At 54.6% G+C, this 109,358-nt stretch carries 95 protein-coding genes, 2 tRNA genes and 1 pseudogene (1 of these 98 running past the window's edge); 56 read left to right on the plus strand and 42 right to left on the minus strand.

All coding sequences use genetic code 11. From position 1 onward, the window contains the following. From K9G39_RS01335 to K9G39_RS01365, 7 genes are all read left to right on the plus strand, one after another. Positions 1-284 carry the 3' portion of a thiosulfate oxidation carrier protein SoxY gene (locus tag K9G39_RS01335; RefSeq protein ID WP_292003121.1) on the plus strand. Its footprint begins 154 nt before the window's first position, so only the last 284 of its 438 coding nucleotides appear in the window; its start codon lies beyond the left edge, outside the window; its stop codon occupies positions 282-284. 30 nt (positions 285-314) lie between these two features. Further along, complete coding sequence (gene soxZ / locus K9G39_RS01340; RefSeq protein ID WP_292003122.1) at positions 315-611, plus strand: thiosulfate oxidation carrier complex protein SoxZ; 297 nt, start codon at positions 315-317, stop codon at positions 609-611. Positions 612-691: 80 nt separating this feature from the next. Further along, the gene (locus K9G39_RS01345) at positions 692-1,048 is read left to right on the plus strand and encodes a c-type cytochrome (protein ID WP_292003123.1); all 357 of its coding nucleotides are present in this window, start codon (positions 692-694) and stop codon (positions 1,046-1,048) included. Between the two features lie 15 nt (positions 1,049-1,063). Continuing rightward, positions 1,064-2,356: an NAD(P)/FAD-dependent oxidoreductase gene (locus K9G39_RS01350; protein WP_292003124.1), complete on the plus strand. Its 1,293-nt coding sequence runs from the start codon at positions 1,064-1,066 to the stop codon at positions 2,354-2,356. Positions 2,357-2,524: 168 nt separating this feature from the next. Then, positions 2,525-4,366, plus strand: coding sequence for a protein translocase subunit SecD (gene secD, locus K9G39_RS01355; protein WP_292003125.1), 1,842 nt, complete (start codon positions 2,525-2,527; stop codon positions 4,364-4,366). Between the two features lie 21 nt (positions 4,367-4,387). Then, a complete protein-coding gene (gene secF / locus K9G39_RS01360) occupies positions 4,388-5,323 on the plus strand; it encodes a protein translocase subunit SecF (RefSeq protein ID WP_292003126.1) in 936 nt (311 codons plus the stop codon). 37 nt (positions 5,324-5,360) lie between these two features. After that, positions 5,361-6,683, plus strand: coding sequence for a peptidylprolyl isomerase (locus tag K9G39_RS01365; RefSeq protein WP_292003127.1), 1,323 nt, complete (start codon positions 5,361-5,363; stop codon positions 6,681-6,683). Here the strand turns inward: K9G39_RS01365 and gyrB are convergent. From gyrB to K9G39_RS01380, 3 genes are all read right to left on the minus strand, one after another. Next, positions 6,672-8,603 (minus strand): DNA topoisomerase (ATP-hydrolyzing) subunit B, encoded by a 1,932-nt coding sequence (gyrB, locus tag K9G39_RS01370; protein ID WP_292003128.1) that lies wholly within the window; start codon positions 8,601-8,603, stop codon positions 6,672-6,674. The genes K9G39_RS01365 and gyrB overlap by 12 nt on opposite strands. Positions 8,604-8,690: 87 nt before the next feature. Continuing rightward, positions 8,691-9,080 (minus strand): YraN family protein, encoded by a 390-nt coding sequence (locus K9G39_RS01375; protein WP_292003129.1) that lies wholly within the window; start codon positions 9,078-9,080, stop codon positions 8,691-8,693. A gap of 12 nt (positions 9,081-9,092) precedes the next feature. After that, positions 9,093-10,049, minus strand: coding sequence for a ribonuclease HII (locus K9G39_RS01380; RefSeq protein ID WP_363319350.1), 957 nt, complete (start codon positions 10,047-10,049; stop codon positions 9,093-9,095). 34 nt (positions 10,050-10,083) lie between these two features. Between K9G39_RS01380 and K9G39_RS01385 the strand changes: the two genes are divergently transcribed. The 3 genes from K9G39_RS01385 (at position 10,084) to K9G39_RS01395 (ending at position 14,494) form a co-directional block, all read left to right on the plus strand. Then, a complete protein-coding gene (locus K9G39_RS01385; RefSeq protein WP_292003131.1) occupies positions 10,084-11,784 on the plus strand; it encodes an Rne/Rng family ribonuclease in 1,701 nt (566 codons plus the stop codon). A 15-nt stretch (positions 11,785-11,799) separates the two neighbouring features. Further along, on the plus strand, positions 11,800-12,663 hold the full coding sequence (locus tag K9G39_RS01390) for a 2,3,4,5-tetrahydropyridine-2,6-dicarboxylate N-succinyltransferase (RefSeq protein ID WP_292003132.1): 864 nt from the start codon (positions 11,800-11,802) through the stop codon (positions 12,661-12,663). A gap of 133 nt (positions 12,664-12,796) precedes the next feature. After that, positions 12,797-14,494, plus strand: coding sequence for a S41 family peptidase (locus K9G39_RS01395; protein ID WP_292003133.1), 1,698 nt, complete (start codon positions 12,797-12,799; stop codon positions 14,492-14,494). Here K9G39_RS01395 and K9G39_RS01400 read toward each other — a convergent pair. From K9G39_RS01400 to K9G39_RS01435, 8 genes are all read right to left on the minus strand, one after another. Continuing rightward, complete coding sequence (locus K9G39_RS01400; protein WP_292003134.1) at positions 14,474-15,187, minus strand: DUF3593 domain-containing protein; 714 nt, start codon at positions 15,185-15,187, stop codon at positions 14,474-14,476. The genes K9G39_RS01395 and K9G39_RS01400 overlap by 21 nt on opposite strands. Before the next feature lie 50 nt (positions 15,188-15,237). Continuing rightward, a complete protein-coding gene (locus K9G39_RS01405; RefSeq protein ID WP_292003135.1) occupies positions 15,238-16,380 on the minus strand; it encodes a geranylgeranyl diphosphate reductase in 1,143 nt (380 codons plus the stop codon). A gap of 44 nt (positions 16,381-16,424) precedes the next feature. Further along, complete coding sequence (locus tag K9G39_RS01410) at positions 16,425-17,894, minus strand: glycine--tRNA ligase (protein WP_292003136.1); 1,470 nt, start codon at positions 17,892-17,894, stop codon at positions 16,425-16,427. Between the two features lie 329 nt (positions 17,895-18,223). After that, on the minus strand, positions 18,224-18,529 hold the full coding sequence (locus K9G39_RS01415) for an ATP-dependent Clp protease adaptor ClpS (protein ID WP_292003137.1): 306 nt from the start codon (positions 18,527-18,529) through the stop codon (positions 18,224-18,226). Positions 18,530-18,545: 16 nt separating this feature from the next. After that, positions 18,546-19,493, minus strand: a complete 948-nt coding sequence (locus K9G39_RS01420; protein WP_292003138.1) for an LD-carboxypeptidase — start codon at positions 19,491-19,493, stop codon at positions 18,546-18,548. A gap of 60 nt (positions 19,494-19,553) precedes the next feature. Next, a complete protein-coding gene (atpC, locus tag K9G39_RS01425; RefSeq protein ID WP_292003139.1) occupies positions 19,554-19,820 on the minus strand; it encodes an ATP synthase F1 subunit epsilon in 267 nt (88 codons plus the stop codon). Positions 19,821-19,836: 16 nt separating this feature from the next. Beyond that, the gene (gene atpD / locus K9G39_RS01430; protein WP_292003140.1) at positions 19,837-21,225 is read right to left on the minus strand and encodes a F0F1 ATP synthase subunit beta; all 1,389 of its coding nucleotides are present in this window, start codon (positions 21,223-21,225) and stop codon (positions 19,837-19,839) included. A 123-nt stretch (positions 21,226-21,348) separates the two neighbouring features. Continuing rightward, positions 21,349-21,421 (minus strand) — tRNA-Thr (locus K9G39_RS01435). A 230-nt stretch (positions 21,422-21,651) separates the two neighbouring features. On the opposite strand from K9G39_RS01435, the gene K9G39_RS01440 reads away from it, so the two are divergent. From K9G39_RS01440 to K9G39_RS01450, 3 genes are all read left to right on the plus strand, one after another. Further along, the gene (locus K9G39_RS01440) at positions 21,652-22,134 is read left to right on the plus strand and encodes a TlpA disulfide reductase family protein (RefSeq protein WP_292003217.1); all 483 of its coding nucleotides are present in this window, start codon (positions 21,652-21,654) and stop codon (positions 22,132-22,134) included. Positions 22,135-22,280: 146 nt separating this feature from the next. After that, positions 22,281-24,146 carry a phosphoenolpyruvate carboxykinase (GTP) gene (locus K9G39_RS01445; protein ID WP_292003141.1) on the plus strand — a complete coding sequence of 622 codons (1,866 nt, stop codon included), beginning with the start codon at positions 22,281-22,283 and terminating at the stop codon, positions 24,144-24,146. A gap of 348 nt (positions 24,147-24,494) precedes the next feature. Further along, positions 24,495-25,919: an outer membrane protein transport protein gene (locus tag K9G39_RS01450; RefSeq protein ID WP_292003142.1), complete on the plus strand. Its 1,425-nt coding sequence runs from the start codon at positions 24,495-24,497 to the stop codon at positions 25,917-25,919. A gap of 304 nt (positions 25,920-26,223) precedes the next feature. Here K9G39_RS01450 and K9G39_RS01455 read toward each other — a convergent pair whose 3' ends face one another. Beyond that, positions 26,224-26,436 carry a dodecin gene (locus K9G39_RS01455; RefSeq protein WP_292003218.1) on the minus strand — a complete coding sequence of 71 codons (213 nt, stop codon included), beginning with the start codon at positions 26,434-26,436 and terminating at the stop codon, positions 26,224-26,226. Between the two features lie 652 nt (positions 26,437-27,088). Here K9G39_RS01455 and K9G39_RS01460 point away from each other — a divergent pair. The 7 genes from K9G39_RS01460 to K9G39_RS01490 all read left to right on the plus strand — a co-directional run bounded on the left by K9G39_RS01460 (position 27,089) and on the right by K9G39_RS01490 (position 35,024). Continuing rightward, the gene (locus tag K9G39_RS01460; RefSeq protein ID WP_292003143.1) at positions 27,089-28,642 is read left to right on the plus strand and encodes a 4Fe-4S dicluster domain-containing protein; all 1,554 of its coding nucleotides are present in this window, start codon (positions 27,089-27,091) and stop codon (positions 28,640-28,642) included. Between the two features lie 19 nt (positions 28,643-28,661). Beyond that, the gene (locus K9G39_RS01465; protein WP_292003144.1) at positions 28,662-31,523 is read left to right on the plus strand and encodes a molybdopterin-dependent oxidoreductase; all 2,862 of its coding nucleotides are present in this window, start codon (positions 28,662-28,664) and stop codon (positions 31,521-31,523) included. 158 nt (positions 31,524-31,681) lie between these two features. Beyond that, positions 31,682-32,578: a sulfite exporter TauE/SafE family protein gene (locus K9G39_RS01470; protein WP_292003219.1), complete on the plus strand. Its 897-nt coding sequence runs from the start codon at positions 31,682-31,684 to the stop codon at positions 32,576-32,578. Continuing rightward, positions 32,575-32,994 (plus strand): DUF1634 domain-containing protein, encoded by a 420-nt coding sequence (locus tag K9G39_RS01475; protein WP_292003145.1) that lies wholly within the window; start codon positions 32,575-32,577, stop codon positions 32,992-32,994. The genes K9G39_RS01470 and K9G39_RS01475 overlap by 4 nt, the downstream gene beginning before the upstream one ends. A 162-nt stretch (positions 32,995-33,156) precedes the next feature. Beyond that, positions 33,157-33,393: a sulfurtransferase TusA family protein gene (locus K9G39_RS01480; RefSeq protein WP_292003146.1), complete on the plus strand. Its 237-nt coding sequence runs from the start codon at positions 33,157-33,159 to the stop codon at positions 33,391-33,393. A gap of 16 nt (positions 33,394-33,409) precedes the next feature. Further along, complete coding sequence (locus tag K9G39_RS01485) at positions 33,410-33,919, plus strand: DsrE/DsrF/DrsH-like family protein (protein ID WP_292003147.1); 510 nt, start codon at positions 33,410-33,412, stop codon at positions 33,917-33,919. Between the two features lie 463 nt (positions 33,920-34,382). Next, positions 34,383-35,024 (plus strand): class I SAM-dependent methyltransferase, encoded by a 642-nt coding sequence (locus K9G39_RS01490; RefSeq protein ID WP_292003220.1) that lies wholly within the window; start codon positions 34,383-34,385, stop codon positions 35,022-35,024. A 357-nt stretch (positions 35,025-35,381) separates the two neighbouring features. On the opposite strand, the gene K9G39_RS01495 is transcribed toward K9G39_RS01490, so the two are convergent. The 3 genes from K9G39_RS01495 to recQ all read right to left on the minus strand — a co-directional run bounded on the left by K9G39_RS01495 (position 35,382) and on the right by recQ (position 38,655). Then, entirely contained in the window at positions 35,382-35,927 is a 546-nt protein-coding gene (locus tag K9G39_RS01495) for a hypothetical protein (protein ID WP_292003148.1), read from the minus strand. A gap of 119 nt (positions 35,928-36,046) precedes the next feature. After that, positions 36,047-36,814, minus strand: a complete 768-nt coding sequence (locus tag K9G39_RS01500; protein ID WP_292003149.1) for a class I SAM-dependent methyltransferase — start codon at positions 36,812-36,814, stop codon at positions 36,047-36,049. Positions 36,815-36,816: 2 nt separating this feature from the next. Further along, complete coding sequence (gene recQ, locus K9G39_RS01505) at positions 36,817-38,655, minus strand: DNA helicase RecQ (protein ID WP_292003150.1); 1,839 nt, start codon at positions 38,653-38,655, stop codon at positions 36,817-36,819. Positions 38,656-38,907: 252 nt separating this feature from the next. Between recQ and K9G39_RS01510 the strand changes: the two genes are divergently transcribed. Together K9G39_RS01510 and K9G39_RS01515 are read left to right on the plus strand one after the other, a co-directional pair. Then, on the plus strand, positions 38,908-41,433 hold the full coding sequence (locus K9G39_RS01510; protein WP_292003151.1) for a CHAT domain-containing protein: 2,526 nt from the start codon (positions 38,908-38,910) through the stop codon (positions 41,431-41,433). 4 nt (positions 41,434-41,437) lie between these two features. Beyond that, positions 41,438-42,772 (plus strand): alpha/beta hydrolase, encoded by a 1,335-nt coding sequence (locus K9G39_RS01515; RefSeq protein WP_292003152.1) that lies wholly within the window; start codon positions 41,438-41,440, stop codon positions 42,770-42,772. Here the strand turns inward: K9G39_RS01515 and K9G39_RS01520 are convergent. Beyond that, positions 42,748-43,251, minus strand: coding sequence for a hypothetical protein (locus tag K9G39_RS01520; RefSeq protein ID WP_292003153.1), 504 nt, complete (start codon positions 43,249-43,251; stop codon positions 42,748-42,750). The genes K9G39_RS01515 and K9G39_RS01520 overlap by 25 nt on opposite strands. Before the next feature lie 179 nt (positions 43,252-43,430). Between K9G39_RS01520 and K9G39_RS01525 the strand changes: the two genes are divergently transcribed. The 4 genes from K9G39_RS01525 to K9G39_RS01540 all read left to right on the plus strand — a co-directional run bounded on the left by K9G39_RS01525 (position 43,431) and on the right by K9G39_RS01540 (position 46,435). After that, positions 43,431-44,150: a TetR/AcrR family transcriptional regulator gene (locus K9G39_RS01525; protein WP_292003154.1), complete on the plus strand. Its 720-nt coding sequence runs from the start codon at positions 43,431-43,433 to the stop codon at positions 44,148-44,150. Between the two features lie 21 nt (positions 44,151-44,171). Next, positions 44,172-45,470, plus strand: coding sequence for a flavodoxin family protein (locus tag K9G39_RS01530; RefSeq protein ID WP_292003155.1), 1,299 nt, complete (start codon positions 44,172-44,174; stop codon positions 45,468-45,470). Positions 45,471-45,623: 153 nt separating this feature from the next. Beyond that, positions 45,624-46,112, plus strand: a complete 489-nt coding sequence (locus tag K9G39_RS01535) for a DUF4405 domain-containing protein (protein WP_292003156.1) — start codon at positions 45,624-45,626, stop codon at positions 46,110-46,112. A 95-nt stretch (positions 46,113-46,207) separates the two neighbouring features. After that, positions 46,208-46,435 carry a CopG family antitoxin gene (locus tag K9G39_RS01540; protein WP_292003157.1) on the plus strand — a complete coding sequence of 76 codons (228 nt, stop codon included), beginning with the start codon at positions 46,208-46,210 and terminating at the stop codon, positions 46,433-46,435. A gap of 55 nt (positions 46,436-46,490) precedes the next feature. Here K9G39_RS01540 and K9G39_RS01545 read toward each other — a convergent pair whose 3' ends face one another. Together K9G39_RS01545 and K9G39_RS01550 are read right to left on the minus strand one after the other, a co-directional pair. Continuing rightward, a complete protein-coding gene (locus K9G39_RS01545; RefSeq protein WP_292003158.1) occupies positions 46,491-47,444 on the minus strand; it encodes a type II toxin-antitoxin system antitoxin SocA domain-containing protein in 954 nt (317 codons plus the stop codon). A gap of 56 nt (positions 47,445-47,500) precedes the next feature. Then, complete coding sequence (locus K9G39_RS01550; protein ID WP_292003159.1) at positions 47,501-47,857, minus strand: toxin; 357 nt, start codon at positions 47,855-47,857, stop codon at positions 47,501-47,503. Positions 47,858-48,563: 706 nt separating this feature from the next. Between K9G39_RS01550 and K9G39_RS01555 the strand changes: the two genes are divergently transcribed. The 6 genes from K9G39_RS01555 to K9G39_RS01580 all read left to right on the plus strand — a co-directional run bounded on the left by K9G39_RS01555 (position 48,564) and on the right by K9G39_RS01580 (position 61,026). Beyond that, the gene (locus K9G39_RS01555; protein WP_292003160.1) at positions 48,564-48,965 is read left to right on the plus strand and encodes a hypothetical protein; all 402 of its coding nucleotides are present in this window, start codon (positions 48,564-48,566) and stop codon (positions 48,963-48,965) included. 807 nt (positions 48,966-49,772) lie between these two features. After that, a complete protein-coding gene (locus K9G39_RS01560; protein WP_292003161.1) occupies positions 49,773-51,827 on the plus strand; it encodes a hypothetical protein in 2,055 nt (684 codons plus the stop codon). After that, positions 51,814-52,800, plus strand: coding sequence for a hypothetical protein (locus K9G39_RS01565; RefSeq protein ID WP_292003162.1), 987 nt, complete (start codon positions 51,814-51,816; stop codon positions 52,798-52,800). Before K9G39_RS01560 ends, K9G39_RS01565 begins: the two co-directional genes overlap by 14 nt. Positions 52,801-52,954: 154 nt before the next feature. Next, on the plus strand, positions 52,955-58,804 hold the full coding sequence (locus tag K9G39_RS01570; RefSeq protein ID WP_292003163.1) for a DEAD/DEAH box helicase: 5,850 nt from the start codon (positions 52,955-52,957) through the stop codon (positions 58,802-58,804). Next, the gene (locus tag K9G39_RS01575) at positions 58,804-59,967 is read left to right on the plus strand and encodes a PD-(D/E)XK nuclease family protein (protein ID WP_292003164.1); all 1,164 of its coding nucleotides are present in this window, start codon (positions 58,804-58,806) and stop codon (positions 59,965-59,967) included. Before K9G39_RS01570 ends, K9G39_RS01575 begins: the two co-directional genes overlap by 1 nt. Positions 59,968-59,973: 6 nt before the next feature. Beyond that, entirely contained in the window at positions 59,974-61,026 is a 1,053-nt protein-coding gene (locus tag K9G39_RS01580) for a DNA cytosine methyltransferase (protein WP_292003165.1), read from the plus strand. 212 nt (positions 61,027-61,238) lie between these two features. On the opposite strand, the gene K9G39_RS01585 is transcribed toward K9G39_RS01580, so the two are convergent. The 5 genes from K9G39_RS01585 to K9G39_RS01605 all read right to left on the minus strand — a co-directional run bounded on the left by K9G39_RS01585 (position 61,239) and on the right by K9G39_RS01605 (position 64,053). Continuing rightward, positions 61,239-61,628: an HNH endonuclease gene (locus K9G39_RS01585; protein WP_292003166.1), complete on the minus strand. Its 390-nt coding sequence runs from the start codon at positions 61,626-61,628 to the stop codon at positions 61,239-61,241. Positions 61,629-61,712: 84 nt separating this feature from the next. Continuing rightward, positions 61,713-62,012: a hypothetical protein gene (locus tag K9G39_RS01590; RefSeq protein WP_292003167.1), complete on the minus strand. Its 300-nt coding sequence runs from the start codon at positions 62,010-62,012 to the stop codon at positions 61,713-61,715. A gap of 107 nt (positions 62,013-62,119) precedes the next feature. Continuing rightward, positions 62,120-62,362, minus strand: coding sequence for a hypothetical protein (locus tag K9G39_RS01595; protein ID WP_292003168.1), 243 nt, complete (start codon positions 62,360-62,362; stop codon positions 62,120-62,122). A gap of 240 nt (positions 62,363-62,602) precedes the next feature. Then, positions 62,603-63,544, minus strand: coding sequence for a hypothetical protein (locus tag K9G39_RS01600; protein WP_292003169.1), 942 nt, complete (start codon positions 63,542-63,544; stop codon positions 62,603-62,605). 347 nt (positions 63,545-63,891) lie between these two features. Continuing rightward, positions 63,892-64,053, minus strand: a complete 162-nt coding sequence (locus K9G39_RS01605; RefSeq protein ID WP_292003170.1) for a hypothetical protein — start codon at positions 64,051-64,053, stop codon at positions 63,892-63,894. Between the two features lie 171 nt (positions 64,054-64,224). Here K9G39_RS01605 and K9G39_RS11150 point away from each other — a divergent pair, with 171 nt between their 5' ends. The 4 genes from K9G39_RS11150 to msrB all read left to right on the plus strand — a co-directional run bounded on the left by K9G39_RS11150 (position 64,225) and on the right by msrB (position 67,864). After that, positions 64,225-64,410: a DUF4143 domain-containing protein gene (locus tag K9G39_RS11150; protein WP_363319351.1), complete on the plus strand. Its 186-nt coding sequence runs from the start codon at positions 64,225-64,227 to the stop codon at positions 64,408-64,410. A 367-nt stretch (positions 64,411-64,777) separates the two neighbouring features. After that, the gene (locus K9G39_RS01610) at positions 64,778-66,103 is read left to right on the plus strand and encodes an MFS transporter (RefSeq protein ID WP_292003171.1); all 1,326 of its coding nucleotides are present in this window, start codon (positions 64,778-64,780) and stop codon (positions 66,101-66,103) included. 222 nt (positions 66,104-66,325) lie between these two features. Then, positions 66,326-67,195, plus strand: coding sequence for a hypothetical protein (locus K9G39_RS01615; protein ID WP_292003172.1), 870 nt, complete (start codon positions 66,326-66,328; stop codon positions 67,193-67,195). A 228-nt stretch (positions 67,196-67,423) separates the two neighbouring features. Then, the gene (gene msrB, locus K9G39_RS01620) at positions 67,424-67,864 is read left to right on the plus strand and encodes a peptide-methionine (R)-S-oxide reductase MsrB (RefSeq protein ID WP_363319352.1); all 441 of its coding nucleotides are present in this window, start codon (positions 67,424-67,426) and stop codon (positions 67,862-67,864) included. 9 nt (positions 67,865-67,873) lie between these two features. On the opposite strand, the gene K9G39_RS01625 is transcribed toward msrB, so the two are convergent. From K9G39_RS01625 to K9G39_RS01640, 4 genes are read right to left on the minus strand one after another with little or no spacing between them, the layout of a single operon-like run. After that, entirely contained in the window at positions 67,874-69,472 is a 1,599-nt protein-coding gene (locus tag K9G39_RS01625; protein ID WP_292003174.1) for a DHA2 family efflux MFS transporter permease subunit, read from the minus strand. Then, positions 69,469-70,464, minus strand: coding sequence for an HlyD family secretion protein (locus K9G39_RS01630; protein ID WP_292003175.1), 996 nt, complete (start codon positions 70,462-70,464; stop codon positions 69,469-69,471). The genes K9G39_RS01625 and K9G39_RS01630 overlap by 4 nt, the downstream gene beginning before the upstream one ends. Beyond that, positions 70,464-70,937, minus strand: coding sequence for a universal stress protein (locus K9G39_RS01635; protein ID WP_292003176.1), 474 nt, complete (start codon positions 70,935-70,937; stop codon positions 70,464-70,466). The genes K9G39_RS01630 and K9G39_RS01635 overlap by 1 nt, the downstream gene beginning before the upstream one ends. A gap of 1 nt (position 70,938) precedes the next feature. Continuing rightward, positions 70,939-72,264, minus strand: coding sequence for a TolC family protein (locus tag K9G39_RS01640; RefSeq protein WP_292003177.1), 1,326 nt, complete (start codon positions 72,262-72,264; stop codon positions 70,939-70,941). 248 nt (positions 72,265-72,512) lie between these two features. Between K9G39_RS01640 and K9G39_RS01645 the strand changes: the two genes are divergently transcribed. Then, a complete protein-coding gene (locus tag K9G39_RS01645; protein WP_292003178.1) occupies positions 72,513-74,612 on the plus strand; it encodes a sigma 54-interacting transcriptional regulator in 2,100 nt (699 codons plus the stop codon). A 25-nt stretch (positions 74,613-74,637) separates the two neighbouring features. Here K9G39_RS01645 and K9G39_RS01650 read toward each other — a convergent pair whose 3' ends face one another. From K9G39_RS01650 to K9G39_RS01670, 5 genes are read right to left on the minus strand one after another with little or no spacing between them, the layout of a single operon-like run. Then, positions 74,638-75,831: a PLP-dependent aminotransferase family protein gene (locus K9G39_RS01650; protein WP_292003179.1), complete on the minus strand. Its 1,194-nt coding sequence runs from the start codon at positions 75,829-75,831 to the stop codon at positions 74,638-74,640. Between the two features lie 56 nt (positions 75,832-75,887). Continuing rightward, a complete protein-coding gene (locus K9G39_RS01655) occupies positions 75,888-76,316 on the minus strand; it encodes an ACT domain-containing protein (RefSeq protein WP_292003180.1) in 429 nt (142 codons plus the stop codon). Positions 76,317-76,333: 17 nt separating this feature from the next. Further along, positions 76,334-77,635, minus strand: a complete 1,302-nt coding sequence (locus K9G39_RS01660; RefSeq protein ID WP_292003181.1) for a phenylacetate--CoA ligase — start codon at positions 77,633-77,635, stop codon at positions 76,334-76,336. Between the two features lie 11 nt (positions 77,636-77,646). Further along, positions 77,647-78,222, minus strand: coding sequence for an indolepyruvate oxidoreductase subunit beta (locus K9G39_RS01665; RefSeq protein WP_292003182.1), 576 nt, complete (start codon positions 78,220-78,222; stop codon positions 77,647-77,649). Positions 78,223-78,228: 6 nt separating this feature from the next. Next, complete coding sequence (locus K9G39_RS01670; protein ID WP_292003183.1) at positions 78,229-79,839, minus strand: thiamine pyrophosphate-dependent enzyme; 1,611 nt, start codon at positions 79,837-79,839, stop codon at positions 78,229-78,231. Positions 79,840-80,060: 221 nt separating this feature from the next. Here K9G39_RS01670 and K9G39_RS01675 point away from each other — a divergent pair, with 221 nt between their 5' ends. Further along, positions 80,061-80,819 carry a hypothetical protein gene (locus K9G39_RS01675; RefSeq protein ID WP_292003184.1) on the plus strand — a complete coding sequence of 253 codons (759 nt, stop codon included), beginning with the start codon at positions 80,061-80,063 and terminating at the stop codon, positions 80,817-80,819. On the opposite strand, the gene K9G39_RS01680 is transcribed toward K9G39_RS01675, so the two are convergent. Further along, the gene (locus tag K9G39_RS01680) at positions 80,814-82,019 is read right to left on the minus strand and encodes a TRC40/GET3/ArsA family transport-energizing ATPase (protein WP_292003185.1); all 1,206 of its coding nucleotides are present in this window, start codon (positions 82,017-82,019) and stop codon (positions 80,814-80,816) included. The genes K9G39_RS01675 and K9G39_RS01680 overlap by 6 nt on opposite strands. A 342-nt stretch (positions 82,020-82,361) precedes the next feature. Here K9G39_RS01680 and K9G39_RS01685 point away from each other — a divergent pair, with 342 nt between their 5' ends. Next, positions 82,362-83,201 carry a DUF3298 and DUF4163 domain-containing protein gene (locus K9G39_RS01685; RefSeq protein WP_292003186.1) on the plus strand — a complete coding sequence of 280 codons (840 nt, stop codon included), beginning with the start codon at positions 82,362-82,364 and terminating at the stop codon, positions 83,199-83,201. A gap of 109 nt (positions 83,202-83,310) precedes the next feature. After that, positions 83,311-84,225 (plus strand): hypothetical protein, encoded by a 915-nt coding sequence (locus tag K9G39_RS01690; protein ID WP_292003187.1) that lies wholly within the window; start codon positions 83,311-83,313, stop codon positions 84,223-84,225. A 152-nt stretch (positions 84,226-84,377) separates the two neighbouring features. Here the strand turns inward: K9G39_RS01690 and K9G39_RS01695 are convergent, their stop codons facing one another. From K9G39_RS01695 to K9G39_RS01715, 5 genes are all read right to left on the minus strand, one after another. After that, entirely contained in the window at positions 84,378-84,923 is a 546-nt protein-coding gene (locus tag K9G39_RS01695) for a nitroreductase family protein (RefSeq protein ID WP_292003188.1), read from the minus strand. Further along, positions 84,907-85,518, minus strand: a complete 612-nt coding sequence (locus tag K9G39_RS01700; RefSeq protein ID WP_292003189.1) for a DUF1997 domain-containing protein — start codon at positions 85,516-85,518, stop codon at positions 84,907-84,909. The genes K9G39_RS01695 and K9G39_RS01700 overlap by 17 nt, the downstream gene beginning before the upstream one ends. Positions 85,519-85,682: 164 nt before the next feature. Further along, a complete protein-coding gene (gene prfA, locus K9G39_RS01705; protein ID WP_292003190.1) occupies positions 85,683-86,756 on the minus strand; it encodes a peptide chain release factor 1 in 1,074 nt (357 codons plus the stop codon). 38 nt (positions 86,757-86,794) lie between these two features. Next, positions 86,795-88,156 (minus strand): RIP metalloprotease RseP, encoded by a 1,362-nt coding sequence (rseP, locus tag K9G39_RS01710; RefSeq protein ID WP_292003191.1) that lies wholly within the window; start codon positions 88,154-88,156, stop codon positions 86,795-86,797. Between the two features lie 168 nt (positions 88,157-88,324). Beyond that, entirely contained in the window at positions 88,325-89,473 is a 1,149-nt protein-coding gene (locus K9G39_RS01715; RefSeq protein ID WP_292003192.1) for a 1-deoxy-D-xylulose-5-phosphate reductoisomerase, read from the minus strand. A gap of 159 nt (positions 89,474-89,632) precedes the next feature. Between K9G39_RS01715 and K9G39_RS01720 the strand changes: the two genes are divergently transcribed. Beyond that, a tRNA-Val gene (locus tag K9G39_RS01720) sits at positions 89,633-89,706 on the plus strand. A 73-nt stretch (positions 89,707-89,779) separates the two neighbouring features. Here the strand turns inward: K9G39_RS01720 and K9G39_RS01725 are convergent. Both K9G39_RS01725 and ftsH read right to left on the minus strand, forming a co-directional pair. Next, entirely contained in the window at positions 89,780-90,055 is a 276-nt protein-coding gene (locus K9G39_RS01725) for an acylphosphatase (RefSeq protein WP_292003193.1), read from the minus strand. Positions 90,056-90,073: 18 nt separating this feature from the next. Then, positions 90,074-92,158 (minus strand): ATP-dependent zinc metalloprotease FtsH, encoded by a 2,085-nt coding sequence (gene ftsH / locus K9G39_RS01730; RefSeq protein ID WP_292003194.1) that lies wholly within the window; start codon positions 92,156-92,158, stop codon positions 90,074-90,076. A gap of 271 nt (positions 92,159-92,429) precedes the next feature. On the opposite strand from ftsH, the gene pyrF reads away from it, so the two are divergent. The 5 genes from pyrF to K9G39_RS01755 all read left to right on the plus strand — a co-directional run bounded on the left by pyrF (position 92,430) and on the right by K9G39_RS01755 (position 97,445). Further along, positions 92,430-93,257, plus strand: coding sequence for an orotidine-5'-phosphate decarboxylase (gene pyrF / locus K9G39_RS01735; RefSeq protein ID WP_292003195.1), 828 nt, complete (start codon positions 92,430-92,432; stop codon positions 93,255-93,257). 159 nt (positions 93,258-93,416) lie between these two features. Then, entirely contained in the window at positions 93,417-95,261 is a 1,845-nt protein-coding gene (gene glmS / locus K9G39_RS01740; protein WP_292003196.1) for a glutamine--fructose-6-phosphate transaminase (isomerizing), read from the plus strand. Positions 95,262-95,281: 20 nt separating this feature from the next. Further along, positions 95,282-95,629, plus strand: coding sequence for a hypothetical protein (locus tag K9G39_RS01745; RefSeq protein ID WP_292003197.1), 348 nt, complete (start codon positions 95,282-95,284; stop codon positions 95,627-95,629). Positions 95,630-95,946: 317 nt separating this feature from the next. Next, a complete protein-coding gene (locus tag K9G39_RS01750) occupies positions 95,947-96,888 on the plus strand; it encodes a TIGR01777 family oxidoreductase (protein ID WP_292003198.1) in 942 nt (313 codons plus the stop codon). Positions 96,889-96,950: 62 nt separating this feature from the next. Further along, positions 96,951-97,445: a ferritin-like domain-containing protein gene (locus tag K9G39_RS01755; RefSeq protein WP_292003199.1), complete on the plus strand. Its 495-nt coding sequence runs from the start codon at positions 96,951-96,953 to the stop codon at positions 97,443-97,445. Positions 97,446-97,525: 80 nt separating this feature from the next. Here K9G39_RS01755 and K9G39_RS01760 read toward each other — a convergent pair whose 3' ends face one another. Next, entirely contained in the window at positions 97,526-97,798 is a 273-nt protein-coding gene (locus tag K9G39_RS01760; protein WP_292003200.1) for an RNA-binding protein, read from the minus strand. 436 nt (positions 97,799-98,234) lie between these two features. Between K9G39_RS01760 and K9G39_RS01765 the strand changes: the two genes are divergently transcribed. Both K9G39_RS01765 and K9G39_RS01770 read left to right on the plus strand, forming a co-directional pair. Further along, entirely contained in the window at positions 98,235-99,566 is a 1,332-nt protein-coding gene (locus tag K9G39_RS01765) for an ammonium transporter (RefSeq protein ID WP_292003201.1), read from the plus strand. Positions 99,567-99,576: 10 nt separating this feature from the next. Continuing rightward, on the plus strand, positions 99,577-99,918 hold the full coding sequence (locus tag K9G39_RS01770; RefSeq protein WP_292003202.1) for a P-II family nitrogen regulator: 342 nt from the start codon (positions 99,577-99,579) through the stop codon (positions 99,916-99,918). Positions 99,919-100,007: 89 nt separating this feature from the next. On the opposite strand, the gene K9G39_RS01775 is transcribed toward K9G39_RS01770, so the two are convergent. Further along, positions 100,008-100,580 carry a hypothetical protein gene (locus tag K9G39_RS01775; RefSeq protein WP_292003203.1) on the minus strand — a complete coding sequence of 191 codons (573 nt, stop codon included), beginning with the start codon at positions 100,578-100,580 and terminating at the stop codon, positions 100,008-100,010. 216 nt (positions 100,581-100,796) lie between these two features. Here K9G39_RS01775 and K9G39_RS01780 point away from each other — a divergent pair, with 216 nt between their 5' ends. The 8 genes and pseudogenes from K9G39_RS01780 (at position 100,797) to K9G39_RS01815 (ending at position 109,214) form a co-directional block, all read left to right on the plus strand. Further along, positions 100,797-101,522 (plus strand): segregation/condensation protein A, encoded by a 726-nt coding sequence (locus K9G39_RS01780; protein WP_292003204.1) that lies wholly within the window; start codon positions 100,797-100,799, stop codon positions 101,520-101,522. Between the two features lie 163 nt (positions 101,523-101,685). Continuing rightward, the gene (locus tag K9G39_RS01785; RefSeq protein ID WP_292003205.1) at positions 101,686-102,960 is read left to right on the plus strand and encodes a DUF1015 domain-containing protein; all 1,275 of its coding nucleotides are present in this window, start codon (positions 101,686-101,688) and stop codon (positions 102,958-102,960) included. A gap of 2 nt (positions 102,961-102,962) precedes the next feature. Beyond that, the gene (gene tsaE / locus K9G39_RS01790; RefSeq protein ID WP_292003206.1) at positions 102,963-103,400 is read left to right on the plus strand and encodes a tRNA (adenosine(37)-N6)-threonylcarbamoyltransferase complex ATPase subunit type 1 TsaE; all 438 of its coding nucleotides are present in this window, start codon (positions 102,963-102,965) and stop codon (positions 103,398-103,400) included. A gap of 7 nt (positions 103,401-103,407) precedes the next feature. After that, positions 103,408-104,088 (plus strand): tRNA (adenosine(37)-N6)-threonylcarbamoyltransferase complex dimerization subunit type 1 TsaB, encoded by a 681-nt coding sequence (tsaB, locus tag K9G39_RS01795; protein ID WP_292003207.1) that lies wholly within the window; start codon positions 103,408-103,410, stop codon positions 104,086-104,088. A 72-nt stretch (positions 104,089-104,160) separates the two neighbouring features. Continuing rightward, positions 104,161-104,556: a ribosome silencing factor gene (rsfS, locus tag K9G39_RS01800; protein ID WP_292003208.1), complete on the plus strand. Its 396-nt coding sequence runs from the start codon at positions 104,161-104,163 to the stop codon at positions 104,554-104,556. A gap of 117 nt (positions 104,557-104,673) precedes the next feature. Further along, positions 104,674-107,163 (plus strand): DNA gyrase subunit A, encoded by a 2,490-nt coding sequence (gene gyrA, locus K9G39_RS01805; RefSeq protein WP_292003209.1) that lies wholly within the window; start codon positions 104,674-104,676, stop codon positions 107,161-107,163. Positions 107,164-107,168: 5 nt separating this feature from the next. Further along, positions 107,169-107,435: pseudogene (locus tag K9G39_RS01810) on the plus strand (CDGSH iron-sulfur domain-containing protein); the annotation flags it as partial. A 57-nt stretch (positions 107,436-107,492) separates the two neighbouring features. Further along, the gene (locus tag K9G39_RS01815; RefSeq protein ID WP_292003210.1) at positions 107,493-109,214 is read left to right on the plus strand and encodes a CTP synthase; all 1,722 of its coding nucleotides are present in this window, start codon (positions 107,493-107,495) and stop codon (positions 109,212-109,214) included. The last annotated feature ends 144 nt before the right edge of the window (positions 109,215-109,358 follow it).

Genomic DNA, 109,358 nt, shown 5'->3' on the forward strand with positions numbered 1-109,358 from the left:
ACAGGTCCAGCCGCATCACCATAGCCGCTCCTCCGGTTGCTTCCGACAGCTCGGCGGTTCCGGTTGAAATAAGTTCCACGATAAAGGGCGATCAACTCTATCTTTTCGTGGAAAAAAATATAACTCCACTTGTTTTCAGCTGTGCACTGCATGGCGGTGCATTGCCTTTTCTTTCACTTACCGTAAAGATGAAAGAGAGCTCGCTGCTTTACGGCGTGGTCAGGGAGGGGGGCAAATATCATATGGCATCGGTGCATGTCGATGTAGCGGTTCAGGCCTGCTGAAATCACGCCTAATAACATACAACAGCTATTATGAGAATACTCGCAAAAGAGGACGGGGGGATTGTATCGCTAAAAGTGATCATCCCGCACCCGAATGAATCGGGTACGAGAAAGGACGAGTCGGGAAAAGTTGTTCCCGCTTACTTCATCAGGGAGGGATCTGTTTTGCTGAATGGCCAGCCGCTCTTCGAACTGCAGCTCGGCCCTTCGGTTTCGAAGGATCCTTTTCTGCAGTTCAGGTTCGCCGGCAAAAAAGGGGACCGTCTGAATTTGCGGTTCATCGACAGCAGGAAGCTGGAGTATGTCGCTGAAGCGGCTGTAGTCTGACTCTTCATGCAGCAGGACGCTTGAGTAGAGTGTGTTTTTGTGCGCTTCTCTTTCAATAATCAACCAGGAGAAACATTATTATGCAGGTTACTATCAGATCGTTGCTGACGACCTGTTTCGTCTCTTCAGCTCTGCTTGGCGCAGGAGCTGAAGCTACTGCGGCAACAAATCCGGCTCAAAAAGCAATGGAACCGAACCCTCGCGGGCAGATTCTTTCGCTTTCCTGCGCCTCATGCCACGGGACTGACGGAAAGAGCGTGGGAGTTATCCCCTCGTTTTACGGGAAATCGCCAGAGTACCTTGAGACCGCACTGAAGGATTTCAAGTCCGGCAAACGGTATTCAACTGTAATGGGCAGGCATGCCAAGGGGTATAACGACGAAGAGATCCATTTGATCGCGCAGTATTTCGGAACGGTCTGGCAGAACAACAAATAAGGGGGAGATGCAAATATGAGCCATAACATTTCACGAAGGGATTTCAACAAACTCCTCGTAACGGGAGTCGCGGGTTCCGCCCTCGGCATTTTCGGTACCATAAAACCTGCTTTTGCGGCCCAGAAGCGGGTTGTCGTCATAGGCGGCGGTTTTGGCGGCGCTGCGGCTGCCAAATACCTCAAAAAGCTGGATTCATCGATATCCGTCACGCTTGTAGAGCCTAAAGCTACTTTTTATACCTGCCCGTTCAGCAACTGGGTGCTTGGAGGCATGAGAACCATGCAGGATATCGGTCATACCTATACCCTCCTGAAAAGCAAGTACGGCATCAACGTCCTGGCCGATTCCGCTACAGGTATCGATGCCGCAAAAGGCACGGTAACACTGAAGAGCGGCAAGGTGCTCAATTACGACCGTTTGATCGTTTCGCCGGGCATCGACTTCAAATGGAGCGCCATCGAGGGGTACAGCGAGAGCGTTTCGCAGACGAAAATGCCGCATGCCTATGAGGCCGGCGCTCAGACCATTCTTCTGCACAAGCAGTTGCTCGCCATGAAAAACGGCGGCAAGGTTATTATCTGTCCTCCGGGAAATCCCTTCAGGTGTCCTCCGGGTCCGTATGAAAGGGCAAGCCTCATTGCACACTACCTGAAAGCGAAAAAGCCAAAGTCGAAAATTCTCATTCTCGACGCCAAGGACAAGTTCTCCAAGCAGGGTCTTTTCAAGAAGGGATGGGATACGCTTTATCCCGGCATGATCGAATGGCGTTCAGGGCCGACCGGCGGCAAGGTTACGAAAGTTGATGCAGGTTCCATGAGCGTAACTACCGATTTCGGTGTTGAGAAGGGTGACGTCATCAATATCATTCCCCCGCAGCAGGCAGGAAAGATTGCCTTCAAGGCAGGCTTGACCGATGCCTCAGGATGGTGCCCGGTCAATCCCTCCACTTTTGAGTCTACCATTCACCCCGGTATTCACGTTATCGGAGACGCCTGTATAGCCGGCGCCATGCCGAAATCCGGTTTTGCAGCAAGCAGTCAGGGAAAGGTGGCTGCCGCCTCGATCATAAGGCTGTTCCAGGGCAAGGAGCCGGCTCCACCCTCTCTGGTGAATACCTGCTACAGTCTTATCGGAACCGATTACGGAATTTCCGTTGCCGGTGTATACAGTCTCAGCCCTACCGGCATTATCGAAGTTCCAGGATCAGGAGGACTTACGCCTATGGATGCCGATGCCGATCATCTCCGCGAAGAGGCAATGTTTGCCGAAGGATGGTACAAGAACATTTCTCAGGATATCTGGGGATAAAACGCCTTCCATCTTCTGTAAAGCCCGGTTTCAGCCGGGCTTTTTTTATGGGATTGTACAGGGTTATGCATGCGCTCAGTCAGCCGGAAGCCGGGTTGATTGTTAATCACTACCCCGTTTTATATATTGGCTGAATTATTTCCATCGCGTGAAAAGCTTTATTACATAATGAAAAATAAACCCTTCAACCTTTTTCTGATTGTTCTGGTAACGGTTGTTTCCCTCTGGTCACTCTGGCCGACCTGGCGTGATTACTCGCTATCGAAACAGCTGGACAGCTTCGCTTCAGGCGAAGACAGCCTGAAGTTCAGTCTCAGCCATCGTGACGAACTTGAAAATGCCCGCAAAAAAAGCCTCAAGCTCGGTCTCGACCTTAAGGGAGGCATGCACCTTGTCATGGAAGTCGATCAGGTAGATCTCTTCGAGCAGAAAGCCTGGAACAAGGATGCACGTTTCCACGCGATTATGGGGAGAGTTCGGCAGAAAGCCGCAACAAGCGATGCAGGAGTTATCGATCTGATTGCCGCAGAATTCAGAAAAGAGAATATCCGGCTGAGCCGATATTTTTACGATATCCGCAATACCGACGGGGAGATAACCGGCAAGCTCCAGAAGGAATCCGAGGATGCGCTCGCTCGTGCCAGGGAGATTATCCGAAACCGTATCGACCAGTACGGGGTTGCAGAACCGGTGATCACCACGCAGGGAACCCGCCGCATCATTATCGAGCTTGCCGGGATATCCGATGAAAACCGGGTGAGAAATCTCCTCAAGGGCACCGCAAAACTGGAATTCAAACTGCTCCGGGAGCCGGAAGTGCTGCTGAGGGTACTCGACAAGCTGAACACCACTCTTGCATCCCGGAGCGCAACTTCGTCCCCTGCCGTCGCCCCCGATACGACGGGCAAGGCTGTTCCCGCAGCAGGTTCGCTGCTGCCCCCGGTGAAATCCGCAACAACCACCCGTCCTCTTTATGATGTGCTCACCATACTGCAGAACGGAAATGTCTATGTTTCCGAGGAGTCAAGGGACTTTGTTTCCAGACTGTTCCAGCGAGGCGACATTCAGGCACTGATTCCCCAGGACAGCGAGCTGCTTCTGGCCGCCAAACCCGATCAGCTTCAGGACGGACGGAACTATTATCCGGTTTTTCTGGTCAGGAAAACCGCTGAATTGACGGGCGGCGTCATCACCGAAGCCAAAGCCTCGTTCAGCGCCGAAGGTGCCCAGCCGGAGGTGCTCATGGAGATGAATTCCGAAGGAACGGCCAAGTGGGCCCGTATAACCGGAGCCAATATCGGCAAGAGGGTCGCCATTGTGCTCGATGGCGCGGTTTACAGCGCTCCGGTAGTACAGTCTAAAATTCCTAACGGTAATTCTGTCATCAACGGCATCGAGAGTGTCGAAGAGGCCAAGGATCTTGAAATCGTGCTGAAGGCCGGAGCGCTGCCTGCTCCGGTGAGGATCATGGAAGAGCGTACCGTCGGGCCGTCGCTGGGCGCAGATTACATCAGGGCCGGAATGATTTCCCTTATGTGGGGCTTTCTTGCCGTATCGGTATTCATGCTGCTCTACTACCGTACCGCAGGGGTCGCGGCCGATGCTGCCCTTGTCCTGAACATTCTTGTGGTGCTTTCAGTGCTTGCCGGCTTCAATGCTTCGCTTTCGCTTCCGGGTATTGCCGGCATCGTGCTCACCATGGGTATGGCCGTTGACGCAAACGTGCTGATCTACGAGCGGATCCGGGAGGAGCTTGGCGAAGGCAAGTCGATCGTTTCGGCAGTGACCGCCGGTTACGACAAGGCGTTCTCCTCCATTCTCGACTCCCACGTCACCACGCTCGCTTCGGCATATCTGCTCTACACGTTCGGTATAGGTCCTATCCAGGGTTTTGCCGTTACCCTCATGATCGGCACGGCGGCAAGCCTGTTCACCGCCATTGTGGTGACCAAGGAGATCTTCAATTTCATGCTTTCGAAAAACATGCTTTCAGAAAAGAGTTTCGGTTAATCATTCAATGAGACACAAGCCATGAGGATTTTTCATAACACCAGCTTTAATTTTATCAGGCACCGTAAAATTGCCTACGGTCTTTCCATTGTTATTCTGCTCTCAGGGCTGGTTTCCCTTGCTTTCAGGGGACTGAACTACGGCATAGACTTCAGGGGCGGTTCCGAGGTGGTGATCCGCTTCGATAAAAACGTGGAGGTCGGCAGTGTGCGAGCCGCCCTCAAGGAGGCCGGGGTTTCCGGAACGCTGAAGCAGTACGGCATCGATCGTTCGTTTCTTCTCAGTACGGTGTTCAGCGGCCAGACCAACGAGCTGAAATCACTGGTCTCCAATGCCTTCAACGCGCGGTTTCCGCAAAACCGCCACGAAATCGTGCGCATCGATTCCGTCGGACCGAGCATTGCTTCCGACCTTAAATGGTCGGCACTCAAGGCTCTCATCGGCGCTCTTGTTGCCATTCTGCTCTATGTCGGTATCCGGTTCGAAATAAAATTTGCCGCCGCCGGTGTTGTCGCCATTTTTCACGATGTGCTTACCGTGCTCGGTCTGTTCAGCATTCTCGGGGGACTTTTCGCATTCATGCCGCTTGAAATGGACCAGAGCATCATTGCGGCATTTCTCACGGTTGCCGGTTATTCCATTACCGATACCGTTGTGGTCTACGACCGCATCAGGGAGCGGATAAGGGGCAAGAAGCCATCGGAATACGAAGCGATATTCAATGAGAGCATGAACCAGACACTCAACCGCACCATCATTACCTCAGGTACTACACTTATCACGGTGCTTATTCTTTTCATTTTTGCGGGTCCGGCAATCAGGGGATTCGCTTTTGCCGTTTTCACAGGAATTCTTATCGGAACCTACTCGTCCATTTTTGTTGCAGCCCCCATCGTGTATGACTGGCTGAAGGCGACAAAGTCGGCGGTGAGACTCAGAGGCGGCACTGCCGCGTAGGAGTCTGAGGGTAACCAACAATATCAAGCAAGGAGTTATGAGCATGAAGAAAGTTATGACAGCAGTTTATGCCCTATGTCTTCTCTGTCTGACGGCACATGTCGGGAGTGCCGGAACGCAGACTGTGGACCGGGTTGTGGCAGTGATCGGAAACGAGGTCATTCTCCGTTCGGAGCTCGATGAACGGGTGATGACGACCGGGTTGCAGTATCCCGAACTGAAATCCGACAAAAACCTTCCGGAGAAGGTACTGAATTCACTGATCGACCAGAAGGTCATTCTTGCCAAGGCGAAGATCGACAGTACCGGCATCGATGAGGCTGCGCTTGACGGGCTTGTAGCCGAGAGGATGAACGTGCTCGCTTCCCGTTTCTCTTCAAGGGAGGAGATGGAGTCCCGTTTCGGCAAGAGTATGCTGCTTATCCGAAAAGAGCTTCGCCAGGAGGTGAAAAATCAGCAGCTTGTCGAAACCCTTCGCAGAAAGAAGATGAGTGGCGTTTCCGTCAGCCATGAAGAGACCATGGCATTCTTTGAGGCAAATAAAAGCCGCCTTCCGGTTATTGCCGAAGGAGTTTCGGTATCGCAGATTCTCAGGTATCCCGGTATTACGCCTGAAAATCGTGCGGATGCAAGGGCAATGATCGAAAAAGTGCAGGCGGAACTCAAGAGCGGCGCCGATTTCGTGGAGCTTGCAAAAAAATATTCACAGGACAAGGTTTCAGCGCCGCTAGGAGGGGATCTCGGCTATGTACAGAAAGGGGAACTGATCAAGAGCTTTGAGGATGCGGCCTTCGCGCTCAAGGAAGGCAGGATTTCCGATATCGTTGAAACCCGCTACGGGTTTCATATCATACAGCTGCTCGACAAGGAGGCCAACAGCCTGCATGTGCGACATATCCTCATCGGTTTCGATCGCTCGAAGGGCGATGATGAGGGAACCATAGCGATGCTTCGTACCATCAAGGCAGAGGTACTTGCCGGCAAGGCATCATTTGCCGATATGGCCGTTAAATATTCCGAGGATCCGGTTTCAGCAAAAAACGGAGGAACCGTGCTTTCGTCCTCCTCCTCGAAGAGCGTTTTCCCGCTTTCTTCTCTTCGTTCGCCACTCAAGGAGATTATCGGAAGACTTAAAAAGAACGGCGAGATCTGCGACCCGGTGAAAATCGATTCTCCCCAGGGGGGTTCGTTCTATGCGATATTCAGGCTGAACGAAAAAATACCGGCCCACCAGCTCGATCCCCGGCAGGATTATGCCATGCTTGAAGAGTTTGCCCTTGACAACAAGAGGCAGCGTGTTTACGAAGCCTGGCTGCAGCAACTTCGCAAGGAGGTGACCGTCAGGAAATCAGACGTCTAGGCGTCGGACATACCGTGCATTTTTTTCGATAAAATCCCTACGGGGTTCAACCTTATCACCCATAAGCGTGGAAAATACCAGGTCGGCTTCCATGGCGTTTTCCACGCTTACCTGCAGCAGGGAGCGATGGGCCGGATCCATTGTTGTGCTCCACAACTGTTCAGGGTTCATTTCGCCGAGACCCTTGTAGCGCTGAATGTGCACCGTCGCTTTCCCTTTCTGCATCTTCTTCATCGACTCGATAATGGTGTTTCGTTCATCATCGTCCCAGGCGTACTGCTGATCCTTGCCTGATTTAACCAGATAGAGCGGCGGTTGTGCGATGAATACCTTTCCGGCTTCTATGAGGGAACGCATGTACCGGAAGAAAAATGTCAGGAGCAGGGTTCTGATATGCGCGCCGTCGACGTCGGCATCGGTCATGATGATGATTTTCCCGTAGCGGAGCTTTTCAGGCGAGAACTCCTCTTCGCCGAAGCTGGTCCCGAGCGCAAGGATTATGGTTTTGATCTCCTCGTTTTCCAGCATCTTGTGCAGTCGGGCTTTTTCGACATTGAGGATTTTGCCCTTGAGGGGGAGGATGGCCTGGAAACTTCGATCCCGGCCCTGTTTGGCGCTGCCTCCCGCCGAATCGCCCTCAACGATATAGAGTTCGCAATGCTCCGGATCGTTGATCGAGCAGTCGGCAAGTTTGCCCGGCAGGCCTGAACTTTCAAGCACCGATTTCCGGCGGGTCAGTTCCTTGGCCTTTCTGGCCGCTTCCCTCGACATGGCTGCACCTTTTACCTTTTCGATAATCAGTTTGAGCACATTGGGGTTGCTTTCGATAAATTCGGCAAGCTGCTCGTTGACGATGCTCTCGACGATGCTCTGTGTTTCTGAGTTTCCGAGTTTTGTCTTGGTCTGGCCTTCAAATTGCGGTTCGGCAACCTTTACGGAGATCACCGCCGTGAGGCCCTCCTTGAAATCGTCACCGGTCAGAGTGATTTTCAGGTTTTTCAGAAGGTCGTTTTTTTGCGCATAGGCATTCAGAGTGCGGGTAAGCGCCTTGCGGAAGCCGGTTACATGCGTGCCGCCTTCATGCGTATTGATATTGTTGACATAGCTGAAAACGTTTTCCTGATAGGAGTCGTTGTACTGCAGGGCCAGTTCGACGATGGTGGATTCGCGTTCGCCGTAGATATAGACCGGCTCCTTGAGCAGCTTGATGCGGCTCTGGTCGGTAAACTGGACAAATTCCTTGAGTCCGCCTTCATAATGGAATATCTCCTCGTTTCCCTCGCTGTCCTGTACGGTAATGCTGAGTGTTTTGTTCAGGAAAGCCAGTTCGCGCATGCGGTCGATGATGATATCCTTGCGGAACTCGGTAGCCTTGAAAATCAGATGATCGGGCTTGAAGGTGGTTTTCGTGCCGCGCTGGTCCGACGGTCCGATATCCCTGACGTCACCCTGGGGCACACCGCGCTCATAACGCTGGAAATAAGCCCGGCCGTCGCGGTACACCTCGACCTCGCACCACTCCGAAAGCGCGTTCACTACCGATGCTCCGACTCCGTGCAGACCGCCCGATACCTTGTAGGCTCCTTTATCGAACTTGCCGCCTGCCCCGATGAGGGTCATAACGAGTTCGAGAGCCGATTTCTTTTTTTCAGGGTGCATGTCCACGGGAATGCCCCTTCCCCGGTCAATAACGGTGACCGAACCGTCCGGGTTCAATGCTACGAAGATATAGTCGTTATAGCCACCGAGGGTCTCGTCAATGGAGTTGTCAACAATCTCGTAAACAAGATGGTGCAGTCCTCTGCTGTGGACATCACCGATATACATGGCAGGCCTCAGGCGCACATGCTCGATGCCGTCGAGGACCTGGATATTGGTTGCTGCGTAGGAAGATGGGGTCTGGGTACCGGTTTCAAGCATAGTATCTCGTAAAGTGACTGAGTGAACAAAATAAACCACAAGATAACAAAATTAGCGGATTAGCGCTATCGGCGCATTCCTCAGGCCTCACCGGATTTCATCCCAGAACGCGTCAGTGAAATGCTCGATGGTGTACGTCGCGATGCGGTCGCCCACCATGCTGTCGGCAAGAATTGCAATCACATCGAATCTGCAATCGGGTTCATGGTTTTCAAGGGTGAGCAGGTAGGCTTTGGCCGCTTTGATGATCTCCTTCTGTTTCTGCGGGGTGACCGATTCGACCGGATGCCCCTTTTCGAGGGATCCCCTGGTTTTCACCTCGATAAAACAGAGCGTGCGGCCGTCGAGGGCGATAAGGTCGATCTCGTTGCGGCGGTACCGGAAATTGCGCACGACAATACGGTATCCTTTTGCGGCAAGATACCCTGCAGCGAGCTGTTCCCCCTGCCGGCCGAGCGAATGCGGGTCGTGATCCATGGTTGCCCTCCTCTACTTTTCCCCGAGCTGTTTGAGTTTGAAGCTTTTACGGTGAATAGGGCTTCTGCCGTATCTGGCTATCGCCCGGATGTGCTCTCCTGTCGGGTATCCGAAATGACGTTCGAAACCGTACTGGGGATACTGCCGGCCGTACTCCCGCATGAGGGAGTCCCTGCAGGTTTTTGCGATTATCGAGGCGGCGGCGATCGAAAATACCTTCGAGTCGCCTTTCACGATGGTTTCATAGTGTACCGGCAGAAGCGGCCTGAAGCGATTGCCGTCGACAAGCAGCAGTTCCGGAGGCTCGGGCAGCGCCGTTACGGCGTTGTTCATGGCCAGCATGGTTGCCTGAAAGATGTTCATCCGGTCGATTGAGTCATGCTCGACAGTAGCAACCGCCCAGCAGAGGGCGGCTTCCTTTATGGCAGGGGCAAGTTCTTCACGGAGTGCCGGTGAGAGTTTTTTTGAATCGTCGATTGCTGCAAGCCTGCTGTTTTCCGGACTGAACCAGCGGGGGAATACCACTGCCGCGGCTACGACAGGTCCGGCAAGCGGCCCCCTGCCGGCTTCATCTATGCCGCAGACGAGTGATGTATCTTTCCATACCGGATATTCGTAATCGGTATTCATGAGGTACGTTTTTGCCAGGTATTCGTTATTATCCTGTAATATAGCCGAATCTCCGGTAACAATGCGGGAGGCGGCATCCTTTCCATTCGGCTGTCGGGCATGTTGCTGTTTCCTGTTATAATTTCTTATCTTGACCGTTAGCCTGCCCTTCCGTCTCCGAACTCCTGATTGCATCAATCGCCTTTTGTTATCGATAGGGAACGGAAATACGATCCGGAACCTTTGCCCGCAGCGGGAGTGTTGTGACAGGGATCCGGCTTCCGTAAGGCAATGAATATGACTGCAGTCTTCAGACCGTGTGGCTGTATGAAAAGGAACATTATAAAAAAGGGGCGACATCCCCGGTTACTACCATATATAAAAGAGTTTTCAGATGAAGAAGAGTATGAACAAACAGCTCCTCATGAACAAGATCGGCGATGAAATACAGGTCGCGCTTGTCGAAGAGGGTCGTCTTGCAGAGTTGACGATCGAGCGTCCCGAAAGCCGTCGGAGTATCGGCGATATCTATCTCGGGCGAGTGCACAAGGTCGTTGAAGGCCTGAAGGCCGCATTTGTCGATATCGGTCAGAAATCCGACGGCTTTCTGCATTTTTCCGATGTCGGCACTACAAGTGAGGATTATCGCGCACTGATTGAAGATGACGACGACGATGAAGCCGGAGCGGGAGACGAAGGCGAAGGAGAGGGCGGCGAAACGGCCGAAAGTGCCGCTGCTCCGGAACCCGCTGCCGCAGCTCAGCCGGTAAGGCCCCAGCAGCGCAATGGAGGAAGGAAAGTGCAGGCAACCGAAGAGGAAAAGGCTGAAAAACGGCAGTCCTATACCCAGATGATCGCCGGCAAGCTCAAGCCCAACGACTCGATTCTTGTTCAGGTTATCAAGGAGCCTATCAGCAGCAAAGGCTCCCGCCTCACCTCCGATATTACCATCGCCGGTCGCTTTATGGTGCTCCTGCCGTTCGGCGGCGGCCAGGTTGCCGTTTCGCGCAGGGTTGTCGTCCGAAAGGAGCGGGCCCGGCTGAAAAAGCTTGTGCGCTCCATGCTTCCCGAAGGTTTCGGGGCTATCATCCGTACCGTTGCCGAGCATCAGGAAGAGTCGCTTCTCAAGCAGGATCTGGAGAAGCTGCTCGCCAAATGGGTGCAGATCGAGGAAAAACTCAAGGACGCCGCACCGCCACAGCTGATTTTCAAGGAGGATACCATTATCTCCAGCGTGCTGCGCGACTCGCTTACCTCCGACGTGACCGAGATCGTCGCGAACTCCCCCGTCATCTACAAGGAGACCCTCAACTATATCCAGTGGGCGGCTCCAGAAATGGAAAAGAATGTCTCCCTCTACCAGGGCAAATTGCCACTTTTTGAGGGCTACAACATAGCCAAGGACGTCGAATCCATCTTTTCACGTAAAGTATGGCTGAAATCGGGAGGCTACATCATCATCGAGCATACCGAAGCCATGGTTGTGGTCGATGTCAACAGCGGGCGATATGCCGCCAAGCGCGAGCAGGAGGAGAACTCCCTGAAAACCAACCTCGAAGCGGCGCGCGAGATTGTCCGCCAGCTCAGGCTGCGTGACATAGGCGGTATTATCGTGGTAGACTTCATCGACATGCTCGATCCAAAAAACTCCAAAAAGGTTTACGATGCCATGAAGACGGAGCTTCGCAACGACCGGGCGAAGTCGAATATCCTGCCGATGTCCGATTTCGGCATCATGCAGATCACCCGGGAGCGTATCCGCCCGAGCCTCATGCAGCGCATGGGAGACCAGTGTCCCGCTTGCGGCGGAACCGGGGTTGTGCAGGCACGCTTCACCACCATCAACCAGGTAGAACGGTGGCTGCGCAAATACGCACTGCAGCAGTCCATGAAGTTCCAGCAGCTTGACCTCTATGTAAGCCCGACCGTTGCCGAACCGCTGAAGAACACCGAGATGAAAACCGAACTGAAGTGGTTTCTCCAGCACATGGTTTTTGTTCGGGTCAAGCAGGATGAAAGTCTGCGCAGCGACGATTTCCGGTTTTACAGCCGAAAGAACAATAAAGATATCACCGCCGAATACGGCGATCTCTAACTTACCCACTTTACCATGTCATCATACGAATCGTTGAAACAGGAGATACTCACGCTTTCAGCCACCGCTGCCGCAGAACTTTCCGCAAACCCCGATGCACGGAGAATTTTCGGAGAGTTCAAGCGTCTGCTCAATAGCGGTGCCGTCAGGGCGGCCGAAAAAAAAGACGGAGCGTGGGTAGTGAACGCGTGGGTCAAACAGGGGATCCTGCTTGGCATGCGTCTCGGCAGGCTGAGCGAAGCGACGGTCGCTCCCGATGGCAATCTCGGAGGATTTTCCTTTATCGACAAGGATACCTGGCCGCTGAAAACGATTACCCTCGAGCATAATGTGCGTATCGTACCGGGCGGCTCGTCCGTTCGTGATGGCGCCTATCTGGCTCCATCGGTAGTGATGATGCCTCCTGCATACGTCAATGTCGGTGCCTATGTCGATGCCGGAACCATGATCGATTCCCACGCTCTTGTCGGCAGCTGTGCACAGGTCGGCAAAAACGTGCATCTCTCTGCCGGCGTTCAGGTTGGCGGCGTGCTCGAACCGATTGGAGCCATTCCGGTCATCATCGAGGATGATGTCATGGTGGGAGGCAACTGCGGCATCTACGAAGGCACCATCGTGCAGGATCGTGCCGTTATCGGTACCGGAGTTATCCTGAACGGATCGACCCCCGTTTACGATCTCGTCAATGGAACCATCCATCGCAGAAGCGCTGAAGCTCCTCTGATTATCCCCGCTGGGGCGGTCGTTGTGGCAGGATCGAGAAAGATCAGGGGCGACTTTGCCGCAGAGCATGGCCTTTCTCTCTATACGCCGGTTATCGTAAAATACCGCGACGAGAGGACCGACAGCGCTACGGCGCTCGAACAGGCATTGAGGTAGCGGGAGTCCACTTGCGGAAGCAAAGTACAGGCCTTTTCAGTCGGGGAGTGCCGGGGTTCCTTCATGAGGAAGCGGTGCCCGAAGGCAGCGGGGAGCCGAAGGGGAAAAGGTCGATCAATAAAGATAACGGCTCATGAAAACTCCATCACGCGCCAAACGTGCAGCCGCAGCTCTGACGGCGACACTCCTTTTCAGCTTCATTCCTGACGCTCCCCTTTGTGGGGCTTCCCGGGTAGAGCCGGATAGCGAGTTCCGGGAAATAGCAAAGGGCATAGACCTTTTCGGCGACATCTACCGTGAGCTTTCGGTGAACTATGTCGAGCCGCTCGACGTCAGTTCGCTGATGTATGCCGCAATCGACGGCATGCTGGCGGCTCTGGATCCCTACACGGTTTTTCTCGATGAGAGTCAGTCCGAGGAGCTTGGCGAACTCACCAGCGGCCAGTATACCGGCATCGGTATCAGCATGGCACGGTTCGGCGAAAAAATCTATGTGACATCGGTGCTCGACGGCTATCCCGCAGGGAAAGCCGGCATCAGGACCGGCGACCGGATAGAGATGATCAACAGCCGTCCGGTTCGGGGGAAAACCCTCGATGAGATCAGGGAGATGATCAAGGGCACCACAGGAACCCGCCTTACCATGAAGATCGAGCGGGAAGGCGGGCACTCGCCGGGAGTCATTTCCCTTTCCAGAGAGGAAGTTCGTGTCAGTACGGTCTCCTATTCCGGTATTATCGGCAGAACCGGTTATATCGAGCTCAGCAGTTTTACGAGCCACTCGACCGAAGACATCCGTGAGGCGGTCGAAAAACTGCTGCGTAAGGCCTCAGCTGACAGGCAGCCGATGAACGGTCTTGTTTTCGATCTGCGAGGCAATCCCGGAGGCCTGCTCGCCTCGGCGGTAGAAATCTCCTCGCTGTTCGTGGAGAACGGAAGTACCGTTGTCACCATACGGGGCAGAGCTTCCGAATCCGAAAAAATCTATAAGACAGAGCATTTTCCTCTTGCCGCAGGGCTTCCGCTCGCAGTGCTTATAAACAGGGAAAGCGCTTCCGCTTCCGAAATCGTATCGGGAGCCATACAGGACCTCGACCGCGGCATTGTGCTTGGAGAGCGTTCCTACGGAAAGGGGTTGGTACAGTCGGTGGTCAGGCTGCCCTACGACAATACCCTGAAGCTGACTACGGCAAAATATTATACGCCTTCAGGCCGCCTGATCCAGAAACCCCGCAGCGAGAGCTCTTCGGTACGCGACGTTCTGAAGAAAAACCACTATCCCGAGTCGCTGCCGGTCTATTATACCACAGGAAAACGCAAGGTCTACGGGGGAGGGGGCATTGCGCCGGATGTCACGGTGCAGGGCGTGGAGCGCTCGGAATACGAGCAGGAACTTCGCAGCAAAGGCCTGATTTTTCTTTTTGCCTCCCGCTATCGCGCGACGCACCCCGAGGCTCCCGAAAAGTCGCTCGAACAAGCTTCTCTCATGGAGGCTTTTGCCGGGTTTCTCCTGGAGGAGAAGTTTTCGTTCACCTCGGCTCCCGAGCGAAGGCTCATGGAGCTTGAAGAGAGCATAAAGGCCGAACAGGCGGGAAACAGCGGCAATGTCACCAAAAGCCTCGAAGGGCTGAAGCTCGAGCTTGCAGAGCTGAAGAGGAAAAAGATAGAGGGGGAATCGAAACGGATAGCCCGGCTGCTCGAACTTGAAATCATGCGCCACTACAACGAAACCGCATCGCGCAAGGCCGAACTCGCGGACGATCCCGTTTTGCAGAAAGCTCTCGCCCTGCTTTCCGATACGAAAGCATATTTACGAATGCTCAGGCACTGAGCGGGTTTTCATCTGCGCTTCATACCATCTGGTCTGCTGGTGAATGCCGAGCACGATCATGAGGTTGCTGACGGTGAGCAGGCTCTCGGCCGAGCCGTGCAGCAGGTCGTCATGTGAAAGCGACTGAAATCCCCGCACCTCTGTGGCAAGGTACATGAAGAACACGGTGACGCATATAAACACGAGAACGAACCAGAACCCGGCTACCGTCAGCCCTGAAAATACCGAAGGGTCTTTCCTTCTAACCATGATCATCGAAACGAGAAAAGAGATGTATACCACACTTGAAATCTGCAGAATGGCGTCGAAAACGTCGTCTCCCATGTAGGACTGTGGTTTGCCGGCAATCATGACAGTGCCCAGACAGCCCACGAAGCCTGCCGCCTGAGAGTGTCCGGCACGTTTGAGTATTCGCAGTGTAGCCCAGAGTAGAGAGATGCTGCCCAGCAGGTTGATGGTTTCCGAAAGATCGAGCAGCAGGGGGATGCTGTCTGTGGTGATGTGGTAGGTCAGTACGAAAAAGCTCCCGAACCAGTGCGGCAGCATCGACAGCCCGAAAAATCGGATATCCGTGCGGCCTGTGATCTTTCCGTAGCGATACATCATAAGGGCTGCCACACCCCATTCCAGTGAGGATGAAAGATGGATGAACCAGTTCGGCAGCGAGAGCAGCCCAAGCCAGGCAAGACTCATAAGCGTGATCGGTTAACGACGGTGATGACAGAGGCGGCTTTCCCTGTAGGTCAGCTTCCCTTGATCAGGTGATAGATGTTTTTCGAAAAGATTTTCATCTGCGTCGACCAGGGTGCAGGCACCATTTTTTTATAGAGATAGGAGTCGAAAGTGATCTGCTGCACATCATCATCTGCGCATATGGCTACAAAGCTCTCCCTCAGCCGGTCATTTCGGTAGTAGACCGCCTGCAGCACCTCCAGACCGAAAAAGATCGGGGCATAGAGCCTGCGGAATCCCGTCTCGTAGTTCGAGAGTGGAGCGCCCTGTTTGATGTGTTCGATCATGGCCTCCGCTCCGAGCTTTCCGGAGCGCATGGCAAAGAATATTCCTTCCCCGTTTGCCGGTGTGACAAGCCCTGCGGCATCCCCAACGAGAATAGCTTTTTCCCCTGAAAACGATTTGCGGGGCTTCATGGGTATTTTTGCTGCCTCGTCAAGATATGGCTGGTCGGCGATTCCTATCTTTTCGACAAACCGCCTCTGCAGCGCCTTGATGTTGTGCCGGTTATCCTCCGTTCCGGTGCCGATGGCCAGGTGGTCGGCTTTGGGAAAAATCCATCCGTAGAAATCGGGAGAAACCTCCCCGTCGAACCAGATCTCCACGATATCTCTGAACTGCTCGATGGAGGGTGTGTATCTGAAGCGCTGCTGCATGGCGATCACCTTGAGCTCGTTGGGCGGAAAGCCCAGATCTCCGGCGGTTTTCGAGTTCGCCCCGTCAGCACCGATGATATAGCGGGCCTCCAGAGGCTCCGCCTTGTCGTTGAGGGATGATATGAGAAATCCGTCTCCCGATTGGCTGATGGATTTCATCAGGGCCTCGACGATGGTGACTCCGGCCCGTACGGCTTCGGCGCGCAGGTAGCTGTCGAACTTTTCCCGCCGAACCATGCCGACATAGCCGTTCGGCATATTCATTTCGATGACCCGCCCTTTCGGAGAGCGGGCACGCATATGGGAGAGTTTTTTTTCCACCAGTTCGGCGGGAATGGCGAACTCCTCGATAAGTCCCAGCGGGATAGCCCCGCCGCAGGGTTTCACATTCTCCAGGTTCCGTTCGAAGAGAACCGTCGAAATTCCGGCCTTGGCCAGCTCGGCGGCGGCAACGGCGCCTGAGGGGCCACCTCCTATGACAGCGACATCGTAACGCATGATTACGGAACAGGATTGGTTGACAGGTTACGGGAAAGAGCTTTTCACATGAGTTTTTCGGCAAGAAACTGCTTCACGCTGGCCATTGCGATCCGTTCCTGGGCCGCGCTGTCGCGATAGCGCACGGTTACGGTCTGGTCTTCAAGAGTCTGATGGTCGACGGTGAAGCAGAACGGAGTGCCGATCTCGTCCTGGCGGCGGTAGCGCTTGCCGATGGATGAGGCGTCGTCATACTGCACAAGGAACGAGCCCGAGAGCTCGCTGCGGAGCTGTTCGGCTTTTTCGCCCATCTCCCCTTTCTTCATGAGCGGCAGCACCGCAGCCTTTACCGGTGCCACCTTCGGCGACAGCTTGAGCATGACGCGCTGTTCACCGTCTACGACATCCTCGTTGTAGGCATCCGAGAGCAGTGCGAGGAAGAGACGGTCACATCCGGCGGAAGTTTCAACCACATAAGGGAGGTAGCGCTCGCCGGTGACCTGGTCGATATACTCCATGTTCTTGCCCGAATACTGCTGGTGCTGGCTCAGGTCGAAATCGGTGCGCGAATGGATTCCCTCGATCTCCTCGATGCCGAAGGGGAACTCGAACTTGATATCGTAGGCAAGGTCTGCGTAGTGGGCGAGCTTGTCGTGCTTGTACCAGTGCAGCTTACCGGGGCTGATGCCGAGCTCGCTGACGTACCATGCGAAACGCATCTCCCTCCATGCCTCGAACGCTTCGATCTGTGTACCGGGTTTGACGAAATACTGCATCTCCATCTGCTCGAACTCCACCATTCGGAAAATGAAGTTTCCCTTCACGATCTCGTTTCGGAAGGCCTTGCCGATCTGCGCGATGCCGAACGGCACCTTCATGCGCGACGATTCGCGAACATTGTGGAAGTTCACGAAAATGCCCTGTGCGGTCTCGGGGCGCAGGTAGACGATGCCAGACGTGTCGGCTATGGCACCCATTCCGCACTGGAACATCAGGTTGAACTGGCGTACTTCGGTCCAGTCGCCCGAGCCGGTATCCGGCGCCTTGATCGCCTCGCCGAGAATCAGTTCGTAAAGCGCCCTGTTCGCATCCGGAGCAGCGGCAACAGCTTCGTAGGAGGCCTGTACCCTTTCGGCCTGTTCCGTTTTGCCGTCGCGGCGCAGTTTTTCGATATGGTTCTCGATCAGGTGGTCCGCCCTGTAACGCCTCTTGGTGGTGCGGTCGTCGATCATGGGGTCGTTGAAACTCGCCACATGGCCCGAAGCTTCCCACACGGTGGGATTCATCATGATCGATGCGTCTATGCCGACGATGTTTACGTGGCGGCGGGTCATCGCATTCCACCACAGATCCTTGATGTTTTTCTTCATCTCGCTGCCGAGCGGGCCGTAATCGAAGCAGGAGGAGAGTCCTCCGTAGATTTCAGACGACGGAAAAATAAACCCGCGGCGTTTGGCCAGCGAAACCAGTTTGTGCATGACTTTATCGGGAGCCAAGCCAATGTTCTGCACCCGTTTCTCTTCGGAATTGCTCATCGTTCGTTCGAAAAGTTTAAAAAAACGCCGGTATGCCTGTTCAACAGGATAAAACATTGAATATAAGAAACCAAGGGGTATAAATAAGCGGGAACCCGGCCCACCCATCATTCACTACGCTGCGGATGCATGGATTCGCAAGGTCGTGATGCTCTGTATCCGTGGCCGGGGTCGCTACAGGAGTCATCGGTGTGCTTCGCTACCGGAAGATGCACAAGGCCATTTCGCGAATGCAGCGGTGCTCCATCGCCAACCGGAGTGTTCTTCATGGCGAGGGCAATTGCCTCTGATACCTCGCGGTGCGAGGGAGTTTCTTGCGGCAAAGCGCTTCAGCCGGTCTGGATTTCGGTTTTTAGGGAGATCTCCTCGAGTACGGCGCTGACATAGATGCAGCGTTCGATAGGCCCTGAGTAGACCACAGCCCGTCCCTTGAGGTGTACTTCCCAGGTAAGTTTTTCGGCTTTCGAGCGGCTGCAGTTAACGGCCTTGATGATCTGAAAGATCACTTCGTCAAAAGAGTGATCGTCATCGTTGAAGAGTACAACGCGGTAGGCGTCAAGTCCGGCGGTGCCGGCTGATTTTTCGCTTTGAAGCGTTTCGGGATTTTCAGCTGACGCTGTCCACTGTTTCGGCATGATATTACAAGTACCTCTATTGAAGAACTACCGGTTCGAGAGCCCTGAGACTGAATGCCGAGACTGAAACCTCCATGCGGTACCTTGCCCCTACCGGAATGGTCATGAGATTGCTGATATGTCCGTACGAAAGTCCCCGCATGACCGGGACATCCGGATGGGCATGCTGGCAGTAATAGTCGAAAATTTTCTCAAGCCGGATATTCTCACCGGAATTTTCCTGTTCGCCACCGAACTGGCCGAACAGGATTCCCCGGCTTTCGGCAAGAAGGCCCGCATTTCCGAGATGCGACAGCATTCTGTCGATACGGTAGGCCGGCTCGTTTATGTCCTCGAGGAATAGCAGGGTATCCCTGAACCGAGGCAGGTAGGGAGTGCCGATCATCGATGACAGCACGGAAAGGTTTCCGCCGATCAGTTGTCCTTCGGCGCGGCCTTCCCTGATGCAGGTTACGTGATGGCTCTCATGGTTCCGAAGTGAAAGTGCGTAGGCCGGAGATGTGAGCATTCCCCAGAAATGCTCTTCGGTATAGGGTGTCGGCCCGTGCAGTTCCGTTGCGAGCATCGGCCCTGAAAAACTGATCAGCCCTGTTTTTGAAAAGACCGCAAGCGACAGGGCTGTGATGTCGGAATAGCCTACCAGAATTTTGGGATTTGCAGCAATGAGGCCGTAATCGATTTTTTTCAGCAGCCGGTATGACCCGGCTCCACCTCTAAGGCAGACGATAGCCCTGACCGTAGGGTCTTTGAACATGCCGTGCAGGTCCTGCAGCTTCTCTTCGTCGGCGATGGCCGGATCGGTATCGATACAGTTGAGATGGAGCGATGGTTTTACCCTGTAGCCGTTTTTTTCGAGATAGGATACCGCCTGCTGGATTCTGTCGGGGAAGGAGCAGTGGGATGAGGGAGATATGAGCCCGATGGTATCTCCCCTCTGCAGGGCTTTCGGTACAAGCGTTTTCATACAAGCAAAAAACATCAGCAGAGGTTACGCTGCTGATGTTTTTTTACGATTGAGATGAAATCAGGCAATGTTTTCGGTAAGCAGAATCGCCTTGTTGCCGCTCACTTCAAAAAAGCCGTCCGCGACGGTAAAACTTTTTTCGCTTTTGTCGGCAAGCACTATTTTCACCTTGCCGGTCTTCAATGCGGAAAGCAATGGCGCATGGTTCTTCATGACCTGAAACAGGCCATCCTGCCCTGGCGCCGTAATGCTCGTGACCTCTCCCGAAAAGAAAAGCTTTTGCGGCGTTACAATGTCGATTTCAAACCCTTTGTCGGTAGTCGCCATGGTTAATCAGAGGTTATTACAGGGTTTTTGCTTTTTCAACAGCTTCCTCGATGGTTCCGACAAGGTAGAATGCATTTTCAGGCAGATTGTCGTGTTTGCCTGCAATGATCTCCTTGAAGCCCTTGATGGTCTCTTCGAGTTTGACGTACTTGCCGGCAAGACCGGTGAAGGCTTCCGCGACGAAAAACGGCTGTGAAAGGAAGCGCTGTACTTTTCTTGCCCTTGAAACGACCAGCTTGTCCTCGTCGCTGAGTTCGTCCATACCGAGAATGGCAATGATATCCTGCAGATCCTTGTAGCGCTGCAGGATCTGTTTGACGGCCTGAGCGGTATTGTAGTGATCGTCTCCGACGATGTTCGGATCGAGAATGCGGGATGTCGAGTCGAGAGGATCGACAGCCGGATAGATGCCGAGCTCGGCAATGGAGCGCGAAAGCACCGTCGTTGCATCGAGGTGAGCGAATGCGGTTGCAGGAGCCGGATCGGTAAGGTCATCCGCAGGCACATAAATAGCCTGTACGGAGGTGACGGAACCATTCTTTGTCGAAGTGATCCTGTCCTGGAGTTCGCCCATTTCGGTCGCGAGGGTCGGCTGATAGCCCACGGCGCTCGGCATGCGGCCGAGAAGCGCGGATACCTCGGAACCAGCCTGGGTGAACCGGAAAATGTTGTCGATGAAAAGAAGCACGTCGCGGTTCTCCTCATCACGGAAATACTCCGCAATGCTCAGACCGGTCAGGGCAACCCGCTGGCGGGCTCCGGGAGGCTCGTTCATCTGGCCGAACACGAGCGCAGTTTTTTCGATAACGCCCGACTCCATCATTTCATGATAGAGATCGTTTCCTTCGCGGGTACGCTCACCTACACCGGCGAATACGCTGAAGCCTGACTGCTGTTTGGCGATATTGTTGATCAGCTCCATGATGAGCACGGTTTTGCCGACGCCGGCGCCACCGAAAAGGCCGGTTTTTCCGCCTCGGGAATACGGTTCGAGAAGGTCGATGACCTTGATGCCGGTTTCAAACATCTCCGCCTTGGTCGAAAGATCTTCGAACTTCGGAGCGGAGCGGTGGATCGAGTAGGTTTTTTTCGTGTCGACCGGGCCTTTGCCGTCGATAGGGTCCCCAACGACGTTGAGCATCCGCCCGAGGACTTCGGAGCCGACGGGAACCTGAATGGATTTGCCCGTATTGATGACGCTGATGCCTCTGACCAGGCCGTCGGTGCTTTCCATGGCTACCGTCCGGACGCGTTCTTCGCCGAGATGCTGCTGGGTTTCCAGAACCAGTCTGGAGCCGTCGGGCCGGACAATGTAGAGCGCATCCAGAATCGAGGGAAGTTGTCCTTCAGGAAAATCTACGTCAACAACAGGACCGATGATCTGGGAAATCTTACCTTCTTGCATAGTGACAGTGTGGATAGGATTTTATGGTGAAATCAAACGTTAGGATTATCCGGTAACGGCTCTTGAGAAATGCGGTGTACCGCCCCGCCCCTGACGGCGTTTATGCGACATCTGCCGGATGCGAGCCACCTGCGGGACTCGAACCCACGACCTACTATTTACGAAACAGTTGCTCTACCAGCTGAGCTAAGGTGGCGTTGGCCATTTCAAAAATAAAGCCGAAATATAGTTTTTTTATCATTGAATAGCAAAGATTAATCAGGCGAAGCAAGCTCCTTTTAAAAAACGCAGGAATTGTATATTAAAAGGCGTCAGATATGTATATTTGCACTTTTAACGATTGAAACAGATATGGTCATGATGACAGTTACGATGCGTATGGTGAAAAGAGCGTTCACCGTCCCGGCGGTTCTTGCGGCGGCTCTGATGATACTCTTTACGGCCGGTGCAGCCGGTGCGGCCCAGTCGCCGCTTGCTCCGGCATTTTCGGCCGTCGGCGTGGACGGAAAAGCGGTTTCTTCAAGGCAGCTCGCAGGAAAGGCTTATATCGTGAACTTCTTCGCTTCGTGGTGTCCTCCCTGCAGGGCGGAAATACCCGATATGGTCGCCCTGCAGAACGCATACAAGGCCAAAGGGTTCACCTTTGTCGGCGTGGCGGTCAACGAAAACGACGAATCCATCAAAAGCTTCATGAAAAGCAACGGCATCAGCTATCCTGTGGTCATGGCCGATCAGAAACTGGTTGGCGCCTATGGACGGTATGTCGAGGGAGGGATACGTTCCATTCCAACCAGTTTTGTCGTCAACCGGTCGGGACGCATTATCCAGATCATTTCAGGGGCCAGAAGCAAGGCCGTTTTCGAGAAAATGATTCTCGATGCACTCAAACAGCCCAAAGCAGTCAAGTAACCTTACAGGCATGATTCCCAATATTCCGAATCCGGTGATGCGCTTCAGCTGGCACATCCGGTTCACATAGATTTTATTTGCATGTCCGCAGTCAGGGGTGACTGCGGACTTTTTTTTTCAACTCTCTATAAAAAACAAGGACGATCATGAGCTCTACGCCGATCAATCCCCCGGATTTTCTGAAAAACCCTAAACTGCTCCAGTGGGTGCAGGAAACCGCCGATCTCTGCCGGCCGGATTCCGTCTACTGGTGCGACGGAAGTCAGGAAGAGTACGATACCCTCTGCCAGCAGATGGTAGAGAGCGGTACGTTCATCAGACTTTCGGACGAAAAGCGCCCGAACAGTTACCTCTGCCGCTCCGATCCGAGCGATGTCGCCCGTGTGGAGGACCGCACCTATATCTGCAGCATCCGCCGTCAGGACGCAGGCCCGACCAACAACTGGGTCGCGCCGAAAGAGATGAAGGAGACGCTTCGCGGGCTTTTTGACGGCTGCATGCAGGGCCGCACCATGTATGTCATTCCCTTCAGCATGGGCCCTCTCGGCTCTCCGATCGCCCATATCGGCGTGGAGATTACCGATTCGCCCTATGTGGTGACCAACATGCGCATCATGACCAGAATGGGCCGCAAGGTGCTCGATGTGCTCGGCGACGGCGGCGAATTCGTTCCCTGCCTGCACTCGGTCGGAGCCCCGCTTCAGCCTGGACAGCAGGATGTGCCATGGCCATGCAACGACAGGAAATACATTGTCCATTTCCCGGAGGAGCGCTCCATCATGTCGTTCGGCAGCGGATACGGCGGCAACGCCCTGCTCGGCAAAAAGTGCTTTGCCCTGCGCATCGCATCCTCGATGGCCCGCGACGAAGGCTGGCTTGCCGAGCACATGCTCATTCTCGGCGTCGAATCGCCCGATGGCGAGAAGACTTATGTGGCTGCGGCTTTCCCGAGTGCCTGCGGAAAAACCAACTTCGCCATGCTGATTCCTCCGAAATCGTATGACGGATGGAAAGTCACCACCATCGGCGACGATATCGCCTGGATCAAGCCTGCCGAAAACGGTCGTCTCTATGCCATCAACCCCGAATACGGCTTTTTCGGAGTCGCTCCCGGCACCTCGAACAAATCGAATCCGAACGCCATGGCATCCCTGGCAAGCAACTCGATATTCACCAACGTGGCAATGACGCCGGACGGCGATGTCTGGTGGGAAGATATGACCGATACGGTTCCTCCGGAACTGATCGACTGGCAGGGAAACCCCTGGACGCCCGGCTGCGGACGTCCGTCCTCGCATCCGAATGCCCGCTTCACCTCCCCGGCAAGCCAGTGTCCCTCTCTGGATGCCGACTGGGAGAACCCCGCCGGTGTTCCGATCAGCGCATTTATTTTCGGCGGTCGCCGAAGGGATACCGTGCCTCTCGTCTATCAGTCCGCAAACTGGAACTCCGGCGTTTATCTCGCGGCCACCATGGGTTCCGAAAAAACCGCGGCGGCTGCCGGAAAAGTCGGCGAGGTTCGTCGTGACCCGTTCGCCATGCTTCCGTTCTGCGGTTATCATATGGGCGATTATTTCAACCACTGGCTCCATGTTGGCAGGACGCTTTCCGAACTGCCGCGGATATTCGGTGTCAACTGGTTCCGCAAGGACGAGAACGGCAAGTTCCTCTGGCCCGGATTCGGCGAGAACATGAGGGTGCTGAAGTGGATTGTGGACCGCGTGCACGGAAGAGCCGGCGCTGTGGAGAGTCCGCTTGGCTGGATGCCGAAGTATGAAGCGCTCGACTGGGAAGGTCTCGAAGAGATGACCCCTGAAAAGTTCTCGAAGCTCATGTCGGTCGATCGCGAAGCATGGAAAAAAGAGCTGCTTTCTCACGAGGAGCTGTTCGAAATCATTTACGACAGGCTCCCCAAGGAGTTCTCCCATATCAGGGAGCTGATGCTCTCGACGCTCTGGATGTCGCCCGAGCACTGGTCTCTGGCTCCCGAGTGCTACAGCGTCGATCACTGATTTTTTTACTCTTTTCCGGTGCGCAGGGCTCTCCTGCGCACCTTTTTTTTTCCTTTTCCATTCCTCACTTTCCTTCGGATGTTCAGCCACAGAGTACTCCCTGTTTTCATTCACCGGTTTCTGCTGCTTTCTTTTTTTTACTTCGGTATTGCGGATATTTTTATTATCTATAGATAACTATATGGTGATATAGTCCGTTATCCCTGTTCGCTCCTTGTCCCGTTCCCGGTGCATCGCTCTTCGTCCCTCCTTTTCGGAGTGCTGTGCATCATCTATCCTGATTCAGTTAGGGGATCAGTGCGGGTTTGGGTGCCTTTAGCCGCGTAAACCATGTAAAAGCAACAGCGTATGTCTCGAAAAACACTCCCCGGAATGACGCTTATCGCGTTCCTGTCAGCTTCTTCCACAGCTTTCGCCACGAACGGCATGAACCTTGAAGGGTACGGAGCGAAATCCCATGCCCTTGGAGGGACAAGCATGGCATACGATACCGGCAATTCGGCCGTTATGAACAACCCTGCGACCCTCGGCATGATGGAGGATCGCTCATCGGAGATCGGTATCGGTATCCGCGGACTTCATCCCGATGTCACTCTTCAGGTGCCGGGCATTAGTGCCGGATCGGATGGGGACGCCTACTATATGCCGTCGCTTTCCTACATGAGAAGGGATGGCGCATTTATCTGGGGCGTCGCCGTTCTTGCCCAGGGAGGTATGGGCACGGAGTACGGCGAAAATTCTTCGCTTTTCAGCTATGGGAATTCCATGATGGGCAGTATGATGGTTCCCCTGAGTGGTGAGGATATCCGCTCCGAGGTGGGAGTGGGTCGGCTGATGTTTCCCCTGGCGTACAAGCTGACCGAAAATACCACCATCGGAGCCTCCCTCGATTTTCTCTGGGCGAGCATGGATCTGCGGATGGACATGGACGGATCGCATTTTGCCGCCATGACCATGGGGCAGGGGGGCTCGGTGGGCGGCTCGATGCTCGGTACGCTCGGGGGAATGATCGGTTCGGGTATGGTGAGCGATATCGACTATGTCCGCTACGACTTCTCCAACGATAACGCTTTTCTGGGCGAGGCGATAGGTTACGGTACGGGTTTCAAGGTTGGTTTTACCCACCGGTTCGGAAAACTGCTTACGGTGGGAGGAAGCTATCACTTGCAGTCCCGGATTTCCGATCTCGAAACATCCAACGCAGTGCTCTCCTTTTCCGGAACCGGAGATGCGTTCAGTTTGGCTGATCCCGTTTCGGTGAAAGGCACAATCAAGGTTCGGAATTTCGAGTGGCCGGCAACCTTCGCGGCCGGGTTGGCATTGTATCCGGCAGAGCGATGGATGATTGCCGCCGACGTCAGGCATATCGACTGGTCTTCAGTAATGAGGAACTTTTCAACATCATTTACCGCTGACAACTCCCCTTCCAACGGAGCGTTTGCGGGGCAGCAGCTCGATGTGGAGATGCTGCAGAACTGGAAGGATCAGACTGTCTTGTCCATAGGGGTACAGTACCGGGCTACCGACAGGCTTGCACTGAGGACCGGGGCAAGCTTCGCATCGAATCCGGTGCCCGATACCTGGCTCAACCCCCTTTTTCCGGCCATAACCGAAAACCATTACACAGCCGGATTCGGTTACAGCGTATCCGAGCGGTCCTCGATTTCGGCAGCCCTGGCGTGGGCACCTGTGGTTACCCGGACCAATGCTGACGGTCTTGAAATCAGCCACGGACAGCTAAACTGGTCGATTAATTATACCCAGGAGCTTTAGTCGTAAAAGTGTTTTCCTGTTATCTTTCCTGCAATGGCACACGGATACGCCGTACCGAAAAAAATGGCATGTCGGCCTACAGTGAGCCTGTCACGTTGCGACTGCATCCGTGAAGCGTGTCCACACAAGGGGATCTGCTGCGATAGCATTGCCTTTCACTATTCGAAAGAACAACTTCAGGAATGCTGCTTCAGCCTGAAAGCGGAAAATACCTGGTACCGGGGAAATTCATTGAAATGATTACCTGGAAAAAGGTCGCCCGTAAGGCTCTCTTTCTCCAGGTGAGGGTTTTCGTGCGAACCGTTCAGTTTTCGTCGAGCGTAAAACCGATTTTTACGGTAACCTGCCAGTAGGCGACCTTCTGATCCTCGACGTGACAGCGGGTTTCGACAATTTCTACCCATCGGATATTTCTTACCGATTCGGCTGCTTTTGCAACGGCATTTTTTACCGCTTCTTCAATGCTGGTTTCCGAAGAGCCGACAATTTCGATTTTTTTATAGATATGAGCGCTCATGGCTTGCGTGTTTTTCATGGTTGGTGATCCAGTCGTGCGGCGGCAGTGCGTTTCGCATTAACCCGCTTCAAGAATGGAAAATAGGCTTCAGCGGCGAAAAAAATCCATCTTCCGGATTTTTTTTTGAAAAACCGCATCCGGAACTCCAGTTCAAGTAAGGGTTAAGTTATTGTTTTAATTGTTGAAAACAGGGCCAACGGATGTGATAAAAAAAGTTCCTGAAACACAGATTTAATTTGGGAGTGTGGGTGTTGTGTATTATTATATAACCATTCAGTTATATAATAATACACTCGTCGGATGAGCGTGTTGAACGCATATCCGGTGTGGTATGCCCGGTACCCCTTCCCCTCGGGATAAAGGAGGTCATGACGGCTCACCTGAAGGCGGGGAGTTGTTCTGTATTGCCGGAAAAAGGTTGACGCATACCGCTGGCGATTGCTTGCGGTATGCTATTCGGTCGGGGTGGAGTCCTGCCGGAGATGCTTGTAGTATGCCGCTTACTGCCATTACCCTTAAGAGGAGAAGGGTAATGCAGAGAGCGTGTTGATGCCGCATGCATTTCCATCCCGACCCTGATTTTTCAGAAGGCCTGACTGTCCGCGGGCAGTCGCGCCGGGTTGGTTCTCTCTCAATCAGACCAGATCAGTTCATGAACTACGGCTTTGTTATCGATGCCCGGAAATGTATCGGATGCCATGCATGCACGGTTGCCTGCAAGTCCGAAAACGAGGTTCCTCTCGGAGTGAACCGTACCTGGGTGAAATATGTGGAAAAGGGCACCTTCCCCGATACCCGGCGCTACTTTACCGTTTTGCGCTGCAACCACTGCGCCGAGCCGCCATGTGTGGCTATCTGTCCTGTCGAGGCGCTGCAGAAGCGTCCGGACGGCATCGTGGATTTCGACAGCCGCCGCTGCATAGGATGCAAGGCGTGCGCCCAGGCCTGCCCCTACAACGCACTCTATATCGATCCCGATACCCATACCTCGGCAAAGTGCAACTACTGCGCCCATCGCAAGGAGGTGGGCCTCCAGCCGGCCTGCGTGGCGGTCTGTCCACAGCAGGCAATCGTTTCGGGCGATCTCGATGATCCCTCAAGCAAAATCGCCACGCTGGTTGCCTGCGAGCGTACCGTCGTGCGCAAGCCCGAGAAGGGGACTTCGCCCAAGCTGTTCTATATCAATGGCGACGGTGCGTCGCTCGATCCCATGGAGGCTCCCCTGCAGGAGGAGTACCACTGGAGCGCGCAGTCGAGAGGCGTAGGGCATTTTGCCGGAAAGGGAAAAGGCGCGCCGGGAATCGAAAAACCCGCCCATGCATCCAACACGGCCGGCCCGAAGGCCCGCCGCGTTTATGATATTCCGTCGAAAGGCGCAGTCTGGGGCTGGGAGGTTCCGGCATATGTGACGGCCAAGGCGGTCTCGTCCGGAGTGTTTCTTGTTTTTGCCGCCCTGCTCGCCGTTTTCCGCATGGAGCTTGCCCCAACCCTGCAGTGGGCGGCCTGGTCGGTTTCGCTGCTTTTTCTGGCCCTTACCGGCGGCTTTCTCATCAAGGATCTCGATCGTCCCGACCGCTTTTCGTCGGTGATGCTGCGTCCGCAGTTCGGCTCATGGCTTGTCAAGGGAGGGCTTACCATTACCGGTTACGGTGCGTTTCTCGCCCTGTGGGGAGCATCGCGCCTCCTGCAGATTCCCGCGCTTGAAACCGCCGCGCTCTGGGGTGGCGCGCTTTTCGCCCTGGTGACGGCCATCTATACGGCGTTTCTGTTCGGCGCCGCAAAAGGGCGCGATTTCTGGCAGAGCCCCATGCTGCTTCTGCATATGCTTCTGAACTCCCTGCTTGCCGGCGGCTCGGCCATGCTCATGCTCGGGCTCGGCACCGGAAGCCCGTCGGAACTTCTCGGGCTGCTCCGTCAGCTGCTGACGGCAGGCTTCGGGCTGCATATCGTCATCATGCTGCTCGAACTGTACGGACAGCACCCTTCCGCAGGGGCTGAGCGCGCGGCGGAAATCATCCGTGAGGGAAGCCTGAAGAACCAGTTCTGGGCCGGCAGTTTTCTTGGCGGCAACCTGCTTCCGCTTCTCGTTACACTGTTTTCTTCCGATCCGCTGATGCTTGCCGCAGCGGCCCTTCTGGGACTGTGCGGTGTGTTCTACACAGAAAAAGTCTGGGTTCAGGCCCCGCAGAGAATTCCCTTAAGTTAACCATGTGCCGGAGTTTACCATGAGCTATACCCATAAACCGACAGTCATAGAGACAATTGCTGAAAAGCTCAATCTTGTTCCCGATCTGCACAAGGAGGACGATGGCCCCAGGGCGCTTCGAGCCGCAGAAGAGGGTGCCGAGATAAGCTGTCCGCCACCCGCCCAGTGGGACAACTGGGTCGAATACGACTCGAAAAGCTGGCCGGAACGCAAGACGAAAGAGTACATGCTGGTGCCGACCGCCTGTTTCAACTGCGAAGCGGGGTGCGGACTTCTGGCCTATGTCGACAAGGAGACCATGGAAATCCGAAAGCTGACGGGGAACCCCTATCACCCGGCCAGCCGCGGCAGGAACTGCGCCAAGGGTCCGGCCACGCTCAACCAGATTCAGGATACCGACCGGGTGCTTTATCCCATGAAGCGCACCGGAAAAAGAGGCGACGGCAAATGGGAACGGGTCAGCTGGGACAGCGTGCTCGACGATATCGCCGGCCGGATGCGCAAGGCGATCATGGAGGGCCGCAACAACGAAATCTCCTACCATGTCGGGCGTCCAGGTCACGACGGTTTCATGGAGTGGATTCTGCGGGCGTGGAACGTAGACGGCCACAACAGCCACACCAACGTCTGCTCCTCGGGCGCGCGTTTCGGTTACGCCATCTGGGAAGGATTCGACCGTCCCTCGCCCGACCATGCCAACGCGAAGTTCATTCTTCTGGTCAGCGCCCATCTTGAATCGGGCCACTATTTCAACCCGCATTCGCAGCGTATCATCGAGGCCCGCATGAAAGGGGCGAAGCTCGCCGTGCTCGATCCCAGGCTTTCCAATACCGCAAGCATGTCCGACTACTGGATGCCGAGCTACCCCGGCACCGAACCGGCCGTGCTGCTCGCCATGGCGAAGGTGATCATCGACGAGGGCCTTTACAACCGAACCTACCTTGAAAACTGGGTGAACTGGCAGGCGTACCTCCAGGCGGAATATCCCGGAACCCCGGTTACCTTCGAAAACTTCATCGAAGGACTGAAAAAGGAGTACGCGCACTACACTCCCGAATACGCTTCGAAAGAGAGCGGCGTGGATGCCTCCATGATCGTCGAGATCGCCCGCAGGATCGGCGAGGCGGGCTCGCAGTTTTCCACCCATGTCTGGCGCAGCGCCAGCAGCGGCAACCTCGGCGGCTGGGCCGTGTCGCGCACGCTGCACTTTCTGAACGTGCTGACCGGCAGCGTCGGAACGCCCGGCGGCACCTCTCCGAGCGCATGGAACAAGTTCAAGCCTCATGTGCACGCCGAACCCAAACCGCAGACATTCTGGAACCCGCTCCATCTGCCCGACGAATATCCGCTCGCCCACTTCGAAATGAGCTTCCTGCTTCCCCATTTCCTCAAGGAGGGGAGGGGCAAACTCGACGTCTATTTCACCAGGGTGTTCAACCCGGTATGGACCTACCCAGACGGATTCTCGTGGATCGAGGCGCTGGAGGACGAATCGAAAATCGGCCTGCACGCCGCGCTCACGCCAACCTGGAGCGAGACCGCCTACTTCGCCGACTATGTGCTGCCGATGGGTCACTCCGCCGAACGGCACGACCTGCTCAGCTACGAAACCCATGCCGGCAAATGGCTCGCTTTCCGCCAGCCGGTGCTGCGTACCGCCCTGAGAAGAATGGGCAAACCGGTTACCCACACCTGGGAGGCCAACCCCGGCGAAGTCTGGGAAGAGGATGAATTCTGGATCGAACTTACCTGGCGCATCGACCCCGACGGCAGCCTCGGCATCCGCCAGTACTGCATGTCGCCCTACCGACCGGGAGAGAAAATCACCATAGAAGAGTACTACCGCTACATATTCGAGCATACGGCCGGCCTGCCCGAAAAAGCCGCTCAGGAGGGGCTTTCGCCGTTCGACTACATGCAGAAATACGGCGCGTTCGAGGTCGAAAGCAACGTCTACAGCGTTAACGAAAAAGCCGTGTCCCAGGCCGATCTCGACGGTGCTTCGGTCCAGCCGCAGAGCGGACTGATCGTGAAAAACGGCAAGGCGGTGGGCGTAGAGGTTGCCGGTCGTTCCTGCACCGGGTTTCCCACACCGTCGAAAAAGCAGGAGTTCTACTCCGAAACCATGGTTGACTGGAAATGGCCCGAATACCGCCTGCCGGGCTACATCAAGAGCCATATCCATGAGGAGACCATGGACCACAAAAACGGAGAGTTCGTGCTTGTGCCGACCTTCCGCCTGCCGGTACTGATCCACTCCCGCTCGGGCAACGCCAAATGGCTTGCCGAAATCGCCCACCGCAATCCCGTCTGGATCAACGCTACCGACGGAGCGGCGCTCGGCATCGCCAACGGCGACCTGATCAGGGTGAACACCGACATCGGCTTTTTCGTGAACCGCGCCTGGGTTACCGAAGGGATAAGGCCTGGCGTGGTCGCCTGTTCGCATCACATCGGAAGATGGCGTCGCGAGCAGGACCCCGAAGGCAACCGCTGGGCCACCAACAGGGTCAATATTTCCAAAGAAGGAAAGGGCAAATGGAAGATGCGCGTCGAAGAGAGCATCCAGCCATACGAGAGCAGCGACGCCGACTCGTCGAGGATTTTCTGGTCGGACGGCGGCGTTCATCAGAATATCACCTTCCCGGTGCACCCCGATCCGATCAGCGGCATGCACTGCTGGCACCAGAAGGTTCGCATCGAGAAGGCTCACGACGGCGACCTCTACGGTGACGTCTTTGTCGATACCGACCGTTCATTCCAGATCTACAGGGAGTGGCTCGACATGACGAGGCCTGCGCCCGGCCCCGGAGGCCTGCGCCGTCCGCTCTGGCTCAATCGTCCGTGCAGGCCCGACGAGAAGACCTACTATATTGCATAGTTACTGAACAGTACTGCTTCCATGATCCCCATCTGCCGGAAATACCTTTCCGGCAGATATGGCCGATATCAATCCATCAATCCTTTGACGCATGGCACATGACAAGAGCGGACGGTAAAAAAATCTGGTGGTTTCTTGCAGCCGTTCTGCTGACAGCCATGCCGCTTGTTCTTCCTCCGGAAGTCGCAGCCGCTTCGTTACCTGCCGGCGGCGAGACCGCATGGTGGGTCTGGGTACTGCTCCTCTTCATCTTTTCATTTTTTCTCGGTATCGTCTCCGTACTTGCAGGCGTCGGCGGCGGCGTGCTCTTCGTACCGATCGTCGGCAGCTTCTTCCCCTTCCATCTCGACTTCGTCCGTGGCGCCGGTTTGCTTGTCGCGCTTTCCGGCGCTCTTTCGGCAGGCCCATCGCTGCTGAGAAAAGGTCTTGCCGATCTGAAGCTCAGCCTGCCGCTCTCACTTATCGGTTCCATCAGCTCCGTTGCCGGAGCGATTGTCGGACTCAGGATGTCCGCCGACAGCGTGCAGCTGCTGCTCGGCATAGCGATCATCGCCATTGCGGTGATCATGATGAAAGCCGGTAAATCCGGCTATCCCGAAGTCGGAGAGTCCGATGTGATCGCCAGAGCGCTGGGCATTTCCGGAAGCTATTATGAACCCACCATCGACAAAACCATCGACTGGAAGGTTCGTCGTACGCCCCTGGGTCTTGTGCTGTTTTTCTTTATCGGTTTTATCGGAGGCATGTTCGGCATGGGTGCCGGATGGGCCAACGTGCCGGTACTCAACCTGCTCATGGGGGCGCCACTCAAGATCGCCGTCGCAACGAGCGGGCTGGTGCTGTCGATGAACGGAGCGGCAGCCGCATGGATATACCTCTATAAAGGCGCGGTACTCCCCCTGATCGCAGTTCCCGCAGTCGGAGGCGTGATGCTCGGCTCGAAAATCGGCGCCAGAATTCTCTCGAAAGTCAACACCGGTTCGGTACGCATCGCAGTGATCGTCATGATGCTGATAGCCGGACTTCGTTCCATAACAAAAGGATTGGGAATATGAGCAACATTGCCGGTAAGCACAAACCGGAGATCGACAGGGTGCAGCTTGTCTATGCCGCCGTTCTCGACGTCGTTTCGCATACCGGAATGGTGCTGATCGCCGTGGGTTTCCTCGCCTATGTTGCAAGGCTGCTGCCGCTTACGGTTTCCATCGAGGACATCGCGTCTCACTGGCATCTCAGGGCAGGAGAAATGAATCGTCTTCATGCGGTGCCCTCTGGCTGGTCATGGGTGCAGGACCCTCTGCACGGGGATGTACTCAGTTTCATCTCGATCATCTTTCTCTCGATGGCAGCCATGATCTGTCTGGTCGCCGTTATTCCTGTTTTTTTCGCCGAGAAGAACAGGACGTATGCCCTCATTGCCCTGCTTCAGGTTCTTGTGCTCGCAGCGGCGGTTGTCGGCATAGCGTCCTGAGAAAACCGGTAGTCTATTGACGGAAAAAACAGCAGGGAATTCTTGTTTCTTTCTTTGTTATTAATTATAATTATATAATTACTTGGTTATATAGTTTTCTTTGTTGCGGTAATATCGCAACCGCTTACCCCGAAACAACATACTTAACAAAAGGAGGCATCCATGTCTGAAATTACAGCCAACCGTACGCTCGATTGCTCCGGGATGAACTGCCCGCTGCCGATTCTGAAAACCAAGAAAGAGGTCGACCAGATGCAGAGCGGTGAAATTCTGAAAATGATCTCGACGGATTCCGGTTCGGCAAACGACATGGCTTCGTGGGCGAACAGAACCGGGCACAAAATCGTCGACAGCAGCACCGAAGGCGGAACCTATACTTTCTACATCCAGAAATCCTGACCGGGAGAAAACCACTATGGCCGACATAAAAAAACTTGCCATTATCGCCTCCAAAGGCACGCTCGACTGGGCCTATCCTCCATTTATCCTCGCCTCGGCAGCGGCGGCCATGGATATGGAAGCGGTGCTCTTTTTTACCTTTTACGGTCTTCCCCTGCTGAAAAAAGAGATCGATCTCAAGGTTACCCCTGTAGGCAATCCGGCAATGCCGATGAAAATGCCGTTCGGCAGCAAGGAGTTCCAGGGTTTCAACTGGCCCATTCCGAATATCATCTCCGGCAACGTTCCCGGATTCGACACCATGGCCACCATGCTCATGAAGGAAACCTTCAAGAAAAAAGGGGTAGCCACCATCGAGCAGCTTCGCGAGATGTGCCAGGAGAGCGGTGTACGCTTCATTGCCTGCCAGATGACCATGGATGTTTTCGGTTTCGAACGCAAGGATTTCATTGACGGCGTCGAATACGGAGGTGCGGCCATGTTCCTTGAATACGCCGCCGACGCGAACATGTCCCTTTTTATCTGATCCGTTTTTCATTGCTGTTTGCCGGTCACCTGTTCCTGCCGTGCGGTTTCTGCGTCGCGGCAGGTTCTCGTCCTGCATGTGGCCGGTTTCAGTCTGTGATACAGACGATCTTTTTTTTGTGATGGCAGACTATTAACAATTATTGATTAACTTTTGCTTTTCAGGGCGGCTATCGTTAAATTACATTAAGGGTTAGCTATACAGTTCGATCCGCTGCCTCACGGACGGCTCTGCGTTTCCCATAATCTCGCCGCGCTGATCCAGTCCATTCACGGTGATCTCCATCCGGACGGTCAGTAAAAAAACATGCTTTTTTTGGTCCGTTTCGCTTCTTGGTAAGGCTTCGTGTCAAGATCTTCCGCCAGTCCGCATTTCCGGATTTCCGATGATGCCCGCAGGCGTTGCGTTTCAGCGCCCTCGGGCATACGGTGTTCCTTTTTTAACCAAGTCCGCAGGAGTGCCGATGCAGAATCCGGAAACCCCCGAAAGCGATCCCCGCAGCCACTGGGACGCAATCTATTCGGCCGCGGAGCCCTCCCGGCTTAGCTGGCATCAGCAGTTTCCCCTCGAATCCCTCGAACTCATCGAGGCCTCGTGCGTCGACGCGGAAAGCCCCATCATCGATGTCGGGGGAGGAGCATCATCGCTTGCTGACTGTCTGCTGCACCGCGGCTACGGCCGGATTACCGTACTCGACTGTTCAGCGGCGGCTCTCGATCATGCCCGCCGCCGTCTCGGCCCAATGGCCGAAGAGATCCGCTGGCGGGTCGGCGACGTCAGAAGCTTCCGTCCGGGTGAAAAATACATGCTCTGGCATGACCGGGCGGTCTTTCATTTCATGGTCGATGCTTCGGACCGCAGAAAATACCTCGATACGCTTGACGATTGCCTGGAAGCCGACGGCCATGTGGTGCTCGGCACCTTTGCGCTCTGCGGACCCTCCAGATGCAGCGGACTCGAGGCCATGCGCTATGACGAACCGCTCATATCCGAACTGTTCGCCCCCCGATTCAGGGTGGTGTCTACCATGCTTTCCCGGCATGAAACCCCGTCAGGTCAACCGCAGGACTTCATGTTTTTTTATATGAAGAGGGCTTCCGGGTGAGGTTGAGCGCGTTTATGCGGTTCCGCGCCCCCGGAAACTCATTTTTTGTTTTGGCAATTTAATTATATGGTTATATAATAGGATTAAAGAGAGCATACTTTGCGGTAAGCTCTTTAAGGGAATGTTTCAGCTTCGACCTTTACGGGCAATGGTTGGCCCGTAAAGGTTCTAAAGCGTTCGATGAAGTTGCTCAGGTGTTTAACCGTTTAGACAGGGTACCCGGCATTATGCTGTGGACTGAAATTACAGGGCCCGGTTCGTTCGACGAAGCTCTTTTATATAACCAGAAAGAGAACCCCCATGTCACCTGAAAACCGTTCGGCACTTTTTTTCAGGTGCGCTCTCAAGCAGGTTCAGTCAGAGTCCGATGGCATGGAAAAGGAGCGGCAGGGCACAGAGCCCAATGGCAATGTTGGTTGCTCCGCAGATTTTTGTGATGACTGCGTTCGGCTTGTACCAGGCAAAGGGAAGCAGAAAAGTCAGCACATTGATGAGCACAAGCACCGTGCCTAAAGGCCAGATTTTGCCGAGAAGGAACGCCTTGTAGCTGAACACCGCGGTCATGAAAAAGATGCCGATAAAAAAGTGGGCATAGACTTTTTTGTCGCCGGGGTTGTAGAAATGCATGGCGACGACAACCCAGAAAAGGCCGTAGGTAGCGAAAATGGTTCCGATAAAGATCCTGGTTTCCGCCGGCAGGCCGACATCGAACAGGTAGAGAGAGAGCGCGGTGAAAATCTGTGCGATCCCTCCGAACCAGAGGGCGACGTTGGCGAGGTTCTTTCCCAGCTTCGCGTGGTCGGTTTCGCCGTTGATACCCAGTCCCAGCTGTTCGAGGCCGAATACCCATACGGTAACCATAAGACCGAATACGCCGATCGCTTCCGGATTTACTGCATTCATCGGAATGTTGCTCCTTTTCTGATAATGATTGGTAGTGTCCTTTCTGCCGCATCGATCACAATTGTTATCAGTGCGGCCGGGGAATCTACCTTTTTTAACAGAAAAGCGAAGAGGGTTTTTCAATGACGTCTTCGGGCGGCTTTCAGGGTGAGCGGCCAGGCGATCGTCTTTCGGGAGTCGTCGTTCCAGTGCGCCGCAAGCCTTCTTTCCAGACCGGCTACGGGATCGCAGCCGTTTTTGCCGACAAACCGGCTGACGGCGGACCAGGTCCGGATGTAGCCGAGCAGTTCCTCTCTTTTCCACGAAACGCTCATGCTGAAGGCCGGGGGCTTCAGATCAGTCATCGGCAGTTCAATGCCCGCATAGCCGGCATCGACCATCGACCGTTCTTCAGGCCAGTACGGACCCATTTCGGAGTGATAAAACTCTTCTACAATGGCGCCCGTTTCCGCCCCTTCGACCGCAACCGGCCCGTATGCCCATACGGCAAGCACTCCGTCTCCTGCCAGCACCCGCTTCGCTTCCCTGAAAAACCGCCCCGTGTCGAACCAGTGCAGTGCCTGCGCTACCGTGACGAGATCGACGGATCCGGATTCCATTCCCGAATTTTCGGCCGGAGCGGCCCGGTATTCGATACGGGGATGCCGCGCGGCGGCTTCGATCTGTTCCCGGCTGGCGTCGGTTGCCGTGACGCGCCCGAAATGCCGGGCAAGGCCGAGCGCGGCCTGTCCGGAGCCGGTGGCGCAGTCCCATGCGTGGTCCCGTGCCGGCGCGACCGACGCCAGCCACCCGAAAAGCGCTTCCGGATAGGATGGGCGGAATGCCGCATACTGTTTTGATACCGCTGAAAAATGGTCATGGAAGGACTTTTTTTCATTGATGGTCATGGTTATTCTCCGTTATTGCTCGTTCCGCACCAGCGTATGATGCAGGATATGAATTGCCTGCCGTAACGCTCCAGCTTGACCTCCCCGACACCGGTAACAGCAAGCATGGACTCTTCATCGCAGGGCAACAGCGAGCTCATATCGCGAAGCGACCGGTCTGAAAATACCACGTAAGGGGGGACTCCCTGCTCGTCGGCTATCTGTTTGCGCAACGACCGGAGCAGCTCGAAGAGTTCCCCGTTTTCCTGCCGGGCTGCGATTGCAACGGTGCTTTTCCGGCGTTTCGTTTCAACGACCTCAGCCATTTCGATTTCCGTCACGTTTTTCAGGACGCGAAAAGCTTCCGGCAGAAGGCAGAGCGCCGGGTAGAGCCCTTCAGCTCTCGATATGACTTTTCTTGCAAGCAGTTCGTCCACAAGCCGCTTCCAGAAAGTCTTCGTTTTCCCCTTTCCGGCACCGTACGTTTTCAGGCGGTCATGGCCGAAATCGAGCACCTTTCTGTTTGAGCTGCCGGTGACGATATCGATGATGTGCGAGGCTCCGAATCGCTCATCCGTACGCACGATTGCCGAGAGCAGCATCTGAGCCTCGCGGGTGCAGTTCAGGGTTTTGCGCGAGCCGGTACAGATGTCGCAGTTTCCGCAGTTTTGCTCCGGGTAGCTTTCGCCGAAATATTCAAGGAGAATCTTCCGTCGGCATACCGACGATGATGCGAAAGAAATCACTTTCGAAAAAGCCCCGAGCGCTCTCGCCCGCTCAGCCTCATCTGCGACGCTGTCGATGAAGAACCGTACTTTATGGATGTCTCCATGCGAAAAGAGCAGGATGCAGTGGGCCGGTTCACCGTCACGGCCTGCCCTGCCTGTCTCCTGATAGTAGTTTTCTATGCTTTTCGGCAGGTCTGCGTGAATGACGAACCTGATGTTCGATTTATCAATGCCCATACCGAAGGCGATGGTTGCCACAATCACATCGACCTCGTCGCGGATGAACGCTTCCTGGTTGCGTATCCGTTCTTCGTCCCCAAGGCCGGCATGGTAAGGCAGCGCCCGGAACCCCTTCGCCCTGAGCATCAATGCGGTATCGTTGACGCTCTTGCGGCTGGTACGATAGATGATGCCGGCTTTACCGGGTTTGTCCTTGAGGATCGAGACCAGCTGTTCTCCCGCATTTTCCTTGAAGCGTATATCGTAGAACAGGTTGTTTCGGTCGAACGAAGCTCGCACGACCAGCGGATCACGAAGGCAGAGCCTTCCGAGTATGTCATCCTGCACCTTGTGGGTCGCCGTAGCCGTAAACGCGGCAACAGGTACATCAGGGAACAGGGTGACCAGCCTTGAAAGCGAGAGGTAATCCGGGCGGAAATCATGTCCCCATTCCGAAATGCAATGCGCCTCGTCGATGACTGCCATAGAAATACGGGCTTTTGCTGCAATATCCCGGAACCGCTCGAAGGCGAACCGCTCCGGCGCGATATAGAGAAGGTCGAGCTCATCCAATTGCAATTGCCTCAGGACATCGTCCTGTTCTGCCGGCGAAAGCGAACTGTTCAGGAACGCGCCGCGGATGCCGTTTGCCAGCGCACCGTCAACCTGGTCTTTCATCAGCGCGATCAGGGGGCTGACCACAAGGCATGCTCCCGGCAGCATGACAGCCGGCAGCTGGTAGCAGAGCGACTTTCCTCCGCCGGTCGGCATTACGGCTAACACGTCCCTGTTTTCAAGGATTGCCCTGACGATCCGTTCCTGATCGCGGCGAAACCCGCTGAAGCCGAATACCCTCCGGAGGGTGCCGTAGATGATGTCATTGTCGAATGGCGGTCGTTTGTCGTTTTCCGTCATGGTCCGGTTGGTCATACTGAAGGGAGGTTTTCATGCGTTATCGGTCAGCGGCAACTGCTTGTGGTGCCGTCGCAGCGCAAGGGAGCAGCGGCCGGACGCCGAAGGAACGATACGCCGTTTTTTTTTAAGCCGCAACCGGATACGGGTTTCTTGCGGCAAGCGTACAGTCTTCCTTGCCGGTATGCGGTTTTATCCGTATTTTGACGTTACAGGAACCGCAAAACTGCTCTCAAGCCGAAACCCGGTACCTATATGCCTGTAGCCGAACAGTACCGCGCACGATTCGACTCACTCATGCAGGAGTACGATGCACTCGACAAGTCGCAAAATCCGGCCAAGGCAGCCTCCTTGCTGCAGGAAGCGGGTTCGTTCGTCGACAGGGAAGCCGAACCTGAAAAATGGGCGGCGTTCAGAAGCTTGTATGCGCAATACAGCGAAACCGCAGACCCCGTCCGGGCGATAGAGGCATACAGGGACGCGCTGACTGTCTGGGACTCTGTAAAACACTACGATTCATGGGTTGCCTGTCACAGCGGGATAGGTTCGCTCATGGTAAACCTTGAACCCTTCGGCCCGAAAGAACTTGACGAAGCCGTCATGCATCTTGAATCGGCCGTCGAAGCCCAGCCCTTCCTCTCTTCGACGCTTGCCGTGCTCTATCGGTTCCGCTCTACCGGCGATCCCCGCGAAAACTGGCGGAAACGGGTTCATCACCTCCGGCAGGCCCTTCTGCTGATCGAGCGTGATAAAGCCCCCGGCAGTTGGGCCGCCGCGAACAACGAACTGGCAATCGCCATAGGGGACGAACCGGATGCCGACTTCGGGCCTGTCCTTGAAGAGCGTCTCCGGCTTCATCTCGAATCGTTCAGCCTGCTTGAGGGAAATGATGGCGATACATGGATCGATACCTGCATCTATCTCTCGGAGTGCTATCTTTTTCGGGGTGGCATAGATGACCTGGAAAACCAGGGGCAGGCGGAACGTTATGCCCGTCTTGCGCTCGATGCGGCCGGGGAAGATGTTCCCGGGTCAGTCAGGGCTGAAGCCCTCCTCAACCTTGCCAAAGTGCTGATGGCCCCGGGCAGGATATTTGACGCTGAGCGTGTACGGAACTGCCTTTCCTGCTGCGACGAGTCTGCAGCCCTTATAGATCCTGTTCGATCGCCGGCGCTCATGGCAAGTGTGGAGTCTTTCCGCGCAAACGCATTGCTGAAGCTTATCCAGAACGGAGAGCCCGGCGATGAGGAGCGGCTTGCGGCACACGCCGAAGCCGCGCTTGCATTGCTTCCGGGAGCCGAGCATACCTCCGCTCGCCGGTCCATCATGCAGGTTGCCGGAGAGGGAATGCTTGTGGCGGGCCACTACGAACGAGCTGCAGGTTACTTCAGGCAGGCGCTCGATTCTGCAGAATCGGCGCTTCTTTTCGCAGAAAGCCGAGAGGGGCGTATGCAGCGGATATGGGAGTTCAGGGACACCTCAGCCCTGCTTTCATGGAGCCTCCTCAAACTCGGGGATAAAGAGAATTCCCTTTTCGAGCTTGAAAAAGGTAAAAGCAGGTTTTGGCGGACAGACGACGAATCGCTCTCTGTTGCCGCGATTCGGTCGATCGTTCCGCGAGGCGGCGCGTTGCTTGTGGCTAATTTCTCATGCCGTGAAGGAGCGGTGATCGTCGTGACCGCAGAACGGATCGAGGTGGTCTGGCTGCCGTCATTCGGAAAGGACAGGCTTATGGAGCTTCAGCGCGGAGGTCTCGACATTGCGGCGCTCGGGGGATGGATTCGGGCTTACCATATGAGGAATTCCGAACATGAAGAGTGGCGAAAGATGATCGAGGCGACCGGCGAAACGCTTTACCGGGAACTATGGGAGCCGGTACTCGATCTCCTGCAGGACATGGGTATTGCCGTCGATGCCGAACTCATCTGGTTTCCTCAGGGTGGCAGCGGGGTGTTTCCCGTACATGCGGCATGGCGTCAGGATTCGGACGGGTCGAAGCGCTGGTTGATCGACAGGTATACCGTTCGCTATGCCCCCGATTTCCGGGTGCTGCTTTCCGGAGAGTCCGGAGTTGGCCACTCCTCGGGCTCGCTTCTGCTTGTGGCAAATCCCTGCGGAGACCTCGACTTCAGCGAGCTGGAGTGTGCGTGGGTCATGCAATTCCATACAGGAAGGGAACTGAAGCTTCTCCACGGAACCGATGCAACTCCAGATGCGGTGCTTGATGCCATCGGACATGCGGGCATCGTTCATTTTTCGACGCATGCGGTATTCGATCTCAACCGGCCCCTCTGTTCCTCCCTGTTGCTGGCCGGCGGAGAGCCGCTTGCGCTTGAGCGGCTCATACCGGCGCTCGAACAGAAAGCCCCGGGCCTTGTTGTGCTGTCTGCCTGCGAAACGGCGATGTCGCGCATCAGCTCCACTCCCGATGAATTCCTCGGATTTCCGGCAGCATTTCTCCATTCCGGTGCAGGAACCGTCCTGGCGACGCTGTGGCCTGTTGACGATGCGGCCACAGCGCTGCTTGCCGGGCGTTTTTATCGTGAGTTTACCGCCAATAACCAGCCGCCTGCCCGAGCGCTCAGGGCTGCACAGAACTGGATCCGCAGTGTGACCGCCCTGGAGCTTATGGAGCTCATGCGGGAGATGAAAAGTGCTCCTCCGCCTGCTGGTCCCTTCGCCGGGCGTATACGTACCTCCCTGAGGAAGTTCGATCCGGAGTTCAAACCGTTCGCATCGCCCTATTACTGGGCGGCATTCACCATATCAGGAAAGGAGTGAGACCATGACGGAACTCGTTCAGCAACTCGCACTGCTCGATGCGCTGCTCAGTAACTGGGATGGCGTGCTTGTAAGGATGGGCGCCCCCGACACTCAGCGCGACGTAGCTCTTGCCGCGCTCGCCGTAAAGCTTTCATCGGCAGAATCTCCCGACGATCTCGACCTGCTGCTCGACGATCTTTTCGACCTTGTCGAAGATACCCCTGCTTACGATTACGTGCGCACTCTTATCGATCGTGCCCGGCTCGACACCGGTACGGTAGCGAAAACCCGTGGGGGATATGCCGGAGAACTGGTGAGCGAGGATGAAAAAAGCATGCTCTTCGGCGCTTCCCGATTAGCCGGCCGAGCGCTCGGCAACGCGGTTTCGGCGGACGTGGAACATTGCCAGGTCGAGGTGTTTTTTGCAACCAACCGCAAGAGCGCCCCCGGTTCCGACCTGCAATTCACCGGAGAGCATGATTCCGGCGGCTATACCTGTGGAGTGGCGCACGTTACCATTCCTGTCGGCGTTCACCGGACAGGGGTGCTCGAAGGGAAGCGGTGGTGGCACCTGCTGCGCGACAAGGACGACTCAAGAAGGTACGTTGTGCTCGGAAGCGTTGAAAAACTTGCGGAGGATCTCTTTACGGCGAGGCTTGTCGAAGGCTCTCCTGAGTGCCGTGAGCTGCTTGTTTTTCTGCACGGTTACAACGTCACCTTCGAAGATGCAGCCCGTCAGGCAGCCCAGTTCGCCTTCGATCTGCAGTTTCAGGGCCGAGTCGTACTTTACAGCTGGCCATCTCTCGGTTCCCTTGCCGGTTACTGCGCAGACGAGGAGCGGGCATTCCTTTCGAATGGGCGGTTCTCCGGATTTCTCGGCATGCTTGAGGACGGCCCCTGGAATAAGGTGCATCTGCTTGCGCACAGCATGGGCAACCGGGTAATGCTCTATGGGCTGTCTGCCAACTCCTGGCCTAACGGCAGGATATCGCAGGTCGTTTTCGCCGCTGCCGACGTCTATGTCGAAACCTTTCGCGAACTCTTTCCTAAAATCATGGGCAAGGCTGCGCTCTATACCTCCTACACATCCAGGAAAGACAGGGCGCTCCTGCTATCAGGCATTCTCCACAAGGCGAATAGGATCGGTATATCCAGAGGGGAGCCCTTCGTCATGGATGGACTTGAAACCATCGATGCATCGAAAGTTGACAACGGATTTCTCGGGCATGGCTATTTCGCAGAAGAAAAAGGGCTTATCGAGGACCTTTCCCAACTGCTCGGGAAGGGGCTTCCTGCGGGTCGCCGCAAACTCTACCAGCCGCCATCGAAAGCTTACTGGGATTTTTTCCGGGACTGAGTCGCTGCCGCTTCCGGTTTCCCGAAAAACCTTTTGAAGGTTGCGACAAGCGGAATGACGTAGAGTTCCGCTATGACCAGATTGAGGAGCGCGTTCTGCCAGAGACCGTTGATGAGAGAGACGGAGGTATCGAGGGTAAACCATAGGGCAACGGAGTAGGCGACGGCAAGCCAGCCCTCACGACTGCCGCTCCGGAACGGTCCGTACAGCACACCGAGCAATGCGACGCCCCAGCCGGCCATCACCGAGCCAACTAATCCGTGCGCAAAGGTTATATAGCCCGATGCGGCCTCTCCGAACGACGGGTAATGGTCCGTGGCGGAAAAAAAGAGCAGGCTGAAAAACCTGTTCATCACATCCGGCAGAATGACCATGGCAATACCTGTGGCAATGACACCCCAGCTCGATGCTACCATCCACTTCCACCAGAATAGCTTGACTCCCGGATGTCGCCGGGACGTGTCCTGACGAGGTTTCATCACTGCAGGATTTTGACGGGTTCCGGTAACACGCTCTTTATCAGCAAGATACAATGAAATACCTGTAATGCCAGAGTGCGTTTTCTCAAGCAGGTTCCATCCACATTCCTGAAGGCGGTTTTATTTTTTTTGTTTTCGAGTATACAGTGTATATTTACACTGTAAATAAAATTATCACCATGGCAAGACCTTTCAGGGCATTGCAGATGCCAAATCTCAGCGAATCGATCAAGAATACCGCATGGCGGCAGATCACCGAATCGGGCGCGTCGACGCTATCCCTTCGCAGCATTGCCAGAGAGCTCGGCATCACGGCTCCTGCCATCTACAACTACTTTTCCGACCGCGATGCGCTGGTGACGGCGCTCATCATCGATGCATACGCGTCGTTCGGCGACTGCCAGCATGCAGCAAGGGATGCGCATCCTGGACCGGGCAGGGAGATCGACAGGCTTCGGGCTACCGGTATAGCCTACCGCAAGTGGGCGCTCAACCACCCACACCGCTACATGCTCATCTTCGGCAGTCCGGTCCCCGGTTACGTTCCGCCCATGCAGGAACTCCTTCCGGTCATGATGCGCTCTCTCGGCGCGCTCGTCGGAACCATTGCCGAGCTGCATGCCCTTGGGCGCCTCGACGCAGGCAGTGTGCCGCTTCCGCTCGTCGATTCCGGTCACAGGTTTTTCACCCTTCTGGAAACGGCGGATGAAAGCATGCTGGTCGTCTATGCCGTTTCCATCCTTGTCTGGAGCCGGGTGCACGGGCTCGTTTCGCTTGAGATCACCGGCCAGCTTCCGCAATTTGTACAAGGGGGAGCCGCGCTTTACCGGTTCGAGCTTGAATCGATCTGCAGACAGTTCATCCGTGCACCCGAAGACGAAGAGAAGATCATTCCATGAACCACAATTGTGGAGGTAACCATGAAAGCGCTCATATTTGACGGATCGCCGGATGGCGATTCCACCGGCACCAGGATCGCGGGAGAACTCGGCAGACTTCTCGCTTCAGAAGGGTATGAGGCCGAACATGTCGTGCTGCGCCGGAAAACCATCGGCAACTGCAGCGGCTGCTTCCAGTGCTGGCTGAAAACCCCCGGCATCTGTACGCTGGACGACGACAACCTCGAACTTTCACGTAAGTTCATCGCAAGCGACCTGCTGATCATGTTGACACCCGTCACCTTCGGAGGGTATTCTCCGGAACTGAAACGGATGCTCGACCATTTCATTGCAAACATATCGCCCTTTTTTGCGACGGTCAATGGCGAATCGCACCACCGTAAACGCTATGAATCCTATCCCGACCTTCTGGTCGTCGGATGGCTCGAACAGCCTGACGAGGCCACAGAATCGGTGTTCAGCCATCTCGCCTGGCGCAATTCGATCAATTTCTATGCGCGAAGAAGCGGCTGGGGCATCATCAGGCCTTCTGCCGGTCCGGTAGAATTGCGGGAGAGGCTGGAGGGCCTGCTGCAGGAGCTCGACAGGCCCCCGGCGGGACGCCTGAGGCAACTTCCCTATGTCGCCGCTTCCGGAACGGATGTTCCCCCCCGCAAGGCTCTGCTGCTCTGCGGAAGCCCGCGCATGGCCAAAAGCACTTCGGCTTCACTGGGAGGGTACCTGCTCGGAGGTCTCGAAGCCCATGGTCTGGAGAACGAAACCGTCCACCTGTACAAGGCATTGCATGACACCCGAAAACTCGCGAAGCTGCTGGATGCCGTCGATAGCGCCGATCTCTGTGTGCTGGCTTTTCCGCTCTATATCGACAGCATTCCGGCTCCGGTTCTTGCTTTCATGCAGCAGGTGAGCGAACACAGAAAGACGACCCCTTCAGGCGGAGGATTCGTGGCAGTTGTGAACTGCGGATTCATCGAGTCCCGTCACAACGAAACCGCGCTTGCAATCTGCGCCTCTTTCGCCGCAGAATCGCGATTCAGATGGATGGGCGCCATATCCGTCGGCGGAGGCGAAGGGCTGGTGCACGGTCGCCCGTTCGCGGAACTCGGAGGGCCGGCGATTCCTTTCAGGAAAGCTCTCGACCGTGTCGCCGAAGCGCTTGCCGCAGGAAACCCCGTGCCCGAAGATGCCCGTCGCCAGCTGGCCAGGCCTTTCGTTCCGGCATGGATATACCGGTTTGTCGGCTCCATGAACTGGAAAAAACGGGCACGCCGCAACGGCATCCGGCACCGGCTGGGAGAGAGGCCATACCAGGAGGCGTAAAAAGAGACCGGACTGGCATTATTTCCACCATATTTAGGCTGATGCCGATCCTGCTGCAGGTTTTCGCTCTTTTTGCCGTCATAAAGGTTGTAATCAATGCACTGGCAGCAATCCATCGCATCGGCAGAATCTCTGAGCAAACAAGACGAAACTATGAGCACATCAATGAAATCGTGGGCAACGCCCCTTGCAATCGGCAGCTTCATCATTCTGGCCGTTACCGGCCTCCTTATGTTCTTCAAGATCGAGGGGGGCTACATCAAGCCGGTGCACGAGTGGCTGAGCTGGCTGATGGTGGCCGGCGTCGTGCTGCACACCGTCGCCAACTGGAAAGCGTTTCTCTCCTACTTCTCGAAAATCCCGGCGGTTTCGATCATCTCGGTCGGCATCGTCGTCACGGCGCTTGCGGTGTTCATGCCCGCGTCCCGCGAGGGAGGCAACCCGAAAATGAAGATGATGAAGGCCATCGAATCGGCCAGGCTAGAGACGGTAGCAGAACTTGCAGGAAAGGAGAGCGAAGAAATCGTCACGACCCTCGAAAAGAAAGGCATCAGCGTAAGCGATCCGTCCATGACCATCCGCCAGATCGCCAAACAGAACCAGAAGAAAGAGATGGAGGTGCTCGGGCTGGTGTTCAGATGAGCCGCAGCTATCCTGTACGTTTAAAGCCGGGCATCGTCCCGGCTTTTTTATTATAATTTCATTAAGGAGATCCCGATCAGAGGAGGTAAAGATCTATGAAGACGAAAGAATTTGATAAAGCGTTTGATGAAGGAAAGGATGTTACTGTTTACCTTGATTTGGGCAAGGCCCGACGCGTAAAACAGCTGCATAAACGGGTGAATGTCGATTTTCCGGTATGGATGATCGACTCGCTCGATAAAGAGGCAACACGGCTTGGCGTTTCGCGACAGTCCCTGATAAAGGTCTGGCTTGCCGAACGGCTTCAGCAACAGAAGGGATGAACCGCATTGATTCCGCCGTAACTCACCGGTTCGATAGTTCATATACGAAAGTCACTCAGAGAGCTTTCAGATCGAATCCGTACCTGAGATAGCTGATCATTCCATTGCCGCCATGGATATTTTCTATCCATGCGTTTTCATTGTGGCTGATGGCGATAATCTCTTTCGTACCAGTCTTCAGAAATGCAGTGGCAACGGTGTTCAGCGTATCAAGCTCTTTGGCTGAAAACTTTTCCGCGTCGAAAGAACGGCTTTCAGCCGGAAAAAACCGTTCTCCGGTTCCGCCATCAGGGAATTCCTGCTCACTGATGGTGAGGTCTCCTTTTTTCCCCATCCACTCGAAAATACTGTTGAAATTATCCGGAACCGGTCCCAACGGGATAGCGCAGTAACGGGTGCCACTGATCGAAAACCCCGATCGTTTAAAGTGCAGAAAGTCGGCATAGAACAACAGCTTGTTTAGTTTGGTCTTCCAGGGCTTGAGTTTTTCCGCAAAAAAGACAACCATTTCGCCGATCTTTTCAAGGCTCGGTTTCAGGTATCCCGAGTATTCATCGGGCAATTTGGAGCCCATAAGGTATTCTTCGATGTCTACGCAGTTTGTTTTTTTTCGGTTTTCTATCAGCTGCTGAATTCTGGCGTTCAATTTTTCAAGTTGATTTCCCTTCAATGCGCCGCTCAGGCATACGATTTTCCGGAACTCCTCAGGATCCTGGGCAACCTGTATCAATCGGGCGTTCGATTCGCTTGGAACTTCTCCCTGCTCATAATTTCTGTAGGTGTTTGTTCCGAGTCCGAGCACTTCCGCCATTTTTGCAGCTGAAAGCCCGTAGGCCCCGCGTATTGATCTGATTTCTTCGGGAAAGGGCAGGTTGTGTTCGTCGCGATACTGGTTGTAGACCTGAACAAGGTTGATGTCATCGAGTTCAGTGGATGTGAACTGCTGTTGCGTATCGTTGCAGCGGTATACATGGTAACAAACCGGGTATTCCTTTTTTCGGAATATCATGGTTCGCGCTTCTTTTATAAGCGTCATTTCCCTACCGCTCATCGGGCTTTTCATGGTCATTCTGTTTTGAGAGGATATGGCATCCTGTGTTCGGCAATGTGAAACGAAATGCAGATAACGCTCGTGTCAGGCAATCCTTTAGTGATTTTGATATAGATTTCGCGTCGTTTCACCTCTTTTCCGAACACCCACATTTCAGGCCCTTTGTTCAGGATGTCATCGATGGGCCCGTCGCTGTAATCCTCAGCCTCGAGATTTTCGATTATTTTTTGTCTGTCCACGGGTCTTATTTCAAGGTCGAGCAGTGTCTGGGCATTTTTGCCCCGGTCATCCCGGAATACAATGCTCCATATTCTCAGCTTGCCCTTGAAGTCCTGAAGAAATGCATGGACCTGATGTTTTGTTGCTGTCATTGCACAGGGCACGTGTCAGAGAAAAACCGACTTCGGGTTGTTTCCGGTTTTGCTATAAAGTTGATAAAAAAGATCATTAAAGCCAAAATATTTACTTTAAAGTTTTTTGGTTGGCTCTGTGAAGGAACGGCACAATCCGCTGAACTGTGCTCCTGTTTAACAGAGCACTTGTTCTTTGAACAACCCGATTTCCTGTCCGGAAAGGCCTCAGCGTAAGCGATCCGTCCATGTCCATTTGCCAGATCGCCAAGCAGAACCAGACGAAGGAGATGGGGGTGCTCGGGCTGATGTTCAGATGAGCGGCAGCTATCCTGTACGTTTAAAGCCGGGCATCGTCCCGGCTTTTTTTATTTCGGTTTCCAACGTGATAAAGGAGCGGGCACTCGGATATGTGATTGCGGGTGGAGTTAATCCGGCATGGGAATGAGCCTGTCAAGTTTGCTTTCACACTGAACATGCGCCCGATGATGGGGCGCCACCCTGAAAAAGAAGCGGTACTACGCCGCAAGCGCCATCGCGTACGTGTGCAGGATGATGAAGTTCATCTGTGCATTTGTCCTTGTGTTTTATTGCATTAACGATTTCTTTAGGTCGGTCGCGGTTTCAGCTCTTCGCCACTATGGCATATATTAAGGAGATAGCGAACTCTTGATATACGCTGATTTTCAAGGCACTTGCAACCCCATAACCCCTAAGCTCATAAATCATGGAAACACCTCCTGAAGTAAATCCGGCACTTCAGCCGGAGATCGATGACCTCAATGCGCAAATCTCGGAAGCCGAATCTGAAATCGCGCTGAACGAAGAAATAATGATGGGTTATTATGCAGAGATGCTGGAGAGTCTCGATTATCCGCCCACCATGGACCTTCCGAAATACACGAAAGAGGAAGTCGAATGGGCAAAGAAATTCCGTAAAAGCTGCTCTTCTGAACAGGCAGTATACGATATGCCCCCTCCCGGTGGAGGATCGCTAGACCTCTCGCGGCCGATGCTTGGCGCACTGTTCAGTGCAGGCCTCAAGATCGGGGAGCTGAAAGACCGCATCAAGGAACTCCGAAAGAAGATCGAAGAGCTGCTAGGAATATCGGATTCTGCTGGTGAGTGAGCCGTTCCTGGTTGAGTTGAAATCCTCGCAGGGAAAGGCATCAGCGTAAGCGATCCGTCCATAACCAGCGCCCATCCCTCTACGTTTAAAGCCGGGCATCGTCCCGGCTTTTTTTTATGTGCGGTAGAAATAAAAACACAAGAATTACTTTCCCGTGGCAATGAATTGCTATTTTCCGTTAAGTTCCGGCAAAATCGGGAAAAATATCTATACTTCTTTCATTCGATCCTTTAATCCAATTGCAAACCATTGAAAACCCGTCACACCATAATAAAGTGGAAAAAAGAGTCGCAAGAATAGGCATTGAGCTTCTATGATGTAATGCCAAACGAGGTCAATAATCGGGAGAGCCGTCCGCTGATCCAGAAAAGCCACATAATGAAATCGGTCGATCAAAAGATAGACTTCTGTTCTGAAGATGAGTTCTTGAAAATCAGGTGTATTCATTTTTTATTATAAATATTGTATATCAAAGGACATATGAAAGTCCTTCTGAGAATGCATTTCTATACATTATTGGCACGATAATCACGATAGACAAACCCGCAGGCACATACAGCTACTGATTTTTACTGAGGGTTTAACTCACAGGCAAAGTATTATGGTAATATATCTTATGTTTTTCCGTTCTTTTCTTATGCGAAAAATCAACCTTTTGCTTCTTTGAGCATTGATCAGGAGAATCAGAAAAAGCTGGTGATTTAATATTTGGATGGAGGGATTCCCTTTGTCACATCCATTCTTGGGAGTCATGGATTCAATCAAGATTCATTTTTTTTGAGTTTATAACACTGAATAATTGATAACGTGGATTATTTGTCTTGGAATAATGCTATCGGAGAACGCTTTTTCAATTCAGATAGAAGCGGCGTCCGTGTTTTTCTCTACGTTACTATTGACGTAATAAATGAGGTCGGTGCCCCGCATGGCGTTGATAGCGATGATTTTATTGCTGCGGTAAAAGCTGGGCCGCCATGGAATTCCCGGCACGGTCAGAGCATTTGTCAGCAGGCGCTTCAAGCTTACGAAGCTTGGCGCGATCGACATTTGGAATACCCACCTTACTTGGCATATCTTGCCCTGTTTTCACTTGCGGCTACTATTCCGGTTCCGGGGTTCTCACGTGCCTCCTACTATCCAGGACTTCGTTTTTTGCTGGGGGAAGAGCCTGCCGCCGGTGGCTATCCCTCTTTCGACAAGATGTATGCACTCTGGTTTGATCTTGAGGATTGGACCAACCAAGACAAGAACGGCGAACAAGGCATTTTCTATGCTGATATTCTGGGGAAAAGGGAGTACGTAGGTCTGCCAAAAGCGCAGACAGTGTTGACGGATGATGAACGCCTCAAGCTTCCGTTGCTATTTGCTCATAATGGTTTTGATTCGTCTTCGCCACCCGCTGACCGTGAACTGGCCGATCTACTCGCACAAGAAAAGCACCACTACCTTCTACCCCACACGAAGCACCTTCTTGAGAGCCATAATTCTGATGAGTCTGCGGTACGAGAAGTGCTCTTGAATACGATTATGGATGAGCTTGAAGACTGGGATGGAACTGTTCCATCACAAGCGGAACTCGGGGAGGAGACCGGCGGTTTGTTTGGTCTTCTACGTCTAACGATGACACTTGATATGACCGCTAAGAGGGTTCGCTTTTCTATGCGTTGTAAATCAAATTGCGAGTACCCGGAGGAAGGACTTCGACTTGTCTGTGAGGATGTTGCGGAGCCACTTTATTGCTATGAGGACGGTGATGGGTGGTCCAGCCTGCTTTCCGAGAGGGAATCACATTTGCAGATGTTCGATGCTACAATACTTGATTGGCATTCAGGAACGACTTTTGTAGATAACGAACATTTCTGGCGGGCCTCACTGTCAAAGCGACCGGTCAGAGTCATGGTCAATGCGAGGTCATTTGGCTTTGATGGGTTTGTCGAGGAAAGTCAGATTCCTCAGGCTAAGCCCTTCTATCTGTTAGTTCACTGTGAGCATACTGAGAAAATACAAGTTTGGGGCACGGCTTGCTGCAAAGATTTTTTTGAGATTGAGGAGCTTTCCGGCTTACCACAGGGCTGGCGACTGTACTCAATTCAGCGGGCGGATTCCGACGCTATCATTCGCGATGTTCTACCATTCCTCGCGTTTCCTACTTTATTGCGTATCCGATTTAATAAAGGGTTAAAATTCCGGGGAAACCAGTATTTCGCGTTTGCATTGCCACTTATTGAAGTTACGGGTGTAACCGAGCCCATAGAACTGTTTTGTAATAATATTCCTTTAAAGTCACATTTTGATAATGGTCAATTTAGTATTCCGGATGAGGTGACCGATCGACGGCTTGTAATCGAAGTTCGGCGAGATGGTGAACCTATTCGCAAGAAATCACTATATGCCTTTGAGCCATCAGCATGGGTTAACAATATTCAAATATCACATTTAGACAGGTTTGGAAAAAGGGGTAATGGTGAGACAAGTCAATCATGTTCCGGCATAATTGTTGACGGCTTTGCGCCCCCTGATTTGAGCCTTGGAGTTTTCTTGCCGCCTAGCGAAGGTAATCGAGTCTATTTTATCGGACGAAATGCAGGAGAAATTGTTGAGTGCCCAAGAGAAACCATATCAGATGACTGGAAGCCTGTTTGGGCAGTGATTATGAAAAAGAAAGGCAAGGGAAATGCCATCTATTGCGGCCTCGATCCCTCCGATGAAAAACCGAAAAGAACCCAATGCATGGACCATCAGCGTTTGCGTCTTTGGAAAGAAGTTCTTTGGCACAAACGCAAACGGATTTCTATCCCTTCACTTCCTGCACTGCAAGCATTATGGAAGGATTATAAGGAGGTCGCAAATGTTATCCGCTGATCCTAACCGATTGCTTTTTGTCATATCTTCTCGTGTAAAGATGAGATGGGCTGATTACTGTAACGCCATTGATTTCCTTTCTGCAAACAAATTGAGTGAAGAGCGGACAACTAAAATGGCGACTAGCGGATTATTGCAATGCTTTGAAGCCCTCGGACACTGCGATGCGTACTACGAACAGGGGCAGAGTATAATAACAGTTTCACCAGCATCTCTTTGTCGGCTACCACGGGCAGGATTGCCAGTAGCAGTGCTTGCCGGTGCTCGTTGCCCGAAGACTCAAGAACAGCTCGCCAAAGCAGCAAATGCGCAAAGCGGTTCTATCCAGATCATCACTGAACGTTATCCCGGGCCGCTTGGTCTGCTTCCCGACACCATAAAAATTCAATCTGAATCAGATGCAGCGTTGGCTGCGTTCACTGAGAAGCTTGGTCTTCGTTGCCCAAAAATTCCTCCAGCATGGACGTTCGTGAATTGGTGCGGTACGCTTTTGGAGTACGAAAAAACGCTGGACTACCGTATCACTGAAAACTTCGGATGGACTCGTTCCGATTTCTGCGTTAACACACACATGTTCCTACGGACACGATCGGATTCACTTCCTCGTCTTTCTAAATATCTCAATCCAACAACAAAACTCCCTGTTTATGTGTTTTTCCGGGATGGTTCAGGAGCAGAGGTGGATCGAAACTGGGGCCGTTATCTAAACCTTAACGCCAGAGGAATAAAGGTGGTAGCTTATGATGAAAGGAGATACCGGTTGTGCATTCCTGTAAGGATTCCGCTTCCCTCAGTCATATCCAGAACCGTTTGCCTGTGTTCAGGGAAACCACCTGTCCATAAATCCGGTGAGGCGCTAGTCCCCGGCTGTGCGTGTGCAGATTGGTTGATGTATGAGGATGTTCCTCCACAGATTGCATTGGTTGCTCTCTCAAAGGTTGGACAAATACCGGCAAGAGTTGAAATTCGATAAACGTTATGCCGTTGATGATATATTTTATGCAAATCACCAAGAGGCAAAAGAACTCCCAACCATACTAACCATTGATTGATGCGAATAGTCAGTGTATTAAAGTATTATTGTTGATTAATTCTGTTAGAAAAGCAAGCATTTAAGGACAATCGTTATGAATGACCCAATTGGTGCTTTTGAAAAGATCCGGGACAACTTCATTCTGTACCTGAAGACTGCGTTTGGCACTCAATTTCCAGGATTGGAACAGGAACGAGAAGAATTGCTAAGGCGTCCGACGATTTTAAGCCAAGAGCCCTGGATTGAACCTCTTCCACGTTATACAACCGACAGGCCTCTTGCTGCACTGAGTGAAGAAGACCTGCCCAGTATGAGCCCTGAAGCTGTCGCGAGATTCAAAGATCTCTCACTTTCAGGTTTGGTTGGCAACTACCCCCTTTATACCCATCAGGTTGCAATGTTGCAGCGTGCTGTCACCGGCCAGAATGCAGTCGTTACCGCAGGTACCGGTTCCGGTAAGACAGAGTCTTTCTTGTTGCCTTTATTTGCGTCACTTGCAGCTGAAAGCCTCAAGTGGGAAAAACCCGGCGTACAGCATCTTCATGTCAATGACTGGTGGTCGAACGAGGATTGGCAAGCATCCTGCAAGAACGGACGCCGAATGGCACGTTCATACCGTGTTCCGCAGCGGGAACACGAGACCAGACCTGCAGCCGTTCGCGCTCTCATCATGTACCCCATGAATGCGCTGGTAGAGGATCAGCTAACTCGCCTCAGGCGTGCACTTGATTCCGATGCAGTACGCGAATGGTGCGCTAAACATATGAACGGGAACCGGTTCTACTTTGGACGGTATACCGGGAACACCCCCGTACCAGGTCACGAGCAGAACCAACGAGGAAACCCGGATCGTGGGCGAATTGAGAAGCTTGCCAGAGAACTGACTGATCTGGATCGTGGCGCAATCGCTGCGGGGGAACACGCTGCTCTGCGGGCGGTGGAAGCATCGACCGACGAGGAACGCGAAGCGGCACGCGACAGCATCTATTTTTTCCCTCGTCTTGATGGTGCTGAAATGCGCTCTCGCTGGGATATGCAGCAATCGCCACCCGATATCCTTATCACGAACTACAGCATGCTCAGCATCATGCTGATGAGAGAAGCTGATTCGCCGATATTTGAGCAGACTCGTGAATGGCTAGAACAGCCGGGTAATGTATTTCATCTGATCATCGACGAGCTTCACCTTTACCGGGGCACATCAGGAACGGAAGTGGCGTATCTCTTGCGGCTTCTACTGCGAAAGCTTGGCCTTTCACCAACTGATCACAGGTTGCGCATCTTGGCGTCCAGTGCATCTCTCGATCCATCCAATGCCGACAGTCTGTCGTTTCTCTCAGATTTCTTCGGATGTAACTGGTCGCCAGCTCAGATCCTCGCTGGATCTGAGCAACCTATCCCCGAAAATGGGAAGAGCACTCTATGTGCTGTAGCATTCGCAAATTTTGCCGATAGCATCCGAGATGGAAATAATGATCGCGTCGCTGAATCCTGTTCGTTGCTAGCTGCGTCGCTGGATCCTGCTGTAACTGACGACGATCCACAGATTCGCCTGTGTTCTGCTCTTCAGTCCGTGCAGGAAACATTAACCACGACCATGCTCCATGCATGTAAGGACGGAAATCGAACCAGAGCGATATCGATTTCTGACTTTGCGACTCGAGTTTTTCCAGACGCGGATAATAATGAAGTGGCGATGCAGGCGGTACGAGGTCTTCTTGTCGCGCGCGGAATTGCCGCCTCTCAACATGCAGCACCAAAACTGCCATCTTTTCGATTTCACTGGTTCTTCAGAAACATCGAAGGCCTCTGGGCATGTGTTCAGCCAGGATGCCAGTGTAATGGTGCTCATGCTGATGGTCTCAGACCGGCAGGTAAACTCTTTTCGCAGAACCGGATTTTTTGCGAAAATCCTGATACACCGCATCGCGTGTTGGAGCTTTTATACTGCGAGCAGTGCGGGACTATTTTCTTTGGTGGCAACCGACTACGAAATCGCGATGGAAGAGGAATCGAGATCCTGAGCACGGACCCGGACATTGAAGGGCTTCCCGACAAACAGGAGGCTCGGTTTGTGGACAGGAAGACCTATGGTGACTTTGCGATCTTTTGGCCAAGAGGCAGACGCGAGCTGAATCACGATGCGCGAACATGGAGTCAGCCGCATGTTGTCCTTGATGGTTCGGAACAAGCTCGCTGGGCAATGAAACACCTTGATGCTATAAGTGGTCGCGTTACCGATGCTCCGAGCGGTCAACTGGCACCAGAAGGTACGGCTATTCCGGGATATCTGTATGTCATTCCCCCTATCGATGGGGCTGACGATGAGCAGAACTTCTCGGCGCTGCCGTCATGTTGTCCCAACTGTGGGGCCAACTACAGCAGAAGGATGTACCGTACATCACCAGTGCGTGGATTTAGAACAGGTTTTTCCCGTGTGAGTCAGCTTCTATCCAAGGAGCTTTTCTATAGCCTTCCCGAAGGGGACACCCGCAAACTCGTAGTTTTCTCGGACAGCAGAGAGGATGCAGCATCCATCTCGAACGGAATTGAACGAACACATTACTTGGACCTTGTGCGTGAAGCTATGTATGACGAGTTGCATCGTATTGCGGTCAGTGAAGGTCTTTTGCTGGCAGACTTGGAAGCGCATGGCGAAGCTCAATGCGCTGAAGCACTTTCCTGTGCCGAGGAAAACCCTGAAATTGCTGAACGTTTCTTGCGCGAAATCGAGATCGCGAGAACTGAGATACCTGACGGCCTTGCAATAATTCTTAGAGACAACCTGGAAAAAGAACGTCAGAGGGCCACAAACGTGCTCGAAGCTGTCAGGCGGCAAGCCTCGACGCGAATGGTTCCACTACGCCTGCTTTATGAGTCGAATACAGATGATTCATCAGGCAATCATTCGCTGCTGTTAATCAAACGCCTGAAACAACTGGGCATCAATCCCGCAGGCAATGATGTGATGTACCAGATGTTCAATTTTGAAGGCGAAGACCATGATTGGACTGAGTTCTTTGACTATACCAACAGTGAGGAATGCTGGCGTGATGGTCTTCCTGAAAGCGCAGTTGAAAGAAGAGACCGTGTGCGTGGCAAGGTTCGCACAGAAATTATGAATGTGTTATTCAGCCGCCTCTACTTTGGCTTTGAGTCGGCTGGGCTTGGGTACGCATGCCTCGATTTACCTGATGAGGTATGGAATGAACATGCAGAACGCACCGGACTGCCGCTGGATACTTTCCGTGAGCTGTGCCATGGATGTGTGCGAATCATGGGCGACCTCTACCGGTACCATCAAGAACGGCAACCCGCACCAGACTGGCTTGACGATTGGATGAATTGGGCTCCCCCAGCACGAGCAAAGCTCCGCAATTACATCCGGGCCTGTGCGGAACTGCACGGTGCGGACGCATCAACGCTTCTCGATGGCGCGTGGCATGCGATTTGCCAAGCAGGTGGACATGAAAGTGCGAAATTGCAAGCACATCGTCTTCTTGTGAGGCTCGGGCTTCAAGACGATCCAATCTGGGTCTGTCCGTCTTGTCAGCGTGTCCACATGCACCGCGCAGCCGGGATCTGCACGGGTTGCTTCCGGGAGATAAACAGCGAACCGGATACACAGTGCCATGAACTTTACAGCAGAAACTACTACGCAAACGAGGCTGTTGAGCGTCGTGTTCCCCTGCGACTCCATTGCGAAGAATTGACGGCTCAGACTGACGATCAACCAGGCCGTCAGCGATGCTTCAGAGATGTTGTGGTGCAAGCTGAAGCAGATCGAACTCGCCCGCCAATCCCTCTCGTTGATTCGATTGACCTGCTTAGTGTTACGACCACCATGGAAGTAGGTGTGGACATCGGTAATCTGCAGGCCGTTGTGCTTGCTAACATGCCGCCCATGCGATTTAACTACCAACAGCGAGTGGGCCGAGCGGGCAGGCGAGGTCAAGCGTTTGCCGCGGTGCTGACTCTGTGTCGGGGCCGGAGTCATGACGAATTCTATTACAGCCGACCCCGCCGGATCACGGGCGATTTGCCGCCTGTTCCTTTTCTGTCTATGAGACGAGAAGAGATCGCCAAGCGCCTTGTGGCGAAGGCCTGTTTGTCAGAGGTATTCCGCGCTACGGGCGTTCGGTGGTGGGACAGTCCAACGCCACCGGATAGTCATGGCGAGTTCGGTACTGTCGCTGATTGGATCCGAACGCCAGACAGGCGACAGGCTGTTGAGGAATGGCTCACAGCTTCGCCGGCAGTACCCCAAATCATCGATTCCATTTTGGCAGGCACAGAAGGTATCTCGACTGATGAAATGGTGAGGTACGCCCGGGAAAGCCTTTTTACACAGGTACAGGAATGTGCGAACAGCATAGAGCTTGCCGGTGAAGGGCTGGCTGAAAGGCTTGCGGAAGGCGCGGTTCTGCCCATGTATGGGATGCCATCCCGTGTCAGGTTGCTATATCACGGATTTCATCGGCGAGAAGCCATGACTATTGACCGTGATCTTGATCTTGCCATTACGGAGTTTGCGCCGGGCTCTCAGAAAACAAAGGATAAACGGGTTTATACTGCTATTGGTTTTACATCTCCGATTCTTCCCGATCCAACTTGGCACCCTGTATCCGCTAATCCATTTCCTCGGCGCATGTGGATGGCACGATGTGACCTCTGTCATTTCGTGGACACATACAATGCCGAACCTGATATGGCAGGATGTCCCGATTGTGGAAATAGCCGTGAAGGTGATAACGCATTTCGTGTGTTCGAAATTGTGGTTCCAGCAGCTTTCAGAACGTCATTTAGCCATGGAGTGGACGCAAAAGCAGATGACGAATTTCTGCCGCGAGGAACAAGCACCGTGGCAGGAAAAACCGATGTTTCTCCAGTGTTCATTTCTGGCACAAATTCCGATCTCGTGCCAACGACTGGCGGCTACATATACAGGATCAATGATCGTGCTGGTAGACTTTTTACCGGTGGGCTTGGGTCCGCTCGATGGAGCCGGGGAGGAGTCACGCTCTCGCACCAATGGATCGACAAGCGATATCAGAACGTCCGAGGCGACAACAACGTTCTCTTTACACAAGAGACCACGCAGACTGACACGTTTGCGTTGGCTGCCCCAAAAGTCACAGATGTACTTAGGATTCGTCCCCATTCAGTGCCTCCATCATTCTGTCTTAATCTTATTCCCCGTAACCGAAATGATTTGGGGCAAGCTGCCGCCGTGAAGGCCGCCTATTACTCAGCCGCATTTATTCTGCGCTCGGTTGTTTCAGAAAAACTCGATATTGATCCGGAGGAAATTGACATCAGCACCGTGCGAGCCATCGAACTTGATGATGGAACAAATGCAGGCGAAATAATTATAAATGATCACCTTGAGAATGGCGCTGGTTTCACTGCTTGGCTGTCGCAAGAAGACAACTGGCGACAGGTACTTGACATAATCACTGGCTCTGAACATGCTGAAGACTCGTTTATCGAGAAACTGCTATCTGACAGTCATGCAAGCGGGTGCGATAGCGCTTGCTATGACTGCCTTAAGGTTTATCGAAACATGAGTTACCACAGCCTCCTCGATTGGAGGATAGGAATGTCGCTTCTTCGCATACTCGCAGACCCAACATACGTTTGTGGCTTAGACGGCGATTTCTCTTTTCCTGAACTTATTACTTGGCTGGAGTTTTCCGGCTCACTACGTACTACATTCTGTCAATCGTTCCAGTCGTGTATCCCTGCTGAATTTGGCCCCCTCCATGGTTGGGACATTGCTGGCCAAAGCGTTATTCTGATTCATCCTCTATGGAACACCAGACATCCGGATGGAATACTTGCTGAAGCAATTGCATCACTTGGGACAGACGCCTCGGTTTGCGTCGTCGACACATTTAATCTTCACCGCCGAATGAGTTGGGTGTACCAAAGCTTGGGTATATAATGGCAAGATCTTGCACAAATCTACTATTTGGGCAGTTGACCATTAAGAGGTTTCGGCGAATATCGCCGTCGCGCTATACGGCAATGCAAGAGTGCTTGTTGCGAGAAGTATGGGCTGCATCCGGCAACGACTTTCTTCTCCCACCATCCCCACGCGCAGAACTTGGTAATATCGCTCATCGGATTCTTGAGGCTGCAGGTCGAGGTGAGCTGAAAGGAACCGGCAGTGAAGAAGTCAATGAGAGATGGGAGTCTCTTGTCTCAGAGGCAGAGGCGCGTATGGCGCTTTCCCCGCTAAGGAGACAGCAGACACCCTTGAGCCAGAGCATTCCGGATTTCCATGTTCTTAGACTACGGACGTGCAATAAAGCTGTAGAGATAGCCCGCGACGGACACCGGTGTTCTGGTAAGCTCCCAAAGCTATCCCGCCGTGCAACAGGTTTTGAACTTTGGGTAGAATCAGATGATGGGGCGCTCGGTGGTTTCATTGATCGCGCAAGCGAGACGACAGAGGGTGTGGTGCTCAGTGACTACAAGAGCGGAGCCGTTTTGGAGATGGGGCCAGAAAAGTACTCCCGTGAACTCAAGCATGTATACAGAATTCAAATGCAACTCTATGCGGCCCTCTACAGACAAATAACGGAGACTTTGCCTGTCAGATTGGAGGTAATTCCTCTTCAAGGTGAGCCTATAGAAGTAGTCTTTGAGCCAGAGCACGCCGAACGCCTTCTTCTCGAGGCAAAGAAGTTTCTGCAGGTGGCGAACAACCGTATTGACGCTGTGCAGGACGGAACCATGGACACTACCGTTCTCGCGGTAGCCATACCCGAGTATTGCAGGCTATGCCTGTTCAGACCCGCATGTAGCGCGTATTGGGATGCCCGTCAAAGGGAAATTGACGCAAGGTGGCCAGCTGATGTACGTGGCATCCTGGAGAAGTCTATTCTATTGCGGAATGGGAAGATCTGTCTTCGGATTAGGCAGACGGATTCGCCATCGCTATCATCCATTGTTGTCCGTGGCGTGACAGATTCCGTCGATAGGCATCCGTTACTTACCAGTATGCCGATAGGGTCGGGTGTTGCGGTGTATGGTCTTCAGCGTGATTATCGTTCCTGTGACTACATTGAGACTCAAAACACCGTAATCTATAGAACCGACTGAGGATTTATGAAGGAAGAAATCCAGAATACTATCAAGAAGAATTCGATAAAGTCGAAAACGGTCATTAGCTTCTTTTCCGGCTGCGGTGGCTTCGATCTTGGTTTCTCGTCTGCTGGGTTCTCTGTAGAGTTAGCCCTTGACGTAGATCCAGTTGCGGTGAAAAGCTATAACCACAATCGAGGACAGATGGTTTGTCATGTGGCGGACCTTGCGCACACAGATCCCGCTACTATCCTGGAACTGTACCAGCATGAATGTGGCTCAGTTAAGCCCCTAGGCGTGATCGGTGGTGCACCATGCCAGACCTTCTCTAATGGGAACGTGCATTTCAACGGAGATGACGTAAGGCACACTTTGCCGCGTCGCTATGCATACTTACTTCGCGCTCTCAATGAGGAATATGACCTCGACTTTTTCGTTTTCGAAAATGTAAAAGGCATCACGTCGAAAAAGCACCAACAGGAATTCACCACAATCAAGCGCATGTTCTCGTGTGCGGGCTTCAAGCTCTTCGAGGGGGTACTCGATGCTGTAAACTTTGGAGTTGCCCAACACCGATGTCGCGTGTTTCTCGTTGGGTTCAACAAAGTCAAGTATCCCAATATCCAGTTTGCTTTTCCAGAAGCGGAGATGACAGTACCTCTTACCGTTGCAAGCAAAATAAAGGATTTGCCTACACCGCTTTTTTTTAAACAGGGGATGACGAGGGAGGATATCTCATTCCATCCGAACCACTGGACCATGTACCCGCGCTCCAGAAAATTTACCGATGGATTTCTAAAAAAAAACGGTTATAAGCAAGGCCGATCATTTCGTGTGCTACAATGGGACAAGCCCAGTTCGACGGTTGCCTACGGAAACCGAGAAATTCACGTACACCCGAACGCAGATAGACGATTGAGTGTATATGAAGCGATGTTACTTCAAGGCTTTCCTGAGGATTATGAGTTGCTGGGTACGCTCAGCGATCAAATCCGTCAGGTCTCGGACGCGATTCCGCCTCAACTCGGTGCTGCCTTGGGTAAAGCTATTCGTGAGGCATTATGTGATCATATTTAGAAGAAATAATCTACTTCTTGCGGTAATTCTCATGAGCTTTAGCTGTTTTGAGAAGCTGTTCCCACGATGGGAACGAGTAGGTTCTTCTTCCTTATTCTGGCGTTTGAAGGGCGTTTTCCCATTTAACAGACCACTTTTTTTGGGAAGGTGTCATAACTCGATTCTATTGTTGTTTTTTTTCGTCTGGTAGGTGCGTTCTGAAGTCGTTTGTTTCAATTTTTGAACCTCTCCTGATTATGATATCGCAAGAATTCAGCATCGGGCATGAAGCGCCAAGGAGCATGAATATCTTGTCTATCGTATCGCAGGAAGTAATCTCTGACCGCAGGGTTTTTCTTCTGTTGTTTGAGCAAAGGGGAAATCTTCACTTTGTACTCGGGAGTGATGGTCAATAGGCCGGATTCGAAGGCTTTGTCGTGAAGGGCGTTCATGGCCAAGCCGTTTCTCGGGTTGAGCCGATTTTTCTCGTCTATGCTCCATGGTTTGATGTGACCGGCCACAAGCAGTTCGTTGTTCTGGAGCCCGGTAATGCAACAGGTATTGTTGTACGAAGCAAGAATCATAGTTCTGAAGAACGCTTGATTCACCCGTGTTTTCACCATCCGTTCTCTCGTTCGCCCTTCCTTGGGAAGTTCATCTTCATCGATCTGGTTGAGTTTCTCGACGGTCGAGTGTTCAATCGACGCTCAGAGTTTTTCGCTTTCGAATGGAAGTCGGTCCCAATCCTGATAAAATTCGTTCCAGATCTCCCTGTCGAGCTTGCTGGCGTTTGAAGCTCCCTTGATGCCGCGAGCCTGCAGGCTCGGGTCGAGGCTTGCGAAGTTGACGAGCTTGTATGCAATCGAACCGGGAGTCCGTCCGATCAGTGACGCAAGCATGACTACCTCGGGATTTTTCGCATGCAGGCGGCCGAACGGCAACTTGCAATAAAGGTTGATCGCAAGGATCAATTCGTCACGCGTCCACAGTTTCTGGCCTGCTTTCATTGTTTGATGCCTCTCGTAAGCTCAATTGAAGTTATTTCTTCGATATTATTTCCGCATTTCGCGGCAGGAATTCCCGATAGTTATACTTGCACTGGACCATGATCGTTTCATGTCAGACGCGCTTGAATACGTGAAAGATGATCCAGCGGGTCGAAGGCCTTCCAGCCCTTATCCGCACTTGTTTGTACTACCGTCAGAAACTCGCCTATTGTTCGGGCTGGGTTTGCCGAATGCTCGTTTTCGATCTCTTCGATGGTCAGCTGTTCTGGATTGCTGAACTCGAGTGAGCCCTGGCGATTGAAATTGCTCCCATCGCGGTAAAGGTAGTTGAACCTGACGAGTTTGAGCATGGAGTGACGGGTCGATTAATGGGTTGATGCCGGTATTACTGAAGTATAGCGATTGGCGGGGGGCTCGGCAAGTAGGTTGATTCCCATCGGGGCGACGAAATATGTATAGTATACTGACCTTATTCGGCGTTTATAAGCTGAAATCCGGGTTTCCGGGGGTTGATTTTCGGGATAAAAAGCAAAACCCCGCCGGCTTCATGCGCGAAGCCGGCGGGGTTACTGTTTCTGCTGTCGAAACGGTTACTTCCTCAGGTACTGGAAGCTCGGGTTCGGGCGGCCGACGTAGCAGCTGCGGGTGAAACCGTATTTTTTGATGATGGCGAAAGCCGCTCTGGCCTCGGCTTCCTTGCCGCCGAAATCGAAAACCCAGTGGCTGCCATCCGCGATTTTCCAGCGTCCGCCGATGTTCCGGACTTCGATGGTGTTCGGGTTGAAGGCTACGCAGTCCTCGCCGGGCATGTTGCCCTGCGGCGCGTTGCCGTCAACCAGCAGGTACTGGAAGCTCGGATCGGGACGACCGACGAAACAGGAGCGGTTCATACGGTAATACTTTATGATCTTCAGTGCCTGCAGGGCCTCAGCCTTGTTTGAGCCGAAGTTGAACATCAGATGGCCGCCGTCGGCGAGCGTCCAGCGTCCGTCGATATTTTTCAGGGTGGTGCTGGCTGGATTGAACGGGATGCAGTCTTCAACGACCGCGGGCAGGGGCTGTATGGGCCCTATTGGTCCGATCGGGCCGATGGGACCTGGAAGAAACTGCCTGTTGAATGTGTAGGTTGAGCTGTAGTTCGAGCGTCCGCTGCCGTCGGTAAAGCGGGTGTAGGTCTCGGCTCGAAGAGTGCTTCTGCTGAGCGGCCTGACGATAACCAGCGTCTGGCTGAATCCGGTGCTGAAGATTGCCGAAACGGCTTGGGCGTTCTGCTCGATATCAGAGGAAACGCCGCGGGCGTAAGGATATGCACTGACTTCTCCCCAGTCGCAATCCTGCGGGTGGCATTTTCCCCATGCATGTATTTTAAGCGCGTTGCCGCTGCCGGAGATGGCCAGCCTGGTGATGCCAGCAGTGTTCGGGTCGGCGTTTTTCCACGTACCGGTAAACTGGCTGACGGCCGCGAAGCTCAATGAGTGACAGATCAGAATCGCAAATATGAGCGCTGTCGGGATGGCGATGATTTTTTTCATTCCTGTTCCTGTTTAGGGGTGATAGGAGTATTGTGGAACTACGGGAAAAAGTTAGTCATTCATCCGTTTAAAAACAATGCTGCGGGTCTGCCTGCATAGGATGCTTTTTGGCAGTATTCCACTGTTTGTTACTGATGCTTGTGCAATATTGCAGCTGAACATTCATAACTGCACAAAACACGATCTACCGTCATCTTGCGGCAACCATCCATGCCTTCGCCGGGGACTTCCCCGGTTGTGACCATTTCCGGGCCGAGACAGTCAGGAAAGACCACGCTCTGCAGAGCGGTATTTCCGGAAAAGGCTTGCCGCCACCCGGACTGTCCGGATTTTCAGGGACTTTGCCATCAATGATTCTCCGGGTTATCTTGCCCGGTTTTCCGATAGAGCTGTTCTCCGATGCTATCCATGGCGTTCCCGATCTGCTCTCGTGGATTCAGGCCGGAGTCGATGAAAACAGGCGGGCCGGAGAATTTATTCTGACCGTCAGCCATCATGAATTGTGCCATCGAATCTGCATGTAGTCGCTTGCCGGGCGATTATTTTGCTGCCTGTGTCGAGCGCGACCTGCGCGAACCGGTGCATTAGCGGTATGTGCTTGAATTCGAGCGTTTTGTCCGGATGGTTGTGTGCCGGAAGCGGTCAGTTGCTCAATCTCCATTGCCTGGCTTCAGACGCACGTGTTTCGTGTCATACCGCAAAAGCATGGCAGGCCCTGCCTGAAGCGTCGTTTGTTGTTTTTTTTGCTGTCATGGTTTGCCAACATCGGTAAAAGACTTGTCAAATCGCCGAAATTGTATTTTTATGATGTGGGTCTGGCTACATGTCTGGCGGGCATTACAAAGGAGTCTCACCTTGCTGCGTAGCCCTTGAGGGTTTCGGGGTTTGAAAATCTTGTTGTTCCTGAAATGCCTGAAACCCCTGTCAATGCAGGATCGGTCGCAAACCTGCACCTTTACTGCGACAGCTGCGGTCGGGAAATAAATTTTCCGGATCAAGTCCACGCCGACGATTCATTCGGAGCTGTTCGGTTCGCTGAAAAAAAAACGCATTGGCATTCGGTAAACGTGTGGCCTCGAGGTATCTGGTTTATGGAGGCAGGAAGCCTGAAAAAAGGAGCGATGTCGAGCCGGCAAGTTACCTTCAAACAGTTGAGCCTACTTTTCCGCGGCCGCAGTTTTGACCCCGGAAAGAAAATAAAGGAGAAGGAAGGGTATTATCCCGACACGTTTGATGAATGATAACCTGAACGAAAAATCTGACGATTCGACGAACCATAGCGATTTTCCTCCAACAAGCCGCCAGCCAGGCATGAAAGAGAGGGCGCTTTCAGCTTTTCCCGCATTCCGCAGCCGGAATTTCCGGCTCTATTTTATCGGACAGATCGTTTCGATGATCGGCACATGGCTGCAGATGGTTGCGCAGGGGTGGCTGGTGCTTGAAATGACCGGTTCGGCTTTCTGGGTGGGCGTTACCGCTGCAGCTTCGTCGCTGCCGACCCTGTTTCTCTCGCTGTTCGGCGGTGTTATCGTCGATCGGTACAACCGGAAAACCATTCTTCTCTGGACCCAGTCGGCCTCGATGGTGCTTGCGCTCGTGCTCGGCGCCGTCACCCTGTCAGGAAAGGTGACGCTTGCCTTCATCATGGTTATGGCGTTTCTGCTCGGCTGTGTAGCCGCAGTGGCCACTCCGGCGATTCAGGCTTTCCTGAGCGAAATGGTGGAGCGTGCAGAGCTGCACTCGGCCGTTGCGCTCAATGCGGCCATTTTCAATGCATCGAGGGTGATCGGCCCGGCCATCGCCGGTCTCATGATTGCCTGGATCGGCACCGGCGGAGCGTTCATGGCCAACGGCCTGAGCTATCTTGCCGTTATCGCAGCACTGCTCGCCATCCGTACCGCTGCCCCCCCAAAAAGGCTCGAGGCGCATCAGCCGCCGCTGCAGTCCATCCGTGAGGGGATTATCTATACCTGGGAGCATCCGGTCATTCGCACTATCGTGATTTTCGTCTCCGTGGTTTCGATATTCGGATGGTCGTTTATGTCGATGCTTCCGGTTGTGGCCAAGCAGACCTTCGGGATGGGTTCGGACGGCATGGGATACCTTTTTTCGGCGTTCGGGCTCGGCTCGCTTTCGGGTACCGTGCTGGTTTCGATGTCGTCGGGAAAAATACGGAGCACCTCTATGGTGATCGGCGGCATTCTCACCTTTTCCCTCGCGCTCGGGGCGTTCACTTTCGCTACGGACGAGCGCGTTGCGATGGCCTTTCTTTTCATCGCCGGCATCGGCATGCTTTCGGCCTTCGCCACCATGACCGCAACGGTGCAGCGCCTTGTGGAGGACCGATACCGGGGCAGGGTTATGAGCATCTACCTGATGGTGCTGATGGGGTTCATGCCGCTGGGCAACCTGCAGGTTGGGTTTCTCTCCGAGCATTTCGGTACGGCGCTCGCCATAAGGATCGGCAGCATGGTCGTGCTGCTTGCCACGATCCTTCTTTTCAGTTATCGCAAGGAGATTCAGGCAGCATGGCGGGAGTATCGGGGATCAGAAGCGTGAGACCGATCCACGGTAACGGCGAGTCCGGGTGTCTCATTCTGTGACAGCGAAAGTCTGAACTGTGGACGCGATCAGGCGATATGTCTCACTTTTTCGTTTTTCTTCCGTATCTGACTTTTTGGCAACATCCTTTTATGAAAGGGTTAACGATTTATCTGTCATTGCGGCATGACTATTGCAGCAGAAAAATAAAATAGTTTAACAACAGTAAACAGCGTCGTCATGTCAGCGCTCGAAAGGGTTTTATGTCCCGGAATGGACCTCACGGCAAATGAGTTCCGACGTCTGGAAGCCGACCGGGAAGATGGCAACAAGCAAAATGTCGAATCAGATCGTGAAAGGGAACGGAATGGTTCGGATCGTTCCGAAAGCGGCTTCAGGACAAGAATAGCGGTGCAGCTTGCCGCAACGGCCGGGGCAATGGCGCTTTTACCCGAGATGAAGCTGACATCGCTTGGTGCCTTTCCGGGGACAGGCGAACTCGGCACCGGTGCGCTTGCCGTACCGGCGACCATGTTTCTCTCTCTTGCCATCATGAACGCCGTAAGAAAAATCGGCAGCCAGTACGCTCTTGCAGGAGTAGTTTCCCTTGCGGCTCTTGGCGCCTTTTGCCTGCTATCCTGGCTCAATACGGCGGTTTTGCCGATGGTGCTCTCTTTTGCCTCAGCAGGGGCGGTCGGGCTTTTTATGCTGATCGGGCGCTTACGTTCCGGGCATTCCGGGTTCATGCCGCTCGGAGATATCGCAGGGTTCCTGCTTGCCGTGGTAGCGCTTTCCATGCCTCAGGCAACGGGGGGAGCGGTTTCTCCGGCAGTGGTGTTCACGGCGCTTGCCCTGCCTCTCGTCAACCTTTTGTCGGTCGCGCTTGGCCGGGTCATGAATGGGCGCAGCCCCTTCATGACGGATAGTACCCCCGGCTTTTCCGGGACAAGTCATCGGGTTTTGGTGTCGCTGAGCCTTGTTTTCCCTCTGCTGGCTATTGCGGCGGCAGTGCTGGAGGTATCGGATGCCATGCTGTTTATCTCGCTTGCAGGTCTTTGTGCCGCGTATTATGCAGTTTCGCGGCGGCCTGATTACAATCAGGGGAGTTAACAGCTTTCCGGTCTGCAAGGCAGGTGCCTGTTCGGGTCTGTCTGCAGCGCCGGTTATTTCTCAGGAACCCTTCCTCTCTCTGCCGCGTTACCTCTATGCAACAGAGACCGAACATAACGCAACAGCTCTCCGGCGGTGAAACACCTTTTCGTTACAGCAATACTGATTCTGGCCTTCGTCCCGGCTTCCTGCGCCGGACCATCCGGAAAGCCCAATCACCCACTAACCATGCAGCAGCAAGGTTCTTCGAATCCCTATTACTCCCGCACCGATAGCGCAAAACTCGATCTGCCCGATTCCGTCTGGAAAAAGGTGCTCCCTCCGGATGTGTACGATGTTGCCCGCCGTGCGGGTACCGAACGGGCCTTTACCGGCAGATACTGGGATTACGAAGGTACCGGTACCTACTACTGTGCCGTGTGTGGTAACGCACTGTTTCGCTCCGACGCCAAGTTCGCCAGCTCATGCGGATGGCCGAGCTTTTTCGAGACGGTTCGGCCCGGCAGTGTGGAGTATCGTATCGACAGGGCGTACGGCATGGAGCGCAGCGAAGTGCTGTGCGGCCGGTGCGGTTCGCATCTCGGCCATGTTTTCGAGGATGGTCCGCCACCAACAGGCAGACGGTTCTGCATGAATTCCATCGTGCTGGATTTCGAACCTGACGAGTGAGGCCTCAGATCAGTGTGCCTGCGAGAGGTCGGCTTTGTCACCTTTTCTGATTTTGATAAAGAGGAGCAGCGGCATCGAGAGCGCGAAGAGCAGGGCGATCAGCATGAAGGCGTCCATGTAGGCGAGGTGGTAGCTCTGGGCGGTGAGGGTGCCTTCGAGCGCCTTGAGTGATGCCTGCTGGGCCTCTGCCGGCGAAATCATGCGCGACTGCGCCGCCTGTGCGATGCCGTTGAGGCGTTCGACGGCGGCCGGATCGTAGGGCGAAAGGTGGCTCAGGAGCTCGGTGCGGTGTTCGGCTACCCGCTTGACGATATAGGTGTTGGTGATCGCAATGCCGAACGATCCTCCGAGCTGCCGCACCATGTTGTTGAGGCCGGTGGCCTGTCCGATGTCCTTGCCGTGCAGGCCGGCGACGGCGAGCATGGTGACGGGAATGAAGATGAACCCGAGGGCGATGCCGCGCAGCAGTAGTATCCAGAAAAAGTTCGCCGCACCCGACTGCATGGTCTGCTGGCCGAGTTCCCAGCAGAAAAGGGCGAATGCGGCCATGCCGACCGTCATGAGTATTTTAGCCGAGGCCCCCCGCTGCAGGGCTATGCCGAGCGGAAGGGCGATCATGCCTGTCACCATGGCGCTCGGAAAGAGCACCATACCGGTAAGGAGCGCCGAGAAGCCGAGCAGGTGCTGCACGAACACCGGAAAGACGAAGAGTGATCCGTACAGTCCGTAGCCTACCACGAAGGTCAGCACTGCGGCGATGGCCAGGTTGTGGCTCCGGCCGAGCACGCTGAGGTCGACGGCGGGTTCCTCGACCCGCAGCTCCCACCAGACGAAGACCAGCAGCGAAACCACCGCGATGATGGTGAACCAGGTTATGTAGGGCGTTTCGAACCAGTCCTTCGACTCGCCCCGTTCGAGAATGAACTGCAGCGAGCCGATGCCCAGGGCCAGAAGGCCTATGCCGGTCCAGTCGATACTGGTGACCTTGTGCCGGGTTTTCGGTTCCCTGATGAACGAGAATGCCGACCAGGCGGCGAGCAGGCCGACCGGGATGTTCACGAAAAAGCACCACTCCCAGCTGAAATAGTCGACGAGATAGCCCCCGAGAAGCGGGCCGATGGTCGGGCCGAGAACGAGGCCCATGGAAAAGATTCCGGTTGCCTTGCCGCGGTCTTCGGGAGGATAGGTTTCGTAGAGAATGGCCTGGGAGGTGGGGAGCAGCGCTCCGCCACCGATGCCCTGCAGAAAGCGGAAAAATACCAGTGTCCAGATATCGGTGGCCACACCGCAGAGCAGGGAGGCTGCCGTAAAGAGCAGAATAGAGCCGATATAGTAGTTGCGCCTGCCGAGCAGGTTGCCGAGAAAGCCCGAGAGCGGAATGACGATGACGTTGGCGATGGCGTAGCTGGTGACCACCCAGGCCACGTCCTCGATGCTGGCGCCGAGGTTGCCGCTGATCTGCGTGATGGCCACGTTCACGATGGTGGTGTCGATCAGCTCGAGCATGGCCGAAACGATCACCGTGAGCGTGATGATGATGCGCCGCGCGCCGGTTTCGTAGGTGTGCAGCGTCGGTTGCAGTGTGGCTGTCGCTCCCTGACCGCTCATTTTATCCTGACCTCCACGACCACGTTCATTCCGGCCGCGAGTTTGTGCTCGTTATCGGGTTTTCCGGTAAAGACTATCCTGACAGGCACACGCTGGGCGACCTTGACGAAGTTGCCGCTGGCGTTGTCGGGAGGCAGCAGTGCAAAGCGCGCGCCGGTTCCTGACGAGATCGATTCCACCTTTCCCCTGAACTCTTTTCCGGGGTATGCATCGACTCTGATGGAAACCTCCTGCCCCGGCCTGAGGTTTTCAAGCTGCGTCTCCTTGAAGTTCGCTACAACCCAGAGCTTGCGGCTTCCGACCAGGGCGATCAGCTGTTGACCGGGGGCTACATACTGGCCGGGCTGGACGTTTTTCTTCGAGACGTGTCCGTCGGCCGACGCGGTAATGGCGGTGTAGGAGAGCTGCAGCTCGGCGTTGCGCAACTCGGCCTCGCGCATTTTCAGCTGGGCGCCCGCAGCCTTCCGCTGGCTTTCCGCTGCGGCATGCTGCGCCGAGGAGGTGAGTGCGCCGGCTTTTACGGCATCGAACTCCGAAGGCGAGATAACATCCTGCCGGCGAAGGTTTTCGCTGCGCCGGAGGTCGGCGCTGAGCTTCTGTCCGGTCGCAGCGGCGGCAATCGCGGCTTCGCCGGCAGCAGCTACGGATGCGCGGGCGTTTTCGAGGGCGGCCGAGGCCATATCGCGCCGGACCTCGTAGTCCACCGGGTCGAGCAGCACCAGGGTGTCGCCCTTGGCCACCTTCTGGTTGTCGGCGCAGAGAACCCGATCCACCCTGCCGGGTACGCGGGAGATGACCGGGTAGATGTCCCCTTCGATCTGGGCATTGTCGGTTTCGACGTAGAGGAAAGAGTGCCAGATTTTGCTTCCTCCCCATATGAGCCCCGCTATAACGGCGACGGCCATTATGACCAGGCGCAGAGGGCTGGATGCCTTGATGCCGTCATTTCCTGTTTTTTCGGCTGTTCCGGTGTTTTTTTCCTGTTCTGTCATCAGGCTGATTGTTTCTTGTTGTTCGAAAGAAGCTGTGCGCTGTCCTCGCGTTCTCTGGCGGAGTTTCCCGTTTCGGGCGATTTGTAGACGACGACCGGGCAGGTGGACCTGCGCATGACACTTTCAGCCGTGCTGCCCATGAGCAGTCGGGTATATGCCATGCTCCCGTGGGAGCCCAGCAGAAGCAGGTCCGCATTGTTCTCTTCGGCATAGGCGAGGATCTTCGCCGCAGGCTCCCCGTACTGCACCCTGAAGAGCGCCCGGCTACCGCGCCGGGCAAGGATATCGCTGTAGTGCGAGAATGCGTGCAGATGTTTTTTCAGCATGAATCGCGAATCGTTTTCGCCCTGTTCGACGTGCAGAAGGGTGAGTTTCGCTCCGCACTGCTGAAGATCGGCGGCATAGGCTACCACCTCGTCGGAGTGCGGTGAAAAATCGACCGCGCAGATAATCTGTTTCAGTTTCTTCTGCATGTTACCAGAATACCTCCCCGGTTGCCCGTTTAAGGGTGTAATTGTTCAGCACGTAGTCGTATGCGGCCTGCAGGCGCGCAAGTTCAGCCTGGGCAAGCGACGCTTCGGTATCGAGAAGGTCGAGGGTTGTCGCCATGCCGTTTTCATACCGGGCCCGGGCATGTTCGGCCGCCAGCTTTGCCTGCTGCACCTGCGATTCGGTTGTCAGAATCTTCTCCCGTGCGGTTTCCAGTGCGTGCAGGGTTTCCTCGACATCGGTCTTGACCTGTTCTTCGGTGTCGAGCCTCTGCTGGGAGGCAGCTCGAAGCAGGGCTGCCGCTTCCTGTCGCTCGGCCGATGTCCGGAAGCCGGTAAAGATCGGCAGCTCTACATGGATACCGGCCGCCACGTTCTCCCGGATTTCGTCGATATCCGGCTGGTAGCCGTTCGTGACGCCCCATGAAGCGCTTGCGCTCACTATCGGCAGGCCCTCCTTCATGGTGAGCGAGCGGCGGAGCCTGGCCGACTGTTCGTATTCGCCGGCAAGTTTCAGTTCCGGACGCTGTCGTACCGCACTTTCAACGAGCGATGGCGCATCGGGTCGGGCAGAATGTACCGAGAAGCTCCCTTTAAGGTTGAGCGGCGTGTTTGCGGCCACTCCTGTCAGTCGGCGCAGGGTCAGCTCGTGACGGCGCAACTGATGTTCCAGACCGAGCTTTTTCGAGCGTGCCGCCTGAATGCGTACGTCGGTAGAAAGCACATCGAAGCGGGTTGCCGTACCTGCCTGATAGCGTTTCGACGTATAGTCGAACGCCTTTCTGAGGGCGGTGATCTCTTTCTCTTCGACGCGTATGCTTTCGCGGAGGAAGAGAATGCCGTAAAAGAGTTCCACCGTCCGGTAGGAGATGTCGCGCCGGGCGATTTCGAACGAATGGCCCGCTGCATTTTTTCCTGACCGGGCTATATCGACCTGGTTGCCCCGCTTGCCGAAATCCAGCAGGGTCGCTTTGGCGGTGACTTTCGCCTCGTAGTTGTCGTTTGGCATGAACTGGATCGGGTCACCCCCGCCGAAGCTCATTTCGGAGACCGGGTCGATATAGCGGTATCCGGCGCTTGCCGTTATCTGCGGAAAATAAGCGCTTTTCTGTTGCCGGATGCGGGCCTCGGCGGCATTGACCTCTTCAGCTGCGGCTTTCAGTGCGGGGTTGTGCTCCCTGACCAGCCTGATGGTTTCTTCAAGCGTGAGCGGCGTGGTCGCACTATCCCCGGCTGCCTCAAGCCGGATCGGAAAGACCAGCATCAGTGCCGCTGTGGCTATGCCGGTATATCGTTTCAGCTTCTTCTTCATCGGTGCTTTTTTTCAAAATGGTTGTGCAGCGAGCATTGCCGGTGTCGGCCTGGCTGCGTTGATAGTATGCAATTCATGTGCCGGAAAAGCGCTGCAGGCTCGAAAACCCCCGGGGTCCATGCCTGGCGCGGATTTCCGCCGAAAACCCCTGGCGATCTCCGGCTGTTGTTTTTCTGATTAATTCGGAATATTCTGTATCTTGTATTCTCATTTTTCAGGAAAAACTGTTCCTTAACCAGAATACCGATATGCCGATTGAGTCAATGCACGAAGCCAGCTCCTTGATGCAGTATATCAGCGATGCGGTGGGTTCGATACGCGAACCCCAGGAGCTGTTTCGTACGGTTACCGACAAGCTTCGCCTCGTTTTCGAGTTCGATTCGGCCGTCATTATCACCTTCGACCGCGACCGGCGCTATCTCAACGTGTTTTTCGAGATGCTGCGCTTTGAGCTTCCCGATACCATTCAGCGAAAAAAGCGGCCGCTGGCCGGTTCATGGATCGAGTCGCATCTCGGCGACACCGCCGTTTCGGTCATTCCCATCGAGCGACAGCTCGACCGCTACCCGGCGGATTTTCCGGTGCCCCGGATGCTCTACGATCTCGGCATGCGCCAGGTTGTGCTTTCGCCGCTGCGTTCCGGAGGCAAGGTGATCGGGTTCCTCAATTTCGTGTCGAAGCAGGAGAAAGAGTGGTCTGAGGGTGAAAAGGAGCTGCTTTCCACCCTCTCCTCGCCTATCGCCGTCGCCGTCAGCAACGCTCTCGCCTACGAGGAGCTCCGGCAGCGCGAAGCCGAGACCGCCATGCAGCTTGCCGTGAACAACGCGCTCCTGACCATCAGGGATCGCAGCCGTATGATGCTCGCCGTCTGCGAGCAGATCGATCGCCTGGTGCCGTGTACCTTTCTCGGCATACGGGTCATGGGGAGCGATGGCGACTACCGGGTGTTCGACAATTTCATGCGGGAGCCCGACGGGGGATTTTCGCCCATGCTTTCCTACGATCATTTCGGGGTATCGGATTTCAGGGAGATCGCGCGAGAGAGCTTTGCGCTCATCACCAATCCGGGCTGTTATTCCGGGGAGGATTTCGACCGGCTATCCCGGCAGTACCGGCTCGTTGCGCTCGTGCGCGAGAAGCTCGGCGTCTGTTCGGTCATCAGCGCCGGGCTCTGGGACCTGCCCGGGAGCCGTGCGGGCCTGATCATATCCAATACCTCTCGGGCTTTCGACGAGCACGATCTGCAGACGGTCGGCATGATCGTGCCGCAGCTCTCGCTTGCGTTGCAGAACTATCTGGCCTACGAAGAAATCGACGAACTGCGCCGCCGCCTCGAGGGGGAGCGGACACTGCTGATCGAGGAGATCGCAGGGGTGCACGATTTCGAGGAGATTATCGGCCGGAGCGCTCCGCTCTCGGCGGTACTGCGAAGGGTGAGCCAGGTGGCACCTACCGATGCGACCGTGCTGATCCAGGGGGAGACCGGCACCGGAAAGGAGCTGTTTGCCCGGGCCATTCACCATCTTTCTCCCCGCGGGGAACGGATGATGGTGAAGGTGAACTGCGCGGCGCTTCCTGCGGCGCTGATCGAGTCGGAGCTGTTCGGGCACGAGAAGGGCAGTTTTACCGGCGCGACGGAGCGCAGGATCGGCAAGTTCGAACTCGCCTCAGGCGGCACGATTTTTCTCGACGAGATCGGCGAGCTGCCGCTGGAGCTTCAGGCCAAGCTGCTCCGGGTGCTTCAGGAGCGCGAGCTGGAGCGGCTCGGCGGCAGCCGGGTCATTGCGGTGGACGCCAGGGTGATCGCTGCCACGAACCGCGATCTCGAACGGGAGGTTGCTGCGGGCCGGTTCCGCGAAGACCTCTACTTCAGACTGAACGTGTTTCCGCTCGCCATTCCCCCGCTGCGGGAGCGCAGGGAGGATATAGGCCTGCTTGCCGCGCACTTCGCTGTGCGTTACGCTCGCGAATTCGGCCGGCCTCAGCTGCCGTTTCGCCAGAGCGATCTTCTGCGGCTCGAGGCCCGCGACTGGAAAGGCAATATCCGGGAGCTCGCACATCTTGTGGAGCAGGCGGTGATCGTTTCCGAAGGGCCTTCGCTCGACTTTTCCTCGATTCTCTCTCCCGAAGCTTCGCCGGCGGCTTCGGGGCCTGCCGGACCGGTCAGGAGCATGCGCGATTTCGAGTCGGAGATGGTGATGCTCGAACGGGAGCTGATACTCGACGCGCTGCAGCGTTCAGGAGGGCGCGTGAGCGGCCCGGGAGGTGCGGCCGAACGTCTCGGCATGCATCCGAAAACCCTCTACTCGCGCATCGACAAGCTGGGGCTGAGGAAGAGGTATGGGTAAGATTGTGGGCGGTGGGCCGCACGGTTCACCCGCATAGCGCCCTGATGGCTTCGGCCACGACCGGAACGCCGCGGAGGATTTCCCCGGGGGTGTTGTTGCAGTACGAAAGCCGCAGGGCGTTGTTTTTCGTGCCGTCGGGATCGAAGGTTTTTCCCGCGACGAACACCGCGCCCCCTTCGATGCTTTTTTTCATGATTTCCGACGCGTCGGCGCTTTCGGGCAGGTTCAGCCAGATGTAGAATCCCCCCGATGGCTCGTTCCAGCTGACATAAGCGGGCAGGTGCTCCCGGAGGGCGGCGCTCATGGCCTGGGCCCTCGTCTTGTATTCGAGGCGTACCTTTTCGATGTAGGCATAAATCTTTCCTGACCGGATGAACGCGTCGGCAAGCACCTGCGTGAAACTGGGCGAGCAGGCGTCGGCGGACTGCTTGAGCAGCTCGCATTTCGAGGCTATGGGTTCCGGGGCGAGCAGCCAGCCGAGGCGCAGGCCCGGCCCGAGGATTTTCGAAAACGAACCGGTATAGCAGATGTCGATGCCCTCCGGGTCGATAGCCTTCAGCGGCCTGAGGCGCGGCCTCTCCTTTTCGTGAAAATAGAGGTCGCCGTAGGCGTCGTCCTCGATGAGCGGGATGTCCTTTCCCTCGATGGCCCCGATCAGTTCCAGTTTTCGGGATTCGCTGTAAAGGATGCCTGCGGGGTTGTGGAAGTATGGCGTGATGTAGAGGAACTTCGCTTTCGGGCTCTTTGCGGTTTCCAAGAGGAGCTCTCCGGCGTCGATACCCTCGCTGTCCACGGCGATGCCTTTGATCTGTGCCCTGCATGAGCGGAATGCGGAGAGCGCTCCGATGAAACAGGGGTTTTCGACGAGCACCCTGTCGCCGGGATCGATAAATACGTTGGCCAGGAGGTTCAGGGCCTGCTGCGATCCGGTGGTGACCATCAGGCGGTTCTTCTTTACCGGAAGCCCTTTCTTTTCGAGAAAACCGCCCAGCGACTCGAGCAGGGAGGGAAGGCCGGGCGTAGGCCCGTACTGGAATGCGGCCTGCCGGGTCCGGCTGTCGAGGTTCCGGAACAGCTCCTCGACCTCTTCGACCGGAAAGAGATCGTTGCCCGGCATTCCTCCGGCGAAGGAGATGATGTCGGGCCTCGAAGCGAGGCTCATAAGCTCCCTGATTGCCGAGGAGCGAAGCGAGGATACTGATTGTGAGAATCTTGGCATTGCTGGTTTTTTTTTCCTTTTTCCTTTACTCCCCTGCGTCCTTTATGTCCCTGCTCTTATAACTGGTAGACGTCGCCCTGCTGCAGCAGCTCGAGCTTGTGCTCCTGAAGCACGCGGATGATGTTTTCCAGAGAGTCCGCCCTGATGACCACCGTCGCCTTGCAATCGCCTGAAGCGAAGGCGTACATGTAGTCGATGGTGATGTCGCTGCCGGAGATGATCTGCAGCGCCTTGTGCAGGCCTCCCGGCCGGTGAGGGACGATCATGCCGACCACGTCGGTTATTTTGACGGCGAAGCCGCGGTTCCGCAGGACTTCGGCGGCCTGTTCGGGCTTTCCGACGATCATGCGCAGAATGCCGTAATCGGCGGTATCGGCGATGCTGAACGCCGATATGTTGATGTCGTGTTCGGCCAGTATGCCGGTCAGTTCGGTCAGCCGCCCTGTCCGGTTTTCGAGAAAGACCGATAACTGCTTGATGATCATGGCGTCCTCCTTCGGGGTTATGTGAGTTTGCGTTTGTCCAGAACCCGCTGTGCCTTGCCCATGCTCCGCTCGATCGTGCCGGGTTCGACCAGCCTGATGGATGCGCTGAGCCCGAGCAGGCTGGCGATATTGGCGTGGATGCGCCGGCGTAGACCCTCGAGTTCCTTGACCTCGTCGCTGAAGAACTGCTCTTCGACCTCTACCTGGATTTCAAGGACGTCGAGGTTGTTTTCGCGATCTACCACCAGAAGATAGTGCGGTTTGGTTTCGTTCATCTCCAGCAGAACCGACTCGATCTGCGACGGGAAGACGTTGACTCCCCGGATGATGAGCATGTCGTCCGAACGGCCCACGCATTTTTCCATGCGTACCAGCGTGCGACCGCACTCGCACGGTTCGGCGTGCAGGCGGGTGAGGTCGCGCGTGCGGTAACGGATGAGCGGCATCGCCTCTTTTGTTGCCGGGGTAAAGACCAGTTCGCCGAGATCTCCGTACGGAAGGAGTTCGCCGGTTTCGGGATTGATGATTTCAGGTATGAAATGGTCTTCGAAAATGTGCATGCCGTTCTGGCACCAGCACTCCATCGATACGCCGGGGCCGATCACCTCGCTGAGGCCGTAGATGTCGTAGGCCTTCAGGCCGAGGAGCTGCTCTATCTGCGTGCGCATCTCTTCGGTCCAGGGTTCGGCGCCGAAAATACCGGCCTTGAGTTTTATGTTTTTCCGGTCGATCTTTTCCTCCGTGAGTGCTTCGCCGAGGTAGGCCGCATAGGAGGGCGTACAGGCGATTGCCGTCGAACCGAAATCCACCATGAGCTGCAGCTGTTTTTTCGTGTTGCCGCCGGAGATGGGAATGACCGAGGCTCCTATTTTTTCTGCGCCGTAGTGCAGGCCGAGGCCGCCGGTAAAAAGGCCGTATCCGTAGGCCACCTGCATGATGTCCGATCCGGAGATTCCGGCCATGGTAAGCGAGCGGGCTACGACTTCGCTCCACATGAGGATGTCGTTATGGGTGTAGCCCACCACGGTCGATTTTCCGGTTGTACCGCTCGATGCGTGCAGCCTGACGATCTCCTGCTGCGGCACGGCGAAGAGGCCGAAGGGATAGTTGTCGCGCAGGTCCTGCTTGGTGGTGAAAGGCAGCTTCTGCAGGTCGTCGATCGTGCGGATGTCGCCGGGTTCGATGCCCATGTCCTGCAGTTTGCGGCGGTAGAAGGGAACGTTGAAATAGACCCGTTCCACCATGCTCCTGATCCGTTCACCCTGAAGTTTCCGGAGCTCTTCGCGTTCCATGCATTCGTGATGCTCGTTCCAGATCATCTGACTTTCGGTTATGGTTGAGATAAAGCAAGTCCTTTGCGGAAGGCCCTGATGTTCATGGCTACCGTATCCTCCCCTTTCGCTTCGAAGATCTTTCCGATGGCGGCTTCGAGCTGTGACGGATCGAGAGCGATGAACGGGGCGGCAGCCCCCAGCATGACCATGTTCGAGGTTCTCGGGCTGCCTGCTTCACGGGCCAGGGTGGCGGCATCGACCAGCAGGGGCGAACCGGTCCGGCGCAGTTCGGTCAGGAGGGCGTCGAGGGACGGATAATCGGGCATGTTGACGAAGGGCTCTGTTGCCGTGACCATGCGTCCTTCGGGGGAGAGAAACGGCAGATAGCGCAGCGCCTCAAGCGGTTCGACGGAGATGACCAGGTCGGCCCGGCCAAGGGCTATCAGATCGGCGTGGATTTCACGGTCGGAAATCCGCAGGTGCGACTGAACGGCCCCTCCCCTCTGGCTCATGCCGTGCACTTCGGCCTGGCGGATATGGAGATCGCAGTGCAGGGCTGCAAGGTCGATGACCGCCGCGATGCTGAGAATGCCCTGTCCCCCGACTCCGGCCAGTATGATGTTGTTCTGCATGTTAGCTTACTGATTGACGGGGTTCGGGTTTTTACTGCGTTTTCTGCGTGCTGCGTTTTCGATGCACTCCCTCCGTGCAAGCACCACCGACACTCCGTCGTAGGCGATCTCCTGGCTCAGGACGGCGATGTTCTCCTCCAGATGCGGCTTCAGAGGGATGATCGTTCTGATATGCTGTTCCTCGACGCCGAGTCCCCGGCAGAGCGCGTGAAGCCGGGTGCCGGTCGCGGCGGATTCCTGGCCGCCGGTCATGGCCGTGGTGTCGTTATCGGCAATGATTACCGTAACGGGCGTGCGGTCGTTGACGGCGTCGAGCAGGCCGGTCATGCCGGAGTGGGTGAAGGTGGAGTCGCCGATCACGCACACAGCGGGGCGCAGGCCGCCGTCAGCGGCGCCTTTGGCCATGGTTATCGAAGCGCCCATATCGACGCAGGTATGGATGGCGTTGAAGGGGGGCAGGGCTCCGAGCGTATAACAACCGATGTCGGAAAAGACGTGCCGGTTTTCGAAGCTCTCCATGACCCGGTTCAGCGCTTCGAAGAGATCGCGGTGTCCGCATCCCCGGCAGAGTTCCGGTGGACGGTTCACCACGATCGTCGGAACCGGCGCCGGTTCCGGCAGCGCGACGCCGAGGGCTCTGGCCATGAGCACGGTATCGAGCTCGCCGGCGCGCGGCAGCGTTCCGTCCATGCGTCCGCGGATGTTCCGGTCGTTGAACCACCCCCTGAGCAGTTCCTCGTATACCGGATAACCCTCCTCGGCTACCAGGACAGTTTCGCAGCTTTCGAACAGCTCCGCGATCTGTCTCCGGGGAGGCGGGTAGTGGCTGATCTTGAGTACCGGCACGTCGAGGCCGAAGGTTTCGCGTACCTCCATGGCGTAGTTGCAGGCAATGCCGAAGGCCAGTACGCCGACAGGGAACGTTCCAGGCACCATGCGGTTCAGCGGGGACTCTTCGGAAAGCCGTTCGAGGTTTTCCTGTTTGCCGAGCAGCAGGTTGTACTGTTTTCGGGCATTCTGCGGCATCAGCACATAGCGTTCCGGCTCGAGGACAGCATGCAGCGGATTTTCGGCGTGCAGTGGTGCCCGGACGACTCCGGCGCGTGAATGGGCAAGCCGGGTGGTCAGGCGGAGCATCACCGGAAGTTTTACCGATTCCGAAAGGTCGAAGGCATAGCGCACGGCGTCGTAAAGCTCCTGCTGCGATGCGGGTTCGAGTACCGGCACCATGGCGAAACGGCCGTAGAATCGGCTGTCCTGTTCGTTCTGCGAAGAGTGCATCGACGGATCGTCGGCGACGGCGAGCACCAGGCCGCCGTTGACGCCCGTAATGGCGGAATTGATGAAGGCGTCGGCTGCGACGTTGAGCCCGACATGCTTCATGGCCACGAGCGCTCGTTTTCCGGCGTAGGCCATGCCGAGCGCTGCCTCGTAGGCGGTTTTCTCGTTTGCCGACCAGGAGGAGCGCACGCCGCGCAGAGCGGCTTCACGGTTTTTCCGGATGTATTCGGTTATTTCGGTGGAAGGAGTTCCGGGGTAGGCGTAGACGCCCGATATTCCGGCGTCGAGAGCGCCGAGCGCGGCGGCTTCGGCACCCAGTAAAAGTTGACGGTTCATGCATCGAACTTACGGATTCTCATGCAAGAAGAGAAATTTTTCATTCCGGGGAGTATGAAAAACGCAACATCGTGAGCGACGCTCTTTTTGTGTCGCATGGCGTGTCGTGGAGTTGCGACGAAAGGGAAATTGTTCGTAGCTTCAGGATGATGAGGTTCCTTGTGTTGCTGGATGAGTTTCCTCCGGGCAGCTTTTTTTGAAACCGCTAAAGGGGATCTGCCATGGAACGCGATATCGGAATTCACGAACTTCTGCCCTGCGACATTCTTCTCTATCACGGCTATTCAACGACATCCCGACTGATTCAGTGGTTTGACGGATCCGAGTACAGCCACTCGTCGGTTTTCAACGGCAGCGTGGTGACCGAGGCCGTTCCGGAGGGTGTGGTGCAGCGCAGCGTTTCCGAATCGATGGCGCATACTGAGTACGTCGAGGTTTATCGTCTCCGCAAAAAAGGGGTGTTCGTGGGTTCGCCTGAACTGCCTGCGGAACCGGTGCTCCGGGTTATCTCTCACTACGCCTCTCTCCACGACCGTTTTGCTTATGAAGAGGTGGTTCTGCTTGCGCTGCTCTGCACCACCAGGCGTTTGCCGCTTCCCTTCCTTCGGGGAATACTCGACAGTGCAGCGGCAGTGATCGCCGACATGCTCGACGAGGGTAAACAGCCGATGGTCTGCTCAGAGCTTGTGTATCGCTGTTTTGCCGAAGCATCCCCGGCATACCGTTTGCGTATCAGGGGTGTGGACCTGAAATCCCGCATTGCAGGTAAACTCGTCGAGCTTGAGTCGAGGGCGCTCCTGTCTCCTTCGGACAGAGTGGTTCTGGATTTTTTTCGGCTCTATGCCGCCGCCAAGAAGGTCTTGCCGGAAAAGGAGGATCTGCAAATGCCAGGCGAGCCGGAAGCCGATTTCGTAACGCCGAAAGACCTGAAAAGAAGTCCCGACCTGGTGAAGATCGGCAGACTCATCCGACCGTCATGAAGCTGTTGCTGCTGGCTCTTTTTTCCGGAAGTCGATCTTCAGCCATTTCTCTTCGTAGCCGGCTTCGGCAACACGCATGCCTGCAAGGAAAAGCGGCAGCACCACCCCTTTCTGGTAGTTGCCGATGCGGACGGTGAGCGAGTCGCCGATCTGCACGACGTTGGCCTCCATTTTGTTGTCGAAGACGAAGGGCAGGCGGAGCTTCATGACGTAGTGGCCTTCCGAGATCTTTTTGATATCGACATGCTCTTCATGGTAGAAAATGTCGAGAGGATTCTTCCCGTCATAGACAACCTCGCCGACCTGTTTGAGCATCTCCAGACCGAGCACTTCTCGCCGGAAGAGCGGTACTTTCGTGATCGGCACCGGGGCGAAGGAGGTTTCGATCTGGTCGATGTATCTGTGCTGAATCTCCTTCCACTCTTTCATGTACTGGCCGTCTACCTCGTCCATGAAGACCCGGTTGATGATAACCTGATCGACCGTTATGCCGTAGAGGTTCAGGTAGGTGAGCGCGCGCATGGACTCCTTGATAACCATCTTTTCGGGGTTCATGACGAGCCGGACTGTGGTTTTCGTCGAGTCGGAGAGCAGTTCGATAATGCCTTCGATCGATGAAAAAAGGTGATCGACCTGGTCGTAGACGTCGGTGTCGGGTACGAGGTCGTGGAGCTTTCCCACCCGTTTCGACAGGGGGCGGATGACGGGCCTGACCACATACTTTTCGAGGTTCCGCATCAGCTTGAGCATCCAGCCGAAGGTTTCGGGCAGTGAGAGCAGGCGCAGGGTCTCGCCGGTAGGGGCGCAGTCCACCACGAGAAGGTCGTACTCCTTCGATTCGTTGTACCGCTTGATGTAGGAGAGCGAGAAGAGCTCCTCCATGCCGGGCAGCACTCCCATCTCCTCGACATAGATGCCCTGGATGCCCTGTACTTCCATGAGGTGCGCGAAGTGTTCCCGCACGATCTCCCAGTTCAGGTTGAGGTCTCCGTATACGCTTACTTCCTGTCCATAGAGGTTCTCGGCGATCTTTACCGGCGAGGGGCCCAGCTCGATGTCGAAGGAGTCGCCGAGGCTGTGCGCGGGATCGGTGGAGATCACGAGCGTCCTGTATCCCATAGATGCGGCTTTCACCGCTGTCGCGGCGGCAATGGAGGTTTTGCCGACGCCCCCTTTTCCGGTGAAGACGATGTTTCTCATGGCAACAGCTCCTGCTCAATCATTGCATGATGTGCGCTTTGCACTTTGTATTGTAAACCTTTTCGGGCAGCAGTTAATTCATCAGTGAAGCCCTGAAAGTTATTGCGCGCCCATATTGCTGTGTTGTCCTGATCTGTCGGGACTCCGTTCGCTCTGCTCGTGCTTCATTATGGAGCTTGTGTTTCTTTGATCGATCATCGCACTTATTTGAGGTTCCGGTCAGGGAGCCCCTTACAGCAATTCTGATCGACTCTTCTGGTGAAATTGCTGTAAACAACCTATTTTCCTTTGTGTACCTGCTTGCAAAGCTTAACTGAAGGAAGCCTCAAAACCTGAAAAGTCATGAATAACCTCAATCGTTCAGGGTTTATTCCCGTATTTCTTGCATGCATCATGATTATCGTTACAGCATGCGGTCCGAATAATGCAAAGGAGGTCCCGGTCGATCCAGTCGTTAGCGTTGCTGCCGATACCCTTTTTTACGAGATGCGGAACGTTGAAAAAATTTTCGGAAACAAGTCGACGGCAAATGAGCAGGAGGTATACTGCAAATGCAGCTATCCGGTTTTTTCCGGGGGCAGCCCTGTAGCGCTTATCAACTCGGTTTTGCACTCCTGGATTGCCGACAGCACCGCGATTTCTCCGGGTGAAGGTTATACGGGTGACCGCTCCATCGAATCGCTTGCCGCGAATTTTTTTCATGAGTACGAGAGCGTTATAAAGGAATTTGGAAGTATCCCTGGCTACCAGTTCGATTTGAACGGTTCCGTTCTGTTGAACAGGAATGGCTTGCTGACGGTTAGTCTTGCCACAGAGTCTTATACCGGCGGAGCCCATGGCAATTCCGTCACACAGATGTTCGTGTTCGATGTCCGGTCGGGGAAGCGTCTTTCCGTCAGGGACCTTTTCGTGGCAGGGTTCGAGGACAGGCTGAACAGGCTGATCGACAGCCGGTACCGGCAGATGAGAGGGTTGTCGAAAACGGAACGGCTTGACAGCGAAAAAGGCCAGTTGTTCGAAAACGTTATCCGCTTCAACGATAACGTCGCATTGACTACTGAAGGGGTGACCTTTTTCTACAATAACTATGAGATTGCAGCCTATGCATACGGTCCTACGGAGATCACGCTTCCCTACAGTGCCGTTGCGGATATTCTGAAGCCGGAGTTTATGGAGCTTTAGGCGATCAGTTGTTCATGCTTCGTTCCGGATTGAATAGATGGCGATTTTCACGAGCTGTTATCAGTTGAAGAGAGGCTCTTCCGTATGGGAATAATAAAAGGGGCATACTATGACGACTCGCCTTTCCGGTATGACGCGCGAACACGAGTGGCTTGGCTACTATGATCGCTTCAGCTACTTCTCTTCCGGTAACGTCCGGGAGGGGTGTCACCCGAGAATCATGGAGCATCGGGATCCTTCCCGGAAAGCGATCGTGCTCGTTCACGGTCTTTCCGACTCCCCCTACTTCATGACCGCCATCGGGGAGTATTTCTTCAGGCATCTTGGCTACAACGTCTATATTCCCCTGCTCCACTGCCACGGACTGAAAGATCCCAAGGGTATGGAAGGCGTCGAGCTCGAAGAGTGGAAGGCCAATGTGGGTTATGCAGTCAGCACCGCGGCCTTGAAAGCAAAGGAGATATCGATCGGAGGGCTGTCTACGGGCGGAACTCTCGGTTTCTACATGGCAACGGTCAACCCCGGTATCCAGGGGTCTCTCTACCTTTTTTCAGCAGCGCTCGATCTTGCAGGTGGGCCATTCGGTATGACAGGAGAGCTGAAGGAAATACTGCTGCAGACATTCCTTGCCGATCTTCTCGACAGCAACAAACCTCTTGTTGGAGATAATCCTTACCGGTACACCCATATCGACATGGATGGGGCCGCAGAACTTGCGCGACTTATCAGGGAGACCGATGTTCTTATTGAAGGATTCAGCCTGCGGGTTCCCTATTCCAAAAAAGTGTTTGCCGCCCATTCGGCATGCGATACGACGGCGGACATAGCTGGCATCGAAGCGTTGCAGGCGGTATCGGTTCAGGACCGGTTCAGCCTGTTCAGGATTCCGAAAAATCTCGGGGTAAAGCATGCGAGCGTGGTGCTCAGAGAGCCGATCGTCAAAGATGGCAAGCTGCTTGAAGCTGCAAATCCGGTGTTCCGGGATATGATGCAGGCGATAGCGAGGTTCGAGAGCAGATCATGAACAGCCGTTATCGAGAGATGGATGCGACTGCCGAAGGTCGCGGTTCCGGTGACGGACTCTTTGGGAATCGTATCGAAACAGAGGCGTTTTCATAAGTCCCATGAGTCCTGCGGGGGTTATGAAAACCGTAAAGATCCTGTTTTTGCTTTCCTTTACAGAAACACCGCAACCTCTTCGAGCGGTTTCCGGTTCTTCGGCACCGGCTGATAATCCACCGTGGCATAGCCGAGCGGCGTGAAGGCGAAGATCTCCTCGTCGTCCGTTAAACCGAGAGCGCCGTAAAGAATGTCGCGGTCGAAGGCGGCGATCCAGCAGCTGCCCACCCCTTCCCATGCCGCGGCAAGGATCATGTGGTCCATTGCGATGGCCAGATCGGTCTCCAGCGATGTATAGCCGTCCTTTGCCCGGTGCCATGCGCCGCTGCGTTTCCCTTTCACGACGAGCAGATGGGGTGCGCTCCGGATCCAGTCGCGCGAGTAACAGGAGTGGATTTTTTGGAGCATTCCGGGCGAGCTGACCACGATGAAGCTCCATGGCTGGAGGTTCTTTCCCGAGGGAGCGAGTCTTCCGGCATCGAGGATCCTTTTCATCACATCTTCCGGAACCGGATTGTTCTTCTCGAAGCTGCGAATGCTGCACCGCTCCGCCACCAGATCGTAAAAGCTCATCGGACGGTTTTCTTTATACGTGATGGACATGGCCGAAATCTTTTGCTATGCAGTGAAACATTCTGTTGGTCGCCGTCTGCATGATCATCGACATGCCGGCGTTGGTCATGACACGGATAATCTGTTCGGGTATGATGCGGAATGCCGGATAAAGCACGAAGCGTACATCGATTTTCAGGTCGAAATGCACCCTTGTCCTGTCGGTCTCCATGGGGCGCAAGTCCATGTCGGCAAAAGCCTTTCCTTCGAAGAGATAGTTTTTCGGGTCGTCGATCGGCAGTGAGGGAGGATGGTGGTGCCAGCGGATTTTCTTGCCGATCGTGTACAGGTGAATCATCTCCTCGGTCAGCTCTTCGGGATCGGTTCCTTCGAGATGCTCGGGCAGCTCCACCAGCAGCTCTTCGGACTGCTTGACATAAAAGATCACGTCGAAAGGGTTGTTCTGCGGATCGGTGACCCTGAAATGCCACCGGTAGATGTCCTCGTCGTCGGTCTTTTCGACCTTGTGGCAGAAGGGGTTGAAGCCGAGAATTTTTGCCTGGTCGGAGAGGTAGCTGACCGTCCGGTCGAACTCTCCGTGAAAAATCCATTCACCTCTGCTTTTGCCTGTGGCTTCCATTTCCATTACCGGTGCTCTCCCTCTGCGGCGCGCTATACGGCCGTTTTCCTGTCTGTAGTTGTTGCTGGCTGATTCATGCAGGGTGGGGACTCCCTGATTGGTAAATATAACGACAATAGCTTAATAATATATCCCGGTAAATTATTTCAGCGGTTTCCGGACGGTATTCGTCAGATCTGTTCCGCCTGCAGTCGTGCGGTCTGGTCGTGCAGCTTCAGGGCTTCGATGATGTCGCCAAGCTCCCCCTGCATGATCTGCGGCAGCGCATGGCTGGTGAAACCTATCCTGTGGTCGGTCACCCGCGACTGCGGATAGTTGTAGGTTCTGATTTTTGCGCTCCGGTCGCCGGTGGTCACCATAGATCGGCGCAGGTCGGCGCGTTGCTGCTGCTGCTCGGCAAGCTGGATGTCGTAAAGTTTGGTTCGCAGCATGGTCATGGCCCGCTCCTTGTTCTGCAGTTGCGAACGCTCCTCCTGGCATGCCGCCACAATGCCTGTTGGCAGATGGGTGATTCTGACGGCGGTCTCGACCTTGTTGACGTTCTGGCCGCCTTTGCCGCCGCTTCGGTAGGTATCGAAGCGCAGGTCGTCGCGGCGGATCTCCACATCGACCTCTTCGGCTTCAGGCAGTACCGCCACGCTGGCCGCCGAGGTATGGATCCGGCCCTGGGTTTCGGTGTCGGGCACCCGCTGTACCCGGTGAACTCCGCTTTCGTATTTCATGGTGGCGAACACGTCATGGCCGCTCACTTCGAGCGTCACCTCGCGGAACCCGCCGGGCACGGAACTTTCGGTATAGTCGAGTATAACGCATTTCCACCCCTGCCGGTCGGCATAGCGCTGGTACATCCGAAGGAGATCCGCTGCAAACAGTGCGGCTTCGTCCCCTCCCGTACCGGCCCGGATTTCGATGATCACGTTTCGTGCATCGGCTTCGTCTTTCGGAAGCAGGAGCACCTTCAGCTGCTGTTCGAGCAGGGGGAGCTGCTCCTGCAGCTCGCCGATATCCATCTGGACGAGTTCCCGCATCTGGGGGTCTTTTTCGCTGCCGAGTAGTTCACGCGACTCTTCGAGCTGCTTTCGGGCAAGGCTGTACCGGTCGAATGCGTGAACGATCTCGCGCAGGTCGCTGTACTCCTTGTTGAGTTTCCTGAAGCGGTTCTGGTCTGATGCAGCCGACGGATCGGCCAGCTGCTGTTCGAGATCGAGATGCTTTTCCTTGATGGCCTGCAGTTTGTCAAACATGGCTTTTTATTCTCCCGCCCTCTCTGCGGTTTTTCGGTTCAGGGGTTGATGATGTCGTTCAGGAGAATGTAGACGAAGAGCGTCAGAAGCAACGCCATGCCGATCTGCTGGATGCGCATTTTTACCTCGAACGGGATTTCGCGGCGGATGACTCCCTCGATGGCGTTCATCACGAACTGGCCGCCGTCAAGCGCCGGAACGGGCAGGATGTTGATGATGGCCAGCGATATGGAGAGCACGGCAAGAAAGTAGAGGAAGCTGAGTGGGCCCTGTTCGGCGCTGCGTCCGGCGATTTTTGCGATTTTCACCGGGCCGCCCAGCGATTTGCGGAAGTCTTCCTGTCCGGTGAAGATTCGTGCGAAGCCCTGTACGGTCATGACGCTCATTTTCCAGGTCTGCTGGGTGCCACTGGCGATCGACTCGAAAACGTTCAGGTTTATGCGTTCGGTCTTGAGTGTCTGGCGCAGTGCGATGCCTATTTTTCCCGCCGACGTCGGAACGACGTCGGTTACGACGGTATTGCCTGAAGCGAGAATTTCTTTCGGGTCGGTGGCTTTGCCGGGAACCGGTTCAAGGTATTTCCAGGTGATGGAGAGCGGTTTTCCTGCATGAGCGGAGATGATGGAAACCACCTCGCTCCAGTCCGAAACCGCTTTGCCGTCGATGGCCGTAATGAGTGCGCCGGGTTTGATACCGGCTTTTGCCGCCGGATCATTTGCCAGCACGTCGTCGATAACCGGAGGCATGACCGGCCGTATGCCGAGGGCCTGGTTTTCGTTAAGTTGCGAAAGGATGTTAACTGGCGCGGTGATGGTAACACGCCTGCCGTCGCGAAGCACGGTGTAGTTCAGAGACGGGGCGGCAAACGATGCGGGATCGAGCGCCTCTTCCCAGCTTTCTACTTCCCTGCCGTTGACCGCGGCAAGCCGGTCACCGGTTCGCATGCCCATGGAAGCGAAGACCGACCCCTGTTCGATATAGACCGGGTTGTCGACCGTGGTTCTCGATTCGCCGAGCACAAGGGTGACCCCGATGAAGATGGCGGCGGCAAGCACCAGGTTCATGAATACGCCACCGGCCAGCACGATCAGGCGCTGCCAGACCGGTTTCGCGCGAAACTCCCACGGCTCCGGTTTTGATGCCTGGTATGCGGTATCGAGGCTTTCGTCCACCATTCCGGCTATCTTCACGTACCCGCCGAGCGGGAACACCCCGACGCCGTACTCCGTTTCCCCGATTTTCTTTTTCCAGAGCCGGAGGTTGAAGAAGTCGAAACCGATATAGAATTTGTCGACCCTCATTCCGAAAAGCTTTGCCGTCAGAAAGTGCCCCAGTTCATGCACGGTGACCAGAATGAAGATGGCTACAATGAAAAAAAATGTGGTGTTCAGGACGTCCATAATCTATCAATCGTTTCTGGGTATCTCTGTTTATCTGTTCCTGAGCCCGATTGTTTCAGGCTTCTGGCGACAATAATCCGGAGATGCCGTTTTGTAAAGAAAAGGAGTGCCCCGCCTGTGCGGGGCACCAGGACATAATCATGTTTTACCGCTTATCGTTGACGGTTTCTAACCGATTATCTTTTTTGCGGTTTCGCGAGCCCAGCGGTCTGCCTGCAGGTATTCGTCGAGTTCTACAGGCAGGAATGCTTCGTGGGCCTGCATGGTTTTATCGACCGTTTCGGCGATGGCGGTAAAGCCGATTTTTTTATCGAGAAACGCCGCAACGGCGATTTCGTTGGCGGCATTCAGCACGGCAGGATAAGTTCGTCCCGCCTTGAGGGCGTCAAATGCCAGGCGCAGCGCGGGGAAGCGTTCCATATCGGGCTCCTCGAAGGTCAGGGTGCCGATTTTTGCCAGATCGAGCCTGCCGATGCCCGTTTCGCATCGTTCCGGCCATGCCAGCGCATAGGCGATCGGCGCACGCATGTCCGGTACGCCCATCTGTGCTATCACACACCCGTCGATATACTCGACCATAGAGTGGATGATGCTCTGCGGATGCACAACCACGCCGATTTTTTCGGCCGGCATATTGAAGAGCCAGTGCGCCTCGATAACCTCGAGCCCCTTGTTCATGAGCGTTGCCGAATCGATGGTGATTTTTGCGCCCATCGTCCACTGCGGATGCTTGAGAGCCTGTTCAGGACCGGCAAGCTTCAGCTCTTCGGCAGGGGTTTTGCGGAACGGGCCGCCTGACGCCGTCAGGATGATTCGTTCGATATCCTCGGTTCTGTGACCGGCAAGAGACTGGAAGATCGCCGAGTGCTCGCTGTCGACAGGCAGCAGCTGGACGTTGTGCTTTTTGACCAGGTCGGAGACAAGCTGCCCGGCAACGACAAGGGTCTCCTTGTTGGCCAGAGCGATATGCTTGCCGGCCTTGATGGCGCTGACCGTCGGCACCAGCCCGGCTGCGCCGACAATAGCCGAAACAACCATATCCGAGCCCTCGGCAGCGGCAACGGTTGCCGCGCCCTCTATACCGTGGAAGATTTCCGGTTTGTGTTCTCCGAGGAGATCGCGGAGCTTCGCGACTGAAGCTGCATCCCGTACCGAAACCACCTCTGGCCTGAATTCATTGATCTGTTCGGCCAGAAGGCCTACATCATGGCCTTCCGCAAGACCGGTAATCGTGAACTTTTCAGGGTGCTGTCTTACAACATCGATAGTGCTGAGTCCGATTGAGCCGGTACTGCCGAGGATTGATAATGATTTCATGGTTTTTTTTAAAATGTTGCCGGGTTTTCGGTTACAATGCAGGCCTGAATTTATGCTTTTTCATAAAGGCTTACAAATCGGGCAGGGTTTGGCATGACGAAGGTACCGGTTTTCTTTTTGCATTGAAAAAAAAATATCGTATAATAGTGGCCCTCAAGCGGGTTCCTAGCTCAGCTGGTTAGAGCGACTGGTTTACACCCAGTAGGTCGGGGGTTCGAATCCCTCGGGACCCACGAGTACATTTCAGAAAAGGCAGGCCAGTACCTGCCTTTTTCCGTTTCGTGACGATCCTCTTCCATTCCGATTTCAGAAAATAACCGAGAAGCCTTCCGGCGGACTGCCGGGCCGGAGTTCCGTTTTTTTGATTCCTCGAACCTGCGCTCTCGACGGGCCGGTTCCCGCACGTTTTATCAGCTCTTCGATCAGCGGTTCCTCTCCTTCGGCTTCAATTTCAACGGTTCCGTTGGCGATGTTTTTCACCCAGCCCGCAAGATGCAGCTCTTTTGCCGTACGTTCGATGAACATTCTGAATCCTACCCCCTGCACAAGCCCGGAAACGACAAGATGTACTTTTCTGATCATCACAATATCGGCCAGCTCTCAGTTTTCAGGTTGCTGGCGGTTTTCCCGGAGACGGGCTACAGCAGCTTCAAGTTCCAGTCGTTCACTTTCGCTTATGCCGTTTGTTTCCTGCTCCTCTTCTGATTCATGAACGACTCCGTTGCCGCTGCAGTCCGTGTGCAGATGGGAGGGGTAACTGCCCTCTGGCCTTTTGCCGAGGATCTCCTCGATCTGGCAGTACTGCAGCATCTCTTTGGCGAGCAGCTCTTTGGCAAGGGTTTCAAGCTTGTCTCGGTTGGTTGTGAGCAGATCGGTTACGGCCTGACGGGCCTGCTCGACAATGGCATTGACCTCGCTGTCGATCAGCTGGGCGGTCTCCTCGCTGTATTTCCGGTCGATGCCGGGGCCTCCGGAATAGGGGTTGTTGCTTTCGTAGTAGGAGAGGTTGCCGACCCGTTCGCTCATGCCGTATACCAGTACCATGTTGTAGGCTATACCGGTGATTTTTTCAAGGTCGTTCTGGGCGCCGGTCGAGATTTCGTTGAAGATGATCTGTTCGGCGATGCGTCCTCCGAGCAGGCCGCAGATTCGCGCCAGGAGCTCGCTCTTCGTCATGAGGTAACGGTCCTCGAGAGGAATGTTCATGGTATAGCCCAGTGCGCTCATGCCTCGTGGCACGATAGAGATTTTCTGTACGGGATCGTTTTCGGGCATCATCCAGCTTACGATGGCGTGGCCGGCCTCGTGGTAGGCCACGATCTGCCGTTCTCGAGGATTGATGACCTTGTTTTTCTTTTCAAGTCCAGCCACCACCCGTTCGATGGCATCTTCGAAGTCTTTCATTTCGATGCTCTGCTTCTCGCGACGCGAAGCGAGCAGGGCCGCTTCGTTGGCGGCATTGGCTATTTCCGCACCGGCGAATCCCGGAGTTTGCGAAGCGAGGGCTTTCAGGTTCACGTCGGGCGAGAGCGACAGGTTCTTGGTATGCACCTTGAAAATGTCGATGCGGCCTTTCAGATCAGGTTTGTCGACCATGATCTGACGGTCGAAGCGGCCCGGGCGCAGCAGCGCAGAATCGAGCACGTCGGGACGGTTGGTTGCCGCCATGAGGATGACTCCCTTGTCGGTTGCAAAGCCGTCCATCTCCACCAGCAGCTGGTTGAGCGTATTCTCGCGTTCGTCGTTTGCTCCCATCATGGCGCCTTTGCCCCTGCTGCGTCCGACAGCGTCGATCTCGTCGATAAAGATAATGCAGGGAGCTTTTTCCTTGGCCTGACGGAACAGATCGCGTACCCTGGCGGCACCGACACCCACGAACATTTCTACAAAGTCGGAGCCGCTGATACTGAAGAAGGGCACTTCGGCCTCTCCGGCGACGGCTTTTGCCAGAAGGGTCTTTCCTGTGCCCGGAGGACCTACCAGCAGGACGCCCTTGGGCAGCTTGCCCCCGAGTTTCGTATACTTTTTCGGGTCCTTGAGAAAATCGACGACCTCCATGACCTCGGCTTTCGCCTCGTCAAGGCCTGCCACATCCTTGAATGTGATGCGGGAGTGTTCATCGAGGTTTTCGTAGAGGGCAGCCTTGTTTTTGCTGATGTTCATGAACTGCGAACCCGGGCCACCCATGCGGCGGAAAACGAAGAAGTAGATGCCGATCAGAAGGGCGAAGGGCAGTATCCACTGCAGAAGTTCACCAAGCCACGTGTTGCTCGGCATGCCCTGATATTTTATTCCCTTGCTTTCAAGCAGTTCGACCAGCTGTTCGTCGCGTACCGGAGTGACAAACAGTTCGCCGGACTTGTCCGATGAGCGGGGCAGGAGCATTTCCGGCCCTTCTTTGGCAGGTTCGGGAGCGGGGACGGCGCTTTTCGCGTCGGGTTTCAGTTTGATGTAGATTCTCTCGGGAGAGATTCTTACCGATTCAAGCTTGTTCTCTGCAATGTATTTGCGGAAGGTGCTGTATGGGACTTCCACCGATGAGCCTGACCAGAAAAAAGCGAGCTGGATGCCTATCAGCAGCAAAATCACCATCACATAGTACATTATGGAGAATTTGGGACGTCGTTCGTTGTTTTCCGGTTCGTTTCTGTATGGATTTGAAGGTTTGAACAGGTTCTTTGCCATTAATCGTCAATCATGGTTATAATAAACAGAGCTCGATGTGATACAGCCGTATCGGATTATTTCGTCAGGCAATTTACGGGATTCTTCCATTTAATGAAGCATACCGTAAAAAACATATTGATATATTACCCGAACGAACAATGTTCATCAGGGGCTATAAGTTTCAGGTGCTTCCGATACGGGGTACGAAGCCGCTCCGATTTCCTTGCGGGAATGGACAAAACAGATAAGGAAACCATTTTTTTCATGTGAAGCAAACGGAGAGGGTTAAATGAGTGCTGTGCGTCAGAAAGCAAACCTGAGGATATCGTCAACGAAGTCTCTCCTGTGTGTCGGTCTCGACAGCGATCCCGAAAAAATTCCTGAAGTGTTCTCCCGTATGGCCGATCCGGTGCAGGCATTCAACCGTTCCGTAATCAGGGCCACCAGGGAGTCCGCTGTAGCCTATAAAATCAATACGGCTTTTTATGAGGCCCGCGGTATTCCGGGGCTTCGCGATATGGAGCATACCCTTGGGGAGATTCCTTCCGAGTGCATGACCATTGCCGACGCCAAGAGGGCAGATATCGGCAATACCAGCAGAAAATACGCCCAGGCTTTTTTCGACCACTGGCCATTCGATGCCATCACGGTGGCTCCGTATATGGGTTTCGACTCTCTCGAACCGTTTTTTTCCTATACCGGAAAGCTTGTTTTTGTACTCTGTCTGACTTCGAACGGCGGTTCCCGCGATTTTGAGGAACAGCGGCTGCACAATGGCAGGCCGCTTTACGAAGCCGTACTTGAGAAGGTTAACCTGTGGCAGCAGGAGGGCAATGCCGGCGTGGTGGTCGGCGCCACCAAAAGCGGTCTGCTCGGCGAACTGCGCCGTCGCGCTCCCGGTCTTTTCTTTCTTATACCCGGTGTCGGCGCCCAGGGCGGTTCGCTCGAGGACGCCGTGCGTGAAGGCGTCGACGCAGACGGAGAGAGTGCCGTTATCAATGTCAGCCGAAGCCTCATCTATCCGGACGGATCCTTTGCTTCAACTGAAGAGTATGAAACCGCGGTTGCCCTCGAGGCGCGAAGGTTGCATGATGCCATGAAAAAGGTACTGCAGTAAATCCGGAGGATCGTGACCTCCGTTTTTTCATCGGATGATAAGGATTGCGTATTCTTTATATTGTTTATATTTAGTTTTTACATTTTTTCTTTCATCCCGTATCCATGACCGCTTGGCGGAAAGGCCCGGGCTGTCTTATAGTCTTTAAACGGAATCGTTATGTGCGGAATTGTTGGTTATATCGGTAAAAGAGAGGCTTCTCCGCTGCTGTTGAACGGGTTGCGGCGTCTGGAGTACCGGGGTTATGATTCGGCAGGCATTGCCGTGCTCAACGGTGAACTATCGGTCGTCAAACAGAAGGGAAGTGTAGGAGATCTTGAAAACGCGCTGCAGAAAAGCGGCGATCTGCTCAGTGGGGCGACGGTGGGTATTGCGCATACCCGGTGGGCGACCCATGGCGATCCCAGCGACCGCAACGCCCATCCCCATCTCAACAATGCCGGCGATATAGCGCTGATCCATAACGGGATTATCGAAAATCATGCGGCACTTCGCCTTGAATTGACCTCTCACGGTTACACCTTCAACAGCGCTACCGATACGGAGGTGCTGGTGCATCTGATCGACCGCATGTGGAAGGATGAACCTTCGCTGAGCCTCGAGGGCGCGGTGCGCCGGGCGTTGCGGCATGTCGAAGGGGCATACGGCCTCTGCGTGATTTCGTCCCGTGAACCGGGAACGCTTGTCGTTGCCCGCAAGGGAAGTCCGCTGGTACTGGGGCTTGGTGACGGCGAGTATTTTGTTGCTTCCGATGCGGCTCCCATTGTCGAGCATACCCGCAAGGTTGTTTACCTCGGTGACGGGGAGATGGCGGTCGTAACGGCGGACGGCTATACGGTCAAGACCGTCGAGAACATCGAGACCGAGAAGCTTATCACCGAACTCGATTTCGAGCTTGGCGAGATAGAAAAGGGCGGATTCGAGCATTTCATGCTCAAGGAGATATTCGAGCAGCCCGATGTCATGCACGATGTCATGAGGGGCCGCGTGCGTCTTGAGGAAGGCCGGGTAAGGCTTGGCGGAATCGAGGATTATCTCGACCGCCTCAAGCAGGCCAAGCGCATTGTGATCTGTGCCTGCGGTACCAGCTGGCATGCAGGTCTTATCGGTGAGTACCTTATCGAGGAGTTCGCCCGCATTCCTGTGGAAGTCGATTATGCGTCCGAGTTCCGGTACCGAAATCCAATTGTCGGCACTGATGACGTTGTCATCGTCATTTCCCAGTCGGGAGAAACCGCCGACACGCTTGCGGCGCTTCGCGCTGCGAAGGAGAAAGGCGCCCTCGTCATGGGAATCTGCAACGTTGTGGGTTCAACCATCGCCCGCGAGACCCTTTGCGGCATGTATACCCATGCGGGTCCGGAAGTCGGTGTTGCATCGACCAAGGCCTTTACCGCCCAGGTGATCGTGCTTTATATGCTGGCCCTCGCCCTGAGCAAGGGACGTACCATTTCGCATGACGAGATCGCCCTGAACCTGAAGGAGCTAACGCGCGTACCTGAAAAAGCCGCCCGGATTCTTGAACTCGACAGCCAGATCAAATCGATCGCCGAAATCTTCAAGGATGCAAAAAACTTTTTGTACCTCGGCCGCGGCTATAATTTTCCTGTCGCGCTCGAAGGTGCCCTGAAGCTCAAGGAGATATCCTATATCCATGCCGAAGGCTATCCCGCTGCTGAGATGAAGCATGGCCCGATCGCGCTGATTGATGAGGACATGCCGGTAATTTTCATTGCCACGAGGGACAGCACCTATACCAAGATTCTCAGCAATATCGAAGAGGTACGAAGCCGCAAAGGCCGGGTTATAGCCATCGCCAATGACGGGGATCAGGAAATCAGCAGGCTGGCCGAACATGTCATCTACATTCCGCAGGCAACCGGGCCGATCATGCCGCTTCTGACGGTTATTCCGCTGCAGCTGCTCGCCTACCATATCGCGACGCTCAGGGGGTGCAACGTAGACCGTCCCCGCAATCTTGCCAAATCGGTTACGGTGGAATAGCCTGAAAAAGGAGCAAATGCATGGATATGCACCATGACGCCCGTTTTGCGGGGGTACTTTCCGATCTGGATCGCATTGCCCGGGAACTGGTCGATACGGGCCGTCTGGCTCCCATTGCCGGAACCTTGGGGAGTGGCGTGGTCATCGAATTCGGCATGTATGGAGAGGGTAAAAATGCGGAACCGGCCATTCTCATCAACATCACCTCACAGGAAGAGTTCGACGGTGACGAAAGCCTGCTTGATGACTTCGAGGATTATGTGATCAGCCGACTCGAGGTCGCTTCGCGGGACTGGTCGCTGGAAGTTACCGACCTCCTGGGAGACGACCGGCCGGTTGTGCTGCTTATTAATGGAGAAGAGTATTAGGGGTTCCTTTAAAAAGTTATTACGCATCCAGATTGCTGCGTTGGTCGGTGCTCGAAATCCTCATGTACTACTTGTACATTCCGGTTTCCGTGCTCCGTCTGCCTTGCCCTTTGATCGCTCATCACACTTTTCAGATATGTTTTTATGTTTATGCCCGCCTCTCCGCCGCCCCCCTGAAATCCGCATATTTTTTTCCTCTTATGCCCGCTTTTCCTGTCCGTGACGGGAATTATTACCGGTAATTGACAGTTCAGAAAGGTTTTAAGGCCAGTCTACACCTTCGTCAATGACGGATGTCACAAAACCCTAATCTTGTTATGGAAGGTCATATTGTCATTACCGGAGCAACCGGGGTAATTGGCGCCGAGCTTGCCCGCCGTCTGATCGCACGGGGGGAAAAGGTTATTCTGCTTGTCCGGTCCACCGCTTCTGCAAAGGAGAAGGTTCCCGGAGCGGCAGCTTATCTGCACTGGGATGCCGGCCTGGCCTCTGGCGACTGGGTTGCCGCCGTTGACGGAGCCAGAGCGATCATTCATCTTGCCGGAAAACCGCTGCTTGAAGCCCGCTGGACCGAGGAGCACAAAAAGGAGTGCTACGATTCGCGGATCGGGAGCACGAAACACATGGTTGCGGCTATTGCCCTGGCGAAGCGGAAACCGGAAGTGTTCATTTCGGCTTCGGCTATCGGTTATTACGGTTCGTTCGAACAGTGTTCCGATACGGTCGAACTCGACGAGTCGAGCCCCGGTGGAGGCGACTTTCTTGCGGAAATCTGCATTGACTGGGAAAAAGCTGCTATTCCGGCTGCGGAATACGGTGTTCGCCTTGTTCTGCTTCGTACCGGAATTGTACTTTCCACGAAAGGAGGCATGCTGCAGAAAATGATCACCCCCTTCAGCTTCTTTCTCGGCGGGCCGGTCGGTTCCGGTCGCCAGTGTCTCTCCTGGATACATCTCGATGATGAAGTTAATTGCATTCTTGCCATCCTCGACGACTCCCGTTATGAGGGCGTCGTCAATGCTGTAGCTCCGGTGCCGGCGACCATGAACGATTTTGCGCGCGAGCTTGGCCATGTGATGGGTCGTCCTTCGCTGCTTCCGGTCCCGAAAATTGCCGTGCAGCTCCTGATGGGCGAGGGCGCCGATTATGCCGTCAAAGGCCAGCGGGTTGTGCCCCGGGCTCTTGAACACAACGGCTTCGTGTTTCGGTACCCCGATCTCGGCCCCGCACTCGGAGATCTTGTTTCAAATGGCAAGTAACAGGCTTTTTCATCGGGTCATGATGGAGCGCTCAACAAAAACAACAGAGTAAGGAGAATATTATGGGAACAAGTGGACGTGCGATTGTAGGGGAACATCTGCCCCGCGTACTTGAACTGCTCAACAAGGCGTTTGCCGATGAATGGCTGGCATACTACCAGTACTGGCTGGGTTCCAAGGTGGTGCAGGGCCCGATGAAAGATGCGGTTATTGCCGAGCTTCTGCAGCACGCCGCCGACGAGCTGCGCCATGCCGACATGGTGACTACGAGGATTATCCAGCTCGGGGGCACGCCTGTCACCAATCCGCGGGAATGGTTCACCTGGACCAACTGCGGCTACGATGCTCCGGACGATCCGTTCGTGAAAAAAATTCTCGAGCAGAACATTGCCGGAGAGCAGTGCGCAATCAATGTCTATAACAGTATTATTCAGGAGATAGGCATGAAGGACCCGGTGACCTACAATCTTGCGGTCCAGATCCTGCAGGATGAAGTGGAGCACGAAGAGGATCTGCAGTCGCTTCTCGAGGATGTCGGCATTATCCTCGGCAGGTAAATTTTTCCGATTGTGCAAAAAAAAATAGCCGGGCAGTTAAAAACTGTCCGGCTTCCCGTAAAAACCCTCTGAAGGATAGATCAATAACGGTCTCTTCTTGCCGGGCGCTCTTCGCGGGGCCTGGCCTCATTGACCTTTATGGTGCGGCCTTTAAGATCCTTGTCGTTCATGGATTCGATAGCTTCGCGAGCTTCGCTGTCATTCGGCATGTCAACAAACCCAAACCCTTTCGAGCGGCCTGAAAACTTGTCGGTAATGATGTTAGCGCTGTCTACCTGTCCGAACTGGGAAAATACATCACGCAGATCGTCTTCGGTAACGGAGTAGGGTAAATTGCCAATGTAGATATTCATTGTTAGTCTCAGTAAACATGTGCATTGATAGGAAAGAAACGCAGACAAACAACCAAGGCACAAATTATTTGAACGCGATCAGCCAACCATTGGCTAATTAATGCCTCAATTTACCGCAATTAGCAATGGTTTTCAAAAATAAAAAAGCAGGCAATATGCGGAAATTCGAGTATTATCAGGTAAAACCGGCATTTGTTCTGTTTTTTCTGTGAAAAAAAACGCACTCTTTTCCTTTTTCCTGTCAGTTTTTTTCTTCTTTCCGCTCGCTCACCATCCTCTTTTTCCTCTTTTTTCGGGTTTCACTGTTTCGGAATGCTCGTTTTCTACTTTTTTGTTATAAAATTCGCCGGATTCTTGTTTAGGGTTTAAATATTTACTACTATCATGTAGCAAAGTTTAAATATTAAGGTCTCAAGAATTTCTAAACCATCAGGTTATGATGAAAAAGTTTTCGTATCCATTGCTGCTGCTTGCTGCAGCAATGATGTCAAGCGGCACCGCATGGGGGGCTGAAGAGGTTGTCACCGACAGCGGTACCACCTCATGGATGCTTACCTCCACTGCGCTGGTTCTGCTCATGGTTCCGGGTCTGGCCATGTTCTACGGTGGTCTGGTGCGCACCAAAAACGTCATCGGCACGATGATGCACAGTTTCGCCGCCATGGTCATCATCGGCGTGCTCTGGCCAACCCTCGGCTATGCGCTCAGTTTCGGCCCCGGCATTCTCGGCGGTTTTATCGGCTGGGACAGCAAATATTTTCTGCTGCAGGGCATCGATGATACTATCATGTCCACCCAGATTCCCGAATATGTCTTCGCCATGTTCCAGGGCAAGTTCGCCATCATCACTCCCGCGCTGATTGCCGGCGCCTTTGCCGAACGGGTGAACTTCAAGGGCTACGCCCTCTTCATCGCCCTCTGGAGTCTTATTGTCTACAGCCCCATCTGCCACTGGGTATGGGCTGCCGACGGCTTTCTTTTCAACCTCGGTGCCATGGGTGCCATCGACTTTGCCGGCGGTACCGTCGTGCACATCTCCTCGGGTGTTACGGCTCTGGTCGCTGCGCTCTATCTGGGAGGACGCAGAGGCTATCCGAGAAACGTCATGCATCCCAACAACCTGGTGATGACCCTCATGGGAGCAGGCCTGCTCTGGGTCGGATGGTTCGGATTCAACGCCGGCAGCGCTATTGCCAGCAACCTTGCGACGGCGCGCGCTCTCACAGTTACCCAGATGGCCGCAGCTGCGGGCGCGTTTACCTGGATGGTTATCGAAATGGTGCAGCACGGCAAGGCGACCAGTCTCGGCGTTGCATCGGGTATTCTTGCCGGTCTTGTAGCCATCACTCCGGCTGCAGGCGTGGTGCAGCCTTCCGGAGCGCTTGCTCTCGGAGCGCTTGCCGCCGTGTTCTGCTATCTGGCCATCCTGCTCAAGAACAAACTCGGTTATGACGACAGCCTCGACGCCTTCGGCATACACGGAGTAGGCGGTATTGTCGGCGCTCTTGCCCTGACCTTCTTCATCCGTCCTTCGTGGATGGCCGACGCCGCTGCAAAAGTTGGCGGAAGCTGGACCGTCTGGCAGCAGTTCGGCGTACAGGCGACTGCAGTCGGCGTCACCATCGCCTATGCCGCCGTCGTGTCGCTTATTCTGCTCTTTGTGATCGAAAAGACCATCGGCCTGCGCATCAGCGAAGACGAGGAGATGTCGGGTCTCGACCACAGCATGCACGGTGAGCAGGGATACGGCCTTATTAACTTAAACTGAGTTTTTTACGATGAAACTGATTACAGCGATCATTCAGCCGGACAGGCTCGACCATGTGCGTGAGGCCCTGATACAGGCTGATATAACCAGGATAACCGTAAGTCGTGTAACCGGACATGGACGGCAGGAGGATATCGAGATCTACAGGGGCCAGAAAATTGCGCCGAACCTTATTCCCAAGATCCGCCTCGATATCGCCGTCAATGATGAGTTTGTCGATATCACCGTCGATACGATCATCGAGACGGCGCGCCACGGGGTCGGAGAGGTAGGTGACGGCAAGATATTCATCACACCTCTTGAAGAGTGCATCAGGATCCGTACCCGCGAGAAAGGCGGTAAGGCTATCTGACAAGCAGGGAGTGCTAAAATACAAAGAGAAGGCTGCCCCGACGGGTGGCCTTCTCTTTGTATTTTAGGGTTATACCGGGGGCTGCGGTTTCAGTTTGCAGGGATCGGCGGAGGTACGGCCGCTACGGGTTGTTTCCATGACGGATAGTAGATGTTCAGCCACTTTTCGGCGGTCACGTCGCCGAGCCTTGCCGCTTCCCTGAAATCCTCGATACGTCCGAAATTGTCGCCGGTGCGGCTTTTGGCTATGCCCCGGTGAAAGTATGCGGCGGCCATTTTTCGGTCGAGTGCGATCGTTCCGCTGAAATCCGCAATGGCTCCGAAAAAGTCGCCGGACATGTTTTTCGCTATTCCCCTGTTGTAGTAGCCAACGGCCTGAAAGTATGGTTCGCCGAAAGCGATAACCATTGAAAAATCATTGATGGCCTTTTCGAAAACCTTCATCCTCTGCCATGCGGCGCCTCTCATCTGATAGGCCATGGCGAATCCGGGGTTTTTCTCGATAGCTTTGGAATAGTCCTTTATGGCGGCTTTCAGGTCCCCCTGGAGGTGTTTTTCGTATCCCCTGTCGAAATAGTCATTTTCCTCGCCGGCAAATGCGGGGATTGTGAAAATGGACAACAGAAGCATAACGATGGGGAACACCGGGGCACTTTTTTTCATAGTCATCTTCAAAAAAAAGGTCATAGGTGCAAAAGAGTGCTTCATCCCGGCTGCGGGATCGATGTAAACGCACTATAGCAATGCTTTTCATGGGGTTTAAAGTTTCCGGCGCCGGGTTCCTCCTATAGTAAGACTTCAGCGGGTTATTTTTACGTAATCAGGCGTTTTTTTTTCTATCTTGCTACAATTAACAGTATAACTGTTCCCCGTACGTCAATGTTCAGGATCACTCTTGAAGAATTTGAAGGGCCGCTCGATCTCCTGTTATTCTTTATCAGGCGTGATGAACTTGATATCTATAATATTCCCATTTCGAAAATCACCGCCGATTTTATTTCCTACATCAGCAGCATGCGATCCATGAACCTCGAGATCGCTGCAGAATTTATCTATATGGCGTCGATGCTGATGAGCATCAAGGCGAAAATGCTGCTTCCCCGCCCCTCATTGGATGGCGGAGATGCAGATGAGTTCGATCCCCGTGCCGAACTCGTGCAGAAGCTTCTGGAGTACCGGCAGATTAAAGAGGCGTCGGAAAAACTCGGGGAACTGGCTGCCGTCAGGGCACGGCTTTTTGCGAAAGGGTTTTCCGAATCGTTTGACCCGAACGTTATCGACGAGCTTGACCTGGAGATACATCGCCCTACGCTCTATCATCTTATAACTGCATATCGCTCGGTACTGGAAAACATTCCCAAACCCATGACCCGCAATGTCACGGAAGCGCCGGTAACGGTCGAGGAGCAGAGCGCGTTGATCCTGGCACGGCTCAGGGAACGGGTGCAGGTATCGTTCCGTACGGTGATGGAGGGAGTATCGGAGAGCATTATACTGGTCGTAACCTTTCTGGCAGTGCTCGAGCTTTGCCGCAACCGGAAAATTCTGGTTATCGTCAAGGATGGTTATGATGATTTCTGGATATCGGCACGGGACGTCGCGTAAGGGATGCCTGTCGTCGCCGGAAGCTGGAAACAACGGATGACCGGTCTGACGGATTCAGGTATGTGGGTACACCGGGAACCATCCCGCTTTTTTTATCTTACGGGTCAGGAGCCTCAGGGCTTTGTCGGAAATAGAATAGAAAGAATAGTATAAATCAAACCTTATGCCGGAAATCCAGCCCTTCAGGGCGATACGCTACAATCCCGAAACTGCGGGAGACGCAGCAAAACTGATCTGCCCGCCCTACGACGTCATTGCGCCTTCGATGCAGGAAGAACTCTACGGCAGCTCTCCGTACAACGCCATCCGCCTGGAACTGCCGATGGAGGCCGATCCCTACGGGGCTGCTGCGGAGCGGCTCGAAGAGTGGTTGCGCTCTGACGTGCTTGTTCGGGAGGAGGAGCCAGCCATCTACCCCTACAGCCAGACCTTCACCGATCTGGAGGGAAATACCCATACCCGGTGCGGTTTTTTTGCCGCGATGCGGCTGCACGAGTTTGCCGAAAAGAAGGTGCTGCCGCACGAAAGAACCCTTTCCGGCCCCAAGGCCGACCGGCTGAATTTGTTCAGGAAAACCCGTACCAACATCAGCTCGATTTTCGGACTCTATGCCGATGAGGAGGCCGTGGCCGACCGCCTCGTCGCAGGCTATGCCGAAACCCGGGAGCCGCTGTTCGATGCCGTGTTCCAGGGCGTGCGCAACCGGCTGTGGCGTATCGTCGATCCGGAGCTTGTAGAGGGGATTCAGCAGGCGCTGGCCCAAAAGAGCGTCTATATCGCCGACGGCCATCACCGGTACGAAACCGGCCTCAACTACCTCAGGGAGCGTGCACAAGCCAATCCGGAGCATACCGGAAACGAACCGTACAATTTTATTCTTGTATATCTGAACAATATTTATGATAAAGGACTGGTGGTTTTTCCCATACACCGTCTGGTGCACAGCCTGGAGAATTTCGACGCTTCACGGCTCCGAGAGCTGCTCGAAGAGCAATTTGCCGTAACGGATCTCGACGGAAGAGCGGAACTGAAGGCATATCTCGAAGCCGCCTCGTCGAGTTATGCCTACGGAGTGGTCACCACGGATTACGTTCTGGGAATTACGCTGAAGGGCGACCCTGCAGAGCTGATCGACGGAGCCATAGCTCCGGCACTGCGCCGCCTCGGGCTTGTGGTGTTGCATGAGGTGGTGCTTGCCCGTCTGCTCGGCATCGGCCAGGAGGCCATGGCAAAGCAGAGCAATCTGGTGTATGTGAAGGACGACGGCGAGGTGTTCGATGCGGTTGCATCCGGCAGGGTACAGGCGGGTTTTGTCGTCAAGCCGGTTACGGTACAGCAGGTACTTGCCGTTTCGGAGTCCGGAGGAGTGATGCCGCAGAAATCGACCTTTTTTTATCCGAAAATCATGACCGGACTGGTTTTCAATCCGCTCGACTGAACATGGCCCTGACCGAAGAGTTTTTTTCCCGTTCCGCTGAACAGACCCGTGAATATGCACGACAGTTCGCTTCCACGCTGCAGCCCGGTGACAGGATATGCCTGAAAGGTCAGCTCGGAGCGGGGAAAACCGAGTTCATGAAGGGTATTGCCGAGTGCTTCAACTGCGAGGGAGAGCTTTCGAGCCCCACCTTTTCCCTCTTCAATATCTATCACGGCTTTTTACGGGGGAAACCGGTCGATCTGCACCATTTCGATCTGTACCGGATTGAACGGGAGGAGGAGCTCGATGCGATCGGATTCGAGGAGTATCTGTTCGGGCCGCATATCGCCGTGGTGGAGTGGGGCGACCGGTTCGAGAGCCTTCGGTCGTGTTATACCACTACGGTCTGTCTGCTGTATGGCGGTGGAGACTCGCGGAGAATAGTCATAACCCGATAGACTGCCGATGAATATTCTGGCTATAGAGTGCACCCATGTTTCGCTCAGTGCCGCAGTCATGAGCGGAGGCGAGGTAACCCTGCTTTCCGGCGGCGAGTGGAACCGGGCGGCCGAGTCAATTCTGCCGCTCGTGCAGCAGGCCCTCGAAAACAGCCATACCGCCAGGGGGCAGCTTGATGCGGTTGCAATTTCTTCGGGACCTGGCTCGTTTACCGCTTTGCGCATCGGGATGTCGGCAGCCAAAGGTCTTGCCTACGGTCTCGGCATTCCACTTGTTCCGGTTCCAACCCTGCCGGCCATGGCGGTCGCTGCACTGCACTTTACCTTCGCGGAGGTTATCGTTCCGGTGGTTCCGTCACGCAGGGGCGAGTATTACTATTGCTGTTACCGGCGCACTCGCCTTGAAGAGGGCTTTACAGAGGATGAAATCGCAAGGGGGTCCATGGATGAGGTGCTTCGGGCGGCCGGCGCGACGAACTGCGAAGCTGTGGTTACGGCGCGCCGGACCGATAATTTTCCAGTTCCGGAAGAGGGTGCGGCGGCAGGTTTTCTCGATGCGGCTTTTTTCTCGGCAGCTTCGCTGTTTCCCGAAGCATCGAGGCTTTTCGGGCTCGGCTCTGCGTTATCACCGGCAGAGGCGTTTCTCGATTACCGGCAAATGTTTGTGCCGGGAGGAAGAAAAGAATGAATCATTACTATTTTAAAGGAAATGGCTGTGAGGCTGTTTTATTTACCATTGATTGAAATATAACGGAGGTTTATGAGCAATTCTGAGCATGATGAAAAACGCAGTGACCTGCATCCGGAAGAGGTAGCCTACAGTGGGCTTCTGGCCAGAAGGGCTGCAGAGCTTGCTCTTGAAAAAAAGTGCGAGCAGGTCAGGATTCTCGACCTGAAAGGGTTGACATCGGTTACGGATTATTTTGTTATTGTCACGGCGGACTCCGAGAGGAAGGCCAAAGCTGCAGCCGAGCATATTATCGAGGAACTGAAGGCGGACGATGAGAGGCCGATGCATGTGGAGGGTATGGATTCCATGCACTGGATACTGCTTGATTACGTTGATGTCGTGGTTCATATTTTCATGCCCGACGAGCGGAGCTTCTACGATCTCGAGTCGCTCTGGTCGGATGCGCCGGTTACCACGGTGAATTGATTCTTTCTCTTCAGCCCGCAGGTGCTCCGCCATCACCCCCGTTTTAAGATGTTGGCGGGATTTTATACATTACGCCCTTAAGCGGTTTACTATTAATTTATTACACGGAAAAAACCTATGCAGCGCGAAAGGATATTGCCGATCAGTATTGAAGAGGAAATGCGGGATTCCTATCTCGATTATTCCATGTCGGTTATCGTCAGCCGCGCGCTTCCGGATGTTCGCGACGGCCTGAAGCCGGTGCACCGGAGAGTGCTTTTCGGTATGCATGAACTCGGTCTCCAGGCGGGAAAACCGCACAAAAAATCGGCACGTATCGTCGGTGAAGTGCTCGGTAAATTCCATCCCCATGGAGACAGTGCTGTGTATGACAGTCTTGTGCGTCTGGTGCAGGATTTTTCGCTGCGCTATCCTCTCATCGACGGTCAGGGCAACTTCGGCTCCATCGACGGCGACTCCCCTGCCGCCATGCGTTATACCGAGGTTCGGATGAAGCCCATCGCCGGCGAAATGCTCAAGGACCTCGACAAGGAGACTGTCGATTTTTCCCTGAATTTCGACGATTCGCTCGAAGAGCCAACCGTGCTTCCTTCGGCAATCCCCAACCTTCTGGTTAACGGAGCTTCAGGTATTGCCGTCGGTATGGCAACCAACATTCCCCCACAGAATCTTCGCGAGGTTGTTGACGGCATCATCGCCGTGATCGAAAACCCCGAAATCGAGATCGCGGACATCATGAAGCATGTTATCGCTCCCGATTTTCCGACAGGGGGCATCATCTACGGCTACGAAGGGGTTCGCCAGGCTTACCTGACCGGACGGGGCAAGGTGGTGATTCGCGCAAGGGCGCTCGTCGAGGTGACCCAGAAGAACGGCCGTGAGTCCATTATCGTTACCGAACTCCCCTATCAGGTCAACAAGGTTCGCCTGATCGAGAAAATCGTCGAGCTGGTTCACGACAAGAAGCTCGAAGGCATAGCCGATATCCGCGACGAGTCCGACCGCGACGGCATGCGGCTTGTGATCGAGCTGAAGCGCGATGCGGTGGCCAAGGTTGTGCTGAACAACCTCTACAAGCATACCCCCATGCAGGAGACCTTCGGGGTGATCATGCTTGCCCTTGTGGACGGTGTACCGAGGGTGCTCAATCTCAAGGAGATGATGCACTACTATATCAAGCACCGGAACGAAATCGTGCTGCGCCGTACAAAGTACGACCTTACCGCGGCCGAAAAACGGGCCCATATTCTCGAGGGACTGAAAATCTGTCTCGACAACCTTGACGAGGTTATCACCACCATCCGCGAGTCGCCCGATACCTCCACGGCCCAGGACAGGCTCATGCAGCGATTCGGGCTTTCCGAGGTACAGTCAAAGGCCATTCTCGAAATGCGCCTGCAGCGCCTGACCGGCATGGAGCGCCAGAAAATCGATACCGAGTACAAGGAGACGCTTGTCGTCATCGACGAGCTGCGTTCCATTCTTGCCAGCCCCGAAAAGCAGTTGCAGATTATCCGCGACGAGCTGATGAGGGTTCGGGAGGTATACGGTGACGAACGCCGGACCGAGATTGTGCCCCAGGAGGGCGATTTCTCCATCGAGGACATGATCGCCCAGGAGGACGTGGTTATCACCATTACCCACGACGGATTCATCAAACGTTTTCCTGTTTCCGGATACCGTCGCCAGGCAAGGGGGGGCAAGGGGGTTACAGGCGCACAGGCCAAGCACGATGATTTTATTGAACACATGTTCATCGCCTCGACGCACAACTACATTCTTTTCTTTACCAATACCGGGCGGTGCTACTGGCTCAAGGTTTACGAAATTCCCGAAGCCGGCAGGGCCGCACGCGGACGTTCTCTGGCCAACATCATGGAACTGCGGTCCGGAGAGCAGATCAAGGCCTACATCAATATCCGAAACTTCGACGATCCGGGTTATATCGTGATGGCTACGACCAGGGGCATCGTAAAGAAAACCGCACTCGATGATTTCTCGAACCCCCGCAGGACCGGTATTGCCGCCATCACCATCGAAGAGGGTGATGAGCTGCTCGACGCACGTCTGACCGACGGCGATCATCAGATCATCCTGGCCAAAAGTTCTGCTTACGCGGTGCGCTTCCCTGAAAGCGAAATACGTACCATGGGCAGAACCGCAATGGGCGTCAAGGGTATCACTCTCGACAAGGACGAGAAATGTATTTCGATGGTCACCACCAAGCGCACCGATATGGCGCTGCTTGCCGTTACCGACAACGGATTCGGCAAACGCAGCCGTGTCGAGGACTATCGTCTCACCAAGCGTGGCGCCCGCGGGGTGATAACCCTCAAGGCGCATGAAAAGATCGGCGCGCTGGTCGGCCTTATCGACGTCAACGACGATGACGATCTCATCATCATCACCGCCCACGGTATCGTGAACCGCCAGCATGTATCGGATGTCAGGATGACCGGACGCAACACCTCCGGCGTCAGGCTGATCCGCCTTATGGCCGGCGACAAGATTTCCGCGCTTGCGCGGGTTCCGAAGAGCGACGAGGAGGATGTAGACGATACGGATTCGATTATCGAGGATGCCGACGGGCAGATCGATCTTTTTTAAACAGCGGAGAGATTCGGCAGAACACCCGGAAAGGGAGGGAGGTTAACATGGAACCCAACAGACCGTTTATCGTTAAAGAGCAGCCGGGTACAAAATATTACTGCGCCTGCTCCAAATCGCAGAACAGGCCCTGGTGCGACGGTTCGCACAAAGGCAGCGGCCTGCAACCCTACAAAGTTGAAATCGAGGTCGAAAAGAACGTCGCCATCTGCAATTGCGCTCTTTCGGCCAACATGCCTTTCTGCGACGGTGCTCACAAAAGTCTCAGGTAAGCGGCGGGTTCCGGGAAGCCGGTACCGATTTTTTACTAAACAACGAGAGAGAAACTTATGGCGCGACCGAAAAATGTGAAGCATATATTTGTTACCGGAGGGGTGATTTCTTCACTTGGAAAAGGCATACTGTCTGCTTCGCTGGGGCTTCTGCTGAAATCCAGGGGCCTTCGTGTAGCCATTCAGAAATACGATCCCTATATCAACGTCGATCCGGGCACCATGTCCCCATACCAGCATGGCGAGGTTTACGTTACCGACGACGGAGCCGAAACCGATCTCGATCTTGGTCATTACGAGCGTTTTCTCGACGAATCTACCTCCCAGTCCTCGAACCTCACCATGGGACGGGTCTACAAATCGGTCATCGACAAGGAGCGCCGGGGTGAATACCTCGGTGCGACGGTTCAGGTTGTTCCTCATGTGATCGACGAAATCAAGGACCGTATGGCGGAGCTCGCAAAAAACGGCAACCTCGACGTGCTCATCACCGAAATCGGCGGCACGATAGGCGATATCGAATCCCTTCCGTTTCTCGAGGCCATGCGCCAGATGAAGCTTGAAATGGGAGAGCGCAACCTGCTGAACATTCACCTCACCTTCGTGCCCTACATCAAGGCGGCAAGCGAGCTGAAAACCAAACCTACACAGCACAGCGTGAAAATGCTGCTCGAAACCGGCATCCAGCCGGACATTCTGGTCTGCCGGAGCGAAAAGCCGCTTTCGCGGGAGATCAAGAACAAGGTGGGTCATTTCTGCAACGTCAACGATCTCGACGTTATCGGGCTCAACGACTGCGATACCATTTACGAAGTGCCCCTCATGCTGCTTCATGAAAAGCTCGATCTGCGGGTGATGAAGAAGCTCGGGCTGAAGAAATTCAGGGAGCCGGACCTCAGCTACTGGCGGGAGTTCTGCAACAAGGTGAGCCATCCTCAGGATGGTGAGGTCACCATCGGCATCTGCGGCAAGTATACCGAGTATCCCGACGCCTACAAATCCATTATCGAATCCTTCGTCCACGCCGGAGCGAGCAATAACGTAAGGGTGAACATCCGCCTGCTCAAGGCCGAGGACGCCGAGGGGAAAAGCTTCGATTTCGAAAAGGAGCTCGAAGGGGTCAACGGCATTCTCGTGGCGCCCGGCTTCGGCGACCGGGGCATCGAAGGCAAGATCCAGTACATCCGTTTTGCCAGGGAGAGGAACATCCCCTTCTTCGGTATCTGCCTCGGCATGCAGTGCGCCACCATCGAGTTTGCCCGCAACGTCTGCGGCCTGCACGAGGCCAACTCCACCGAATTCAACAAGCGCACCCGCTTTCCGGTCATCGACCTCATGGAGCACCAGAAGAAGATCAAGGAGAAAGGGGGCACCATGCGCCTGGGGAGCTATCCCTGCATTCTCAGGGACAGCTCGAGAGCCCACGCCGTCTATCAGAAGTTTCTCATCAACGAGCGGCACCGGCACCGGTACGAATTCAACAATACCTTCCGCAAGCCCTTCGAGGACAACGGCATGATCTTTTCCGGAACATCTCCGAACGGCGAGCTTGTCGAGATTATAGAGCTCAGGGACCACCGCTGGTTTGTCGGCGTGCAGTTCCATCCGGAGCTGAAATCACGGGTGCAGAGGGTGCATCCGCTCTTTCACGGCTTTGTGGCTGCGGCCAAGGCGTATCGCCAGGGAGAGCGGCAGATGGAGCTACCGGTAGACCAGCCGGCTGTCAGTGCGCCCGATATGGCCTCGTTCGAGCCTGCCGAAAGCGGGATAGAGCTCTGAACGGTCATTTTTCCCGAATTTTTTGGAGGAAAAGGGAAAAAGGATTTGGAAGTGTGGGAGAGGGGTGATACATTAGGAGCCCGTTGAGGAATGAGACAAAACGACTCGACGGTAAAACGCCCGAAAGGGTTATGTTATTTGACG

The sequence above is a fragment of the Chlorobium sp. genome, from assembly GCF_021740465.1.
Classification (GTDB): domain Bacteria; phylum Bacteroidota; class Chlorobiia; order Chlorobiales; family Chlorobiaceae; genus Chlorobium.

Bases quoted from the DNA above. Each gene is read 5' to 3' on its own strand.
- K9G39_RS01405 (WP_292003135.1), bottom strand. From the start codon at position 16,380: ATGCGTTACGATGTCGCTGTCATAGGAGGTGGCCCCTCAGGCGCCGTT.
- K9G39_RS01615 (WP_292003172.1), top strand. From the start codon at position 66,326: ATGTCAGCGCTCGAAAGGGTTTTATGTCCCGGAATGGACCTCACGGCA.
- K9G39_RS01550 (WP_292003159.1), bottom strand. From the start codon at position 47,857: ATGACAGCAACAAAACATCAGGTCCATGCATTTCTTCAGGACTTCAAG.
- K9G39_RS01510 (WP_292003151.1), top strand. From the start codon at position 38,908: ATGCCTGTAGCCGAACAGTACCGCGCACGATTCGACTCACTCATGCAG.
- K9G39_RS01575 (WP_292003164.1), top strand. From the start codon at position 58,804: ATGGCAAGATCTTGCACAAATCTACTATTTGGGCAGTTGACCATTAAG.
- K9G39_RS01400 (WP_292003134.1), bottom strand. From the start codon at position 15,187: ATGAGTCTTGCCTGGCTTGGGCTGCTCTCGCTGCCGAACTGGTTCATC.
- K9G39_RS01450 (WP_292003142.1), top strand. From the start codon at position 24,495: ATGTCTCGAAAAACACTCCCCGGAATGACGCTTATCGCGTTCCTGTCA.
- K9G39_RS01480 (WP_292003146.1), top strand. From the start codon at position 33,157: ATGTCTGAAATTACAGCCAACCGTACGCTCGATTGCTCCGGGATGAAC.
- K9G39_RS01765 (WP_292003201.1), top strand. From the start codon at position 98,235: ATGATGAAAAAGTTTTCGTATCCATTGCTGCTGCTTGCTGCAGCAATG.
- atpC (WP_292003139.1), bottom strand. From the start codon at position 19,820: ATGGCGACTACCGACAAAGGGTTTGAAATCGACATTGTAACGCCGCAA.
- tsaE (WP_292003206.1), top strand. From the start codon at position 102,963: ATGGCCCTGACCGAAGAGTTTTTTTCCCGTTCCGCTGAACAGACCCGT.
- K9G39_RS01380 (WP_363319350.1), bottom strand. From the start codon at position 10,049: ATGTCGCCCCTTTTTTATAATGTTCCTTTTCATACAGCCACACGGTCT.
- K9G39_RS01650 (WP_292003179.1), bottom strand. From the start codon at position 75,831: ATGCCAAGATTCTCACAATCAGTATCCTCGCTTCGCTCCTCGGCAATC.
- K9G39_RS01415 (WP_292003137.1), bottom strand. From the start codon at position 18,529: ATGCCGAAACAGTGGACAGCGTCAGCTGAAAATCCCGAAACGCTTCAA.
- K9G39_RS01495 (WP_292003148.1), bottom strand. From the start codon at position 35,927: ATGAATGCAGTAAATCCGGAAGCGATCGGCGTATTCGGTCTTATGGTT.
- K9G39_RS01465 (WP_292003144.1), top strand. From the start codon at position 28,662: ATGAGCTATACCCATAAACCGACAGTCATAGAGACAATTGCTGAAAAG.
- K9G39_RS01460 (WP_292003143.1), top strand. From the start codon at position 27,089: ATGAACTACGGCTTTGTTATCGATGCCCGGAAATGTATCGGATGCCAT.
- K9G39_RS01475 (WP_292003145.1), top strand. From the start codon at position 32,575: ATGAGCAACATTGCCGGTAAGCACAAACCGGAGATCGACAGGGTGCAG.
- atpD (WP_292003140.1), bottom strand. From the start codon at position 21,225: ATGCAAGAAGGTAAGATTTCCCAGATCATCGGTCCTGTTGTTGACGTA.
- K9G39_RS01455 (WP_292003218.1), bottom strand. From the start codon at position 26,436: ATGAGCGCTCATATCTATAAAAAAATCGAAATTGTCGGCTCTTCGGAA.
- K9G39_RS01590 (WP_292003167.1), bottom strand. From the start codon at position 62,012: ATGAAAGCAGGCCAGAAACTGTGGACGCGTGACGAATTGATCCTTGCG.
- ftsH (WP_292003194.1), bottom strand. From the start codon at position 92,158: ATGGCAAAGAACCTGTTCAAACCTTCAAATCCATACAGAAACGAACCG.
- K9G39_RS01760 (WP_292003200.1), bottom strand. From the start codon at position 97,798: ATGAATATCTACATTGGCAATTTACCCTACTCCGTTACCGAAGACGAT.
- K9G39_RS01390 (WP_292003132.1), top strand. From the start codon at position 11,800: ATGTCATCATACGAATCGTTGAAACAGGAGATACTCACGCTTTCAGCC.
- K9G39_RS01680 (WP_292003185.1), bottom strand. From the start codon at position 82,019: ATGAGAAACATCGTCTTCACCGGAAAAGGGGGCGTCGGCAAAACCTCC.
- K9G39_RS01685 (WP_292003186.1), top strand. From the start codon at position 82,362: ATGAATAACCTCAATCGTTCAGGGTTTATTCCCGTATTTCTTGCATGC.
- K9G39_RS01715 (WP_292003192.1), bottom strand. From the start codon at position 89,473: ATGAAATCATTATCAATCCTCGGCAGTACCGGCTCAATCGGACTCAGC.
- pyrF (WP_292003195.1), top strand. From the start codon at position 92,430: ATGAGTGCTGTGCGTCAGAAAGCAAACCTGAGGATATCGTCAACGAAG.
- K9G39_RS01440 (WP_292003217.1), top strand. From the start codon at position 21,652: ATGATACTCTTTACGGCCGGTGCAGCCGGTGCGGCCCAGTCGCCGCTT.
- K9G39_RS01780 (WP_292003204.1), top strand. From the start codon at position 100,797: ATGTTCAGGATCACTCTTGAAGAATTTGAAGGGCCGCTCGATCTCCTG.
- glmS (WP_292003196.1), top strand. From the start codon at position 93,417: ATGTGCGGAATTGTTGGTTATATCGGTAAAAGAGAGGCTTCTCCGCTG.
- K9G39_RS01700 (WP_292003189.1), bottom strand. From the start codon at position 85,518: ATGGAAATGGAAGCCACAGGCAAAAGCAGAGGTGAATGGATTTTTCAC.
- K9G39_RS01670 (WP_292003183.1), bottom strand. From the start codon at position 79,839: ATGAACCGTCAACTTTTACTGGGTGCCGAAGCCGCCGCGCTCGGCGCT.
- K9G39_RS01770 (WP_292003202.1), top strand. From the start codon at position 99,577: ATGAAACTGATTACAGCGATCATTCAGCCGGACAGGCTCGACCATGTG.
- K9G39_RS01755 (WP_292003199.1), top strand. From the start codon at position 96,951: ATGGGAACAAGTGGACGTGCGATTGTAGGGGAACATCTGCCCCGCGTA.
- K9G39_RS01395 (WP_292003133.1), top strand. From the start codon at position 12,797: ATGAAAACTCCATCACGCGCCAAACGTGCAGCCGCAGCTCTGACGGCG.
- K9G39_RS01490 (WP_292003220.1), top strand. From the start codon at position 34,383: ATGCAGAATCCGGAAACCCCCGAAAGCGATCCCCGCAGCCACTGGGAC.
- K9G39_RS01775 (WP_292003203.1), bottom strand. From the start codon at position 100,580: ATGAAAAAAAGTGCCCCGGTGTTCCCCATCGTTATGCTTCTGTTGTCC.
- gyrB (WP_292003128.1), bottom strand. From the start codon at position 8,603: ATGCTTGAAACCGGTACCCAGACCCCATCTTCCTACGCAGCAACCAAT.
- K9G39_RS01545 (WP_292003158.1), bottom strand. From the start codon at position 47,444: ATGATATTCCGAAAAAAGGAATACCCGGTTTGTTACCATGTATACCGC.
- gyrA (WP_292003209.1), top strand. From the start codon at position 104,674: ATGCAGCGCGAAAGGATATTGCCGATCAGTATTGAAGAGGAAATGCGG.
- K9G39_RS01410 (WP_292003136.1), bottom strand. From the start codon at position 17,894: ATGAGCAATTCCGAAGAGAAACGGGTGCAGAACATTGGCTTGGCTCCC.
- K9G39_RS01530 (WP_292003155.1), top strand. From the start codon at position 44,172: ATGAAAGCGCTCATATTTGACGGATCGCCGGATGGCGATTCCACCGGC.
- K9G39_RS01485 (WP_292003147.1), top strand. From the start codon at position 33,410: ATGGCCGACATAAAAAAACTTGCCATTATCGCCTCCAAAGGCACGCTC.
- K9G39_RS01445 (WP_292003141.1), top strand. From the start codon at position 22,281: ATGAGCTCTACGCCGATCAATCCCCCGGATTTTCTGAAAAACCCTAAA.
- tsaB (WP_292003207.1), top strand. From the start codon at position 103,408: ATGAATATTCTGGCTATAGAGTGCACCCATGTTTCGCTCAGTGCCGCA.
- secD (WP_292003125.1), top strand. From the start codon at position 2,525: ATGAAAAATAAACCCTTCAACCTTTTTCTGATTGTTCTGGTAACGGTT.
- K9G39_RS01655 (WP_292003180.1), bottom strand. From the start codon at position 76,316: ATGATCATCAAGCAGTTATCGGTCTTTCTCGAAAACCGGACAGGGCGG.
- K9G39_RS01365 (WP_292003127.1), top strand. From the start codon at position 5,361: ATGAGCATGAAGAAAGTTATGACAGCAGTTTATGCCCTATGTCTTCTC.
- K9G39_RS01750 (WP_292003198.1), top strand. From the start codon at position 95,947: ATGGAAGGTCATATTGTCATTACCGGAGCAACCGGGGTAATTGGCGCC.
- K9G39_RS01745 (WP_292003197.1), top strand. From the start codon at position 95,282: ATGGATATGCACCATGACGCCCGTTTTGCGGGGGTACTTTCCGATCTG.
- K9G39_RS01375 (WP_292003129.1), bottom strand. From the start codon at position 9,080: ATGGATCACGACCCGCATTCGCTCGGCCGGCAGGGGGAACAGCTCGCT.
- K9G39_RS01625 (WP_292003174.1), bottom strand. From the start codon at position 69,472: ATGAGCGGTCAGGGAGCGACAGCCACACTGCAACCGACGCTGCACACC.
- K9G39_RS01555 (WP_292003160.1), top strand. From the start codon at position 48,564: ATGGAAACACCTCCTGAAGTAAATCCGGCACTTCAGCCGGAGATCGAT.
- K9G39_RS01610 (WP_292003171.1), top strand. From the start codon at position 64,778: ATGAATGATAACCTGAACGAAAAATCTGACGATTCGACGAACCATAGC.
- K9G39_RS01690 (WP_292003187.1), top strand. From the start codon at position 83,311: ATGACGACTCGCCTTTCCGGTATGACGCGCGAACACGAGTGGCTTGGC.
- K9G39_RS01675 (WP_292003184.1), top strand. From the start codon at position 80,061: ATGGAACGCGATATCGGAATTCACGAACTTCTGCCCTGCGACATTCTT.
- soxZ (WP_292003122.1), top strand. From the start codon at position 315: ATGAGAATACTCGCAAAAGAGGACGGGGGGATTGTATCGCTAAAAGTG.
- K9G39_RS01595 (WP_292003168.1), bottom strand. From the start codon at position 62,362: ATGCTCAAACTCGTCAGGTTCAACTACCTTTACCGCGATGGGAGCAAT.
- K9G39_RS01635 (WP_292003176.1), bottom strand. From the start codon at position 70,937: ATGCAGAAGAAACTGAAACAGATTATCTGCGCGGTCGATTTTTCACCG.
- K9G39_RS01630 (WP_292003175.1), bottom strand. From the start codon at position 70,464: ATGACAGAACAGGAAAAAAACACCGGAACAGCCGAAAAAACAGGAAAT.
- K9G39_RS01565 (WP_292003162.1), top strand. From the start codon at position 51,814: ATGTTATCCGCTGATCCTAACCGATTGCTTTTTGTCATATCTTCTCGT.
- K9G39_RS01345 (WP_292003123.1), top strand. From the start codon at position 692: ATGCAGGTTACTATCAGATCGTTGCTGACGACCTGTTTCGTCTCTTCA.
- K9G39_RS01385 (WP_292003131.1), top strand. From the start codon at position 10,084: ATGAAGAAGAGTATGAACAAACAGCTCCTCATGAACAAGATCGGCGAT.
- K9G39_RS01815 (WP_292003210.1), top strand. From the start codon at position 107,493: ATGGCGCGACCGAAAAATGTGAAGCATATATTTGTTACCGGAGGGGTG.
- K9G39_RS01500 (WP_292003149.1), bottom strand. From the start codon at position 36,814: ATGACCATCAATGAAAAAAAGTCCTTCCATGACCATTTTTCAGCGGTA.
- K9G39_RS01470 (WP_292003219.1), top strand. From the start codon at position 31,682: ATGCCGCTTGTTCTTCCTCCGGAAGTCGCAGCCGCTTCGTTACCTGCC.
- K9G39_RS01535 (WP_292003156.1), top strand. From the start codon at position 45,624: ATGAGCACATCAATGAAATCGTGGGCAACGCCCCTTGCAATCGGCAGC.
- K9G39_RS01665 (WP_292003182.1), bottom strand. From the start codon at position 78,222: ATGCAGAACAACATCATACTGGCCGGAGTCGGGGGACAGGGCATTCTC.
- K9G39_RS01785 (WP_292003205.1), top strand. From the start codon at position 101,686: ATGCCGGAAATCCAGCCCTTCAGGGCGATACGCTACAATCCCGAAACT.
- K9G39_RS01420 (WP_292003138.1), bottom strand. From the start codon at position 19,493: ATGAAAACGCTTGTACCGAAAGCCCTGCAGAGGGGAGATACCATCGGG.
- K9G39_RS01540 (WP_292003157.1), top strand. From the start codon at position 46,208: ATGAAGACGAAAGAATTTGATAAAGCGTTTGATGAAGGAAAGGATGTT.
- K9G39_RS01570 (WP_292003163.1), top strand. From the start codon at position 52,955: ATGAATGACCCAATTGGTGCTTTTGAAAAGATCCGGGACAACTTCATT.
- rseP (WP_292003191.1), bottom strand. From the start codon at position 88,156: ATGGACGTCCTGAACACCACATTTTTTTTCATTGTAGCCATCTTCATT.
- K9G39_RS01515 (WP_292003152.1), top strand. From the start codon at position 41,438: ATGACGGAACTCGTTCAGCAACTCGCACTGCTCGATGCGCTGCTCAGT.
- recQ (WP_292003150.1), bottom strand. From the start codon at position 38,655: ATGACGGAAAACGACAAACGACCGCCATTCGACAATGACATCATCTAC.
- K9G39_RS01525 (WP_292003154.1), top strand. From the start codon at position 43,431: ATGGCAAGACCTTTCAGGGCATTGCAGATGCCAAATCTCAGCGAATCG.
- K9G39_RS01520 (WP_292003153.1), bottom strand. From the start codon at position 43,251: ATGAAACCTCGTCAGGACACGTCCCGGCGACATCCGGGAGTCAAGCTA.
- rsfS (WP_292003208.1), top strand. From the start codon at position 104,161: ATGAGCAATTCTGAGCATGATGAAAAACGCAGTGACCTGCATCCGGAA.
- K9G39_RS01600 (WP_292003169.1), bottom strand. From the start codon at position 63,544: ATGAAAAAAATCATCGCCATCCCGACAGCGCTCATATTTGCGATTCTG.
- K9G39_RS01580 (WP_292003165.1), top strand. From the start codon at position 59,974: ATGAAGGAAGAAATCCAGAATACTATCAAGAAGAATTCGATAAAGTCG.
- secF (WP_292003126.1), top strand. From the start codon at position 4,388: ATGAGGATTTTTCATAACACCAGCTTTAATTTTATCAGGCACCGTAAA.
- K9G39_RS01585 (WP_292003166.1), bottom strand. From the start codon at position 61,628: ATGGTGAAAACACGGGTGAATCAAGCGTTCTTCAGAACTATGATTCTT.
- K9G39_RS01645 (WP_292003178.1), top strand. From the start codon at position 72,513: ATGCCGATTGAGTCAATGCACGAAGCCAGCTCCTTGATGCAGTATATC.
- msrB (WP_363319352.1), top strand. From the start codon at position 67,424: ATGCAGCAGCAAGGTTCTTCGAATCCCTATTACTCCCGCACCGATAGC.
- K9G39_RS01640 (WP_292003177.1), bottom strand. From the start codon at position 72,264: ATGAAGAAGAAGCTGAAACGATATACCGGCATAGCCACAGCGGCACTG.
- K9G39_RS01605 (WP_292003170.1), bottom strand. From the start codon at position 64,053: ATGGCACAATTCATGATGGCTGACGGTCAGAATAAATTCTCCGGCCCG.
- K9G39_RS01725 (WP_292003193.1), bottom strand. From the start codon at position 90,055: ATGATCAGAAAAGTACATCTTGTCGTTTCCGGGCTTGTGCAGGGGGTA.
- K9G39_RS01660 (WP_292003181.1), bottom strand. From the start codon at position 77,635: ATGATCTGGAACGAGCATCACGAATGCATGGAACGCGAAGAGCTCCGG.
- K9G39_RS01695 (WP_292003188.1), bottom strand. From the start codon at position 84,923: ATGTCCATCACGTATAAAGAAAACCGTCCGATGAGCTTTTACGATCTG.
- K9G39_RS01350 (WP_292003124.1), top strand. From the start codon at position 1,064: ATGAGCCATAACATTTCACGAAGGGATTTCAACAAACTCCTCGTAACG.
- prfA (WP_292003190.1), bottom strand. From the start codon at position 86,756: ATGTTTGACAAACTGCAGGCCATCAAGGAAAAGCATCTCGATCTCGAA.